106 protein-coding genes and 2 pseudogenes (2 of these 108 running past the window's edge) are annotated in these 110780 nt (G+C 73.5%); 78 read left to right on the top strand and 30 right to left on the bottom strand.

The window, feature by feature from the left end; all coding sequences use genetic code 11:
- The 6 genes and pseudogenes from LUTJ29_RS19170 to LUTJ29_RS0108015 form a co-directional block, all read right to left on the bottom strand.
- Positions 1-1580, bottom strand: a pseudogene (locus LUTJ29_RS19170) (DNA methyltransferase) (its annotated part extends 103 nt beyond the left edge of the window); the annotation flags it as partial.
- Between the two features lie 40 nt (positions 1581-1620).
- Positions 1621-1869: pseudogene (locus LUTJ29_RS19165) on the bottom strand (type IIL restriction-modification enzyme MmeI); the annotation flags it as partial.
- Entirely contained in the window at positions 1866-2699 is an 834-nt protein-coding gene (locus tag LUTJ29_RS16735; RefSeq protein ID WP_232221175.1) for a Fic family protein, read from the bottom strand. The pseudogene LUTJ29_RS19165 and the gene LUTJ29_RS16735, both read right to left, overlap by 4 nt.
- Positions 2700-3094: 395 nt before the next feature.
- A complete protein-coding gene (locus LUTJ29_RS0108025) occupies positions 3095-4111 on the bottom strand; it encodes a 3-oxoacyl-ACP synthase III (RefSeq protein WP_027072068.1) in 1017 nt (338 codons plus the stop codon).
- A 651-nt stretch (positions 4112-4762) separates the two neighbouring features.
- Positions 4763-5071 (bottom strand): DUF4156 domain-containing protein, encoded by a 309-nt coding sequence (locus LUTJ29_RS0108020; protein WP_027072067.1) that lies wholly within the window; start codon positions 5069-5071, stop codon positions 4763-4765.
- A 137-nt stretch (positions 5072-5208) separates the two neighbouring features.
- On the bottom strand, positions 5209-8043 hold the full coding sequence (locus tag LUTJ29_RS0108015) for a pitrilysin family protein (protein ID WP_043740967.1): 2835 nt from the start codon (positions 8041-8043) through the stop codon (positions 5209-5211).
- A gap of 137 nt (positions 8044-8180) precedes the next feature.
- On the opposite strand from LUTJ29_RS0108015, the gene LUTJ29_RS0108010 reads away from it, so the two are divergent.
- The 3 genes from LUTJ29_RS0108010 (at position 8181) to LUTJ29_RS0108000 (ending at position 10268) form a co-directional block, all read left to right on the top strand.
- Entirely contained in the window at positions 8181-8888 is a 708-nt protein-coding gene (locus LUTJ29_RS0108010) for an SDR family oxidoreductase (protein ID WP_027072065.1), read from the top strand.
- Between the two features lie 43 nt (positions 8889-8931).
- Positions 8932-9396, top strand: a complete 465-nt coding sequence (locus LUTJ29_RS0108005; protein ID WP_027072064.1) for a tRNA (cytidine(34)-2'-O)-methyltransferase — start codon at positions 8932-8934, stop codon at positions 9394-9396.
- Positions 9397-9512: 116 nt separating this feature from the next.
- Entirely contained in the window at positions 9513-10268 is a 756-nt protein-coding gene (locus tag LUTJ29_RS0108000; RefSeq protein WP_144774188.1) for an AraC family transcriptional regulator, read from the top strand.
- Between the two features lie 387 nt (positions 10269-10655).
- On the opposite strand, the gene LUTJ29_RS0107995 is transcribed toward LUTJ29_RS0108000, so the two are convergent.
- From LUTJ29_RS0107995 to LUTJ29_RS16730, 5 genes are all read right to left on the bottom strand, one after another.
- Complete coding sequence (locus LUTJ29_RS0107995) at positions 10656-11693, bottom strand: NAD(P)H-dependent glycerol-3-phosphate dehydrogenase (RefSeq protein WP_027072062.1); 1038 nt, start codon at positions 11691-11693, stop codon at positions 10656-10658.
- A 3-nt stretch (positions 11694-11696) separates the two neighbouring features.
- Positions 11697-12236, bottom strand: coding sequence for a protein-export chaperone SecB (secB, locus tag LUTJ29_RS0107990; protein WP_027072061.1), 540 nt, complete (start codon positions 12234-12236; stop codon positions 11697-11699).
- A gap of 55 nt (positions 12237-12291) precedes the next feature.
- The gene (locus LUTJ29_RS0107985; protein WP_027072060.1) at positions 12292-12729 is read right to left on the bottom strand and encodes a rhodanese-like domain-containing protein; all 438 of its coding nucleotides are present in this window, start codon (positions 12727-12729) and stop codon (positions 12292-12294) included.
- Positions 12730-12816: 87 nt separating this feature from the next.
- Complete coding sequence (locus LUTJ29_RS0107980) at positions 12817-13269, bottom strand: hypothetical protein (protein ID WP_232221174.1); 453 nt, start codon at positions 13267-13269, stop codon at positions 12817-12819.
- A 1-nt stretch (position 13270) separates the two neighbouring features.
- Complete coding sequence (locus tag LUTJ29_RS16730) at positions 13271-13771, bottom strand: YiiD C-terminal domain-containing protein (RefSeq protein WP_051322838.1); 501 nt, start codon at positions 13769-13771, stop codon at positions 13271-13273.
- A gap of 63 nt (positions 13772-13834) precedes the next feature.
- On the opposite strand from LUTJ29_RS16730, the gene LUTJ29_RS16725 reads away from it, so the two are divergent.
- From LUTJ29_RS16725 to LUTJ29_RS0107955, 4 genes are all read left to right on the top strand, one after another.
- The gene (locus tag LUTJ29_RS16725; RefSeq protein ID WP_051322837.1) at positions 13835-14641 is read left to right on the top strand and encodes a uroporphyrinogen-III synthase; all 807 of its coding nucleotides are present in this window, start codon (positions 13835-13837) and stop codon (positions 14639-14641) included.
- Positions 14641-15618: a uroporphyrinogen-III C-methyltransferase gene (locus tag LUTJ29_RS0107965; protein ID WP_051322836.1), complete on the top strand. Its 978-nt coding sequence runs from the start codon at positions 14641-14643 to the stop codon at positions 15616-15618. The genes LUTJ29_RS16725 and LUTJ29_RS0107965 overlap by 1 nt, the downstream gene beginning before the upstream one ends.
- Before the next feature lie 87 nt (positions 15619-15705).
- On the top strand, positions 15706-16959 hold the full coding sequence (locus tag LUTJ29_RS0107960) for a heme biosynthesis HemY N-terminal domain-containing protein (RefSeq protein ID WP_027072058.1): 1254 nt from the start codon (positions 15706-15708) through the stop codon (positions 16957-16959).
- A gap of 59 nt (positions 16960-17018) precedes the next feature.
- A complete protein-coding gene (locus LUTJ29_RS0107955; RefSeq protein WP_027072057.1) occupies positions 17019-18272 on the top strand; it encodes a DUF4010 domain-containing protein in 1254 nt (417 codons plus the stop codon).
- A 9-nt stretch (positions 18273-18281) separates the two neighbouring features.
- Here LUTJ29_RS0107955 and LUTJ29_RS0107950 read toward each other — a convergent pair whose 3' ends face one another.
- From LUTJ29_RS0107950 to LUTJ29_RS0107940, 3 genes are all read right to left on the bottom strand, one after another.
- Positions 18282-20159 carry an ATP-binding cassette domain-containing protein gene (locus LUTJ29_RS0107950; protein WP_027072056.1) on the bottom strand — a complete coding sequence of 626 codons (1878 nt, stop codon included), beginning with the start codon at positions 20157-20159 and terminating at the stop codon, positions 18282-18284.
- A 170-nt stretch (positions 20160-20329) separates the two neighbouring features.
- Positions 20330-21133, bottom strand: a complete 804-nt coding sequence (locus LUTJ29_RS0107945) for an alpha/beta hydrolase (RefSeq protein ID WP_027072055.1) — start codon at positions 21131-21133, stop codon at positions 20330-20332.
- Between the two features lie 22 nt (positions 21134-21155).
- On the bottom strand, positions 21156-22433 hold the full coding sequence (locus LUTJ29_RS0107940) for an acetyl-CoA C-acetyltransferase (protein ID WP_027072054.1): 1278 nt from the start codon (positions 22431-22433) through the stop codon (positions 21156-21158).
- 81 nt (positions 22434-22514) lie between these two features.
- Here LUTJ29_RS0107940 and LUTJ29_RS0107935 point away from each other — a divergent pair, with 81 nt between their 5' ends.
- A complete protein-coding gene (locus LUTJ29_RS0107935) occupies positions 22515-23417 on the top strand; it encodes a hypothetical protein (RefSeq protein ID WP_051322835.1) in 903 nt (300 codons plus the stop codon).
- A gap of 94 nt (positions 23418-23511) precedes the next feature.
- Here LUTJ29_RS0107935 and LUTJ29_RS0107930 read toward each other — a convergent pair whose 3' ends face one another.
- The 4 genes from LUTJ29_RS0107930 to LUTJ29_RS16720 all read right to left on the bottom strand — a co-directional run bounded on the left by LUTJ29_RS0107930 (position 23512) and on the right by LUTJ29_RS16720 (position 27404).
- Entirely contained in the window at positions 23512-24114 is a 603-nt protein-coding gene (locus LUTJ29_RS0107930; protein ID WP_027072052.1) for a superoxide dismutase family protein, read from the bottom strand.
- Between the two features lie 59 nt (positions 24115-24173).
- Positions 24174-24761 (bottom strand): superoxide dismutase family protein, encoded by a 588-nt coding sequence (locus LUTJ29_RS0107925; RefSeq protein WP_051322834.1) that lies wholly within the window; start codon positions 24759-24761, stop codon positions 24174-24176.
- 153 nt (positions 24762-24914) lie between these two features.
- A complete protein-coding gene (ntrC, locus tag LUTJ29_RS0107920; RefSeq protein WP_027072050.1) occupies positions 24915-26321 on the bottom strand; it encodes a nitrogen regulation protein NR(I) in 1407 nt (468 codons plus the stop codon).
- Between the two features lie 9 nt (positions 26322-26330).
- The gene (locus LUTJ29_RS16720) at positions 26331-27404 is read right to left on the bottom strand and encodes an ATP-binding protein (protein WP_051322833.1); all 1074 of its coding nucleotides are present in this window, start codon (positions 27402-27404) and stop codon (positions 26331-26333) included.
- 138 nt (positions 27405-27542) lie between these two features.
- Here LUTJ29_RS16720 and LUTJ29_RS0107910 point away from each other — a divergent pair, with 138 nt between their 5' ends.
- Complete coding sequence (locus tag LUTJ29_RS0107910) at positions 27543-29282, top strand: EAL domain-containing protein (protein ID WP_051322832.1); 1740 nt, start codon at positions 27543-27545, stop codon at positions 29280-29282.
- On the opposite strand, the gene LUTJ29_RS16715 is transcribed toward LUTJ29_RS0107910, so the two are convergent.
- From LUTJ29_RS16715 to flgA, 4 genes are all read right to left on the bottom strand, one after another.
- A complete protein-coding gene (locus LUTJ29_RS16715; RefSeq protein WP_084524776.1) occupies positions 29276-30550 on the bottom strand; it encodes an ATP-binding protein in 1275 nt (424 codons plus the stop codon). The two genes, LUTJ29_RS0107910 and LUTJ29_RS16715, sit on opposite strands and share 7 nt — an antisense overlap.
- A complete protein-coding gene (locus LUTJ29_RS16710) occupies positions 30547-30888 on the bottom strand; it encodes a flagellar protein FlgN (protein ID WP_051322831.1) in 342 nt (113 codons plus the stop codon). Before LUTJ29_RS16710 ends, LUTJ29_RS16715 begins: the two co-directional genes overlap by 4 nt.
- A gap of 1 nt (position 30889) precedes the next feature.
- Complete coding sequence (flgM, locus tag LUTJ29_RS0107895; RefSeq protein ID WP_027072048.1) at positions 30890-31195, bottom strand: flagellar biosynthesis anti-sigma factor FlgM; 306 nt, start codon at positions 31193-31195, stop codon at positions 30890-30892.
- Positions 31196-31285: 90 nt separating this feature from the next.
- A complete protein-coding gene (gene flgA / locus LUTJ29_RS0107890) occupies positions 31286-31987 on the bottom strand; it encodes a flagellar basal body P-ring formation chaperone FlgA (RefSeq protein WP_051322830.1) in 702 nt (233 codons plus the stop codon).
- Positions 31988-32365: 378 nt separating this feature from the next.
- On the opposite strand from flgA, the gene LUTJ29_RS0107885 reads away from it, so the two are divergent.
- From LUTJ29_RS0107885 to LUTJ29_RS0107590, 60 genes are all read left to right on the top strand, one after another.
- Positions 32366-33286 (top strand): chemotaxis protein, encoded by a 921-nt coding sequence (locus LUTJ29_RS0107885; protein WP_027072046.1) that lies wholly within the window; start codon positions 32366-32368, stop codon positions 33284-33286.
- A 77-nt stretch (positions 33287-33363) separates the two neighbouring features.
- Positions 33364-33723 carry a flagellar basal body rod protein FlgB gene (flgB, locus tag LUTJ29_RS0107880; protein WP_027072045.1) on the top strand — a complete coding sequence of 120 codons (360 nt, stop codon included), beginning with the start codon at positions 33364-33366 and terminating at the stop codon, positions 33721-33723.
- A gap of 22 nt (positions 33724-33745) precedes the next feature.
- Positions 33746-34153, top strand: coding sequence for a flagellar basal body rod protein FlgC (flgC, locus tag LUTJ29_RS0107875; protein WP_027072044.1), 408 nt, complete (start codon positions 33746-33748; stop codon positions 34151-34153).
- Positions 34154-34173: 20 nt separating this feature from the next.
- Entirely contained in the window at positions 34174-34842 is a 669-nt protein-coding gene (locus tag LUTJ29_RS0107870; protein WP_027072043.1) for a flagellar hook capping FlgD N-terminal domain-containing protein, read from the top strand.
- A gap of 40 nt (positions 34843-34882) precedes the next feature.
- Positions 34883-36103 (top strand): flagellar hook protein FlgE, encoded by a 1221-nt coding sequence (gene flgE / locus LUTJ29_RS0107865; protein ID WP_027072042.1) that lies wholly within the window; start codon positions 34883-34885, stop codon positions 36101-36103.
- A gap of 121 nt (positions 36104-36224) precedes the next feature.
- Positions 36225-36971 (top strand): flagellar basal body rod protein FlgF, encoded by a 747-nt coding sequence (locus tag LUTJ29_RS0107860; protein ID WP_027072041.1) that lies wholly within the window; start codon positions 36225-36227, stop codon positions 36969-36971.
- 31 nt (positions 36972-37002) lie between these two features.
- Complete coding sequence (gene flgG / locus LUTJ29_RS0107855) at positions 37003-37788, top strand: flagellar basal-body rod protein FlgG (RefSeq protein ID WP_027072040.1); 786 nt, start codon at positions 37003-37005, stop codon at positions 37786-37788.
- Positions 37789-37796: 8 nt separating this feature from the next.
- Positions 37797-38522 carry a flagellar basal body L-ring protein FlgH gene (flgH, locus tag LUTJ29_RS0107850; protein WP_043740845.1) on the top strand — a complete coding sequence of 242 codons (726 nt, stop codon included), beginning with the start codon at positions 37797-37799 and terminating at the stop codon, positions 38520-38522.
- 10 nt (positions 38523-38532) lie between these two features.
- The gene (locus LUTJ29_RS0107845) at positions 38533-39654 is read left to right on the top strand and encodes a flagellar basal body P-ring protein FlgI (protein ID WP_027072038.1); all 1122 of its coding nucleotides are present in this window, start codon (positions 38533-38535) and stop codon (positions 39652-39654) included.
- Between the two features lie 13 nt (positions 39655-39667).
- Positions 39668-40738: a flagellar assembly peptidoglycan hydrolase FlgJ gene (gene flgJ, locus LUTJ29_RS16705; protein ID WP_051322829.1), complete on the top strand. Its 1071-nt coding sequence runs from the start codon at positions 39668-39670 to the stop codon at positions 40736-40738.
- 3 nt (positions 40739-40741) lie between these two features.
- Complete coding sequence (gene flgK, locus LUTJ29_RS0107835) at positions 40742-42622, top strand: flagellar hook-associated protein FlgK (protein WP_027072037.1); 1881 nt, start codon at positions 40742-40744, stop codon at positions 42620-42622.
- A gap of 9 nt (positions 42623-42631) precedes the next feature.
- Positions 42632-43834 (top strand): flagellar hook-associated protein FlgL, encoded by a 1203-nt coding sequence (gene flgL / locus LUTJ29_RS0107830; RefSeq protein ID WP_027072036.1) that lies wholly within the window; start codon positions 42632-42634, stop codon positions 43832-43834.
- Between the two features lie 156 nt (positions 43835-43990).
- On the top strand, positions 43991-45160 hold the full coding sequence (locus LUTJ29_RS0107825; protein WP_027072035.1) for a flagellin: 1170 nt from the start codon (positions 43991-43993) through the stop codon (positions 45158-45160).
- A 175-nt stretch (positions 45161-45335) separates the two neighbouring features.
- Complete coding sequence (gene fliD, locus LUTJ29_RS0107820; RefSeq protein ID WP_027072034.1) at positions 45336-46682, top strand: flagellar filament capping protein FliD; 1347 nt, start codon at positions 45336-45338, stop codon at positions 46680-46682.
- The gene (fliS, locus tag LUTJ29_RS0107815; protein WP_027072212.1) at positions 46679-47077 is read left to right on the top strand and encodes a flagellar export chaperone FliS; all 399 of its coding nucleotides are present in this window, start codon (positions 46679-46681) and stop codon (positions 47075-47077) included. Before fliD ends, fliS begins: the two co-directional genes overlap by 4 nt.
- Positions 47074-47355, top strand: a complete 282-nt coding sequence (locus LUTJ29_RS16700) for a hypothetical protein (protein WP_043740840.1) — start codon at positions 47074-47076, stop codon at positions 47353-47355. The genes fliS and LUTJ29_RS16700 overlap by 4 nt, the downstream gene beginning before the upstream one ends.
- The gene (locus LUTJ29_RS0107810) at positions 47352-47906 is read left to right on the top strand and encodes a PilZ domain-containing protein (RefSeq protein WP_232221173.1); all 555 of its coding nucleotides are present in this window, start codon (positions 47352-47354) and stop codon (positions 47904-47906) included. The genes LUTJ29_RS16700 and LUTJ29_RS0107810 overlap by 4 nt, the downstream gene beginning before the upstream one ends.
- 88 nt (positions 47907-47994) lie before the next feature.
- The gene (locus LUTJ29_RS0107805) at positions 47995-48627 is read left to right on the top strand and encodes a response regulator transcription factor (RefSeq protein ID WP_027072032.1); all 633 of its coding nucleotides are present in this window, start codon (positions 47995-47997) and stop codon (positions 48625-48627) included.
- Between the two features lie 199 nt (positions 48628-48826).
- A complete protein-coding gene (rpoN, locus tag LUTJ29_RS0107800) occupies positions 48827-50215 on the top strand; it encodes an RNA polymerase factor sigma-54 (protein ID WP_027072031.1) in 1389 nt (462 codons plus the stop codon).
- Positions 50215-50619, top strand: coding sequence for a response regulator transcription factor (locus LUTJ29_RS16695; protein ID WP_051322827.1), 405 nt, complete (start codon positions 50215-50217; stop codon positions 50617-50619). Before rpoN ends, LUTJ29_RS16695 begins: the two co-directional genes overlap by 1 nt.
- The gene (locus LUTJ29_RS16690; protein ID WP_051322826.1) at positions 50616-52103 is read left to right on the top strand and encodes a sigma-54 dependent transcriptional regulator; all 1488 of its coding nucleotides are present in this window, start codon (positions 50616-50618) and stop codon (positions 52101-52103) included. The genes LUTJ29_RS16695 and LUTJ29_RS16690 overlap by 4 nt, the downstream gene beginning before the upstream one ends.
- A gap of 60 nt (positions 52104-52163) precedes the next feature.
- A complete protein-coding gene (gene fliE, locus LUTJ29_RS0107785) occupies positions 52164-52514 on the top strand; it encodes a flagellar hook-basal body complex protein FliE (protein WP_027072030.1) in 351 nt (116 codons plus the stop codon).
- 62 nt (positions 52515-52576) lie between these two features.
- Positions 52577-54247: a flagellar basal-body MS-ring/collar protein FliF gene (fliF, locus tag LUTJ29_RS0107780; protein WP_027072029.1), complete on the top strand. Its 1671-nt coding sequence runs from the start codon at positions 52577-52579 to the stop codon at positions 54245-54247.
- 19 nt (positions 54248-54266) lie between these two features.
- Entirely contained in the window at positions 54267-55253 is a 987-nt protein-coding gene (fliG, locus tag LUTJ29_RS0107775; RefSeq protein ID WP_027072028.1) for a flagellar motor switch protein FliG, read from the top strand.
- Positions 55254-55303: 50 nt separating this feature from the next.
- Positions 55304-55882, top strand: a complete 579-nt coding sequence (locus LUTJ29_RS0107770) for a FliH/SctL family protein (protein ID WP_232221189.1) — start codon at positions 55304-55306, stop codon at positions 55880-55882.
- Positions 55883-55926: 44 nt separating this feature from the next.
- Positions 55927-57282 carry a flagellar protein export ATPase FliI gene (fliI, locus tag LUTJ29_RS16685; RefSeq protein ID WP_232221188.1) on the top strand — a complete coding sequence of 452 codons (1356 nt, stop codon included), beginning with the start codon at positions 55927-55929 and terminating at the stop codon, positions 57280-57282.
- Between the two features lie 5 nt (positions 57283-57287).
- Positions 57288-57737, top strand: a complete 450-nt coding sequence (fliJ, locus tag LUTJ29_RS0107760) for a flagellar export protein FliJ (protein WP_027072026.1) — start codon at positions 57288-57290, stop codon at positions 57735-57737.
- 23 nt (positions 57738-57760) lie between these two features.
- The gene (locus LUTJ29_RS18050; protein WP_144774197.1) at positions 57761-58861 is read left to right on the top strand and encodes a flagellar hook-length control protein FliK; all 1101 of its coding nucleotides are present in this window, start codon (positions 57761-57763) and stop codon (positions 58859-58861) included.
- A gap of 278 nt (positions 58862-59139) precedes the next feature.
- Positions 59140-59634 (top strand): flagellar basal body-associated FliL family protein, encoded by a 495-nt coding sequence (locus LUTJ29_RS16675; protein WP_198012659.1) that lies wholly within the window; start codon positions 59140-59142, stop codon positions 59632-59634.
- Positions 59631-60638, top strand: coding sequence for a flagellar motor switch protein FliM (gene fliM / locus LUTJ29_RS0107745; protein WP_027072025.1), 1008 nt, complete (start codon positions 59631-59633; stop codon positions 60636-60638). The genes LUTJ29_RS16675 and fliM overlap by 4 nt, the downstream gene beginning before the upstream one ends.
- Positions 60635-60964, top strand: coding sequence for a flagellar motor switch protein FliN (fliN, locus tag LUTJ29_RS0107740; protein WP_027072024.1), 330 nt, complete (start codon positions 60635-60637; stop codon positions 60962-60964). Before fliM ends, fliN begins: the two co-directional genes overlap by 4 nt.
- A gap of 113 nt (positions 60965-61077) precedes the next feature.
- Positions 61078-61443 (top strand): flagellar biosynthetic protein FliO, encoded by a 366-nt coding sequence (gene fliO, locus LUTJ29_RS0107735; RefSeq protein ID WP_144774204.1) that lies wholly within the window; start codon positions 61078-61080, stop codon positions 61441-61443.
- Positions 61440-62243 (top strand): flagellar type III secretion system pore protein FliP, encoded by an 804-nt coding sequence (gene fliP / locus LUTJ29_RS0107730; protein WP_051322822.1) that lies wholly within the window; start codon positions 61440-61442, stop codon positions 62241-62243. The genes fliO and fliP overlap by 4 nt, the downstream gene beginning before the upstream one ends.
- A 10-nt stretch (positions 62244-62253) precedes the next feature.
- The gene (locus LUTJ29_RS0107725; RefSeq protein WP_027072021.1) at positions 62254-62523 is read left to right on the top strand and encodes a flagellar biosynthetic protein FliQ; all 270 of its coding nucleotides are present in this window, start codon (positions 62254-62256) and stop codon (positions 62521-62523) included.
- Between the two features lie 10 nt (positions 62524-62533).
- On the top strand, positions 62534-63322 hold the full coding sequence (gene fliR / locus LUTJ29_RS0107720; RefSeq protein ID WP_027072020.1) for a flagellar biosynthetic protein FliR: 789 nt from the start codon (positions 62534-62536) through the stop codon (positions 63320-63322).
- 7 nt (positions 63323-63329) lie between these two features.
- Positions 63330-64490: a flagellar biosynthesis protein FlhB gene (gene flhB, locus LUTJ29_RS0107715; protein ID WP_027072019.1), complete on the top strand. Its 1161-nt coding sequence runs from the start codon at positions 63330-63332 to the stop codon at positions 64488-64490.
- On the top strand, positions 64487-66565 hold the full coding sequence (gene flhA / locus LUTJ29_RS0107710; protein WP_027072018.1) for a flagellar biosynthesis protein FlhA: 2079 nt from the start codon (positions 64487-64489) through the stop codon (positions 66563-66565). The genes flhB and flhA overlap by 4 nt, the downstream gene beginning before the upstream one ends.
- Before the next feature lie 445 nt (positions 66566-67010).
- Positions 67011-68672, top strand: coding sequence for a flagellar biosynthesis protein FlhF (gene flhF, locus LUTJ29_RS0107705; RefSeq protein WP_027072017.1), 1662 nt, complete (start codon positions 67011-67013; stop codon positions 68670-68672).
- Positions 68659-69531 (top strand): MinD/ParA family protein, encoded by an 873-nt coding sequence (locus LUTJ29_RS0107700; RefSeq protein ID WP_027072016.1) that lies wholly within the window; start codon positions 68659-68661, stop codon positions 69529-69531. The genes flhF and LUTJ29_RS0107700 overlap by 14 nt, the downstream gene beginning before the upstream one ends.
- Before the next feature lie 2 nt (positions 69532-69533).
- A complete protein-coding gene (locus LUTJ29_RS0107695; RefSeq protein ID WP_027072015.1) occupies positions 69534-70289 on the top strand; it encodes an RNA polymerase sigma factor FliA in 756 nt (251 codons plus the stop codon).
- Positions 70290-70333: 44 nt separating this feature from the next.
- A complete protein-coding gene (gene cheY, locus LUTJ29_RS0107690) occupies positions 70334-70726 on the top strand; it encodes a chemotaxis response regulator CheY (RefSeq protein WP_027072014.1) in 393 nt (130 codons plus the stop codon).
- Positions 70723-71322, top strand: a complete 600-nt coding sequence (locus tag LUTJ29_RS0107685) for a protein phosphatase CheZ (protein WP_027072013.1) — start codon at positions 70723-70725, stop codon at positions 71320-71322. The genes cheY and LUTJ29_RS0107685 overlap by 4 nt, the downstream gene beginning before the upstream one ends.
- Positions 71323-71324: 2 nt before the next feature.
- Positions 71325-73145, top strand: coding sequence for a chemotaxis protein CheA (locus LUTJ29_RS16670; protein WP_051322821.1), 1821 nt, complete (start codon positions 71325-71327; stop codon positions 73143-73145).
- Between the two features lie 7 nt (positions 73146-73152).
- A complete protein-coding gene (locus LUTJ29_RS0107675; protein WP_027072012.1) occupies positions 73153-73893 on the top strand; it encodes a flagellar motor protein in 741 nt (246 codons plus the stop codon).
- A 7-nt stretch (positions 73894-73900) separates the two neighbouring features.
- On the top strand, positions 73901-74920 hold the full coding sequence (motD, locus tag LUTJ29_RS16665; RefSeq protein WP_084524772.1) for a flagellar motor protein MotD: 1020 nt from the start codon (positions 73901-73903) through the stop codon (positions 74918-74920).
- Between the two features lies 1 nt (position 74921).
- Positions 74922-75695, top strand: a complete 774-nt coding sequence (locus tag LUTJ29_RS0107665; RefSeq protein ID WP_027072011.1) for a ParA family protein — start codon at positions 74922-74924, stop codon at positions 75693-75695.
- A complete protein-coding gene (locus tag LUTJ29_RS16660) occupies positions 75692-76435 on the top strand; it encodes a chemotaxis protein CheW (RefSeq protein WP_051322820.1) in 744 nt (247 codons plus the stop codon). Before LUTJ29_RS0107665 ends, LUTJ29_RS16660 begins: the two co-directional genes overlap by 4 nt.
- 66 nt (positions 76436-76501) lie before the next feature.
- Positions 76502-76819, top strand: a complete 318-nt coding sequence (locus LUTJ29_RS0107655) for an STAS domain-containing protein (RefSeq protein ID WP_027072010.1) — start codon at positions 76502-76504, stop codon at positions 76817-76819.
- Positions 76816-77184, top strand: coding sequence for a response regulator (locus tag LUTJ29_RS0107650; RefSeq protein WP_027072009.1), 369 nt, complete (start codon positions 76816-76818; stop codon positions 77182-77184). The genes LUTJ29_RS0107655 and LUTJ29_RS0107650 overlap by 4 nt, the downstream gene beginning before the upstream one ends.
- The gene (locus LUTJ29_RS0107645; protein ID WP_027072008.1) at positions 77181-79202 is read left to right on the top strand and encodes a chemotaxis protein CheA; all 2022 of its coding nucleotides are present in this window, start codon (positions 77181-77183) and stop codon (positions 79200-79202) included. The genes LUTJ29_RS0107650 and LUTJ29_RS0107645 overlap by 4 nt, the downstream gene beginning before the upstream one ends.
- A gap of 36 nt (positions 79203-79238) precedes the next feature.
- Positions 79239-79751 (top strand): chemotaxis protein CheW, encoded by a 513-nt coding sequence (locus LUTJ29_RS0107640; protein ID WP_027072007.1) that lies wholly within the window; start codon positions 79239-79241, stop codon positions 79749-79751.
- Between the two features lie 38 nt (positions 79752-79789).
- Positions 79790-82204, top strand: a complete 2415-nt coding sequence (locus LUTJ29_RS19140) for a methyl-accepting chemotaxis protein (protein WP_043740835.1) — start codon at positions 79790-79792, stop codon at positions 82202-82204.
- 542 nt (positions 82205-82746) lie between these two features.
- Positions 82747-84942 carry a methyl-accepting chemotaxis protein gene (locus LUTJ29_RS19135; RefSeq protein ID WP_051322819.1) on the top strand — a complete coding sequence of 732 codons (2196 nt, stop codon included), beginning with the start codon at positions 82747-82749 and terminating at the stop codon, positions 84940-84942.
- A gap of 42 nt (positions 84943-84984) precedes the next feature.
- Positions 84985-87198 (top strand): EAL domain-containing protein, encoded by a 2214-nt coding sequence (locus LUTJ29_RS16645; RefSeq protein ID WP_051322818.1) that lies wholly within the window; start codon positions 84985-84987, stop codon positions 87196-87198.
- Positions 87191-88069 carry a CheR family methyltransferase gene (locus tag LUTJ29_RS0107615; protein WP_027072006.1) on the top strand — a complete coding sequence of 293 codons (879 nt, stop codon included), beginning with the start codon at positions 87191-87193 and terminating at the stop codon, positions 88067-88069. The genes LUTJ29_RS16645 and LUTJ29_RS0107615 overlap by 8 nt, the downstream gene beginning before the upstream one ends.
- Positions 88066-88653, top strand: a complete 588-nt coding sequence (gene cheD / locus LUTJ29_RS0107610; RefSeq protein ID WP_027072005.1) for a chemoreceptor glutamine deamidase CheD — start codon at positions 88066-88068, stop codon at positions 88651-88653. Before LUTJ29_RS0107615 ends, cheD begins: the two co-directional genes overlap by 4 nt.
- A complete protein-coding gene (locus tag LUTJ29_RS0107605; protein WP_043740833.1) occupies positions 88653-89723 on the top strand; it encodes a chemotaxis response regulator protein-glutamate methylesterase in 1071 nt (356 codons plus the stop codon). Before cheD ends, LUTJ29_RS0107605 begins: the two co-directional genes overlap by 1 nt.
- 60 nt (positions 89724-89783) lie before the next feature.
- Positions 89784-90965, top strand: coding sequence for a methyl-accepting chemotaxis protein (locus tag LUTJ29_RS0107600; RefSeq protein WP_027072003.1), 1182 nt, complete (start codon positions 89784-89786; stop codon positions 90963-90965).
- Between the two features lie 53 nt (positions 90966-91018).
- Entirely contained in the window at positions 91019-92839 is a 1821-nt protein-coding gene (locus LUTJ29_RS0107595; protein WP_027072002.1) for an ATP-binding protein, read from the top strand.
- Positions 92840-92955: 116 nt separating this feature from the next.
- Positions 92956-94017 (top strand): HDOD domain-containing protein, encoded by a 1062-nt coding sequence (locus LUTJ29_RS0107590; protein WP_084524770.1) that lies wholly within the window; start codon positions 92956-92958, stop codon positions 94015-94017.
- A gap of 13 nt (positions 94018-94030) precedes the next feature.
- Here LUTJ29_RS0107590 and LUTJ29_RS18630 read toward each other — a convergent pair whose 3' ends face one another.
- Genes LUTJ29_RS18630 through LUTJ29_RS0107575 form a run of 3 tightly spaced genes read right to left on the bottom strand, consistent with a single transcriptional unit; the run spans position 94031 to position 96625 of the window.
- Entirely contained in the window at positions 94031-94165 is a 135-nt protein-coding gene (locus LUTJ29_RS18630) for a DUF2474 domain-containing protein (protein ID WP_144774483.1), read from the bottom strand.
- On the bottom strand, positions 94165-95166 hold the full coding sequence (gene cydB, locus LUTJ29_RS0107580; RefSeq protein ID WP_027072000.1) for a cytochrome d ubiquinol oxidase subunit II: 1002 nt from the start codon (positions 95164-95166) through the stop codon (positions 94165-94167). The genes LUTJ29_RS18630 and cydB overlap by 1 nt, the downstream gene beginning before the upstream one ends.
- A 4-nt stretch (positions 95167-95170) precedes the next feature.
- Complete coding sequence (locus LUTJ29_RS0107575) at positions 95171-96625, bottom strand: cytochrome ubiquinol oxidase subunit I (RefSeq protein ID WP_027071999.1); 1455 nt, start codon at positions 96623-96625, stop codon at positions 95171-95173.
- 261 nt (positions 96626-96886) lie between these two features.
- On the opposite strand from LUTJ29_RS0107575, the gene LUTJ29_RS0107570 reads away from it, so the two are divergent.
- From LUTJ29_RS0107570 to LUTJ29_RS0107550, 5 genes are all read left to right on the top strand, one after another.
- On the top strand, positions 96887-97105 hold the full coding sequence (locus LUTJ29_RS0107570; protein WP_027071998.1) for a hypothetical protein: 219 nt from the start codon (positions 96887-96889) through the stop codon (positions 97103-97105).
- A complete protein-coding gene (locus LUTJ29_RS16640) occupies positions 97102-97611 on the top strand; it encodes a hypothetical protein (protein WP_186441984.1) in 510 nt (169 codons plus the stop codon). Before LUTJ29_RS0107570 ends, LUTJ29_RS16640 begins: the two co-directional genes overlap by 4 nt.
- 21 nt (positions 97612-97632) lie before the next feature.
- Complete coding sequence (gene ligD / locus LUTJ29_RS0107560) at positions 97633-100302, top strand: DNA ligase D (RefSeq protein ID WP_027071997.1); 2670 nt, start codon at positions 97633-97635, stop codon at positions 100300-100302.
- 68 nt (positions 100303-100370) lie between these two features.
- Positions 100371-101300 carry a Ku protein gene (locus LUTJ29_RS0107555; RefSeq protein ID WP_027071996.1) on the top strand — a complete coding sequence of 310 codons (930 nt, stop codon included), beginning with the start codon at positions 100371-100373 and terminating at the stop codon, positions 101298-101300.
- Positions 101301-101318: 18 nt separating this feature from the next.
- A complete protein-coding gene (locus tag LUTJ29_RS0107550; protein WP_027071995.1) occupies positions 101319-102419 on the top strand; it encodes an SDR family oxidoreductase in 1101 nt (366 codons plus the stop codon).
- Between the two features lie 287 nt (positions 102420-102706).
- Here the strand turns inward: LUTJ29_RS0107550 and LUTJ29_RS16635 are convergent, their stop codons facing one another.
- Positions 102707-103450 (bottom strand): N-acetylmuramoyl-L-alanine amidase, encoded by a 744-nt coding sequence (locus LUTJ29_RS16635; RefSeq protein ID WP_043740830.1) that lies wholly within the window; start codon positions 103448-103450, stop codon positions 102707-102709.
- 184 nt (positions 103451-103634) lie between these two features.
- On the opposite strand from LUTJ29_RS16635, the gene LUTJ29_RS0107540 reads away from it, so the two are divergent.
- Positions 103635-104258 (top strand): hypothetical protein, encoded by a 624-nt coding sequence (locus tag LUTJ29_RS0107540; protein WP_027071994.1) that lies wholly within the window; start codon positions 103635-103637, stop codon positions 104256-104258.
- Positions 104259-104411: 153 nt separating this feature from the next.
- Here LUTJ29_RS0107540 and amt read toward each other — a convergent pair whose 3' ends face one another.
- The 4 genes from amt to glnA all read right to left on the bottom strand — a co-directional run bounded on the left by amt (position 104412) and on the right by glnA (position 108699).
- Complete coding sequence (gene amt, locus LUTJ29_RS0107535) at positions 104412-105872, bottom strand: ammonium transporter (RefSeq protein WP_027071993.1); 1461 nt, start codon at positions 105870-105872, stop codon at positions 104412-104414.
- A 22-nt stretch (positions 105873-105894) separates the two neighbouring features.
- Complete coding sequence (locus LUTJ29_RS0107530; protein ID WP_027071992.1) at positions 105895-106233, bottom strand: P-II family nitrogen regulator; 339 nt, start codon at positions 106231-106233, stop codon at positions 105895-105897.
- A 31-nt stretch (positions 106234-106264) separates the two neighbouring features.
- On the bottom strand, positions 106265-106969 hold the full coding sequence (locus LUTJ29_RS0107525; RefSeq protein WP_027071991.1) for a TorF family putative porin: 705 nt from the start codon (positions 106967-106969) through the stop codon (positions 106265-106267).
- Between the two features lie 320 nt (positions 106970-107289).
- On the bottom strand, positions 107290-108699 hold the full coding sequence (glnA, locus tag LUTJ29_RS0107520) for a type I glutamate--ammonia ligase (RefSeq protein ID WP_027071990.1): 1410 nt from the start codon (positions 108697-108699) through the stop codon (positions 107290-107292).
- A gap of 298 nt (positions 108700-108997) precedes the next feature.
- Between glnA and LUTJ29_RS0107515 the strand changes: the two genes are divergently transcribed.
- The 3 genes from LUTJ29_RS0107515 to LUTJ29_RS0107505 all read left to right on the top strand — a co-directional run.
- A complete protein-coding gene (locus LUTJ29_RS0107515; protein WP_027071989.1) occupies positions 108998-109792 on the top strand; it encodes an undecaprenyl-diphosphate phosphatase in 795 nt (264 codons plus the stop codon).
- A gap of 191 nt (positions 109793-109983) precedes the next feature.
- Positions 109984-110367 (top strand): VOC family protein, encoded by a 384-nt coding sequence (locus tag LUTJ29_RS0107510; protein WP_027071988.1) that lies wholly within the window; start codon positions 109984-109986, stop codon positions 110365-110367.
- Positions 110368-110393: 26 nt separating this feature from the next.
- Positions 110394-110780, top strand: partial view of a YceI family protein gene (locus tag LUTJ29_RS0107505; RefSeq protein ID WP_051322817.1) — the 5' portion only. The gene runs 207 nt beyond the window's last position; the window shows 387 of its 594 coding nt (coding positions 1-387); the start codon lies at positions 110394-110396; the stop codon falls past the right edge of the window.

Raw genomic sequence — 110780 nt, 5'->3', positions numbered from 1 at the left:
ATCAGCCCAAACCGCTCCAGCGCGCCCTGCCGGGTCAGCTGCGCAGCGTAATGCCACCAGTACATGACGAGATCAGCTGATTCGGGCACTTCCGGCCATGCACTGCGCAGGGCTTCCACGTAGCCGTCGCCCAATGCGAGGCGCATGCGCTTGTTGCCGATGAACGGCGGATTGCCCACCACGAAGTCCGCCTTCGGCCACGCCGCCTTGCGCGGATTGACGTAGCGCTCCACCGGAACGCGCACGGTTTCGTCCGGAATCGGCTCACCGGTCACGGGCGACGGCTTCGTCGTCACCCCATCCCAGCGCGTCACCGGGCGGCCATGCTCGTCGGTGACGAACTCCACGCGGTCATAGGCCAGCACCGCGTCGCGGCACTCGATGTTGCGGAAATCGCGCACCACCGACTGCGGCGGGTTCACGTCGCCGCGGGTGCGGAAGTGCCACTGCAGGTAGCCGATCCACAGCACCACCTCGGCAATGGCCGCAGCGCGCGGGTTCAGCTCGATGCCCAGCAGGTTGTGCGGGTCCACCGTCTCGCCGCCCAGGGCGTCGGCGCGGTCCCCGCCCAGCGCCAGCCCGGCCTGGCGGTAGCCGAGCTCGTCCAGCGCGTTGAGCACCTCGCCCTCCAGGCGCTTGAGGTGCTCCAGGGTCACGTACAGGAAGTTGCCGGAGCCGCAGGCCGGGTCCAGCACGCGCACGCTGCACAGGCGATGGTGGAAGCGCAGCAGTTCCTGCACCGCCTCGTCGGCCTTGCCCTCGCCCGCCAGCGTGCCCGCGGCGGCCTGCGCCAGGCCCCATTCCTGCCGCAGCGGCTCGATCACCGTGGGCAGCACCAGGCGCTCGACGTAGGCGCGCGGGGTGTAGTGGGCGCCGAGCTTGTGGCGCTCCTTCGCGTCCAGCGCGCGTTCCAGCAGGGTGCCGAAGATGGCCGGTTCGACATGGCGCCAGTCGGCCTTCGCGGCCTCGACCAGCAGGTCGATCTGGTCGCCGTCCAGGGGCAGGGTGTCCGGGCTCTTGAACAGCTTGCCGTTGAACCGCAGCACGTCGTGGGCCAGCACGGCCGAGAAGCCGCCGGCGTCCATGTCGCGCCACAGCTGGGCGAGCATGCGCATGGCCACGTCGGGCTGTTCGCGGTACCTGTGCAGCAGTTCGCGGAAGGCGTTGTCCGGCAGCAGGTGGACGTCCTCGGCGAACATGGTGAACAGGCAGCGCATCAGGAACTGGGCCACCTGTTCCGGCGCGTGGCCGGCCTGTTCCAGGCTGCGTGCCAGCCGGGCGAGGCGGTGGGCGATGTCCCGGGTGACGCGCGCGGACTCGCGGCTGGGGTCCAGCGACATCGGGTCGAGCCAGACCCAGCGCAGGCGCTCGCGGATCTCGTCCCTGCGCAGGTCCTGCAGCGCGATGCGGTGGCTGCTCGGGTCCGGGAACGGGACGTAGGTGCCGCCGGAACGGCTGAACTCCGAATACAGCTCGATGCGGCGGCCCACGTCCACCACCACCAGGAACGGTGGGCGCCCCTCGCTGGCGGGCAGCGCACGGGCGTAGGCCTCGGCCTGGCTGCGCGCGCAGCAGGGCATCGTCGAAGCCCTTGTGGCCGGCGCCCTGGCGCAGCTTCTTGGACTCGAGCACGAAGGCGCCGCGGCGGTACAGGTCGATACGGCCGGCGCTGGTGCCGCCGTCGCCGTGCACGAAGGTGACCGGACGCTCGAACATGTAGTCCTGTTCGGGCGTTGGATGCGGGCGCGGCACCCCCAACAGCTCGCACAGTTCGATCAGGAAGCTCTGCGACGTGGATAGCTCGCTGGCGGGCACGCCCTGCCACTTGGCGATGAACCCGTCGGCGTCGTGGTGGTGGGCTTCGCTCACGGTGGTGACGCTCCCGCGCTCAACAGCGCGAACAACGGCCGGTTGATGTAGTAGTTGTTGCGACCCACCCGGATCTTCTCCAGCACGCCATCGGCCGCCAGCGCATCGAGGTAGCGCGTGGCGGTGATGCGCGACACGCCGAGTTCGCGCTGCGCGAACTCGACCCGGGTGTAGGGGTGGTTGAACAGGTTGTTGATGAGGTCCTGGCTGTAGAACCTGTAGTTGGCGCGGATGCGCTGCTTGGTGTCCTGGAGCAGCCGGCGGATGGCCTGGACGGTGGCCACGGTCTCGGACGCGGCGGCGGCCACGGCGTCGAGCATGTACAGCACCCAGTCTTCCCACGCATCCGCCTCGCGCACCGCCTGCAGCAGGCGGTAGTAGTCCGGCTTGGTGCGCACGATGTGGCGGCTGAGGTAGAGCACCGGGATATCGAGCAGCCCTTCCTTCACCAGGTAAAGCACGTTGACGATGCGGCCGGTGCGCCCGTTGCCGTCGTAGAAGGGATGGATGCTCTCGAACTGGTGGTGGACCAGCGCCATCTTCACCAGCGGGTCGGCGGGGAACGGCGGATCGTCGTGGATGAAGCGTTCCAGGTCCCCCATCAGCCGGCGCACCTCGTTGGCGTCCTGCGGCGGCTCGTACACCAGGTTGCCTGCCGCGTCGCGCAGGGCAGTGCCCGGCAACCTGCGCAAGCCCGCCCGGTTGCATTCGAGCTGCTGCTGGACGTCGAGGATCGTGTTGAGCGTCAGCAGGCCGGTCTCGCGGACCCGGCTGTAGCCGGCGCGCAGCGCCTGACGGTAGCGCAGGACCTCCTTGACCGCGGTGCCCACGGCGTCGGCCGGATCCTCGTCGCGGTACAGGTCGTCCTGGGTGGTGACGATGTTCTCGATCGCGGAACTGTCCCTCGCCTCCTGCAGCGTGAGGGTGCTGACCAGGATCCCTGGTTGGGAATGGTGGCCGCCACGCCCTTGAGCTCGGCAAGGGCCCGGCTGGCGGCCGCCAGCCGCTTCAGGATGGCAACGGTCTCGAAGCGTGCAGGGTCCAGCGCGTGCAGGGATGGCAGGGACATTGCACGCTCTACATGTATAGAGAATTGGATTTCTTGTACATGTCCGGGCCGACATGTTCAATCGTCCCCGGATCCTGATACATGTCCCGCGCCCGGACACCGGACACGACGAGGGCCGGACGGGCCGGCCCTCGCTTCACCGCCCGGCGGCGCGCGTTACCAGACCACTTCGGCCATCGAGCAGTTCAGGCCCGAGCCGATGCCGAGCAGCGCCACGCGGTCGCCCTTCTTCAGGCGGCCCATCTCGCGCAGCTTCGAGAGCACGATCGGCACCGAGGCCGGGCCGATGTTGCCGTGCTCGCCGAAGATGGTCATGACCTTCTTCGGGTCGATGCCGATGGCCTTGGTGAAGGCCGCGGTGTGGACCTTGCTCACCTGGTGGATCACGTACTGGTCGAGTTCCTCGACCGCCCAGCCCAGCGCCTGGCGGGCCGCGGCGAAGGTCTTCTGCGCCAGCTTGATGCCTTCCAGCAGCAGGGTGCGGGTGTCGGTGATCATGCCGTCGAGGTTGCCGCGGCAGAGCTTGTTCCACTCGGTGGCCGCGCGGGTGACGCCGCCGCGGTAGCGCGGCGCGCCCGGGGCGAGTTCGGCGCGGGCCAGGACCATCGCCGCGGCGCCGGAGCCGAGCGTGAGGGTGGCCAGTTCGTTGCGGAACTGCTCCTCGGTGGCGTCCTCGCGGGTCAGGCGCTCGAGGGTCTTCTCGTAGGCCAGGTTGGCGGTCTCGCCGTCGACGATCAGGGCGTAGTCGATCTCGCCGCGTTCGATCATGCGGCTGGCGATGTCCATGCCGTTGATGAAGGCCAGGCAGGCGTTGGCGACGTCGAAGTTCTGGCAGGTGTCGGGCAGGCCGAGGTTGCCGGAGACGATGCTCGCGGTGGACGGCTCGAGGTAGTCGCGGCTGACCGAGGTGTTGACCAGCAGGCCGACCTTGTCCGGATCGATGCCGGCATCGGCCAGCGCCTTCACGCCGGCAAGGGTGGCGACGTCCGAGGCCTGGACGTTGTCTTCCCACAGGTAACGCGAGTGGATGCCGGCGATCTCGCCGAGCACGTCGGCCTTGATCCCGAGGCGGTCGAGGGTCGGCTTGAGCCGCGCATTGATCTCCGCCGAGGACAGCCGGCGGGGAGCGTCGATGTGGGCCAGGCCGGCGATGGCGACGTGCTGGAAGAGCATGGGCGTGCTGCTATGCAACAAACGGAGCCGTATAGGGTACCCCTTCCCGCCCCGGTGCGCATGATTCCGCTGAACGGGGGCCCGGCGCATGCCCCCGGGATGAAGCGCCCCCTGCCCGGACGCCGGGGCGGATGCGATGGACTCCGGGACAACGGGCTGGCGCCGCGAACCCGGTCCTCCCGTCCAATCCGGGCGGAAGCTTCCGGGCGAAGGCCGGCTACGGGCAGGCCCGGGGACGAATGTCCCCCGGCGCCAGCCTCCGGCCGGCGCCTCCTCCTTGATTTCGTCCCCGGGCCTGCCCGCATCCGTCCTTGGGGGATCCGGGCGCCTCACTGGAAGGCGCGGGCGAGCGCCAGTTGCGGCACGGAGCAGCCGGTGTCGCCCCGATGCCGTGCCCCGTGCATCCGGCAGCCGCGCCGCGTCGGGGGTGGCAGGCCCCTGCGGCGAAATCAAGGAGGAGGCTTCCGCCTGCAGGCGGAAGCCGGGGGACATTCGCCGCAGGGGCCTGCCGGCCCCGGCGCGGCCCCACGCCAGCGACGTCAACAGACGAGGCGTCGCTTGGGCTTGGGCTTGGGCTTGGGCTTCAGCCCCGGCTCCGGCCGCCCGGATGGCACAGCCGGACGCAGCCCGCTGCGCGGGACCCGGCGGGCCTCAGCGCCCGCAACGCCAGGCCGCGAACCGCTGGCTGCCCTGGACCGGATCGGTCAGCGGATGGATGGTGTCGGCCTGCAGGCCCGGGGCCTCGTTGCGGGCCAGGGTCTCGAGCTCGTCCCGGACCTTGATCGGATTGCGCTCGATGAACGCGATCGAATGCTTCACCGACACCTCCACCTCGCCGCGCTTCTCGCAGCCCGCCGGCGCGCTCGACGCCACGGTGACCGCGGCCGCGCCGGGCGCCATGTGCACCCAGGTGCAGGCGGACAACAGCAGGGCCAGCGGGACGGTCAGGAGGATGCGCATCTGGGGACCTCGTCGAACAGTGGGGAAATGCGAGGCCGCATTGTGCCGGCATCGGCCACCCTGTTCAGGTGGCAACGCCCGCCGTAGCGCGGGCGTTCAGCTGGCGCGCGCCGGGGACGCGCGTCGTCGCCTGCGGCTCAGCGCGCGACCGGGTGGCCGTCGGCGTCGATCACCTGCACCTGGCCGATGCCCGCCTCGCGGGCCGCGGCCTCGGTCTGCGACAGCTCGCCCACCACCACCCAGGTCAGCGCCTCCGGGCGCAGGTTGCGCGCGGCGTCCGCCACCTCGGCCGGGGTCATGGCCTCGACCTCGGCCTTGCGCCGGAACACGTAGTCGTCCGGGCGCCCGTAGCGCACGATGCCGCTGATGGTGCCGAGCACCGACCAGGCGGTTTCGTAGGCGCCGGGCAGGCTGAGGGTCTGCACCGCCTTGACCCGGGCGACCTCGGCCTCGGTCGGCGGCCGCGCGCCGCTGGCGAAGTCGGCGACCTCGCGCTGGATCTCGGCCATCGATTCGCGGGTCCTGTCGATCTGCACCGGCGCCGACACCAGCCAGGTGCGCTGGCCGAGCGCGCCGCCCAGCGAACTGCGCGCGCCGTAGGACCAGTGCTTTTCCTCGCGCAGGTTCATGTTCAGGCGCGAGGTGAAGTGGCCGCCGAGCACGCCGTTGGCCAGTTCCAGCCGCACCGAGCCCGGATCGGTGCTGGGCGGGACCAGGTGGCCGGCGAAGATGTTGGCCTGCACCGCGCCCGGCTGGTCGATCAGGAACACGCGCGGCGCGACGGGCAGGTCCACCTGCGGCAGTTCCACCGGCGCGGCCGGCTCGCCCTCGCCGGCCCAGTCGCCGAAGTGGCGCTCGAGCGCCGGCACGATCTCGGCCAGCGTGGTGTCGCCGACCACGATCACCGTCGCCTGTTCCGGGCGCACCCAGCGGCGGTGGTAGGCGACCAGGTCGTCGCGCGTGAGCGCGGCAATCGACTCCTCGGTGCCGCTGCCCACGCGCCCGTAGGGATGGCCGGCGCCGTACAGCAGGGCCGGCAGCACGCGCCCGGCCATGCCGGCCGGCCGCGCCTTCTGCTGGCGGATGCCGGCGATCCAGGTCGCGCGCACACGCTCGATTTCGTCCGGATCGAAGTTCGGGCGGCGGACCATGTCGGCGAACAGCGCCAGCGACGGATCCAGGTTCTCCCTGAGCGCCGAGACCCAGGCGCTGGCGCCGTCCTGCGAGGCGCTGGCGCCGAGGCTGGCGCCGAGCCGTTCGGCGCGGCGCGAGAACTCGAGCGGGTCGAGCCCGGCGGCGCCCTCGTCGAGCAGGCCCATCGCGAAATCGGCGGTGCCGCTGCGGTCGGCCGGGTCGGTGGCGTGGCCGCCGTCGAACACGTAGGCCAGCTGCACCACCGGGATCTCGTGGCGCTCGGCGAGGATCACGGTGCTGCCGTTGGACAGGCGCGCGCGCTGCAGCGCCGGGAACTTGAGCTCGGGGAATTCGGTGGTGCGCGGCACGCCGAGGCTGCGGTCGACCGCCGGCGGCAGGGTGGAGTACTGCGGATCCGGCGCCGGCAGCTCGAACGGCGCCGGCTCGACCGCCGGATCCTCCTCCGGCGGCGTGCGCTCGCCGGGCTCGACCACGATCGTGTGGCTGCCCTCGCCCAGCCAGCGCGCGCCGGCCTGCTGCACGTCGCGCGCGCTCGCGCCCGACAGCCGCGCCAGCTCCTCGCGGAAGCAGCCGGGGTCGCCGTGGAAGACGGTGCATTCGGCCAGCACGTCGGCCTTGCCGCCGAAGCCGCCGATGCGCTCGATGCCGCGGATGAAGCCGGCGCGGATCGCGGTGCGCGCGCGCTCGAGCTCCTCCGCGCTCGGGCCCTGCGCGACCAGGCGCGCGATCTCCTCGTCGATCGCCGCCTCGACACGCTGCGGATCGACGCCCTGCTTGACCGTGGCCACGATGTAGAAGGTCGAGCCCAGCTGCCCGGATCCGACCGAGGCGCTCACGTTGTCGACCAGCCGTTCGCGGTGCAGCAGGCGCTCGTCCAGGCGCGAGGAGCGCACGCCGCCCAGCAGGTAGGCGAACAGCTGCAGGTGTGGCAGCTCGGCGTCCCCGGCCGCGGGCACGTTCCAGGCGCGGTAGATGCGCGGCTGCGGGACCTTGTCGTGCATCACCTCGCGCGTGGACGCGGGCCGGCGCACCACGTCGACCTGCGGCTGGGCCATGCTCGGCCCGGCGGGGATGTGGCCGAAGTACCTGGCGACCTTCTCCTTCGCCGTCGCCAGGTCGATGTCGCCGGCCAGCACCAGGACCGCGTTGTTCGGCCCGTACCAGGCGCGGAACCACTGCCGCACGTCCTCGAGGGAGGCCGCGTTGAGGTCGTTCATCGAGCCGATCACGCTGTGCCCGTAGGGGTGCCCGTTCGGGTACAGCGCGCGGGTCAGCCGCTGCCAGACCAGGCCGTAGGGCTGGTTCTCGCGCTCGCGCTTCTCGTTCTGGACCACGCCGCGCTGTTCGTCGAGCGCGGCCTGGTCGACCGCGCCCAGCAGGTGGCCCATGCGGTCGGACTCCATCCACAGCGCCATGTCCAGCGCGGTGGTCGGGACGTTCTGGAAGTAGTTGGTGCGGTCGGTGTTGGTGGTGCCGTTCTGGTCGGTGGCGCCGACCGCGGCGAAGGGCTCGAAGAACTCGCCGTCGTGGTGCTCGCTGCGCTGGAACATCAGGTGTTCGAACAGGTGCGCGAAGCCGCTGCGCCCGGCCGGCTCGTCCTTGCTGCCGACGTGGTACCAGACGTTGACCGCGACGATCGGGGCCTTGCGGTCGGTATGCACCACCACGCGCAGGCCGTTGGGCAGGGTGAAGGTGTCGTAGGGGATGTCGACGGCGACCTCGTCCGCGGCGCGGGCAGGCGCGGCCATCAGCCCGGCGCCGGTGGCCAGGGCGAAGGCGAGCGAGAGCAGGGCGGGGCGCAGTGCGGGTCGGAGCATCGGCATGTCGGGTCCGGGAAGGAGAACCGGACCATGGTAGCGGAGCGGCGCGGCGCGCCCCCGGGCCGAAAGTCCCGCAGGCGCCGTCCGTGGCCCGCGATGACGCGGCGTGAACGCGGACGCGGCACACTGGCGGCATGTCCAGACGCCATGCCCTCGTCACCGGCGCCAACCGTGGCCTGGGACTGGAGTTCGCGCGCCAGCTGCTGGCCGCCGGCGACCACGTCGTCGCCGCCTGCCGGCACCCCGGCAAGGCCACCGCGCTCAACGCCCTGGCCGGCGAGCACCCCGGCCGCCTGCACGTGCTGCCGCTGGACCTCGCCCAGCCGCGCACCCACCAGGAACTGGCGCGCGAACTGCCGCTGGTGCTGGGCGACGACGCGCGCCTGGGGCTGCTGGTGAACAACGCCGGCATCCTGCATCCGGGCGAGCGCTTCGGCAGCCTGGCCGCGGCCGGCTTCGAGGACAGCTTCCGCACCAACGCGCTCGGCCCGCTGCTGCTGACCCAGGCGCTGGCGCCGCTGCTCGGGGACGGCGCGCGCGTGGCCAACCTGTCTTCGAGCCTGGGCTCGATCGCGCTCACCGCACGCTTCGGCACCCCCAGCTACTGCATGAGCAAGGCGGCGCTGAACATGGCCACCGTGCAGCTGGCGCATGCGCTGGCCGGGCGCGGCATCGTGGTCGTCGCGATCAGCCCCGGCTGGGTCCGCACCGACATGGGCGGCGCGGGCGCGGAACTGGACCCGGCGCAGGCGGTGGCCGGCATGCTGCGGGTGATCGACGGCCTCGGGTCCGGCGACAGCGGCCGCTTCCTCGACTGGCAGGGCGACACGCTCGCCTGGTAGCCGCCGCGGGCGACAATGCCGCGTTTCCGCCCCCGGCCGCGCCGTGTTCGACATCCTCCTCCACCAGCCCGAGATCCCGCCCAACACCGGCAACGTGATCCGGCTGTGCGCCAATACCGGCGCGCGCCTGCATCTGGTCCGGCCGCTGGGTTTCGACCTGGACGACCGCCAGCTGCGCCGCGCGGGCCTGGACTACCACGAGTACGCGACGCTGCAGGTGCACGACTCGCTTGCCGCCGCGCTCGAGCGCATCGCCCCGGCGCGCCTGTTCGCGCTCAGCACCCGCGGCGCGGTGCGCTACGACGTGCCCCGCTACGCGGCGGGCGATGCATTCCTGTTCGGATGCGAAACCCGGGGACTGCCGGAGGAGGTGCTCGAGGCGGTGCCGGCCGACCGGCGCCTGCGCCTGCCGATGCGGCCGGGCAACCGCAGCCTCAACCTGTCCAACGCGGTCGCGGTGGTGTCCTTCGAGGCCTGGCGGCAACTGGGCTTCGAGGGCGGGGCATAGACTTCGCCGCGATGCGGTGATCTGCACAGGGCGCCGGTTTCGGGCGCGGCCAGGGTCCATGCAGGGACGTCCCTGCGCCCCGCATGTCGGCCCGGCGGAAGTCCGATGCGGGCATAATGCACGCGGCGTCGCCGGCACCGGCGACGCGCCGAGGGAGGAACGCCGCCATCGACTTCGAACTGCCGCCGGCGCTGCTGCAGGGACTGTTCGACCCGCTGCCGGACGTGGTGTTCTTCGTCAAGGACGCGCAGTGCCGCTACGTGCACGTGAACCAGACCCTGGTCCAGCGCCTGGGCCAGCGCGGCCGCGAGGACATCATCGGCCGCAGCGTGGTGGAGCTGTATCCCCCCACCCTGTCGGCCACCTACATCGCCCAGGACCGCCGGGTGCTCGCCGGGGAGACGATCGAGCACGTGCTGGAGCTGCAGCTGTATCCCAACCGCCGCCCCGGCTGGTGCCTGACGTTCAAGCAGCCGCTGCGCAGCCGCGGCCGGATCGTGGGCCTGATCGGGATTTCGCGCGACCTCGGCCAGCCCGACAGCCAGCACTCCTCGTTCGCGCGCCTGCAGGCGACCCTGGCGCACATGCAGGCGCACTTCGACGCCCCGCTGCGGATACAGGCGCTGGCGGAGATCGCCGGAGTGTCGGTGTCCCAGCTCGAACGCCAGTTCCGCCGCGTGTTCCAGATCACCCCGCAGCAGATGCTGACCAAGCTGCGGATCGAGGCCGCGATGCGCATGCTCCACGGCAACGACAGCATCGCGGCGATCGGCCAGGCCTGCGGGTTTTCCGACCAGAGCGCGTTCGCCCGCCAGTTCAAGGCCACGGTGGGCATGCCGCCGCGCGACTACCGGGCGCTGGCGCAGGCCTGAGACCGGGCAGTGTTCCCCGTGCGGAACGGAGAGTTCTTGTACTGACCAGTACAATATTCATGCAATGCGGTCCCGGATGCGGGACAATACGCCCTGTCGCCCGGGTGACCCGTTCTCCCCGACGGTGTGCTCCCTCCCCTGCACCCGGGCGATTCTTTTTCCCGCTTCCCCGATCCGCTCCGGACGCATCGCGCCGCGGGACAGGCGGAAGCTACCGACAGGGACCGGCCCCGGCCCGTAAAGCCACGGCGCGGCCCGTTCCCGGTCATCCGACGACGACGTCGCTCCTCTCTCTCCGCGACGTCGCCAGGTAGCCCGGCTGGAAACGGCCGGGCTTTTTTGTGCCCGCGGGCGGGCGGGCCTGCCGGGCGCGAGGCGCCGCGGCGGTCAGTGCGCCGGCGGCTGGAACAGCGCGTCGGGATACTCGGGCTTGCGCTCGCGGGCCATCAGCCGGGCCAGGCCTTCGGCCGGGGTGATGTCGCCGTGGAGCACGTCGCGCACGCTCTCGGAGATCGGCAGCTCCAGGCCGTAGCGGTCGGCCAGGCGCATGACCTCGTCGGCGGTCTGCACCGACTCGACCACCTGGCCGATCTCGCGCACCGCTTCCTGCACGGTCCGGCCGCGGCCCAGCGCCAGGCCCAGGCGACGGTTGCGCGACAGGTCGCCGGTGCAGGTGAGCACCAGGTCGCCGAGGCCGGCCAGGCCCATCAGGGTCTCGGGACGGCCGCCGATGGCGGCATTGAGCCGCAGCATCTCGTTCAGGCCGCGGGTGATCAGGCCGGTGCGGGCGTTGAGGCCCAGCTCCATGCCGTCGGCCACGCCGGTGGCCACGGCGAGCACGTTCTTCATCGCGCCACCGAGTTCGGCGCCGCGCATGTCGCTGCCGGTATAGGCGCGGAACTCGGGGCCGTGCAGCACGTCGGCGACCTGCTGCACGAACGCCGCGTCGTCGCCCTGCACGGTCAGCGCGGTCGGCAGCCCCTGGGCCACCTCCTTCGCGAACGAGGGGCCGGTGACCACGGCCAGCGGCACGTCGGGCCCGAGCAGGTCGCCCGCCACCTCGTGCAGGAAGCGGCCCGATCCGGGCTCGAAGCCCTTGGCCGCCCAGGCCACGCCGGCCTGCGGCGCGCGCAGCGGCGCGACCGCGCGCAGGGTCTCGGTGAAGGCGTGCGAGGGCACGACCACCAGCACCAGTCCGGCGCCGCGGACCGCGGACGCCAGGTCGGTGGTGGCGCGCAGGCCCTCCGGCAGCGGGATGCCCGGCAGGTAGCGCGGATTCTCGTGGCGCTGGTCGATCGCCGCGACGACGGCCGCGTCACGGCCCCACAGCGTGGTGGGGACACCGTGGCGGGCGACCAGCGCCGCCAGCGCGGTGCCCCAGGACCCGGCGCCGAGGACCGCGACCGGGACGGTCGGGGTCGCCATGGGTCAGGCGTTGCCCGCAGTCTCGCTGTTGGCCAGGTCGCCGCCGCCGGCCGCCGCCTGGGCCTGGGCCTGGCGCTGGCGCAGGCCTTCGGCGTACAGCGCGTCGAAGTTGATCGGCTGCAGCAGGAACGGGGCGAAGCCGCCGGCCTGGATCAGGTCGCTGATCAGCTGGCGCGCGTAGGGATAGAGCACGTTCGGGCACTGGGTGCCCAGCAGGGCATCGGCCACCTGCGGCTCGAAGCCGGCCAGGCCGAACACGCCGGCCTGCTGGACCTCGACCATGTACACGGAGTTGCCCTCGCCTTCGCCCGCGGTGCAGGTCAGGGTGACGCCGAGCACCACCTCGAACACGTTCTCGCCCAGGCGGGTCACGCGCTGGTTGAGGTTCATGTTGATCTGCGGCGGGTTCTGCTCGTTGAAGACGTGGGGCGCCTTGGGCGACTCGAACGAGACGTCCTTGACGTAGATCTTCTCCACGCTGAACTGCGGGCCGGTGGGCTGCTGCGCCGGCGCGGCGCCGCCGTTGGGGGCTTGTTCGGTCATCCTGGGACTGCTCCGGATCGGAAGATGGGTAAGGGGCGATTATCGCATTTCGCGCTCAGTCGCGGCCGCGGGCCAGCGGCAGCTCGGCCTGCAGCCAGCTGCCGATGCCGCCCTCGAGCACGTACACGCGCTCGAAACCGGCCTTCTTCAGCCGCTTGGCGGCATCGCCGGCGGTGAACCCCGTCTTGCACACCAGCACCACTGGCAGGGCCCTGGCCGCGGCCAGCTTCTTGTTCTCCGGGTCGAACTGGCTCATCTGCACGTTCTTCGAGCCCGGGATGTGGCCCTTGTCGAAGTCGGCGATCGGGCGCAGGTCCACCACCAGCGCGTTCTCGCGGTTGACCAGCACGCTCACTTCGGCCGGGCGCACGGCCTTGAACGGGCGCAGCAGCCCGAAGATCTCGTTCAGGATGATGCCGCCGGTCAGGCCGACGAAGATCAGCGACAGCATCTGGTGGCGGCCGGCGAAGGCCAGCAGTTCCTGGAATTCCACGGCGGATCGGGGTCCTCGAAGGGGACGGGATTGTCGCACAGCGCCCGCCCCGGGGCGGACCCCGGCGGCGGCGGGCCGCGCGGGCGGCTATTCGCCTTCCCAGAAGTCCGGCAGCCCGGACACGTTCCACCAGGTCCGCCGCTCGGGGTCGTAGCGCCAGTACTCGGTGTGGCGCAGGCTGCGTTCGGCCATGGTGTGGCGGTTGACCACGCCGATCTCGATCTCGCGCACCGCCTCGCTGTCGCTGCGGCGCGAGGCGCGGTCGCGGTAGTACGAGACCTGGACCTGGCGGTAACGCTCGAAGGCCAGGTCGGTCATCGGCCGGGTCTCGCGGACCTGCGGGTCGACCAGCTCCCAGGCGGCTTCCCAGTCGCCCCAGCGCACCGCCGCCGACCAGCCGTACTGGGCCCGGTCGAGCGCCGACATGTCCTTGCTCGAGGTGGCGCAGGCCGCCAGCAGGCAGGCGAGCGCGACCGCGCAGGACGTTCCGGTTTTCAGCCAGTGCCGCATCGTGCGCTTCCCCCGGGTGGTCGCGGCCATGCTAGGCATCCGCCGCCGGCTTGTCATGCGTCGCCCCGGCCACCGGCCCGAGGATGGCCGCATAGCGCAGGCGCGACTCGGCGGCGACCCCGCCACCGGGCAGCAGCACCCGCGCGCCGAGGATGGCGCGGGAGCGGCCGCGCCTGCGCAGGGTGTCGAGGAACCCGTCCCAGTCGCCCTCCTCCAGCCAGGCCTCCGCCACCAGGTCGTCGCGCAGCGGCGCCAGGTAGCGCACCTGCGCATCGGCCACGTAGACCTCGGCCGACAGCCCCGCGAGCTCCACCCGGAGCGAGGCCAGGCCCCAGGCCGCGAGCGTCATCAGCGACGCCAGGCTGCCGCCGAAGGCGGTGCCCTTGTCGTTGATGTTGGCCGACAGCGGCGCCTCCAGGCGCAGGCGGTCGCCATCGCACCGGGCGACGCGCGGCTGCATCGCGCGCACCGGCGGCATGGCCAGCAGCTGCGCCTGCAGCGCGTGGATGGCGTGCGGGGGGATCTCGGTCATCGCAGCGGGAGCGTGGGGAAGGGGCGGCTTGCGGGGCGCCGGGGCAGGCACCAAGCTGGCGCCATGTCCGCCACGTCCACCCGCAAGCTGCGCGCATGCTACGTGATCTCGCTGCGCCCGGTCGGCCAGCACGATGCGATGCGTCGCGCGGCCGCGTCGCACGGCGCGCGCGTGCTGGCGCTCTCGCCGTGGCGGATCGACGCGCGGCGCGATGCCACCACCCGCGCCGCGTTGCGCGAGGCACTCGCGGCGGACGTGGTGCTGTTCACCAGTCCGGCGGCGGTGCGCGCCGCGGCGGCGCTGCGCCGGCTGCGACCGCGGCGCGGACAGCCGTGGCTGGCGGTGGGCGAAGGCACCGCGCGCGCGCTGCGGCGCGCGGGCGTCGCCGGCGTCGTGGCGCCGGCGCGCATGGACAGCGAGGGCGTGCTGGCCCTGCCCGCCCTCGCCGACGTGCGCGGCCGCAGCGTGGCGCTGGTGACCGCGCCGGGCGGACGCGGCCTGATCGCGCCGACCCTGGCCGCGCGCGGGGCGCGCGTGCTGCGCGCCGACGTGTACGAGCGGGTGCCGGTGGCGCCATCGCCGCAGGCACTGGCGCGCCTGCGTGCCTTGCGCGCGCCCGCGTTCGTCGCCCTGGGCAGCGGCGAGGCCCTGCAGCGGCTGCTTCACGCGCTGCCGCCCGACCTGCATCCGCGGCTGCGGCGCGCGCGGGTCGTCGCGGCCAGCGCACGCCTTGCCGGACTGGCGCGCCGGTCCGGTTTCGACGACGTGGTGGTGGCCGACGACGCACGCCCGCGTTCGCTGCTGGCGGCGGCCGCGCGCAGCGGCATTCCACGTTATGCGCCATCGGACCGCCCCCTTCCCCCGCGCTGATGGAATCCACCCCGACCCCGCGCGCCGCGCCCGGCCCACGCCGCGCGGCATGGCTCCTCGCACTGCTGGTGCCGGCCGTCGCGCTGGTCGCCATGGGCGCGCTCGCCTGGCGCCAGTTCGAGGCCGCGCGCCAGGCCCAGGCCCGCTCGGCCGCCGCCGACCGCCAACGGCTGGAGGCGCTGGAGGAACGGATCGACGCCCTGCGCCGGGACGTGCGCGCGCACGCCGCCCGGATCCAGCAGGGCGAAGCCACCCACCGCCTGCTGCGCGAGGAGGTGATCGGACTGGGCCAGCGCGCCGCCCTGCTCGAGGAAAGCGTGCGGCGGCTGGCCAATCCCGAACTGGACGCGGCGCGCGCGCTGCGCCTGGACGAGGTCGAACTGCTGCTCGCCCAGGGCCAGCAGCGGTTGCTGCTGTCCGGCGACCTCGAGGGCGCGCGCCGCGCGTATGCGCTGGCCGCGCGCCTGCTCGACGGCATCCCCGACCCGGGCTGGGTGGACGTGCGCCAGGCCCTGGCCCAGGAGCGCGCCGCGCTCGACGCGCTCGGGGACGATCCGCGCGCGGCGGCGGCCGGGCGCCTGGACGCCGTGGCCGCGGCGCTGCCGTCGCTGCCGCGCGAACCCGCCGCCGCGCCGGCCGCGGCCTCGTGGTGGGAACGCGCGATGGGGCGCCTGGTCGAGGTGCGTCCCAGCACCGGGGCGCTGGCGGCGGATCCGGCCGACCGCGCCGCCGGCCTGGCCGCCCTGCAGCTGGAACTGACCCTGGCCCAGGGTGCGATCGCGCGCGGCGACCGCGAGGACCTGGGCGCGGCGCTCGGCCGGATCGACGCCTGGCTGGTGCGGCTGTGGCCGGCCTCGCCGGCACGCGAGCGCCAGCGCGGGACGCTGCGCGCGCTGCGCGACCAGCCGCTGGCGCCGGAACTGCCCACGCTCGGCTCCACGCTCGAGCAGCTGCGTCGCCAGCGCGGCCCGGGCTGAGCGCGCGTTCAGGCAGTGCACGCCACGTCAACGCGGCCCGCGCGAGGCTGACCCGACATCGCCGAGGCCAACCCGAGGAGCCCCGCCATGACCCTGTTCCGGACCCTGCTGCTGTGGCTGCTGCTGGCGCTGGCCGGCGCGCTGCTGGCGCAGCTGCTGCTGGCCCAGGACCCCGGCTACGTGCTGGTGCGCTGGCGCGGCTACGACTACACGACCACGGTGCTGGTCGCGGCGGGCCTGCTGTTCGCGACCGCGTTCGCGCTGTGGCTGCTGTGGACCCTGCTGTCGCTGCCGTTCCGCGCCTGGGGCCGGCACCGCGACGGGCGCGCCCGGGCCCGGATCTCGGACGGCTTCGAGGCGCTCTCCCTGGGCCACTGGGCGCGCGCGGAAAAGCTGCTGCTGCAGGCGGCGGACGACCCGCGGGTGGAGGCTGCCGCGCGCGCGGGGGCGGTCGAGGCGGCGCTGGGCCGCGGCGATCTTGCGGCCGCGCGCAGCCACGTCGAGGGCCTGGGCGAGCGCCATCCGGCCCTGCGCGCGGTGCTGGCGGCCGAACTGGCGCTGCGCGCACAGCGCCCCACCGACGCCCTGGTCGCGCTCGATGCGCCTGCCGCGCAGCCGCTGCCGCCGCGCGGACTGGCGCTGCGGGCCGACGCGCTCGGCGGTGCCGGCCAGGCCGACCAGGCCTGGGGCCTGCTCGGTCCGCTGCGCCAGCAGCAGGCCTGGCCGGACACCGTGCTGGCCGAGCGCGAACTGGCCTGGGCCGAGGCCTCGCTGCGCGAGGCGCCCGACGGCAATGCCCTGGCCGAACGCTGGGACGCGCTGCCGCGCACGTTGCGCAACGAACCCGCGGTCGTCGCCACCTACGCCCGCCGCGCCGCCGGGCTCGGTTGGGACGACGCCGCCACCGGCAGCATCGAACAGGCCCTGGACACGCGCTGGGACGAAGGTCTGGCGAGCCTCTACGGCCAGTTGCCGGTGGGCCGGATCGAGCAGCGGCGAAGCCGCGCCGCCGCGTGGCTCAAGGCGCATCCGGCCAGCCCCTCGCTGCTGCTGACCCTGGCCCGCCTCACCCACGCCAGCGGCGACTGGCCCGGGGCCGAGGACTGCCTGCACCGCGCCCTCGCCCAGGGCGGCGGGGCCGAGGCCTGGGAGGCGCTGGGCGACGGGTATGCCGCCGCCGGCGACGAGGCCCGTGCGCGCCAGTGCTACGCGAACGCGCTGGCCGCCGGCCGCGGCGATCCGGTGGCGCCGCTGCCGGCGCGGGCACTGCACCAGCAGATCGCCGACGAGGCGGTGTTCGAGGAGCGCGACCAGCACGGGGTGCCGCGGCTGCGCGACTGAAGACGGCGCACCGCGGCCCGCGCGCGGGCCGCGGCCGGCGCGCATGGCATAGTGGCGCGATGCCCGGCGCGTCCGACCTGCCCGTCCTGTCCCTGACCACGGCGCTGGGCGCCGGCCTGCTGATCGGCCTGCTTTACGAACGCCGCAAGCAGGACGACCCGGCGATCGCCGCCGGGCTGCGTTCGCACACCCTGCTCGCCCTCGCCGGCGCGATCGCGATGTGGCTGGGCCTGCCCGCGTTCATCGCGGTGCTGCTGCTGGCCGGCGTGCTCGCCGCGCTGAGCTACCTGCATACCAGCCATCGCGACGCAGGCGTGACCTCCGAGGTCGCGATGCTGTGCACCACCCTGCTCGGCGGGCTCGCGATGCGCCTGCCGGTGGCGGCGGCGGCGCTGGCGGTGCTGGTGGCGATCCTGGTCTACGCCAAGCCGATGCTGCACCACATCAGCCGCGAGCACATCAGCGACCGCGAGATCACCGACGGCCTGGTGCTGCTCGCCTTCGCCCTGATCGTGATGCCGCTGCTGCCCGACGAGCCGATCGGCCCCTATGGCGCGATCAACCTGGCCACGGTGTGGAAGCTGGTGGTGCTGGTGATGGCGATCGGCGCCCTGGGCCACATTGCGCTGCGCCTGATCGGCAGCCGCTGGGGCCTGCTGCTGTCGGGCTTCTTCGCCGGCTACGTGTCCTCCACCGCGGCCACCGCCGGCTTCGGCCAGCGCGTGCGCGCGCAGCCGGCGCTGCGCTCGTCCGCGGTCGGCGCGACCCTGCTCGCCAACTTCGCCTCGCTGAGCCTGCTGGTGCCGGTCATGCTGGCGGTGGCGCCGGCGCTGCTGCGCGCGGTGGCGCCGGAACTCGTGGCCGCGGGCACGGTGCTGCTGGCCGGCGCGGCGCTGGGATTCCATCGCGGCGAACAGGCCGACGCGCCGCCGCCGACCGCCGACACGCGCATGTTCCGCATCGGCCAGGCGCTGGGCCTGGCGGCGCTGATCGCGGGCGTGCTGTTCCTGGCCCAGGTCGCGGCCCAGTGGCTGGGGCCGAAGGCGGCGCTGGGCGCGGCCCTGCTCACCGCGCTGGCCGAGCTGCAGGCCGCGGCCGCGACGGTCGCCACCCTGTTCGGCAACGGCACCATCGACGCCGGACAGGCGCGCTGGGCCGTGATCGGACTGTTCGCGGCCAGCGCGCTGGCCAAGTCGGTGGTCGCCTTCGCCAGCGGCGGGGCAGCGTTCGGGATCCGGATCGCGGTCGGACTCGGCGCGATGACCGCGGCCGCGCTGGCGGTGGCGCTGCGCGGCGCGGCGTTCGGCGCCTGAGCGGCGGCGTCAGCGCGACTCGAGCTCCTCCCAGCGCTTGTAGGCCGCGTCGAGTTCCTCCTGCAGCCGCGCGAGCTCGAGGTTCGCGGCGGTAATGGCGGCGCCGTCCTGCTGGTAGAAGCCGGGATCGTGCATCGCGTCCGTGCGCCGCGCGATCTCCGCTTCGAGCTGCTCGATGCGTGCCGGCAGCTGCTCGAGCTCGCGCGCCTCGCGATAGCCGAGCTTGCGCTTGCCCGGCGGCGCGGCAGGAGCGGTGGGCGGCGCCGGTTTCACCGGCGCCGGAGCCGGCGGCGCCTGCGCCCGTGCCGGTGGTGGCCCGCGCTGCCGCAGCCAGTCGCTGTAGCCGCCCACGTACTCGCCCAGCCGGCCTTCGCCCTCCAGCACAAGCGTGCTGGTGACCACGTTGTCGAGGAAGTCGCGGTCGTGGCTGACCAGCAGCAGGGTGCCGGGGTAATCGAGCAGCAGTTCCTCGAGCAGTTCCAGGGTCTCGATGTCGAGATCGTTGGTCGGCTCGTCCATCACCAGCAGGTTGGACGGCTGGGCGAAGAGCCGGGCCAGCAACAGGCGGTTGCGCTCGCCGCCCGAAAGCCGGGTGATCGGCGCACGCGCGCGTTCGGGTGTGAACAGGAAGTCCTGCAGGTAGCCGATGGCGTGCTTGCGCGCGCCGTTGATCTCCACGTACTCGCGGCCTTCGGCCACGTTCTCGAGCGCGCTGAGCGACTCGTCGAGCTGGCTGCGGTGCTGGTCGAAGTAGGCCACCTGCAGGCCGGTGCCGTGCACGACCTCGCCGCGCTCGGGCTGCAGCTCGCCGAGCAGGATCCGCAGCAGCGTGGACTTGCCCGAGCCGTTGGGGCCGATGATGCCGATGCGGTCGCCGCGCAGGATCGTGGTGGACGCATCCTCGAGCAGGCGGCGGTCGCCGTAGCCGTGGCTGACGCCGCGCATCTCGATCACCTTGCGCCCGGACGCACCGCCCTGGGCGACCTCCATCCGCACGTTGCCGCTGGCCTCGCGCCGGCGCGCGCGCTCGGCGCGCATCGCCTTGAGCGCGCGCACCCGGCCCTCGTTGCGGGTGCGCCGGGCCTTGATGCCCTGGCGGATCCAGGCTTCCTCCTGCGCCAGCAGCCTGTCGAAGCGCGCCTGCTCCTGGGCCTCGGCGTGCAGGCGCTCCTCGCGCCGGCGCAGGTAGTTGTCGTAGTCGCCCGGCCAGCTGGTGACGCGGCCACGGTCGATCTCGACGATGCGGGTGGCCAGCGCGCGCAGGAAGCCGCGGTCGTGGGTGATGAACAGCAGGCTGCCGGCGAACGACTTGAGGAAGCCTTCCAGCCACGCGATCGACGCGATGTCGAGATGGTTGGTGGGCTCGTCCAGCAGCAGGATGTCGGGTTTGCGCACCAGCGCGCGGGCCAGCAGCACGCGCCGCTTCATGCCGCCCGACAGCGCCTCGAAGCACGCCTGCGCGGGCAGTTCGAGCTGCTCGATCACCTGGGCCACGCGGCGGTCGAGGTCCCAGCCGTGCAGGGCTTCGATCCGCGCCTGCGCCTCGCCCATCGCGGCCATGTCGCCCGCCTCGAGCGCGTGGTGGAAGCGGGCAAGCAGCGCGCCGAGTTCGCCCAGCCCGGCCGCGACCACGTCGAACACGGGGCCGGTCGCATCCTGCGGCACTTCCTGCGCCATGCGCGCGACCACCACCCCGGACTGCAGCCGCACCTCGCCGTCGTCGGGCTTCAGCTCGCCCGCGACCAGGCGCAGCAGGGTGGACTTGCCGGCGCCGTTGCGGCCGACGATGCATACGCGTTCGCCGGCCTCGATCGACAGGTCGACCCGTTCGAGCAGCAGCGGACCGCCGACGCCGAAGTCGACGCGCTGGAGTTGGAGGAGGGACATGGCGCGATTCTACCGATCGCACCCGCCGGGCAACGGCCACGCCAGTCGAGCACGGGCAGTCCGGCGCCGAAGAACCCGACGCCCTGGAACGGATGCGCCGGCCACCCCGTGCGATGCGGACACGCGCGCGCCGGATCGTCGGGAGACCGCGCGCGACCGAGCGCGGCGGATCAGCCGCGCAGGGCCTCTTCCGCGGCCTGCGAGACGAACGCGGCGATCTCGGCCAGCACCCGGTCGGGATGTTCGCGGTGCGGCATGTGGCCGCAGTCGTCGAGCAGCACCATCCGCGCCGGCCCGGCGACGCCCGCGACGATCCGGCGCGGGAATGCCTCCGAGCCGTACTCGTCGCGGTCGCCGTGCAGCGCCAGCACCGGGCAGCGCACGCGCGGCAGCACCGGATCCAGCGACCAGTCGACGAAGTCGGGATCGAGCCAGGTCCCGGTCCAGGCATCGAGCACCCAGGCGGCACGTTCGCCGTGCCAGAAGGCGAGCTTGCCGAGGCCGCCCGGCAGGGCGAACTCCTGCTGCGTGCGGCGTACGCCCTCGACGGTCCGATGCTCGACGAAGGCCTGCGCCGACATCGATACCACCCATGCGCAGCGCTCCGGGTCGAACGCCGCCGCGGTCAGGGCCATGCCGCCGCCGACGCTGTGGCCGAGCAGGGCGTAGCGCTCCAGTCCGAGCGCGTCGGCGAGGGCGGGCAGCTGCCGGCGCGCCTCCTCGTCGATGAAGTCCAGCCGGTGGCGCGCGGTGCGCGGGGTCGAGCGCCCGAAGCCGAGCCGGTCGTAGGCGATCACCTCGCGCTGCAGGACGCCCGCCAGGCGCGCGGGAAACCCGCGCCACTGGGCGACGCTGCCGAGCGAATCGTGCAGCAGCAGCAACGGCGGCGCGCCGGCGGCGCGGGCGCGGGGCCGCCAGTGGCGTACGAAGAGCCGGCCGCCTTCGACCGCGACGGACCGTTCGACCGATTCCACGCGCCGGCCCCGCTGGCGCGGCTCAGCGCTCCAGGATCGCGACCACGCCCATGCCGCCGGCGGTGCAGATCGACACCAGGGCCCGGCCACCGCCGCGTTCCTTGAGCTGCTTGGCCGCGGTGGCGACGATGCGCGCGCCGGTGGCGGCGAAGGGATGGCCGGTGGCCAGCGAGGAACCGACCGGATTGAGCCTGGCCGGGTCGATCCGGCCCAGCGGCGCCGACAGGCCGAGGCGGTTGCGGCAGTACTCCTCGCTCTCCCACGCGCGCAGCGTGCACAGCACCTGGGCGGCGAAGGCCTCGTGGATCTCGTAGATGTCGAAGTCCTGCAGGGTGAGCCCGTTGCGCGCCAGCATCTCGGCCACGGCCACCGTCGGCGCCATCAGCAGGCCTTCGCCGTGGACGAAGTCGACCGCGGCCACGTGCACGTCGCGGATCCGGCACAGCACTTCGTGGCCGTGCGCGTCGGCCCATTCCTCGCTGGCCAGCAGGCACGCGGCGGCGCCGTCGGTGAGCGGGGTGGAGTTGCCGGCGGTGAGCGTGCCGCGGCCGGAGACGCGGTCGAAGACAGGCTTGAGCGTGGCCAGCTTCTCGATCGTGGTGTCCGGGCGCAGGATGTTGTCGCGCGAGACGCCGCGGAAGCTCACCACCAGGTCCTCGAAGAAGCCGCGCTCGTAGGCGGCGGCGAGCTTGTGGTGCGAGGCCACGGCGAGCTCGTCCTGCGAGTCGCGGGAGATGTTCCACTCCTTCGCCATGTCCTCGCAGTGCTCGCCCATCGACTTGCCGGTGCGCGGCTCGGCCACGCCGGGGAAGTCGGGCTTGAGTTCGCGCAGGCGGAAGCCCTTGAACGCGGCCAGCCTGTCCTTCGCCGTCTTCGCCGCGTTGGCCGCGAGCAGGCGTCGGCGCAGCGACTTGCCGTACACGATCGGCACGTCGGAAGTGGTGTCCGAACCGCCGCCGATGCCCGACTCGATCTGGCCGGTCGCGATCTTGGTCGCGATCAGGTTGATGGTGTCGAGCGAGGTGCCGCAGGCACGCTGCATGGTGATGCCCGGCGTCAGCGCCGAGAGCCCGGACGAGAGCGCGGCCTCGCGGCCGAGGTTCCAGTCCGAGGCGTGCTTGATCACCGCGCCCATCGCCACTTCGCCGAGCTGCTGGCCGTGCAGGCCGAACTTCTCGACCAGCGCGCCGAGGGTGCGCACCGACATGCCGAGGTTGCCGACGTCCGCGTAGGCGGTGTTCTGGCGGCAGAACGGAATGCGGACGCCGCCCAGCACGGCGACGGGACGACCTTGCAGCATCGTGGGGCCTCTCGAGGGTACGGGCCCGCCACCGGCGGCGGGCATAATGGCCGAGTCTAACGTACCGTGGCGAATGGCCCCATGAACGAATCGCACATTGCCGCCATCGACGCACCGGCGCTGCCCGCCGGGACGGTGGCCGGGGTGCTGGCGATCGAGCTGGCCCACGCCAGCGAGCCGGCACGGGCGGCGCTGGGCCAGGAGGACGCGGCGCGGCTGGCGGCGTGCCTCGGCCGCGACCTGGCTGCGCTCGAACCGCGGGTGCGCGACATGGACCTGTGCCTGGCCGCGGCGCATTTCGATCCCGCCGAAGCGCTGCGCCCGGGCTGGCCGCTGCACCGGCGCCTGGCCGAACTTCTGGCGCGCGCGCCGGGCCGTGGCGGACCGCCGCGGCTGGTGGCCTTCGGCGCCGACGCCGGTGGCGACGTCCCGCTGCCGCTGCAGGCCGATCCGGGCATGCGTGGCGGCAGCCTGCGCGTGCTGCCGTTCCTGCTCCAGGGCGAGCCGGCGACGGCGCAGGCGGTGTCGGGCGTGTTCGAGGCGCGCCTGCTCGACGAGGGCATGGCCGCGGCCGACACCGCGCTGCTGCTGCAGGAGGCGTTCGGCGCCCGGATCGAGCACGCGCGCAGCCTCACCCTGCACGACCTGCTGGCGATGGTGGCGCTGCAGTACGACCACCTGGGCCTGGCGCCGCTGTGGCCCCTGCTCGAGACCGCGCTGCTCTCGCCCGCGCGCGAGGCGGTGCTCGACGCGCCGCCCGAGCCGCTGCTGCGCTATGCCGACGGCACCGTGCGCATGGCGATGTTCGCGCCGACCGCCTGGCGCGCGCGGTATCGCCCGGAGGACGGCGACCAGGCGCGCCTGCGGCAGATGTTCGCCCGCTTCGAGACCCGGCAGCGGCAGCTGGCCGCGGTGCTGGGCGCGCACGGCATCGAGGTGGTGTACGTGGAGGCGGCGGCGGACGTGGACGGGCGGGGGGTGTAGCCGGGTCCGGTGTGGCGGTGGGGGTGCCCCTCCCGGCCTCCCCCCGCAAGCGGGGGGAGGGGTCCAGGGCCGACGGGGTCGGTGCGGTCGGGGCTTACCGGGCTTCGATGACGCCGCAGGCCAGGCGGGCGCCGGCGTTGCCGGTGGGCTGGGTGGCGTAGTCGTCGGGATCGGCGTGGACGATCACCGCCCTGCCGACGATGTCGGTCGGAGCGCCGTCGCCCAGGGTCGCACCGCGCAGCAGGTTGTCGACCGCGGCCACGCCCTGGTCGTTGGCGCTGAGGTTGTCGCTGTCGCCGGCGTGGTGCTCGCCCTCGCCCACCCGCCCGTGCGCGCTGGACGCCGGGTTGAAGTGACCGCCGGCGCTGGTGCCGTCGGGGGCGCTGCAGTCGCCGTTCTCGTGCACGTGGAAGCCGTGCTGGCCGCCCGCCGGCAGGCCGGTGATCTCGCCGGTGACGCGGATGCCGCCGTCCACGGCGGTGAACTCCACCTTGCCGGCGACGCTGCTGCCCTCGGTCGGCGCCAGGCTGGCGCGGGCGGCCGCGGGCGCCGGCGCCGGCTCCGCCGGAGCGGCGACGGCTTCTTCGGCGGGAGGTGGATCGGCCGCGGGCGTCGCGGCCTGGTCGGCGGTCGATTGCGGCTGGCAGGCGGCCAGGGCCAGGGCGGCGGGCAGGACCAGCAGGGTGGCATGGCGCATGGGAAGCTCCTTGTCGTCGTTCGAACCTGGGGCGGAACCTTGGGACGCTAGCGGCGTCGTCATTCAACCGGGGTGATGACCGCGCAGGCCACGCGCGCGCTGATCGCGCCCGGGGTGGCGCCGAGCACCAGCAGCGCGCGGCCGAGGATGTCGTTGTCCGCGCCACCGCCGAGCACCGCGCCGCGCACCACCAGGTCGACGCGGGCGACGCCGTCGGGGCCGGCGAAGATCCGGCCGGGATCGCCGGCCACGGAGCCGTCCTGGCGCGTGCCGGCGAGCGGATCGTAGTAGCCGCCGGCGCTGCGCGCGTCCACCGCGCTGCAGTCGCCGCGCTCGTGCACCTGCAAGCCGTGCGCGCCGTTGCGCACCAGACCGCCGACCTCGCCCCGGATCCGCACCCCGCCCTCGACCGGGGTCAGCACCACGCGCCCGCTGACCAGGCTGCCGGAGGCGGAGAACAGGTTCGCGACCGCGCGCGAGACGGTGCCGCGGTCGGCGAGCTGGCGCGGCTCGGGTGACGGCGTCGCCGGCTCGGCCACAGGCGGTGGCGCCGAGGCGCAGGCGGCGAGGCCCAGCAGGGCGGCGACGGACAGGTTGCGGACCAGGGCCCGGGCGATGGGTCGGGAAGCGATGGCGGTCTCTCGCATGGGGGTGACGATGCGGGCGTGCGCGTGGACGCGACGTGGCGTCGCGCGCACGGCCTGCCGCGGGAGCCCCGAGCCTAGCCGGGCATGCGCGCGCGGCCAAGGCACGGCGCGCGTCGCAGCCAGCCGCCGTCAAGGCAACGCGCCGCGGACGGCTCAGCCGCGCCGCGGACGGCGGCTGGTGCCGAGCTTGCGGGTGACCGTGTTGCGGCCGAGCCCGAGGCGCGCGGCGGCTTCGGCGCGGCGGCCGCCGGTGTGCTCGAGCGCGGCTTCGAGCAGGGCGTGGTCGAAGCGTTCGCGCGCCCGCGCATGCAGGTCGGGGGTGCCGGCCGCGAGCTGCTCCAGCGCCCAGGCCCGCAGCGCGCCGTCCCAGTCGGCGTGGGTGCGCTCGCCGACCTGGAACATGCCGTCGAGGTCGGAGGCGGTGATGGTGTCGGCCGGCGCCAGCGCGGCCAGGCGCCAGCACAGGTTCTCGAGTTCGCGCACGTTGCCCGGCCAGTCGTAGGCCAGCAGCCGCTCCATCGCCGGCCGCGAGAAGCGCTTGGGCGGCGCGGAGAACTTCTCCGCCGCGCCGTGCAGGAAGCGCTCGGCCAGCGCCGGGATGTCGCCGCGGCGCTCGCGCAGGGGCGGCAGGCGCAGGCGCACCACGTCCAGGCGGTGCAGCAGGTCGGCGCGGAAGCGGCCTTCCTGGACCAGGGCCTCGAGGTCCTGGTGGGTGGCGGCGATCACCCGCACGTCGACCCGGATCAGCTCGCGCCCGCCGACGCGGAAGAACTCGCCCTCGGCCAGCACCCGCAGCAGCCGGGTCTGCAGCGAGGCCGGCATGTCGCCGATCTCATCGAGGAACAGGGTGCCGCCGTGGGCCTGTTCGAAGCGGCCGATGTGGCGCTTCTGCGCGCCGGTGAAGGCGCCGGCCTCGTGGCCGAACAGCTCGCTTTCCAGCAGTTCGGCCGGGATCGCGGCGGTGTTGAGCGCCACGAACGGCTGCCGCGACCGCGGCGACTCGCGGTGCAGCGCGCGCGCCACCAGCTCCTTGCCGGTGCCGGTCTCGCCGGTGATCAGGACCGTGAGCGGCGCCTGCGCCAGGCGGCCGATGGCGCGGAACAGCTGGCGCATGGCCGGGGTGTCGCCGACCAGCACGTCGTCGTCGGGTTCGACCTCGGCCACCGGCTCGGCCGGCTGCTCGTGGCGCTCGCCCAGCACGCGCGCGGCCAGCTCCACCGCCTCGTCGAGGTCGAATGGCTTGGACAGGAACTCGTACGCGCCGCCCCGGAACGCGCCGGCGGTGCTGGCCACGTCGGTGTAGGCCGACATCACCACCACCGGCAGCTGCGGGTGGGCCTGCTTGATCTTCTCCAGCAGCGCCAGGCCGTCCTCGCCGGGCATGCGCACGTCGGTGTACAGCAGCTGCGGCGGCGGCCGCGTGCCCAGCGCCGACAGCGCGGCGTCGGCCGAGTCGAAGCCCGCGACCTGGTAGCCGGCGTCGCTGAGCGCGGTGGCCAGCACGAACCGCACCGAGCGGTCGTCGTCGACCACCCAGACCGTATCGCCTTCAGCGGACATCGCCTGCCTTCATTGCACGGGGTCTCCTTCGGGGCCCGGGTCCGGCCCGTCGCCGCCGTCGGACAGCGGCAGCAGCAGGGTGAACACGGTGTGGCCCGGGCGCGAACGATACCCCAGCGAGCCGCCGTGCTCGCGTGCGACCTGCTGGGCCATGGCCAGGCCGAGGCCGCTGCCGTCGGCGCGGCCCGACACCAGCGGCAGGAAGATCTGCTCGGCCAGCGACTCGGGCACCCCGCGCCCGTCGTCGCCGATCTCCATGCGCAGCGCCAGCGCGTGCACCTGTTCGCCGATGCGGGCGCCGAACTCGGCCCGGGTGCGCAGGGTGACGTTGGCCGCGCCGGCCTGGATCGCGTTGCGCACCAGGTTCCACACCGCCTGGGTGAGGCGGTCGGGATCGCCGCGCAGCGGCGGCAGGCTGGGGTCGTAGTCGCGCACCAGGCGCACCGCCCAGCCCGCTTCCTGCTCGGCCAGGCGCACCACCTGCTCGAGCACGCCGTGGATGTTGAGCGGCTCGTGCGGGCGTGGCGGGGCCGGCGACAGCAGCTGGTCGACCAGCTGCGACAGGCGCTGGACCTCGGACGCGATCAGGTCCACCAGTTCGCGCGACTCGCCGTCGCCCGCGCGCCGCGCCAGCAGCTGCGCCGCGCCGCGCAGTCCGGCCAACGGGTTGCGCAGTTCGTGGGCCAGGCCCTTGAGCGCGGCCGACAGCGCCAGCGGCAGGGCCTGGGCCGGATCCTCGCCGGGAAATTCGTCGACCGGATGCGCCTCGAGCAGGATCGCGCCGCCGGGCTCGCGGGCCAGCCAGACGTCGGCGAAGCGCGGCTCGCCGCCGAGGAAGGCCAGCGCCACCCGCCGCAGCCGGCGCGGGCCGTCGGCCTCCTCCAGCCCCTCCAGCGCCCGGCGCAGGCCGTCGCCCTCGACCTCCAGCGCCACCAGCGGCTGGTCGGGCAGCCGCTTCTGGCTTACCCCCAGCCAGCGCGCGAAGGCCTGGTTGCAGGCCACCACCCGCCCGTCCCGGTCCGCCCGCAGCACCGGGGTGACCAGTGCGTCGAACGCGGGATCGAAAGTGGGCGGCGCGGGCATCGCGCCAATATAGTGCAGTGCCCGCATCGACGCCGGGATGCGCGGGATGGAGGCGATGACCGGTCCGCCGCGCGCGGGGCCCGGCCGCCGGTGCGTATCGGCGGTGAAGCAGGCGCCGGGACCGGATACCCTGCCGCCATGACATTCGGCTTCCAGCAATCCGGCGGGGTCCCGGTGGATCCGGTGACCGCGCTGTACCGGCTCGGCGGCGGCGGGCCGAGCCTGACCGCGGTGCTGGCCACGGCCCAGGCCAGCCGGCGCAACGTGGCCCTGCTGCACGTCGACATCGACATGCTGCAGCTGGTCAACGTGAACATGGGCGAGGAGGTCGGGGACCAGGTGCTGGCCGCCGTGGCCCAGCGGCTGCGCGCCACGATGCCGGAGGACGCGATCCTGTGGCGGCTCGGCAGCGACGAGTTCGTGGCCTGCATCGCCTACCGCGAGGGCGAGCCCAACGGCGAGGCCCTGGCCGAGCTGTTCCGCGACGCGCTCGAAGGCCCGTTGTCGATTCCGCCCTACACCCTGCCGGTGACGGTCTCGATCGGCATCGCGGTGTTCCCCGAGCACGGCACCGACGCGGCCGCGCTGCTGGCCAGCGCCGAGCGCGCGTTGCGCGAGAGCAAGCGCGGCGGCCACAACAACGTCGGCCTGTACTCGGGGGTGCCGGCGCGCGCGAACACCGAACCGGGCTTCGCCGACCGCTTCGTCGCCGCGCTCGAGCACGGCGAGATGAAGATGTACTTCCAGCCGCAGGTGTCGGCGCAGGACGGCAGCCTGGTGGGCATGAGCGGCCTGCTGCGCTGGGACTCGCCCGAGCACGGCCTGCTGCGGCCGAACCGGTTCCTGGCCCGGGTCGAGCGCGCCGGCCTGTCCGGCCAGCTGGGGCTGTGGGTGCTGGACGCGGCGATGCAGCAGCTCGCCGCCTGGCGCGAACGCGGCCTGGACTACCTGACCCTGTCGGTGCACATCGACGGCGTGCTGCTCTCGCGCGCCGACTGCCTGGACGCGATCGGCGAGCGCCTGCACCGCTACCAGCTCAACGCCTCCTCGTTCGAGTTCGAGCTGCCCGAGAGCGCGCTGGCGCTGGATGTGCACCGGATCCACGACACCCTCACCGGGCTGCGCTCGCTGGGCGCGACGCTCACGGTGCAGGACTTCGGCCGCGGCGGGCTGAGCTTCGCCGCGCTGGCCCAGTACCCGCTCGACCGGCTGCAGATCGGGCGCAGCTTCATCCGCAACGTGGCCAGCGACCCGCGCAGTGCGGCGATCGTGCGCGGCATCATCGCCATGGGACACCGCCTCAACATGAAGCTCACCGCCAAGGGCGTGGAGACCGAAGCCGAGCTGGGCTTCCTGCGCCGCAACCACTGCGACTTCTTCCTCGGCCACCTGTTCAGCCCGCCGCTGCCGGCCGAGCTGCTCGACCCGCTGGTGCAGAAGCGCTTCCTGCTGCCGTCGGCGTTCGCCGCCACCCGGCCCGAGCGCACCCTGCTGCTGCTCGACGACGAGGACAACGTGCTGCGCGCTCTGGTGCGCCTGTTCCGCCGCGACGGCTACAAGGTGCTCACCGCCAGCACCGTGCGCGAGGCCTTCGACCTGCTGGCCAGCAACCCGGTGCAGGTGATCGTCTCCGACCAGCGCATGCCCGACATGAGCGGCACCGAGTTCCTGGCCAAGGTGCGCGAGCTGTACCCGGACACGGTGCGCATGGTGCTGTCGGGCTACACCGACCTGGCCACGATCACCGAGGCGATCAACCGCGGCTCGATCTACCGCTTCCTGACCAAGCCCTGGAACGACGACGAACTGCGCGGCCACATCGAGGCCGCGTTCCGCGCCCACGAACGCCAGGGCGACGCCGAGTTCGCGGCCTACTGAGCCTCGTCGCCGCGGGAGCCGTCGTCGCCGTCCCCGCCCTGGCGCGGTTGCACGACGGGCAGGACCACGCGGAAGGTGGTGCCCACGCCCTGCTCGCTCTGCACCTCGATCCGGCCGTGGTGCTTGGACACGATGCTGTAGGCGATCGCCAGGCCCAGCCCGGTGCCGCGGCCGATCGGCTTGCTGGTGTAGAACGGGTCGAAGATCCGCGGCAGCGCGTCGGGAGCGATGCCGCAGCCGTTGTCGGCGATGCTGATCCAGGCCTCGCCGTCCTCGGCGCCGGTGGTGATGGTGATCGTGCCGCGGTTCTCGATCGCCTGGCCGGCGTTGATCAGCAGGTTGACCAGCACCTGGTTGATCTCCGACAGGTGGCACTCGACCAGCGGCAGTTCGCCGTAGTGCTTCTCCACCCGGCACTTGTACTTGAGGTCGTTCCAGACGATGTTGAGGGTCGATTCCAGGCCCTTGTGCAGGTCCGAGGGCCGCATCGCGTCGCCGCGCCCGACGTAGGAGAACTCCTTGAGGTCCTGCACGATCTTGGTGACGCGCTCGATGCCCTCGCGCGACTCGGCCAGCAGCTTGGGCAGGTCGCCGAGGATGAAGTCGATGTCGAGCCGCTCGCGCTGCAGCCGGATCGCCTCGCGCACGCCCGGGTCCGCGCCCTGGAGCGCGGCGTCCTGCTGCTCGATCAGGCTGAACAGGGCGGTGACGTACTCGTGCAGCGTGCCCAGGTTGGAGTGCACGTAGCCGATGGGGTTGTTGATCTCGTGCGCCACGCCGGCGGCGAGCAGGCCGATCGAGGCCATCTTTTCCGACTGCAGCAGCTGCTCCTGCGCCCCGGCCAGGCGCCGGTGCGCCGCCTCGAGCTCGTCGTGGCGCTGCTGCAGCTCCTGCTGGCGCACCTTGCGCGCGGTGACGTCGTCGAAGGTGACCAGGAACAGGCCGTCCTCGCCATCGGCGGCGTCGTGGCGCAGCACGATCTCCAGCACCGCGCCCGAGGGCATGGTGGCCTCGCCGGCCCAGCGGCCTTCGGCGCGGGCCCGCTCCCAGGCGCCGGGCGGCAGCTGGTCGAGCAGGGCGGACGGCGCCTGGCCCGGCAGCGCCTGGCCGGCCAGGGCCTCGGCGGACGGATTGGGCCAGGCATGGCCGCGCGCGCGGTCGACCAGGACCACGGCGTTCTCGGTGGTGCGGAAAGCCCAGTGGACGCGGCGGCTGCACGCGTCCGGGTCGGGTCCTGTCGTCGTGTGTTGCGTCTGGCCGCTGTTCATCCCACTCCCAGACAGCGCGCCTGGGGACGGGCGCCGGACTGTCCGCGGGCATCGTACACGCCGGTGGATTCCACGCGCCCCAGGTGGCGCAAGGCCCAGCCGACCTCGCGCCTGCGCCGCGACAGCAGGATGCCGTTGGCCTGGTTCTTCTCGCGCAGGGCCTCGAGCCGGTCGGCCTGGATCGTGCCCGGCTGCGCGGCTTCGGCCCGGCGCAGCGCCGCCACCTTGTCGGCGGTGGACGCCAGCAGGGCGTCGACGTCGTTCTCGAGCAGCGCCCGGCGCTCGGCGTCGAGCGCGCGCTCCAGCGCCTCGAGCGGGTGCTCGGCGACGGCGCTCATGTCAGCCCCCGAGCTGCCGATCCAGTTCGATCATGCGCGACGCGACGGCCTGGGCGTCGACGCGGTAGCTGCCGTCGGCGATCGCCTCGCGCAGCGCGTTGACCTTGGCCACGTCGATGCTGGCCGGCCCCTTGGCGAGCTCGCGCGCCATCGCCTGCAGGCCTTCGGCCTCGCCGGTGAGGCGGATGCTCTCGGTCGGCGACACCGGCGCACCGCGCTGGGCGCTGGCACTGGCCGTCGGCACGGGTCGGGTCGTGGCCTCCTGCGGTCGCAGGACAGGCCCGCTGCCGTCGATCTTGTGGGTCATGGCTCGCTCCTGGGGGTGGCTGGTCGAGCACTGTAACGGCCCCCCCGCCCGGAACTTGAGCCCCGTCACCAATTCGGATGCGGCCGGCGGTCATGGCAGCAGCTCGACCACGCCTTCGGCCACCAGCCGGCCGCGCAGGGTCCGGCCGGACGACACGTTCTGGACTCCGATCCGCCCCCCCGCCTGGGCGGGTCCGAGGGCCCGGCCGGGCATCCGGACTTCGACGCCGCCGACCCGGGACACCAGGGTCACCGGGTCGCCGCGGCGCAGCGGCGGACCCAGCGACAGGTCCTGCTCGGTGGGCACCGCGCCCGGAGCGAGGGCGCGCAGCGGCACGCGGCCGACCAGGGCCTGCGGATCGCGGAAGGTCGGGCCGGCGGCGGCCCCGATGTCGCGGGTCTGGACCACGAGCTGGTCGGCGGTGATCGGCGTCCCGGCCGGGGCCGGGCTGCGCAGGACCACCACCTCGGCTTCGCGCCGCACCCGGACCGGGACATAGAGATGCCAGCCCGGGCTGTCCGGACAGCGCACCTGGGCCGTCGTCGGACCGGTCGCCACCGCCTGCAGCGGCTGGCGGCAGCGCGCGAGCCGCAGCGACGGCGCCAGCACCGCCTCCGCCGACTCCGCGTCCCCCGCGCCCACGGCGGACACCGCGGCGGCCGCGATCTCCTCCAGCGGCTGCGGGCCGCTGGCCAGCGCCGGGGCCGCGGCCAGGGCGGCCGACAGCGCCAGCACGGCCGCGACGATCCCGCGCCGCGTGCGGCGCGAAGGTCGGTGCCTGGCGTCGGTCATGGTCCCTCCCGTGGTTCGAAGGCCTGCCCGGCCCGTGCAATCCCCGTGCCGGACTCGCCCCCGACCCGTGCCGTCCCCTTGCAGGAGCGGCTTCAGCCGCGACCGGGAGCCTGCGTCGTTCCCCGGTCGCGGCTGAAGCCGCTCCTACAGGCTCGATGCGGGCCTGCCCGATCCATCCGGCGGGCCGGGGCACGTCCGAGGACCGGGGCGGACCCTCTCCGGCCCGGGGCGCTGCGGCCGTTCCGAAGCGACGCCCGGGCGCGCGGCGCCTGGACGCGGCCGGCCGCCGGGGTCGCGGCTGAAGCCGCTCCTACGAAGGGACGGGGCCGGCGGAATGCCGGGCTCAAGATCGCGCCGCGGCGGCCGTCACCGGGACACATGAGCCAGGACCTGCTCGACCGCATCGACCAGCGCACCCGCCTGGCCGGCCACAACCGGCTGGCGCTGCTGCTGTTCCGCCTCGGCGGCCGTCAGCTTTTTGGCGTCAACGTGTTCAAGGTCAAGGAAGTGCTGCAGCGCCCGCCGCTGTTCACCCTGCCGCAGCTGCCCAGGGCCTTCGCCGGGGCCGCCGACGTGCGCGGGCGCAGCGTGCCGGTGCTCGACCTGGCCCGGGCCATCGGCTTCTCCGCCGACGAGGCCGGGGAGGCGCGCTACCTGGTCGTGACCGAGTTCAACCGCACCGTCCAGGGCTTCCTGGTGGCCGGGGTGGACCGGATCGTGAACATCGCCGTGGAGCAGATCCAGCCGCCGCCCGACGTCGGCGGCGACGGCCACTACCTGACCGGCGTGGCCCGTCACCAGGGCGAGCTGATCCAGCTGATCGACGTGGAGAGCGTGCTGGCCGAATCCGCCCCGCGCGGCAGCGACCTGGATACCCTGACCGCCCTCCCGCCCGGGCGCGGCCCGCGCCAGGTGCTGGTGGTCGACGACTCGCGCGTGGCCCGCAACCAGATCCGCTCGGTGCTCGAACAGCTGGGGCTGGAATCGCTGCTGCTGTCCGACGGCCGCCAGGCGCTCGACCACCTCCAGGCGCTGGTGCGCGACGGCGAATCCCCGGCCGCGCGCTACGCCATGGTCATCTCCGACATCGAGATGCCGGCCATGGACGGCTACACCCTGACGACGGAAATCCGTCGCGACCCGGCCCTGCGCAACCTGTTCGTGCTCCTGCACACCTCGCTCTCGGGCGTGTTCAACCAGGCCATGGTCGAGCGCGTGGGCGCCGACGACTTCGTGCCCAAGTACTCCGAACGCGAGCTGGCGCAACGGGTTACGGCCCGGATCACGGCCCTGGGCTGAGCCGCGCCCGCCGCGCGCGGCGCGTTCTGGCACGCCGCTTGCCTCTCCACGGGTGAATCCGCCCGACGGAGGGGCCCATGTCCGATTTCCTTGGCATCCACGGCACCGCGCTGGCCCTGCGCGAGCAGCGCCTGCAGCTGCTGGCCGCCAACATCGCCAACGCCGACACCCCCGGCTACCAGGCCCAGGACCTCGACTTCACCAGCGCCCTGGGCGCGGCCCTGCGCCCGTCGGCCGAGGCCGGCGATGCGATCGCCGCCGCCGCCGAGGCCGCCCGCTACACCCGCCCGTCCTCGCAGCCGAGCCTGGACGGCAACACCGTCGACGGCGACCTCGAGAACGCGGTCTTCGCCCAGGCGGCCCTCGAGTACCGCGCCTCGCTCTCGTTCGTCGAGTCGAAGGTGCGCTCGATGCTGACCGCGATCACCGGCCAGTAAGCGCCGCGACAGGAGCACAGCGATGAGCAACCTCCCGATCTTCGACGTCGCCGGTTCGGCGATGAACGCCCAGTCGGTCCGGCTGAGCACGATCGCCTCCAACCTGGCCAACGCCAATTCCGTCTCCGGCAACCCGGACGAGGTGTTCCGGGCCCGGCTGCCGGTGTTCTCCGCCACGCCCATCGAGGGCGATCCGGCCCTGGCCGGCGTGCGCGTGGACGAGGTCCGCCAGAGCGAGGCCGCGCCGCTGCGCCGCTACGAGCCCGGCCACCCGCTCGCCGACGCGCAGGGCTACGTGTACGCGCCCGACATCGACCCGGTGGCGCAGATGGTCGACCTGATCTCCGCCTCGCGCAGCTACCAGGCCAACGTCGAGGTCTTCAACGCCGCCAAGGAGCTCGCGGTGGCCACCCTGAACATGGGCCGCTGAGGCGGCCGCGAGGAACCACGATGACGACGATCGCCAGCACCGACTACGCCGCGCTGGGCCTGGCCCAGCAGCAGCCGGCGCGCAGCACCGCGCTCGGGCAGGCCGACTTCCTGCTGCTGATGACCGAGCAGCTCAAGAACCAGGACCCGCTCAAGCCGCTGGACAACAACCAGTTCCTCGGCCAGCTCGCGCAGTTCTCCACGGTCCAGGGCATCGACGCGATGCAGGGCGCGATGGGCGCGATGGCCAGCATCATGGAATCCGACCAGACCCTGCGCGCGGCCTCGCTGGTCGGCCACGACGCGCTGGTGTCGGTCGACCAGGTGCCGCTGGAAGCGGGCGCGGGCCTCAAGGGCGAGGTCGTGGCCGTCGCGGCCGGGCCGGTCACGATGGACGTGGTCGACGCCAACGGCGTGCGCGTGCGGCGGATGACCGTGGAGGCCCCGGCCGCCGGCCCCACCGCGTTCGAGTGGGACGGCCGCACCGACGCGGGCGCGGGCGCGCCCGCCGGCACGTACGGCTTCCGCGCCGTGACCGGCGCCAGCGATCCCTCGGCCCAGGGCGCCGACCTGCTGCCCATCCGCGCCAGCGCGCGGGTGGAGAGCGTCTCGATCGAACCCAACGGCCTCTTCCTCAACCTCGCCGGCATGGGCAGCGTGCCGCTGTCGGCGATCCACCGCATCGGCTGACCGTCGCCACGGCGGTTATTCCTTCCCAAAGGAGCACACCATGAGTTTCCTGATCTCGCTGAGCGGCATGAACGCGGCGTCGGCCGACCTCAACATCACCTCCAACAACATCGCCAACGCCAGCAGCAGCGGCTTCAAGGCCTCGCGCGGCGAGTTCGGCGACGTGTTCGCGGCCTCGGCCCACGGCCTGTCGGCCAACACCGTCGGCGCCGGCGTGCGCCTGCAGCGCGTGGCCCAGCAGTTCGCCCAGGGCAACGTCGACTACACCGGCCGTTCGCTCGACATGGCGCTCACCGGCGAGGGCTTCTTCACCCTGTCCGGCAGCGCCGGCATCACCTACACCCGCGCCGGCAACTTCGGCGCCGACCGCGAGGGCTACGTGGTCAGCCCGACCGGCCAGCGCCTGCAGGTGTTCCTGCCCAACGCCAGCGGCCAGGGCTTCGACACCGGCCGCATGAGCGACCTGCGCCTGGCCACCGGCGACGCCCCGCCGCGCCCCACCAGTTCGGTCTCGCTGGGCCTGAACCTGCCCGGCAACGCCACCCCGCCGGCGATGGCGCCGTTCAGCGCCGACGATCCGGCCACCTACAACCACACCACCTCGGTGACGATCTACGACTCGCTCGGCGCGCCGCACTCGCAGTCGATGTACTTCGTGCGCACCGCCAACCCGAACGAGTGGCAGGTCTACACCCGCATCGACGGCGTCGACGTCGGCGGCCCGCAGACCCTGCAGTATTCCGAGGCCGGCCTGCTGCTGGCGCCGGCCGGCGGCAACATCACCCTGCCGCCGCACACCCCGCCGGGCGGCGCCGGGCCGATGGAGATCACCCTCGACCTGGAGCGCTCGACCCAGTACGGCGACACCTTCGGCGTCTCGGCCCTGGTCCAGGACGGCCATGCCACCGGCCGCCTGAGCACGATCGAGGTCTCGGCCGAGGGCGTGGTCAGCGCGCGCTACACCAATGGCGTGTCCACGCCGCTGGGCCAGGTGGCGCTGACCAACTTCGCCAACCCGCAGGGCCTGCAGCCGGTCGGCGACAACGCCTGGGCCGAGACCCACGGCTCGGGCCTGGCCCGGCGCGGCGCCGCCGGCACCGCCGAGTTCGGGATGATCCAGGGCGGCGCGCTGGAGGCCTCCAACGTCAACCTCACCGAGCAGCTGGTGAACATGATCACCGCGCAGCGCAACTTCCAGGCCAACGCGCAGATGATCCAGGCCCAGGACGCGCTCACCCAGACCGTGATCAACATCCGCTGATCCATGGCGCGCCGGCGGCCGCGGCCGCCGGCAGCGCGCGCGGCGCCGCCGCGGCACGGATGTTGCAGCGGCACCGGGCAGGCGCCCAGCGCGCCGGCCCGACCGCCACACCGAGGCCCGCATGGACAAGTCCCTCTACATCGCGATGACCGGCGCCAGCGCCACCCTGCGTGGCCAGGCCGCCGTCGCCCACAACCTGGCCAACGCCGACACCACCGGCTTCCAGGCCACCCTCAGCGGCACCGTGGCCGCCCCGGTACAGGGGCCGGGCCACGCCTCCCGGGTTGCCGCCGTGCAGCGCACCCTGGGCGTCAGCGAGGCGCCCGGCGCGCGCACCGTGACCGGCAACCCGCTCGACATCGCGCTCGAACCCGGCCACTGGCTCGCGGTCCAGGCCGCCGATGGCGGCGTGGCCTACACCCGCGCCGGCGACCTGCGCCTGACCGCCAACGGCCTGCTGACCACCGCCAGCGGACTGCCGGTGCTCGACCGCAACGGCGCGCCGATGGCGCTGCCGCCCAGCGACGCGATCGAGATCGGCGGCGACGGCACCGTCTCGGTGGTGCCGCAGGGCGAGCCGATGTCGGCGATGGCCGTGCTCGGCCAGCTGCAGGTCGCGGCGGCGCCCGCGCGCGACCTGGTGCGCGGCGAGGACGGGCTGATGCGGCTGCCGCCCGGCGCCGGGCCGCTCCCGCCGGCCGACGGCAAGGTCCTGGCCTCGGGCGTGCGCGAGGGCAGCAACGTCGACGCGACCGGGATGCTGGTCTCGATGATCGAGCTGGCGCGCCAGTTCGAGATGCAGGTACGGGTCTTGCAGAGCGGTGACGACACCGCCCGCGCGGCCAACACCCTGCTGTCCACGCGCTGAGCGCGCCCACCTCCACTGACGGAATCCCGCCATGACCCAGGCTCTATGGATCGCCAAGACCGGCCTCGACGCGCAGCAGACGCGCATGGCGGTCATCTCCAACAACCTCGCCAACACCAACACCACCGGCTTCAAGCGCGACCGCGCCAGCTTCGAGGACCTGCTGTACCAGACCACCCGCCAGCCCGGCGGCGCCACCTCCGAGCAGACCAGCCTGCCCACCGGGCTGCAGGTCGGCACCGGCGTGCGCGTGGCCGCGACCTCCAAGGAGTTCGCCCAGGGCAGCCTGGCCCAGACCGGCGGCGCGCTGGACGTGGCGATCAACGGCCGCGGCTTCTTCGAGATCCTGATGCCCGACGGCAGCACCGCCTACACCCGCGACGGCAGCTTCAAGATCAACGCCCAGGGCGAGCTGGTGACCAACGCCGGCTTCCCGGTGCAGCCGGGCCTGCAGCTGCCCGAGGGCGCGCAGTCGATCACGATCGGCGCCGACGGCACGGTCAGCGTGCAGCTGGCCGGCCAGGCCCAGCCGGTGCAGGTCGGCGCGCTGACCATCGCCGACTTCGTCAATCCCGCCGGGCTCCAGGCCAAGGGCGAGAACCTCTACATCGAGACCGGCGCCAGCGGCCCGGCGCAGACCGGCGCGCCCGGCGAGAACGGCACCGGACTGCTGGTGCAGGGCGCGCTGGAAGGCTCCAACGTCAACGTGGTCGAGGAGCTGGTGTCGATGATCGAGACCCAGCGCGCCTACGAGACCAACGCCAAGGCGATCTCGACCATCGACTCGATGCTCGCCTACCTCAACAACAAGCTGTGAGCGCGACGATGAAGACCCTGTCCGCCCTCGCCGCCGCGCTCGTCCTGTCCGGCTGCGCCGCGACCATGGGCGACGTGCGCCCGTTCCCGGCGCCCGATGCCGCTTCCCGCGGCTACGCCGCCGCGCCCGCGGCCATGCCGCCCGCCCATGCGGCGCCCGCCGCGCGCAACGACGGCGGCGGCTCGATCTACGCCTCGGCCGGCGGCGGCAACCGCGGCATGCACCTGTTCCAGGACAACAAGGCGCGCCACGTCGGCGACCTGCTGACCATCGTCCTGGTCGAGAGCACCCGCGCCCGCACCAACGCCACCACCTCGGTGAGCAAGGACAGCGGCGTGGACATGGCCGCGCCGACCCTGTTCGGCCGCGGCGTGACCGTCAACGGCCGCCCGGTGCTGCAGGCCGGGATCGAGGGCTCGCGCGACTTCTCCGGCGCCGGCGACAGCGCCCAGAGCAACCAGCTGGTCGGCAACATCACCGTCACCGTGGTCGAGGACCTGGGCAACGGCAACCTGCGCGTCGCCGGCGAGAAGCGCCTGCGCCTGAACCAGGGCGACGAGCTGGTCCAGATTCAAGGCCTGGTGCGGGTGGCCGATATCGGGTCCGACAACCGCATCACCTCCGACCGCGTGGCGGAGGCGGCGATCGTCTACGGCGGCCGCGGCACCCTGGCGCGTTCCAACGCGATGGGGTGGCTGGCGCGGTTCTTCAATTCCGCCGCGTATCCGTACTGAGGGCCGCGACATGGCAACGAACATCGCGAGCCGCACCCTCGTCGCCGTCGCCGGCCTGCTGGCCGTGGCGATCGCGGCGCTGCCGGCGCCCGCGCGCGCCGAACGGATCAAGGACCTGGCCCAGGTGGCCGGCGTGCGCGGCAACCCGCTGGTGGGCTACGGCCTGGTGGTGGGCCTGGACGGCAGCGGCGACCGCACCAGCCAGACGCCCTTCACCGTGCAGAGCCTGAAGACCATGCTCGACCAGCTCGGCGTCAGCCTGCCGCCGGGCATCAACCCGCAGCTCAAGAACGTGGCCGCGGTCGCGATCCACGCCGAACTGCCGCCGTTCGCCAAGCCCGGCCAGACCATCGACGTCACCGTGTCCTCGATCGGCAACGCCGGTTCGCTGCGCGGCGGCAGCCTGCTGATGGCGCCGCTCAAGGGCGCCGACGGCCAGGTCTACGCGATCGCCCAGGGCACCCTGGTGGTGAGCGGTTTCGGCGCCTCGGGCCGCGACGGCTCGCGCATCTCCACCAACGCGCCCAACGGCGGCACGATCCCCAACGGCGCGATCGTCGAACGCGCCGCGCCGGGCGGTTCGCCGTCGGACGTGGTCACGCTCAACCTGCGCCAGTCCGACTTCACCACCGCCTCGCGCATCGTCTCGGCCATTGACGGCGCCTTCGGCCCGGGCCGGGCGCGCGCGCTGGACGGCGTCACCATCGAGGTCATGCCGCCGCCGGGCGACCGCATCGGCTTCCTGGCCCGGCTTGAATCGCTCGAGGTCACCCCGGGCGCCGCGGCGGCCAAGGTCATCGTCAACGCGCGCACCGGCACCGTGGTGATGGGCGGCGAGGTCAAGGTCATGCCGGCCGCCGTCTCGCACGGCTCGCTCACGGTCTCGGTGACCGAGAGCGCCCTGGTCAGCCAGCCCGGCGCGTTCGGCCGCGGCGACACCGTGGTCGCGCCGCAGTCCTCGCTCCAGGTCACCCAGGACGGCGGGCGCATGTTCATGTTCGAAGGCGGCTCGTCGCTGGAGTCGATCGTGCGCGCGGTCAACGCGGTCGGCGCGGCCCCCGGCGACATCGTCGCCATCCTCGAGGCGCTCAAGCGCGCCGGCGCCCTGCGCGCCGAGCTCGAGGTGATCTGAGCCCGGACCGGCCATGCACCTGCCCGCCGCCACCCCGATCCCGCTCGCGCCCGCGCAGGCCACCCCGCGCGCGGACGTCGAGAAGGCGGCGCGCGAGCTCGAGGCGCAGTTCGCGCACATGCTGATCAAGTCGATGCGCAGCGCGTCGGGCAGCGACCCGCTGGGCGGCGACACCCGCTATCGCGACATGTACGACCAGCAGCTCGCGCGCGAACTCACCAAGGGCCGCGGGCTGGGCCTGGCGCCGATGATCGTGCGCCAGCTCGAGCGCGGCAGCGACGCGGCGCCCGCGCCGGCCGCGCCCGCGCCGGCCGCGATGCCGCTGCAGCGGCCCGGCGACAGCCTGCCGTCCCTGCCGCTCGCGCCCGGCGGCGCGATGCCGGCGCTGCTGCCGTTGGCGGCGGCGCGCTCGGGCGTGTCGCTGCCCGGGTTGTCGCCGGCGCAGGCCGCGCCGGCGCCGCGGCCCGCCGACACCGCGATGCAGGCCGACGCCGACGCGCCATTCGACGCCAGCACGCCGGAAGCCTTCGTGCGCTCGATCTGGCCGCAGGCGCAGAAGGCGGCGGCGCAGCTGGGCGTCCCGGCCAAGGCGCTGGTCGCCCAGGCCGCGCTCGAGACCGGCTGGGGACGGCGCCTGGCCGGCGGCAAGCACGGCTCCTCGCTCAACCTGTTCGGGATCAAGGCCAGCGGCGGCTGGAAGGGCGCGCGCGTGAACGCGGGCACCCACGAGTTCGTCGGCGGCAAGCGGGTCGAGGAGCGCGCCGACTTCCGCGCCTACGGTTCGGTCGCCGAAAGCTTCGCCGACTACGCGCGCCTGATCGGCCGCGACCGCTACGCCGCCGCGCGCGGCACCGGCGACGACGTGCACCGCTTCGCCAGCGCGCTGCAGAAGGCCGGCTACGCCACCGATCCGTCCTACGCGGCCAAGATCACCGCGATCGCCAACGGCGCCACGCTCAACCGCGCGCTGGCCGCGATCTCCGCGCCGGCGCGCGCCGACGTGCAGCTCGCCGACGCCACCGGCGCAGGCCGCGCCACCCACGCCACCACCGTCGCGGCCCTGGCCGCCGGCACCAGGGGATAGCCCATGACCGGGATGCTCGGCACCGGAACCTCCGCCCTGCTCGCCTTCCAGCGCGCGCTCGGCACCGTCAGCCACAACGTGGCCAACGCCTCGACCCCCGGCTACAGCCGGCAGCGCGTGGACCTGTCCTCGCGGCCGGCCCAGGTCGAAGGCGGGCACTGGGTCGGCCAGGGCGTCAACGCGGCCTCGCTGCAGCGCCTGGCCGACGGCCTGGTGTTCGCGCGCCAGATCGACAGCAGCGGCGAACTCGGCCGGCTGCGCCAGCTGTCCTCGCTGTCGGACCGCGTCGATGCCCTGTTCTCGGATCCGGCCACCGGCCTGTCCGGGCACTGGTCGGAATTCTTCAACGCGGCCGATGCGCTCGCCGCCGAGCCCGGCTCGGGCATCGCCCGCAGCCAGCTGCTGACCAGCGCCGAGCAGCTGGCCGCGCGCTGGCGCACGCTCGACGGCCAGCTGTCGGCGCTCGACCAGGAGGCCGGGCAGCGGCTGCACAGCGCGGTGGCCGACGCCAACCGCCTCGCCACCGAGATCGCCGACCTCAACCGCACCATCCACCAGGCCGGCGGCAAGGTCGCGCCCGACCTGCTCGACGCGCGCGAACTGCGCATCACCCAGCTGGCCGCGCTCACCGGTGCCACGACCGTCGAACAGGACGGGATGCTCAACGTGTTCACCTCCGGCGGCCAGCCGCTGGTGGTCGGCACCCGGGCGATGCAACTCGCCACCGCCCCCGACCCGATGCAGGCCGGCCGCGTGCAGCTCTCGCTCCAGACCCCGGGCGGCGACGTGCGCCTGCCGTCCGCGACCGTCTCGGGCGAACTGGGCGGCCTGCTCGAGTTCCGCGAACGCGTGCTCGACCCGGCCCGGGCCGAACTCGGCCGCATGGCCACCGCGTTCGCCACCGCCTTCAACGACGTCCACCGCTCCGGCGTGGACTACACCGGCGCGCCGGGCGGAGACTTCTTCAGCCTCGCGCCGCCGCGCGTGGACCCGCATGCCGGCAACGGCGGCAACGCCGGCATCAGCGCGCGCATCGACGACGTCGGCGCGCTCACCGGCCACGACCTGGTGCTGCGCTTCGACGGCGCGTGGACGGCGGTGCGCGCCGACACCGGCGAGGCCGTGCCGATGACCGGCAGCGGCACCGCGGCCGATCCGTTCCGGGTCGCCGGCGTCGCCTTCGAGGTCACCGGCACGCCGGCGCCCGGCGACCGCTTCGCGCTGCGCCCGACCGCCGGCGCCGCCGCCAGCCTGCGGGTCGCGGTCTCCGATCCTTCCGCGATCGCCGCCGCCGCGCCGCTGCAGGCGGCCGCCGACCCGTCCAACCTCGGCGACGCGCGCGCGGCCGGCGCCATGGTCACCGACCCGGCCGCGTTCGCGGGCTTCGCCGGCGCCACGATCGAGTTCATCGACGCCGGCCAGTACACGATCGACGGCAACGGCCCGTTCGCGCACGTGGCCGGCAGCCCGATCGGCGACGCCGCGGCGGGCTGGAGCCTGTCGCTGGAGGGCACGCCCGCGGCGGGCGACCGCTTCACGCTCTCGCCCACGCCGCCGCGCTCCACCGGCAACGGCAACGCGCTGGCGCTGGGCGCGCTCGACCGGCGCGACCTGCTCGACGGCGGCACCCGCTCGCTCACCGATGGCCTGACCGGGCTCACCGCGCGCGCCGGCGCCGACGCGCGCCACGCCCGGCTGAGCTTCGAGGCCCAGGGCGCGATCGACGCGCAGGTCTACGCCGAACGCGAATCGGTGAGCGGCGTGAACCTGGAGGAAGAGGCGGCCGACCTGCTGCGCTACCAGCAGGCCTACCAGGCCGCGGCGCAGATCATCGCCACCGCCGACACGATGTTCCAGACCCTGATGGCCGCCGTGCGGCGCTGAGGAACGACCATGACCGTACTGCGCATGTCCACCGCCGCGCTCCACCAGCAGGGCCTGCAGGGCCTGATGCAGCAGCAGCAGCGCCTGGCGCGCGTGCAGCAGGAACTGGTCGGCGGCGTGAAGCTGCTGCGCGGCGCCGACGATCCGTCCGGCATGGCCCGCGTGCAGCAGATGGACCACCTGCTCGCCTCGCTGCAGCAGCAGGACCGGAACGCCACCCTGGTCGAACACCGGCTGCGCAGCCAGGAGAACGCGCTGGCCGACGTCGGCACCCAGCTCGACCGCGCGCGCCAGCTCGCGGTGCAGGCCAACAGCCCGACCCTGTCGGACACCGACCGCGCGTCGATCGCGGCCGAGCTGCGCGCGGTGCGCGCCGAGCTGCTGGCGATCGCCAACCGCGACGACGGCAACGGCCGGCGCCTGTTCGCCGGCACCCGCGACGGCGTGATCCCGTTCGCCGACAACGGCGGCGTGGTGAGCTACGCCGGCGACGACGGCCGCAACAGCCTCGAGGTCTCGCCCGACCACTGGGTGGTCGACGGCGAGCCGGGCAGCGAGGTGTTCCTGCGCGTGCGCACCGGCGACGGCATCGTCCGCGGCAGCGCCGCGGCCGGCAACACCGGCACCGGCGTGCTGCAGTCCAGCGGCGTGGTCGACCACGCGGCGTGGACCGGGCAGTCGCTGCGGGTCGAATTCACCGCCGCCGACGCCTGGCGCGTGCTCGACGGCGACGGCAACGAACTGGCCACCGGCAGCTACGCCGACGGCGCCACCATCACCGCCGGCGGCATGCAGCTCACGATCAGCGGCACGCCCGCCGCCGGCGACAGCTTCAGCGTCGAACCGGCGCCGGTGCGCGACGTGTTCGCCACCCTGCAGGGCCTGGTGGACGCGCTCGAGGCGCCGGCCGCCGACCCGGCCGCGCGCGCCTGGCGCAGCAACCGGATCGGCGCGGCGCTGGGCGACCTGGCCACCGCGCAGGACCACATGCTGTCGCTGCGCGCGAACACCGGTTCGCGCCTGGCCGCGCTCGACAACGCCGCCGACGCGCGCAGCGCCACCGACCTGACCCTGCAGGAGTCGCTGTCGGAACTGCGCGACGTCGACGTGGCCGAGGCCAGCACCCGCCTGGCGCTGCACCTGGCCGCGATCGAGGCCGCGCAGAAGACCATGCTGCGGGTCCAGGGCCTGTCCCTGTTCGACCGCATGTAGCGATTTTTCGCGATCGGGTGTCCCCGGGGCCTAAAGCTTGACAGGACGGCGCCGATACCCATCCCAGCAGCGGCGAGGACCGACCCGGTCAGCACCCTGCGAAGTACCGGCGCAGCCTCTCGTCGCCGCCGGACCCAACCTCCCAGGAGAACCACGATGTCCACTGTCATCAACACCAACGTGATGTCGCTCAATGCGCAGCGGAACCTGACCGCGTCCGGCGCCGACCTCGCCACCAGCCTGCAGCGCCTGTCCTCGGGCATGCGCATCAACAGCGCCAAGGACGACGCCGCCGGCCTCGCGATCTCGCAGCGCTTCACCACCCAGATCCGCGGCCTCGACCAGGCGGCCCGCAACGCCAACGACGGCATCTCGCTGGCCCAGACCGCCGAAGGCGCGCTGGCCGAGATCGGCAACAACCTGCAGCGCATCCGCGAGCTGGCGGTGCAGTCGCGCAACGCCACCAACTCGGCGTCCGACCGCGAGGCCCTGGACGCCGAAGTCCAGCAGCTGAAGGCGGAGATCCAGCGCGTCGCCGAGACCACCAACTTCAACGACGTCAAGCTGCTCGACGGCTCGTTCCAGGCCCAGAGCTTCCAGGTCGGCGCCAATCAGGGCGAGACCATCGACATCGCCGCGATCGTCAACGCCAACATCGACGCGCTGGGCACCTGGACCTCGGTGGGCACCACCAGCTACGCCCAGACCCTGACCGCCTTCGCCGGCACCGACCCGACGGCGGCCGCCTCGGTCGAGGTCAACGGCGTGGCGATCAGCGTCACCGCCAGCGGCGGCCGCGACGCCGCGGGCTTCCTGGCGGACCTGAAGACCGCGTTCGACACCGCGAAGGCCAACCCCGCCAACACCGCGCTGGCCAACGTGGAGATGAGCGCCGCCGGCGTGCTGAGCACGACCGACGCCGACATCACCCTGGCCAACCTGACCAACCTGACCGGTCCGGCGGCGGGCACCACGCAGAGCACCGAGACCCAGGTCCCCGGCTCGGGCCAGACCGGCTTCGCCACCCTGGACATCAAGACCGTCGATGGCGCCGACAACATGATCCTGGCCATGGACGCCGCGCTGAAGGACATCAACACCGCGCGCGCCAACATGGGTGCGGTGCAGAACCGCTTCACCTCGGTGATCGCCAACCTGTCGACCTCGATCGAGAACCTGTCGGCGGCGCGCAGCCGGATCCAGGACGCGGACTTCGCCAAGGAATCGGCGCAGCTCTCGCGCAACCAGATCCTGCAGCAGGCCGGCACCGCGATGCTGGCCCAGGCCAACCAGGCCACGCAGAACGTGCTCCAGCTGCTGCGCTGATGCACATTGGCCGCAGGGCGTCGCTCCGGGCGCGCCCTGCGGTCCTTCTCCGGCCTGACCGCAAGACCCGGGATCTCCGTTCCGCCGCAGCCAACGTGCACCGCCTGCCTGCCGCCGCGCAGCCAGGACGCCGCCCGCGGGCCACGGCGCCACCACGCCAGGGGCAGCACGCGCCATGACCACCATCGGAAACGTTGGCAAGCTCGACGTCATGACCATGGTCGCGCAACTGGTCGCGGCCGACCGCGCCCAGCCCGAGGCGCGCATCGCCGGCAAGGAACGCGAGGTCAATGCCCAGATCTCGGCCATCGGCACGCTGCGCAGCGCGTTCTCCGCGCTCGGCACCGCCATCAAGGGCCTGTCCTCGGGCGAGAATCTCTCCGCGCGCAAGGCCACCGTGCCTGCCGACGCGAACTTTTCCGCCAGCGCCGGCAGCGGCGCGGCGACCGGCCGCTACCAGATCGAGGTGATCGCGCTCGCCAGCGCGCACAAGCTCGGTTCGGCCGCCCACGCCGCCGATGCCGCGATCGGCACCGGCACCCTGACCATCACCACCGGCGACACCACCCTCGAGGTGGTGATCGACGAATCCAACAACACCCTCGCCGGCATCCGCGACGCGGTCAACGCCGCGGCCGGCGGCAAGGGCGTGAGCGCCACGATCGTCACCGGCGACGACGGCGCGCACCTGGTCTTCAACGCCCTGGGCACCGGCAGCGCCGGCGCGCTGCGCATCGCCGCCAGCGGCGGCGACGGCGGCCTGTCCGCCTTCGCTTTCGACCCGGACGTCCCGGGCGGCCTGGCCGAACTGGCGGCGGCCTCCGACGCCCGGGTCAAGGTCGACGGCATCGAGCGCAGCAGCCCGTCCAACACCGTCGCCGACCTGATCGACAAGGTCTCGATCACGCTCACCAAGGCCGAACCGGGCACCGTGCGCGAACTGCGCGTCGAGGGCGACACCGGCGCCCAGCGCAGCGCGGTCAAGGCCTTCGTCAGCGCCTACAACGCGGCGCTGGGCGCGCTGGGCCAGGTGTCCTCGTACAACGCGGCGAACAAGACCGCGGCCGCGCTCAACGGCGACGCCATGGTGCGCAACACCACCCGCGACCTGCGCAACATCCTCGGCGACGGCGTGATGGACCTCAAGGCGCTCGGCATCGCGATCGCCAAGGACGGCACGCTCAGCCTCGACGAGGCCGCGTTCGACAAGGGCCTGGCCGACGACCCCGGCGCCGCGGCGCGGCTGTTCGGCGCCGACGGCATGGCCGGGCGCCTCGACGCCGTGGTGCAACGCCTGGTCGATCCCGACGAGGGCCTGCTGGCCGGGCGCACCGCCAACCTCAACGCGCGGACCAAGGCCCTGGCGGCCCAGCGCAGCCAGCTCGACTTCCGCATGAGCCAGGCCGAGGCGCGCTACCGCGCCCAGTTCACCGCCCTCGACGTGCTGCTGACCTCGCTCCAGACCAGCAGCGACTACCTCAGCCAGCAGATCGCCGCCCTCAACAACAACAAGACGACCTGACCATGAACGCGCGCGCCCTTGCCAACCAGTACCGCCAGACCGCGGTGACCAGCGCCGCGCTGGACGCCAGCCCGCACCAGCTGATCGCGCTGATGCTGGCCGGTGCGCGCGACCGCGCCCGCCTCGCCGCGGCCTGCCTCGAACGCGGGGACCTGCCGCGCAAGGCGCAGGCCATCAGCGATGCCAGCGCGATCATCGGCGGCCTCAACGGCGCGCTCAACATGGAAGCCGGCGGCGAGATCGCCGACGGCCTGGCCGCGCTGTACGACTACGCCCAGCGCCGCCTGGTGCTGGCCAACGCGCAGAACGACCCCGCGCCGCTGCGCGAGGTGGACGACCTGCTGGGCGAGATCGAATCGGCGTGGCTGGCGATCGCGCCGACGGAGGCCGCATGATCCCGGCCCTGCCCGCCGACCAGGTGCGCGCCGCGATCGCGGCCGACGACTGGGAGCTGGCCGGCGCCCTGCTGCGCGAGCACGACGCGGCCGTGGCCGCGGCCTGCGCCGCGCCGGACTTCGTCCATGCCCCGCGCGAGGCGCTCGAGGCGCTGCTCGACGCCCAGCGCGCGCTGGCCGACGAGATCCGCGCCGCGCGCGACGAAGCCCTGCGCCTGCTCGAGAAGCTCGGCCAGGACCAGCGCGGCGCGCGCGCCTGGCAGAAGGCGCTGGCGTGACCCCGGCCGAGGCCGACGCCCTGCTGTTCGGCGACAGCCTCGCCTGCGAGGTGCTGCGCCCGGCGGCGGTGCTGCCGCGCCCGCGCCATCCCGATCCCGCGCTCGCCGCCAGCGGCGAGGCGCTGCTGCGCGCGCTGGCGGTGCTCGAGGACGGCCAGCGCCCCGAGGAACCCGACGGCGACGACCACGCGCTGGCGCGGGTCGAGGCCAAGCTCGACCTGCTCACCACCCTGGTCGCCAGCCTGGTGCGCCAGCACGACGGCGACCCGGTCCGGCCGCTGACCTGGTCGGCGCGCGGCGCCTGCCTGGAACTGCCCGATCCGCCCGCCGGCGGCGTCGGGCTGTTGCGCGTGCGCCCGGCCGACTGGCTGCCGTCGAGCCTGGTGCTGCCGGCGACCGAGATCGCGCGCGAGGCGGGGGCGCAAGGCGTGCGCTGCTGGCTGCGCTTCGATCCCATGCCGCCGGGCCTGGAGTCCGCGCTCGAACGCCACCTGTTCCGCATCCATCGCCGCGCGGTCGCGGAGAGCCGGCGCCAGAAGCAGGAAATCTGAGATCCCGATCACGTATCCTTGGGCCGCCATGCGCCGGCCGCGCGACGCGGCTTATCGTGGCGGCAAGGAAACACAGGGGGTCGAGTTGCTGCGAGTACTGATCTGCGACGACCACACGCTGGTCCGGGCCGGGCTGCGCCGCCTGCTCGAGTCGTTCGCGGACATCGAGGTGGTGGCCGAGGCCGCCAGCGCCGACGAGGTGGTGATCCGCGCCCGCGAGGCGCTGCCGCACGTCATCCTGCTCGACCTGTCGATGCCCGGCCGCAGCGGCTTCGACGCGCTGGCCGAACTGCGCCGCACCTGCCCCGAATCCGCGGTGGTCATCATGTCGATGCACGACGACGCGCTGCACGTGCGCGAGGCGCTGGCGCGCGGGGCGATGGGCTTCGTGGTCAAGGAGGCGGCGCCGGCCGAGCTCGAGATCGCCCTGCGCGCGGCCGCCGCCGGCCGCCCCTACCTGAGCCCGCACGTTTCGGCACCGCAATTGCAGGCGCTGCGCAACGGAACCCGCGGGGAGGCCAACGTCGACGCGCTGCCGCGCCGCCAGCGCGAGATCCTCGACGCGCTCGGCGCCGGCCGCACCACCAAGCAGATCGCCGCCGACCTGGGCATCAGCGTCAAGACCGTGGAAACCCACCGCGCGCGGATGATGGAAACGCTCGGCTGCCGCAATGCCGGCGAGCTGCTGCGCATCGCCCTGCGCCTGCACGACCGCCCCTGAGCGGCTGACGCAAAGCGTCACCTCGCGTCACCTCCGAACCCCTTGCGTCGGAAACACGACGCGATGTCGGGGAATCCCCGACATCGGGCCGGGATTTGCCTGATCCGGACCCGGGTTTGCCCTGATTCGGGTTCCGTCACGCCCTCGTCACGATGGCATCCGTTCGCCGACCGGGGGAGTCGGCACGGAGGCAAGGAAGATGAAGGCCAACCTGCGCATCGGCATCACCCAGGGGGTCAACCTGACGCCGCAGCTGCTGCAGTCGATCCGGCTGCTGCAGCTCACCGCCCCGCAGCTGGAACAGGAGCTGCGCCAGGCGCTCGAGCGCAATCCCCTGCTCGAACGGGAAGAGGTCGAGGACGAGGACGCGGACGAGGCCACGCCCGAGGCGGCGGCGGTCGAGGTCGCGGCCTGGGACGAACTGCCCGACCCGGCCTTCCTGTCGGGCGGCGGCACGGGCGGCGGCGACGAGGACGCGAGCCTGCGGATCCCCGACGGCGAGTCCAGCGATCCGCGCCTGCGCCTGCTGCGCCTGTTGTCGCTGCACTGGGACGCCGCCGACCTGGAAGTCGCGGCCTGGTGGCTGGACCACTGCGACGACCGCGGCTACCTCGAGCAGCCGCTCGACGAACTCCTGGCCGCGGCCCGCGCCGCGTTCCCGCACCGCGCCGGCGATGTCGGCGTGCTGCGCACCCGCCTGCTGCACGGGGACTGGCCGGGCATGGCCGCCGCCGACGCCCGCGAATGCCTGTCGGCGCAGCTGCGCGCCCTGCCCGAGGACGATGCCCGGGCCCTGGCCGCGCGCATCCTCGACCGCCACCTCGACCTGCTCGCCGGCCACGACCTGGACGCGATCGCCGCCGCCACCGGCGCCGACCTCGAGGCGGTGCGCCGGGCGGTGTCGCTGGTCCTGTCGCTGCGCCCGCACCCGGTGCAGGCCCCGGTGGCGGCCGAGGACGAGCACATCGTCCCGGACGTCGTCGCCTGGCGCGCCAACGGCGCCTGGCGGGTGGCCCTGTCCGGCCGCGCCGCCCCGCGCATCCGCATCGCCCCGCACTGCGAACGCGCCCTGGCCGGCAGCGACCACCAGGTGATGCGCGGCCTGCTCGACGAGGCGCGCTGGCTGGTGCGCGGCGTCAACATGCGCAACGAAACCCTGCTGCGCACCGCCCAGGTGCTGGTCGAGCGCCAGCAGGGCTTCCTCGACCAGGGCCCGGAGGCGATCCTGCCGCTGACCCTGCGCGAGGTCGCCGACGCGATCGGCGTGCACGAGTCCACCGTCTCGCGCATCGTCAGCGGCAAGTACATCCAGACCCCGCGCGGCACCTTCGAGCTCAAGCGCCTGTTCGCGGTGCGGCTCGAGGGCGCGGAGGTCAGCGGCGCCGCGGTGCGGGCGATGGTCAAGCGCCTGATCGAGGCCGAGCCGGCCAACGCCCCGCTCGCCGACGACGTCATCGCCGGCCTGCTGGCGCGCCAGGGCATCCGCATCGCCCGGCGCACCGTGGCCAAGTATCGTGACCAGCTGTCGATCGGCCCGGCCCGCGCGCGCCACCGTGCCGCGCCCCAGGCCCGCCAGGAGTACGTGTGATGCGCCAGATTTCCGTGCTGCTGGTCGACGACCATGCCGGCTTCATCTCCGCGGCCATGCGCCACCTGCGCCGCCTGCCCTGGCTGACCGTGGCCGGGACCGCGGCCAACGGCGTCGAGGCCGTGGCCCAGTGCGAAGTCCTGCGCCCGGACGCGGTGCTGATGGACCTGGCCATGCCCGAGATGGGCGGCCTGCAGGCCACCCGCCTGATCAAGGCCCAGGACAACCCCCCCTACGTCGTCATCGCCAGCCACTTCGACGACGGCGAGCACCGCGAGCACGCCATGCGCGCCGGCGCCGACGCCTTCGTCAGCAAGCTGGCCTACATCCACGAAGTACTGCCCCTGCTCGAGGCCCTGGCCGCGCGCGGGGGCGAAGGCAACGAACCGGAGGCCTCGTCATGAGCGAGTCGCGCATCCTGGTCATCGACCACGACGACGCCCGCGCCGAGCGCGTGGCCACCCTGCTCGATTTCATGGACTTCAACCCGCGCATCGTCGACGACGCCGCGGACATCGACCTGGCCCGGGCCCGCGCCAGCGACTGGGTCGCGGTGGTGGTCGGCGACGTCGGCGACGGCAAGTCGTGGGAGGCGTTCGCCGGATGGCTGGCCACCCAGGCCCTGCATCCGCCGGTGCTGGAGCTGCCCGGCCACGCCGCGGACGCGCCCTGGCGCGCGCGCCTGCACCCGCAGGCGGTGTGGCCGCTGGCCTACCCGATCCGCCGCGCCCAGCTGCAGGAGGCGCTGCGCCGCGCCAGCCTCAAGCGCATCGACGACGACGCCCGCCGCGAGGTGCACTCGTCCGGGCCCACCGGCCGCAGCGCCGCGGTGCTGCAGCTCAACCGCATGATCGACCAGGTCGCCCCGCACGACACCACGGTGCTGCTGCTGGGCGAGTCGGGCACCGGCAAGGAGGTGGCGGCGCGCGCCCTGCACGACCGCTCGGCGCGCCGCGACAAGCCGTTCGTGGCCGTGAACTGCGGCGCGATCCCGCCGGACCTGCTCGAGAGCGAGCTGTTCGGCCACGAGAAGGGCGCCTTCACCGGCGCGCTGACCCAGCGCAAGGGCCGTTTCGAGATGGCCGAAGGCGGGACCCTGCTGCTCGACGAGATCGGCGACATGAGCATGCCGATGCAGGTCAAGCTGCTGCGCGTGCTGCAGGAGCGCTGCTTCGAGCGCGTGGGCGGCACCACCACCATCAAGTGCAACGTGCGCGTGATCGCGGCGACCCACCGCAACCTCGAGCAGCGCATCGCCAGCGGCGACTTCCGCGAGGACCTGTTCTACCGCCTGAACGTGTTCCCGATCGAAATGCCGGCGCTGCGCGATCGCACCGAGGACCTGCCCGACCTGGTCGCCGCGATCACCCGCCAGCTGGCCGAGTCCGGCCGCGGCCAGGTCTCGCTGGCCTCCGACGCGATCAACGCGCTGCGCCACTACCAGTGGCCGGGCAACGTGCGCGAGCTGAGCAACCTGCTCGAGCGCCTGGCCGTGCTGCACCCGGGCGGGACCGTGCGCGCGGCCGACCTGCCGGCGCGCTACCGCGCCGCCGCGGCCGCCGCCGGCGACCTGTTCGACCCGGCGCCGGAACCGGCGATCCCCGAGTCGCCGGTCCGCGCCGCCGCCCCGGTCGCGGACCCGACCGGCCTGTCGGCGCTCACCACGCTGCCGCCGCAGGGCATCGACCTGCGCGGGCACATGGCCGGGATCGAACTGGGGCTGCTGCGCGCGGCACTGGAGCAGGCCGGCGGCGTGGTCGCCCACGCCGCGCCGCTGCTGGGCCTGCGCCGCACCACCCTGGTCGAGAAGCTGCGCAAGTACGGCCTCGACCGCGAGCAGGTCGCCGGCAACGAGCCGGCCGGGGAGCGGCGCGCGGCGGCTTTCTGACGGCGGCCCCGTGGCACGGGACTTGCCTGACCCCCTGCAGCAACGAACGGCAGCCCGGCCATGAGCACCGACGCCATCTCCTCGATCCTGTCCCAGATCCGCGCGCACGAGATGCGCACGGGCGCCCTCCGGGCCGACGCCGCGCCGTCGAACGCGATCGACGTCGGCGGCGCCGGCCAGGCCAGGGCGCCCGGCTTCGCCCAGGCCCTGTCGAACGCGATCGGCAAGGTCAACGAGACCCAGGCCAACGCCAGCGCGCTGCAGCAGGCGTTCGAACTGGGCGACCCGCGCGCCGACCTGGCGCGGGTGATGGTCGCGATGCAGCAGTCCCAGGTCGCGTTCCGGGCCACGGTCGAGGTGCGCAACCGCCTCGTCCAGGCCTACCAGGACGTGATGAACATGCCGATCTGACCCGGCGCCGACGCGCCCACGCCCTTCCCTGACACCCACCGCCCACCGAGCCCGCCACCACCATGAGCGTGATCGCACTCCCCAAGGCCGCCGAGAACCTGCGCGAACTCGGCCGCCTGCAGGACATCCCGCTGGTCCGCCAGCTCGGCCTGCTGGCCCTGGTCGCGGTGACCATCGCGCTGGGCCTGTGGCTGTTCTCCTGGACCCAGAAGCCGGACTACGTGCCGGTGCACGCCGGCCTCGACGCCAAGTCGACCGCCGAGGCCTCGGAGCTGCTGCGCAACGCGCGCATCCCGTTCAGGCTCGACCCGGCCACCGGCGCGCTCGCGGTGCCGGTCGACCAGGCCGGCGAGGCGCGCATGGCCCTGGCCTCGGTCGGCCTGCCGGCCAGCACCACCGGCGGCTTCGAGACGATCAACGGCGACCAGGGCTTCGGCACCAGCCAGTTCATCGAGAGCGCGCGCTACCAGCACGCGATGGAGGTCGAGCTGGCCCGCACCATCGCCAACCTGCGCCCGGTGCGCGAGGCGCGGGTGCACCTGGCCATGCCCAAGCCGTCCGCCTTCACCCGCCAGCGCGAGCCGGCCAGCGCCTCGGTGGTGCTGCAGCTGCGCGCCGGCAGCACCCTCGAGCAGGGCCAGGTCAGCGCGATCGTGCACCTGGTGGCCTCCAGCATCCCCGGCCTGCCGGCCGAGAACGTCACCGTGGTCGACCAGTTCGGCCGCATGCTGTCCAACACCGACCCGCAGAGCGACGACGCGGTGGGCGCGCGCCAGTTCGAGCAGCAGCGGCGCCAGGAAGCGGTGTACGTGCAGCGCATCCAGGAGCTGCTCGAGCCGATGACCGGCCCGGGCCGGGTCAGCGCCACGGTCAGCGTGGACATGGACTTCGCCCAGACCGAGGAAGCCAGCGAGCGCTACGGGCCGCAGCCGGCCATCGTGCGCAGCGAGCAGATCTCCGAGTCGGGCATCCTCGGCGCCGAACCGGTCGCGCGCGGCGTGCCCGGCAGCGCCAGCAACACCCCGGAGGCCGCGGAGGCCGCGGCGGCGGCCGCCGCCGAGCCCGCGCCGGCCACCGCGGCCGCCAGCGGCCCGGGCAGCCGCAGCGCGGTGCGCAACTACGAGATCGACCGCACCCTGACCCATACCCGCCAGGCCCCGGGCCGGATCCGCCGGGTCACCGCCGCGGTGCTGGTGGACCACGTCCCCGGCGCCCCGGGCGCCGCCGGCGACGCCGCCGCGCCCGCGAAGGGCCGGCCGCTGACCGAGGCCGAGCTGGCCCGGATCGAGACCCTGGTGCAGCAGGCGATCGGCTTCGACGCCACGCGCGGCGACGTGGTCTCGGTGGTCAATGCGCCGTTCGCGCGCGACACCGGCGAGGCGCCCGACGACTCGATCCCGTTCTGGGAGCACCCACGCGCACGCGAGTTCGGCCGCATCATCTTCGGCGGGCTGGCGGTGCTGGTGCTGATCCTCACCGTGCTGCGCCCGGCCTCGCGCCAGCTGCTCGGCGCGCGCACCCCGACCGCGACCGTGATCCCCGCCGGCGAACTCCAGGACGACGCGACCGTCAGCCTGTCGGCCCCGGCCCAGGCGCACGCCGCCGCGGCCGGCGAACTGCCGGCGGCGACGATGACCTTCGACGACAAGCTCGAAATCGCCCGCACCGCGGTCAGCACCGACCCGCGGCGGGTGGCCCAGGTGGTCCGCGACATGGTGGCGTCCGATGGCTGATTCTTCGCTCGAACCGCCCCTGACCGGGGTCCAGCGCGCCGCCATCGTCCTGCTCTCGCTCGGCGAGCAGCAGGCCGCCGAGGTGCTCAAGCACATGGGCGCCAAGGAAGTGCAGAAGCTCGGCGTGGCCATGACCTCGGTCGGCGGCGTCAGCCGCGAGACCGTGGCCAGGGTGTTCGACGAGTTCGTCGACGTGCTGGCCCAGCCCAGCGGCCTGGGCGCCGGCGCCGACGACTACGTGCGCGCGGTGCTCACCCAGGCGCTGGGCGAGGAGCGCGCCAGCAGCCTGATCGACCGCATCCTGCACGGCCGCAACACCTCTGGCCTCGACACCCTGAAGTGGATGGAGCCGCGCGCGATCGCCGAGCTGGTGCGCAACGAGCACCCGCAGATCATCGCCATCGTGCTCGCCCACCTCGACGGCGACCAGGCCGCCGAGGTGCTCAAGTGCCTGGCCGAGCGGGTGCGGGTGGACGTGCTGCTGCGCCTGGCCACCCTCGACGGCATCCCGCCGCACGCGCTCAACGAGCTCAACGAGGTGATGACCCGGCAGTTCTCGGGCAGCCAGAGCATCAAGTCCTCCTCGGTGGGCGGGGTCAAGGTCGCGGCCAACATCCTCAACTTCATGGACTCCGGCCAGGAGGAGGCGCTGCTGTCCGCGATCGCCGAGGTCGATGGCGACCTCAGCGTGCAGATCCGCGACCTGATGTTCGTGTTCGACAACCTCGCCGACCTCGACGACCGCGCGATGCAGGCGGTGCTGCGCGAGGTCAGCAGCGAGCAGCTGGCGCTGGCGCTGCGCGGCGCCGAGGCCAGGGTGCGGCAGAAGATCACCTCCAACATGTCGCAGCGCGCGGCGCAGATCCTGATCGAGGACATGGAGGCGCGCGGCCCGGTGCGCCTGGCCGAGGTCGAGGCGGCGCAGAAGGAGATCCTGGCCGCGGTGCGGCGCATGGCCGAGAACGGCGAGATCACCCTCGCCGCCAAGGCCGAGGTGCTGGTGTGAGCGCCACCCCGGCCTTCACCGCGCCCGACCTGCGCCTGTCCGGCGAGGTCGTGCGCTGGACCGCGCCGGGCCTGGACCCGGTGCCCGAACCGGAACCCGAACCGCTGCCGGCCCCGCCCAGCGTCGAGGAGCTGCAGGCGCTCGAGCGCGCCGCGCGCGAGGAAGGCTACGCCCGCGGCCACGCCGAGGGCTTCGCCGCCGGGCAAGCCGAGGTGCGGCGCATGATCGCCCAGATCGAGGGCGTGCTCGACGGCTTCACCCGGCCGCTGGCGCGCCTCGACGCCGAGGTCGCCGAAGCGCTCGCCGAACTGGCCGTGCGCATCGCCGGCTGCCTCGTCGGGCGCGCGTACGAAGCCGACCCGACCCTGCTCGCCGATCTCGTGCGCGAGGCGCTGGAGGCGGTGGGCAGCGACACCCGCGAACTGGAACTGCGCCTGCACGACGACGACTTCGGCGTGCTGGCGCCGCACCTGGCCGGCCTCGACGGCGTGCGCCTGGTGATCGACGGCAGCCTGGCGCGCGGCGAACTGCGCCTGCACAGCGAAGGCGTGCGCATCGACGGCACCCTCGGCGCGCGCCTGCAGTCGGTGCTGGAGGCGACCCTGGCCCGGCACGAGGCGCGCAAGTGAGCGCCGGCACCGTCGCCGCCGCCCAGTGGCAGGAAGCGCGCAACCTGCGCCTGGCCGAGCGCCTGCGCGCAGCCACGCCGAACGCGCCGTCGATGGGCCTGGCGCGCGAGGGCGTGCTGCGGCGCGCGATTGGCCTGACCCTGGAAGCCTCCGGCTGCAGCGCCCCGCTGGGTTCGCGCTGCAGGGTGGAAACCGCCGGCGGGCGCTGGGTCGACACCGAGGTCGTCGGCTTCGCCGGCGACCGCACCTTCCTCATGCCCACCGCCGACCTCGAGGGCCTGCTGCCCAACGCCCGCGTGGTGCCCTCGCGCCGGCGCGGCGAGGTCGCGGTCGGCGAAGGCCTGCTCGGGCGCGTGATCGACAGCGACGGCGTGCCGCTCGACGGCCGCGGCCCGGTCCGCGCCGAGCAGTGGGTCGGCCTGACCGGCGCCGCGATCAACCCGCTGATGCGCGAGCCGATCACCAAGTCGCTGGACGTGGGCGTGCGCGCGATCAACGCGATGCTGCCGATCGGCCGCGGCCAGCGCGTGGGCCTGTTCGCGGGCTCGGGCGTGGGCAAGTCGACCCTGCTCGGGATGATGACCCGCTACACCGCCGCCGACGTGATCGTCGTCGGCCTGATCGGCGAACGCGGCCGCGAGGTGCGCGACTTCGTCGAGAGCACGCTCGGCGAGGAGGGACTGCGCCGCTCGGTGGTGGTGGCCGCGCCGGCCGACCGCCCGCCGCTGGCGCGCCTGCACGGCGCGCTGCGCGCCACCGCGATCGCCGAGTACTACCGCGACCAGGGCCTGCACGTGCTGCTGCTGATGGACTCGCTGACCCGCTTCGCCCACGCGCAGCGCGAGATCGGCCTGTCGGTGGGCGAGCCGCCGACCACCCGCGGCTACCCGCCGAGCGTGTTCGCGCGCCTGCCGGCGCTGGTCGAACGCGCCGGCAACGGCGCCGACGGGCGCGGCTCGATCACCGCGTTCTACACCGTGCTCACCGAGGGCGACGACCAGCAGGAGCCGATCGCCGACGCCGCGCGCGCGATCCTCGACGGCCACATCGTGCTCAGCCGCCGGATCGCCGATTCCGGCCAGTACCCGGCGATCGACGTCGAGGTCTCGGTGAGCCGCGTGATGCAGGACATCACAGACGCGCCGTGGCGCGAGCGGATCCGCAAGCTCAAGCGGCTGATGGCCGCGTACTCGGCGCAGCGCGACCTGATCGCGATCGGCGCCTACCAGCGCGGCAGCGACCCGCTGGTGGACGAGGCGCTCGCGCGCTGGCCCGCGATCCAGGCCTTCCTCGGCCAGGACGTGGCCGAGGCCGCCGACGTCGAGGCCAGCCGCGCCGCGCTCGCCGCCCTGCTCGACGACGGCCCCGCGCCGGCCCAACGCAATCCCCCGGAGGCCTGACCCCGATGCGCTCGCAACGGCTCGATCCGCTGCTCAGGATCATGCAGCAACGCCAGGACGCCGCCGCGCGCGACGTCGCCGAGCGCGAACGCGCGCTGGGCGAACAGGAACAGCGCCTGGAGGCGCTGCGCCGCTACGCCGAGGAGTACGCGGCGACCCCGACCAACGCCTCGATGTCGCCGGCGCTGCTGGTCAACCGGCTCGCGTTCCGCGAGCGGCTCAACGCCGCGGTGGTGCAGCAGGCCGGGATCGTCGACCAGAGCCGCCAGCTCAGCGACGTCGAACGCGCGCGGCTGCTGCTGGCCAGCCGCGAGACCAAGGTGCTCGAGAAGCTGGCCGACAGCTACCGCGCCCAGGAATCGAAGGCCGCCGAACAGCGCGTGCAGCGCGAGCTCGACGACCTCGGCGGCCGCCGCGTACGCGACGCGGCCGCGGGCCGGGACCCGGCGCCGTGACCGGCCCCGCCCTGGTTCTGGCCATGTCCACGCCGGTTCCGGCGCAGGTCCCGATGCATCCGCCCGGCGATCCGGGGACGGCCCCGACCGCGAGCGAAGACGCCTCGGCCCCGGCCGCGCCGGCGCCCCGCGGAGGCGGCGCGCGCGCCCGCGTGGAGGACGAGGCCGGGGCGCCCGCGCCCGCCTTCGCCGACCTGTTGCTTGCACCGCCCGCACCGGCGGTGCCGCCGCCGCCCGCCGCTCCGGGCAACGCCGCGGCGGCGGAAACGGCCGCCGGGCCGGCACCGCTCGCCCCCGGGCAGCTGCTGGCGATGCTCGCGGGCCGCCAAGGCGGCGCCGGGCCGCTGTCCGGCCAGGCGACCGCGACCCTGGACGGTGCGCCGGCCGCGCCCGCGGGCACCGGGACACCCGGCCTGCCGCTGGCCGGCGAGGCCGCTCCGGCACTCGACTCCCTGCCCGCGCCCGTCCCGCCCGGTCCCGCTGCCGCCCCGCCGCTGGCCAGTGCGCTCGACGCCGCGGGCCCGGCCGCGGTGCCGGTCTTCGCGCTGGCCACCGGCGCCGCGGCCGAGGCGCTGCAGGAGGCCGCCGCCGAGGCCGCGGGCGGCCCTGCCGCCGTGGCCGACGCCCCCGACACCCTGCTCGCCGGCGCCCAGCCCGCGCCGCCGCCGCGCGCCGCGCCGCCGGCGCCGCAGCTGCCCCCGATGGCGATGCCGGCGCAGCCATCCGACGGCTTCGACGAAGGCTTCGGCGCCCGCATCGCGTGGATGGCCGAGCAGCGCCTGGGCCACGCCGAGATCCGCCTGAATCCAGAGCATGTCGGCCGGATCGACGTGCGCATCGAACTCGACGGCCACCAGGTCCGGGCCGAGTTCAGCAGCGCCCACGCCGAGGTGCGCCAGGCGATCGAGGCCAGCCTGCCGCGGCTGCGCGAGATGCTCGGCCAGCACGGCCTGGAGCTGGGCCAGACCGACGTCGGCCAGCACCGGGACGGCCAGGCCGGGGCTGCCGGGACCCGTGGCCAGGCGGACGGTCGCGCGGCCACGGGCGATGCCGTAGCGGACGCCGACCCGCCGGGCACGGCGGCGCCGGCGCGGATGCGCGGGCTGGTGGACGCGTACGCCTGATCCGCTGGTGACCGGGCACCGGCCGCGAGCCGCGGGCCGGGCAAGCGCGTGCCCCCACCCCGACCCGCCCCCGCAGGCGGGGGAGGTCGCCGGCTTGCGGGATCCGACCGCACTACCCCCTCCCACCTGCGGCGGGAGGCCGGGGGCCGGGCCACCCGCCTGACGCACCGCCGTCAAGAGTCCGGCATTCCCGCCGGGCCGCCCCGCGTCAAAACCCCGCCGTCGGCGCGGCACGCGGATTGCATCGCAGGGGGCATCGATTCCCCGGAGCCCGTCCCGTGCCCGCCGCAACCGTCGCCGCCAAGTCCCCTGCCGCAGAACAGCCCTCCCGCCGGGTGTGGCCCTGGATCCTGGTCCTCGTGCTGCTGGCCGCCGCCGGCGGTGGCGGATGGTGGTGGTGGCAGGGCCAGCAGGCCGTCGCCGAAGAGGCCGCCCCGGCCAGGCCGACCCGCCTGCCCGCGCAGTACGTCGCGATCGAACCCTCGTTCGTGGTCAACCTCGCCGATCCGGGCGGCAACCGCTACCTGCAGGCCGACGTCCAGGTGGTGAGCCGCGACCAGGCCACCATCGACGCGGTCCACGCCCACCTGCCCTCGGTACGCAACCGCCTGCTGCTGCTGTTCGGGCAGCAGGAGTCGGCGCGGCTCGCGCAGCGCTCGGGCAAGGAGCGGCTGCAGGACACGGCGCGCGAGGAAGTGCGCGCGCTGCTGCGGTCCGAGGGTGCGCCCGACAAGGTCGAGGCGGTGATCTTCACCAGCCTGGTGACCCAGTGATGAGCGCCGACCTGCTCTCCCAGGACGAGATCGACGCCCTCCTGCACGGCGTCGACAGCGGCGCGGTGGAGACCGATCCGCCGCCCGCGCCCGGCGAGGCGCGACCGTACGATTTCGCCAGCCAGGACCGCATCGTCCGCGGCCGGCTGCCGACCCTGGAGATGATCAACGAGCGCTTTGCGCGCACCTGGCGCGTGGGCCTGTTCAACCTGCTGCGGCGCTCGGCCGACCTGTCGGTGCGCGGCATCGACCTGGTCCGCTTCGGCGAGTACATGCACTCGCTGCAGGTGCCGTCCAACCTCAACCTGGTGAAGATGAAGCCGCTGCGCGGCACCGGCATCATCGTGTTCGAACCGCGGCTGGTGTTCACCGTGGTCGACAACTTCTTCGGCGGCAACGGCAAGTTCCACACCCGCATCGAGGGCCGCGAGTTCACGCCCACCGAGATGCGCGTGATCCAGCTGCTGCTCAAGCAGACCTTCGCCGACCTGGTCGACGCCTGGGCGCCGGTGATGCCGGTCGAGTTCGAGTACCTCAACTCCGAGGTCAACCCGCACTTCGCCAACATCATCAGCCCGCGCGACTACATCGTGGTCAGCCGTTTCCACGTCGAGCTCGAGGGCGGCGGCGGCGAGCTGCACGTGGCGCTGCCGTACGCGATGCTCGAGCCGATCCGCGAGCAGCTCGACGCCGGCGTGCAGTCCGACCGGATCGAGAAGGACGAAGGCTGGACCCGCGCCATGCGCGACCAGCTCAAGGACGCCGAGGTCGAACTCAGCTCCAGCATCGCCCAGCGCCGGATCAGCCTGCGCGAACTCTCGCGCCTGCGCGTGGGCGACGTGATCCCGATCGAGCTGGCACGCACCGTGCAGCTGAAGGTCGAGCAGATGCCGCTGTTCAGCGGCGAGTTCGGCATCCACAACGGCAAGAACGCCATCAAGATCACCCGCGTGCACACGCCGCGCGCCACTCCCACCCTCGACCCGCTCAACGACTCGCCATGACCAACCAAGACACCGCGGCCGTGGCCGCCTTCGACCAGATCACCGCCGACGACTCGCCGTCCGCGGACCTCAACCTGGACGTCATCCTCGATGTGCCGGTCTCGCTGTCGCTGGAGGTCGGGCGGGCGCGGATCCCGATCCGCAACCTGCTCCAGCTCAACCAGGGCTCGGTGGTCGAGCTCGAGCGCGGCGCCGGCGAACCGCTCGACGTGTACGTCAACGGCACCCTGATCGCGCAAGGTGAGGTGGTCGTGGTCAACGACCGCTTCGGCGTGCGCCTGACCGACGTGGTCAGCCCGGCCGAACGGATCAAGAGGCTGCGGTGAGCCTCGTCGCCGGCTCCATCGCCGCGACGCTGCCGGTGACCGCGTCCGTCGCGGGCACGGCAGGCGCGGTCGTGCACGAAGCGCCCGCACCGGCGGCGAAGACCACCGCCCAGGTGGCGGTGCCGGCGACGCCGCCGGCGCCACCGGCGTCGGCCGGCAGCCTCGGCGGCGCGGTGCTCGCGCTGGTGCTGGTGGTCGGCCTGATCCTGGGGCTGGCCTGGCTGGCGCGCCGGATCCCGGGCCTGGGCGGCACCGGCGCCGGCCATCCGGGCCTGCGCATCGTCGGCGCCCTGGCGCTGGGCCCGCGCGACCGCCTCGTGGTGGTCGACGTCAATGGCACCCAGCTGCTGCTCGGCGTCGGCGCCGGCGGCACCCGCACCCTGCACACCCTCGACCAGCCGCTGCCCGAGACCCCGGCCCGCGCCACGCCGGCGTTCGCCCAGCTGCTGGCGCAACACCTCGGAAAGAAGACGCCATGAACCGCTTCGGCGCGCTGCGCCACTTCGTCGCCCGCCGCGCATTGCCCACGGCCTGGCTGCTGGGCGCGTGCCTGGCGCTGGCGCTGCTGCCGCTCGAGGCGCTGGCCCAGGCCGCGCCCGCGGCGCAGCCGCTGCCCTCGGTGGAGGTCGGCAGCGTCGGCGGCCAGCCGGTGAGCCTGCCGCTGCAGGTGCTGGCGCTGATGACCGGCATCACCCTGCTGCCGGCCGCGCTGCTGGGCCTGACCGCGTTCACCCGGATCATCATCGTGCTGGCGCTGCTGCGCCAGGCGCTCGGCACCGGACAGACGCCGAGCAACCAGGTGCTGCTGGCGCTGGCGCTGTTCCTGACCATGATGGTGATGATGCCGGTGTTCGACCAGTCCTGGGCCAACGGCATCGCGCCCTATCTCGACGACCAGCTCGACTTCCGCGCCGCGTGGGCGGCCGCGTCCGAGCCGTTCCGCGGCTTCATGCTCGCCCAGGTGCGCGAAACCGACCTGATGACCTTCGCCGGCCTGTCGCAGACCGGGCCCTACGCCACGCCGCAGGACGTGCCGTTCGGCGTACTCGCCGCCTCGTTCCTGACCAGCGAACTCAAGACCGCGTTCGAGATCGCGTTCCTGGTCTACATCCCGTTCGTGATCATCGACCTGGTGGTCGCCAGCGTGCTGATGTCGATGGGCATGATGATGCTCTCGCCGATGCTGGTGTCGGCGCCGTTCAAGATCCTGCTGTTCGTGCTGGTCGACGGCTGGGTGCTGATCGTCGGCTCGCTCGCGGCCAGCTTCAATCCGGTGTGAGGCGCGCGCCATGACCCCGGAAACCGCGCTCGCCGAGATCTCCCGCGGCCTGCAGATGGCGCTGACCCTGGGCGGCCCCGCGCTGATCGCGGTGCTGGTGGTGGGCGTGGCCGTGGGCGTGCTCCAGGCCGCGACCCAGATCAACGAGCCGACCGTGCAGTTCGTGGTCAAGGCGCTGGGCCTGGTGGTGGTGCTCGCCGCGACCGGGCACTTCCTGCTCGGGCGCCTGGTCGCGTTCACCATCGACCTGTTCCACCGCATCCCGCACCTGATCGGCTGAGGGCGCGCGGGTGGACACCGTCTCGCTCGTCGCGCTCACCGGCATCGACCTGTTCGCCATGCTCGGCGCGGTGCTGTGGTACGCGCTGCGCGTGGGCGCGGCGCTGCAGGTGCTGCCGGTGGTCGGCGGGCACGGCGTCCCGGGACGCGCGCGGCTGGTGATCACCCTGGCGCTGTCGGCGTCGATGGCGATGGTGCTGCCGGCCCCGCCGCCGATGGGCGTGGACGCGGCCACCGTGCTGGGCGTGGTGCGCGAGTTCGCGCTCGGGGTCGCGATCGGGATGATGCTGCGGCTGGCGTTCGAGGCCGGGCGCCTGGCCGGCGAGCTGGTCAGCGTGGGCATGGGCCTGTCGTTCGCGACCATGGCCGACCCGCTGAGCGGCACCTCCTCGCCGGTGCTCGCGCAGTGGTTCTACCTGGCGTTCGCGCTGCTGTTCTTCGCGGTCGACGGCCACCTGGCCCTGGTGAACCTGCTCGCCGACAGCTACGGCGGGGTGGCGGTGGGCGCGGCGCCCCCCGACGTGCACGGCCTGCTGGCGGCGGTGCCGGCGTTCTTCGGCGCCTGCCTGCGCGCGGGCGTGCTGCTGGCGCTGCCGGTGATGATGGCGCTGCTGTCGGTCAACCTCACCTTCGGCGTGCTGGCCCGCGCGGCGGCCCAGCTCAACCCGATCGCGGTCGGCCTGCCGGTCTCACTGCTGGCGGGCCTGACCCTGCTGATGCTGCTGATGCCCCGGATCGAGCCGGCGGTGCGGCGGCTGTTCGAGGACGCGTTCACCGCGGCCCGGGCCCTGACCGGCTGAGGCGGCGATGAGCGAACAGCCGCAGAAGGAAGACCGCACCGAACGACCCAGCGAGAAACGGTTGCGGGAGGCGCGCGAGAAGGGCCAGGTCCCGCGCTCGCGCGAACTCGGCAACGTGGCCGTGCTCGGCTGCGCGGTGCTGGCGCTCAAGGCCACCGGCGGCCATCTCGGTGCGTCCGCGCGCGACTGGATGAAGCAGGCGCTGACCCTCGATCCGGCCCTGCTCGGCTCCCACGACCGGATCCTGGTCCACGTCGTGGCGCTGGCGCGCGACCTGTTCCTGCCGGTGCTGCCGCTGCTGGTGGTGGCGCTGCTGGCCTGCGCGATCGCGCCGGCGTCGATGGGCGGCCTGCGCTTCGCCGCCCAGGCGCTCAAGCCCGACTTCGCCCGGCTCAACCCGCAAAAGGGGCTGCAGCGCATGTACGGCAGCGAGAGCCTGGCCGAGCTGTTGCGCTCGCTGCTGCGCGTGGCCCTGATCGGCGGCATCGGCGGCTGGGTGGTGTGGCGCGCGTTCGCGGGCCTGCTGTCGCTGTCGCAGGCCTCGCTGGAGGCGGCGGTGGCCGGCGGCGTGGACCTGGTGCTGGGCGCGGTGCTGGCGATGGTCGGCTCGCTGCTGCTGCTGGCGGCCATCGACGTGCCCTGGCAGCACCACCAGCACCGCAGCAGGCTGAAGATGACCAAGCAGGAAGTGCGCGACGAGCACAAGGAGCTCGAGGGCAACCCCGAGGTCAAGGCGCGGGTGCGGCAGGTCGCGCGGCAGCTGTCGCAGCGGCGGATGATGGAGGCGGTGCCGCAGGCCGACGTGGTGGTGGTCAACCCGACCCACTACGCGGTGGCGATGAAGTACAAGCCCGGGATGCGCGCCCCGGTGGTGGTGGCCAAGGGCGTGGACGAGCTGGCGCTGGCGATCCGCGCCATCGCCGACCGGCACCGGGTCGCGATCGTCGAGGCGCCGCCTCTGGCACGCGCCTTGTATCGGACGGCCCGGATCGACCAGGAAATCCCGGTGAAACTCTACGCCGCCGTCGCGCAGGTGCTGTCCTACGTCTACCAGCTGCGGGCCTGGGCGCCCGGCCGCGGGCCGATGCCGTCCCTGGCCGAACTGGACGTGGGCGCCGAGGGCGCGCCCGACCCCGACGCGGGCGGTGACGGGAGTCCGGCGCGATGAGCAGCGTGCCTGGACGCGGCGCCGGGATCCTGTCGGCGATGCGCGGCGGCCTCGCCGCCCCGGTCGTGGTGCTCGCCCTGCTGGCGATGGTGGTGGTGCCGCTGTCGCCGCTGGTGCTCGACGCCCTGTTCACGATCAACATCGCCCTGTCGCTGGTGGTGATGCTGGCGGTGGTGTACGTGCGCCGGCCGCTGGAGTTCTCGGTGTTCCCCAGCGTGCTGCTGCTGGTGACCCTGCTGCGGCTGGCGCTGAACGTGGCCTCGACCCGCGTGGTGCTGCTGCACGGCCACGAGGGCCCGGCCGCGGCCGGCCATGTGATCGAGTCCTTCGCCGAGTTCGTGATCGGCGGCAGCTACGCGGTCGGCATCGTGGTGTTCGCGATCCTGACCATCATCAACTTCGTGGTCGTGACCAAGGGCGCGACCCGCATCTCCGAAGTGTCCGCGCGCTTCATCCTCGACGCCCTGCCCGGCAAGCAGATGGCGATCGACGCCGACCTCAACGCCGGCCTGCTCACCCGCGAGGACGCCAAGGCGCGGCGCCAGGAAGTGCGCGAGGAGGCCGACTTCTACGGCGCGATGGACGGCGCCAGCAAGTTCGTGCGCGGCGACGCGATCGCCGGCATCCTGATCCTGGCGATCAACCTGGTCGGCGGGATCGTGATCGGGCTGTTCTCGCACGGGCTATCGCTGTCGGAGTCGGCCCAGGTCTACACCACGCTGGCGATCGGCGACGGCCTGGTCGCGCAGCTGCCGTCGCTGCTGATCTCGGTCGCCACGGCCATGCTCGTCACCCGCTCCACCGGCGAGCACGAGATGGGCGAGAGCGTGCAGAAGCAGGTCTTCGGCCAGCAGCGCGCGCTCACCGTGGCGGCGTCGCTGATGGCCCTGGTCGGGATCGTGCCGGGCATGCCCAACCTGCCGTTCCTGGCCCTGGCCGCGCTGCTGGGCTGGGCGGCATGGAGGATGCGCGCCCGCGCGCAGGCGCCGGACGAGGCGCCGGACGCCGCGGCCCCGGGCGGCAGCCCCGCCGGCTCGACCGCGGTCGCGGAACTGAGCTGGGACGAGGTGCGGCCGCTGGAACCGCTGGCGATGGAAGTGGGCTACCGGCTGATCCCGCTGGTCGACCAGGCCCAGGGCGGCCAGCTGCTGGCGCGGCTGAAGGGCGTGCGCCGCAAGCTGACCCAGGACCTGGGTTTCCTGATCCCGGCCGTGCACGTGCGCGACAACCTCGAGCTCGCGCCGGGCCAGTACCGGCTGCTGGTCCACGGCGTGCCGGTCGCCAGCGGAGAACTGGTGCCCGACCGCGAGCTGGCCCTGGACCCGGGCCGGGTGTTCGGCCCGCTCGACGGCATTCCCGGCAAGGACCCGGCCTTTGGCCTGGACGCGGTGTGGATCACGCCCGCCCAGCGCGCGCACGCCGAGTCGCTGGGCTACACGGTGGTCGATGCCTCCACCGTCGCCGCGACCCATCTTTCGCACATCGTGCGCGAGCACGCATCCGAGCTGCTCGGCCACGATGAAGTGCAGAACCTGCTGGCCACGCTCGGACGCAGCGTGCCCAAGCTGGTCGAGGACCTGGTGCCCAAGCTGCTGCCGCTGTCGGTGGTGGTCAAGGTGCTGCAGTCGCTGCTCGCCGACCGCGTGCCGGTGCGGCAGATGCGGCAGATCGTCGAGGCCCTGCTCGAGCACGGCGCGCATACCCAGGACCCGGCCGCGCTCACCGCGGCGGTGCGCGTCGCGCTGGGCCGCTTCATCGTCCAGGAGATCAACGGCATGGCGCCGGAGCTGCCGGTCTACACCCTGGCCCCGGCGCTGGAGCAGGTGTTGCAGGATTCGGTGAGCGGCCAGGGCGCGGCGCTCGAGCCGGGCCTGGCCGAGCGCCTGCACCAGAACCTGGGCGAGTGCGTGCGCCGCCAGGAAAGCCGCGGCGAGCCGGCGGTGCTGCTGGTGCCGGGCGGCGTGCGCGCCGCGGTCGCGCGCCTGGTCCGCCACAGCGTGCCCTCGCTGGCGGTGCTGGCCTACGCCGAGGTGCCCGAAGACAAGCGCCTGCGCCTGGTCGGCTCGGTCGGCTGAAGCCGGGTCGCTGTTCTCCCGGCACCGCGTCCTCTCCTCTTGTCCTTGCCGCCGGAGCGGTGATGTGCGCAGTGCGCGCCAGTGGGCGGCCTCTGCGCAGGGGCCGGTGATCCGCGCAGGGCGCGACAGGGGGCGGTGATCCGTGCGGGGGCGCGGCACGGGGCGGGTGATCCGCCCAAGGCGCGGCACGACCACTCCTCCCCCCGCGCGCGGGGGGAGGCTGGGAGGGGGCACTAGATCGCACCGCTGCCGGACTGCCCCCACCCCGGCCCTCCCCCGCGAGCGGGGGAGGGAGTCGAAGGGGCGCTGCTGACCGCCGGCCGGAGCCGGATTCCCGTCGCCGCGGGCACGCCAAGCTTCCGGCGTCCGCCGCGACGCATTCCGGCCCAGGTCTTGCAGGGAAGGGGGCAGGCCGGCTCCAGGCCGCTCCAGACGGGCTTTCGACATGCGAATCAAGCGCTTCACCGCTCCCGACATGCGCACCGCCCTGCGCATGGTCCGGGACGAACAGGGACCGGACGCGGTCATCCTGTCCACCCGCCCCGGCGCCGGTGGCGACGGCATCGAGGTGGTGGCCGCCACCGACTACGACGAGGCCCTGGTGACCCAGGCGCTGCGCGCCGCGGTGCCCGGGTTCGAGGACGCGGCGGCCGCCAGGGCCCCGGCGGCCACGCCTGCCCCGGCCGCACCGGCGACGGCCGCCCGTCGCGACGGCGTGCGCGACAGCCTGCTCTCGCGCGCCCGGGCCGTGTTCCGGATCGACGACGCGCCGACCCTCGCCGAACTGACCGCCGGGGCGCCGGCGGCGACGGCGGCCGCACCCGGGGCGCGCGCCGATCGTCCAGCCACCCCGCCCCGCAGCCAGGCCCAGGTCCGGCCCAGGACCGGGGCGCCCGCACCCGAGGCCGCGACGGCCCCCGCCGCCCCCGCGCCGCAACCGGCACCGGCCGCCGCGCCGGCGCCCAGCCGCTTCGAGGCGATGATGGCCGCGCTCGACGCCGCGCCGCGTGCCGCGACCGCGGACAGGCAGGAGCCCGGCGACGACTTCGACCGGCTGCCCACCGAACTGCCCATGCCCGAGGCGCCGGTGCCGGTCGAGCCGCCGGCGCCCGAACCGGCCGCCGCCGTTGCCGTGGCCCCGGCTCCGGGGCAGGCGCCGGCCGCCGCGCCCGCGCTGCAGGCCGTGGCCAGCCCCGAGCAGGACCCGGCGATCGTCGCCATGCGCGAGGAGCTGGCGCGGATGCGCCGGCTGATGGAAACCCAGCTCGAGCAGCTCTCGATCGAGCGCCTGCGCGGCTCGCCGGCGCGCGCCGCGGTGCTGGACGCGCTCACCGGCTGCGGCTGCAGCGAGTCGCTGGCGCGCGAGGTCGCCGCCGGCATCGATCCCACCCTGTCCCCGGACCAGGTCCACGCCCCGATGCACGCCGCACTTGCGCGGATGCTGCCGATCGTGCGCGGCGAACCGATCGAGGAAGGCGGGGTGATCGCGCTGGTCGGCCCGACCGGCGCCGGCAAGACCACCACCGCGGCCAAGCTCGCCGCCCGCTTCGCCGCCCGCCACCGCGCCCGCGACGTGGCCCTGGTCACCACCGACGGCCAGCGCGCCGGCGCCCTCGAGCAGCTGCAGGCGCTGGGCCGCCGGCTCGGCATCACGGTCTGCGAGGCCCAGGGCCCCGAAGGCCTGCAGGACGCCCTGCAGCAGCTGCAGGACTACCCGCTGGTGCTGGTCGACACCACCGGCCACGCGCCGCGCGACCGCGCCGTGTTCAGCCAGATCCTGTGGCTGCGCGCCTCGCGCCGGGTGCGCAGCCTGCTGGTGCTGCCGGCCAACGCCCATCCCCAGGACCTGGGCGAGGTGATCCGCCGCTACCGCCCCGCCAAGCCCGACGGCGTGGTCCTGACCAAGCTCGACGAGACCTGCCAGCCCGGCTCGGCGCTCTCGGTGCTGGTCCGCCACGACCTCGGCATCGCCTACACCGCCTGCGGCCAGCAGGTGCCGGCGGACCTGGAGGCCGCCGATGCCCAACGCCTCGTCCAGCTACTGGAGAACACCCGCCGTGCTGCCGATAACCCCCTCGCCCCTGAGGACCGCCATGCAGTCGCCTGATCCCAATCCGCCCGTCGTGGCCGGCCAGCCCGGCGTCCCCGGCCCGGTCCGGGTCATCGCCGTCGCCAGCGGCAAGGGCGGCGTCGGCAAGACCTCGGTCTCGGTCAACCTCGCCTCGGCGATGGTCGCGGCCGGCCAGCGCACCCTGCTGCTGGACACCGACCTGGGCCTGGCCAACGTCGACGTGATGCTCGGCCTGGCGCCGCGCTTCACCCTGGCCGACGTGTTCGCCGACCGTTGCGAGCTGCGCGACACCGTGATCCAGGCCCCGAACGGGCTGATGGTGGTCCCGGCCGCCTCGGGCAAGCGCCACATGACCGAACTCACCCCGGCCCAGCACGTCGGCCTGGTACACGCGTTCTCCCAGCTCGACCTCGACCTGGACGTGATGGTGGTCGACAACGCGGCCGGCATCGCCGACGGCGTGCTGACCTTCTGCCAGGCCGCGCAGGACGTGATCGTCGTGGTCTGCGACGAACCGGCCTCGGTCACCGACGCCTACGCCCTGATCAAGGTGCTCAGCCGCGACCGCGGCGTGAACCGGGTGCAGGTGCTCGCGAACCAGGTCCAGGACCAGCGCGAGGGCCGGCAGCTGTTCGACAAGCTCGAGCGGGTCAGCTCGCGCTTCCTCGACGTGACCCTCAACTACCTGGGCGCGATCCCGCGCGACGAATGGCTGCGGCGCGCGGTCCAGCGCCAGGAGCCGGTGGTCGACGCGTTCCCGTCGGCGCCGTCGTCGGCGGCGTTCCGCGACATCGCCCGGCGCTCGCGCCAGTGGCAGTCGCCGGCCGGCGCGCGCGGCCACGTCGAATTCTTCCTCGAGCGCCTGGTGGCGCCGGTGCGGGGGGCCGTGGCATGAACATGACCGCCGCCGCGCAGTACCGCGCCAACCAGCAGGGCTCGCCCGCGGAGGTGGTCGAGAAGCACGGCGAGCTGGTGCGCCGCATCGCCCACCACCTGGCCGCGCGCCTGCCCGCCAGCGTGGAGATCGACGACCTGGTGCAGGCCGGCATGCTCGGCCTGATCGAGGCCGCGCGCAATTTCCAGTCCGACCAGGGCGCGGCGTTCGAGACCTACGCCTCGATCCGCATCCGCGGCGCGATGATCGACGAGATCCGCCGCGGCGACTGGGTGCCGCGCTCGGTGCATCGCCGCTACCGCGACCTGGTCGCGGCCACCCGCGAGGTCGAGCAGCGCACCGGCCAGGCGGCCACCGCGCAGCAGGTCGCGGCCGAGCTGGGCGTGTCGCTCGACGAGTACCACGCCATGGTCGAGAACTCGGCGCGCGGCCAGCTGGTGAGCCTGGACGCGCACATGGAGGAACACGACGGCGAGGCCCGCGTGGCCGGCGCCGGCGCCGGCCCCGAGCGCGCGTTCGAGCAGGCCGCGTTCCGCGACGCTCTGGCCGGTGCCATCGAGGGACTGCCCGAGCGCGAGCGCCTGGTGCTGTCGCTGTACTACGAGCAGGAGCTCAACCTGCGCGAGATCGGCGCGGTGCTGGGCGTGAGCGAGTCGCGCGTGTGCCAGATCCACGGCCAGGCCGCGGTGCGCCTGCGCGCGCGGCTGGCCGACTGGCACCGCGACGACGGCGAAGACGACGACCACCACCTGCCCTGACCCGGCCACGGCACCCCACACCCATTCCGCAACACGAGGTCCGCATGGACAAGAACATCCGCATCCTCATCGTCGACGACTTCTCGACCATGCGTCGCATCGTCAAGAACCTGCTCAACGACCTGGGGTTCTTCAACACGGTCGAGGCCGACGACGGCACCTCGGCGCTGGTGGAACTGCGCAAGGGGCCGTTCGACCTGGTGATCACCGACTGGAACATGCCCGGCATGCCCGGCATCGACCTGCTCAAGGCGATCCGCGCCGACTCGGCGCTGTCGAAGATCCCGGTGCTGATGGTCACCGCCGAGGCCAAGCGCGAGCAGATCATCGAGGCCGCCCAGGCCGGCGTGAACGGCTACGTGATCAAGCCCTTCACCGCCGCCACCCTCAACGACAAGCTGACCAAGGTGTTCGAGCGCCTGGGGGCGGCGGCATGAACGCGACCGCCGCGCCGGCGCAGTCGCGCGAGGCGCTGGTGGCCTGCCTGCACGCCGCGCTCGACGCGCTCGAGCAGGACGACGACGGGGCCTGGCGCCGCGCGGTCGACGAGCTCGTCCAGTGGCGCACCCAGCCGCTGGTGCAGGGCCTGGTGCGACTGGCGCGCGAGCTCGAGACCACGCTCGGCACCGGCGGCGGCAACGGCTCGCTGCACGAGGCCTGCCTGCGCCTGGAGCACGTGGTCAAGGTCAGCGAGGACGCCAGCCACCACACCCTGGACCTGATCCAGGACTGCGGGATCCTGCTCGGCACCCTCGGCGGCGACGGCCACGACGACGAGGCGACCGTGGCCGCGATCCGCTCGCGGCTGTCGGAGATGACCGCCGCCCAGGGCTACCAGGACCTCACCGGCCAGATCATCCGCCGGGTGGTGGAACTGGTGCGCGCGGTGCACGAGGGCCTGGGCGAGTACGCGCCCGGCACCCGCCCGCTGCAGCTCGACAACCGCGGCCACGGCCCCGCGGTCGCCGGCCTGGACGACCCCGCCGCCACCCAGGACGACGCCAACCAGCTGCTGTCCTCGCTGGGGCTGTAGCCATGTCCTCGATCGCCCCGGACATCTGCGCGGACTTCCTGGTCGAGGCCGGCGAGATCCTCGACCGGCTCGGCGAGCAGATGGTCGCGCTCGAGGGCGCGCCCGCCGACCGCGAGTGCCTCAACGCGGTGTTCCGCGGCTTCCACACCATCAAGGGCGGCGCCGGCTTCCTCGACTTCGACACCATGGTCGCGGTCTGCCACGCGGTCGAGGACCGGCTCAACGCCGCGCGCGACGGCAGCGTGCCGCTCGACGCGGAGGCGTTCGACGGCATCCAGCAGGGCATCGACCTGCTCGCCGACATGCTGGCCTGCGTCTCCGCGGGCACGCCGCCCCAGCCGGCGCCGCAGGCGCTGCTCGACGCGCTGCGCGCGGGCGCCGCCCCGCGCGCCGCCGCGCCCGCCGCACCGCCGCCTCCCGCCGCAGCCCCGGCCGCGGCCGCGGGCGATGGCGATTCGATCGACGACCTCGACTTCGAGGCCCTGCTCGACAGCCTGCACGGCGTGGGCGGGGTACCCGGCGCGGCGCCCGCCGCGCCCGCACCCGCGCCCGCCCCGGCAGCGGCCCCCGCGCCCGCCCCGGCCCCGCCGCCGCGCCCCGCGGCCGCCGCGCCCAAGGCGCACGAGGCGGCCGACCACACCGTGCGCGTGGACGTGCGCCGGCTCGACGCCATGGTCAACCTGGTCGGCGAGCTGGTGCTGGCGCGCAACCGGCTCAAGACGATCCGCCCGCGCCTGCGCGACGACGAGCTCGACCGCGCCGTGGCCGCGCTCGACGTCGCCACCTCGCGCCTGCAGGGCGCGGTGATGACCGCGCGCATGCAGCCGGTCGGACGCGTGTTCGCGCGCTTCCCCAAGCTCGCCCGCGACGTCGCCCGCCAGCTGCGCAAACAGGTGCACCTGGAGGTGGTCGGCGCCGACACCGAACTCGACCGCAACCTGGTCGAGGCCCTGGCCGACCCGCTGGTGCACCTGGTCCGCAACGCGATCGACCACGGCATCGAGATGCCCGAGGCGCGCCGCCGCGCCGGCAAGCCCGAGCAGGGCGTGGTGCGACTGTCCGCGCAGCAGGAAGGCGACCACGTGCTGATCGAGGTGCGCGACGACGGCGCCGGCATCGACCCGGAGAAGATCCGCCGCAGCGCGGTGGACAAGCGCCTGGTCGACGACGACGCGGCCGCGCGCCTGTCGAGCGACGAATGCCTGCAGCTGCTGTTCCTGCCCGGCTTCTCCACCCGCACCGAGGTCAGCGACCTGTCCGGGCGCGGGGTCGGCATGGACGTGGTCCAGTCGAAGATCCGCGAGCTCTCGGGCACGGTCCAGATCCAGTCCGAGCCGGGCGCCGGCTCGCGCTTCTCGATCCGGGTGCCGCTGACCCTGGCGATCCTGCCCACCCTGCTGGTCGAGGTCGGCCGCGACGTGTACGCGCTGCCGCTGGTGCGCGTGGTCGAAGTGCTGTCGCACGAACCCGGCCGGGTGCTGTGGCTGGACGGCCAACGCATGCTCGACCTGCGCCAGCAGCCGCTGCCGCTGCTGGACCTGCGCGAATGGCTCGGCCTGGACCCGGCCCCGCTGCCCGACTCGACCTGCGTGGTGCTGCAGTCGGGCGAGCAGCGCTACTGCCTGGCCGTGGACCGGGTGTGCGGGCGCGAGGAAGTGGTGATCAAGGCGCTGCCGCCGACCTTGCGGGGCCTGCCCGGGTACGCCGGCGCCAGCCTGATCGGAGATGGCCGCATGGCCCTGATCCTGGACGTGGACGCGCTGCCGGGCGGCGGCGCGCGCGCCCCGGGGCCGCGTTCAAGTCAGCCGCCCACGGACCGATAAACAGGCAATGGACAGACTCAGTGTCATCGGCGTCCTGCTCGCGCTCGGCGCGCTGGTCGGGGGCAGCATCCTCAAGGGGGCCGGCCTGTCCGGCCTCTGGTCGCCGGCCGCGTTCGTGATCGTGATCGTCGGCACCATCGCCGCGATCCTGGTCCAGACCTCGGCCGCGACCTTCGCGCGCGCGCTCAAGCTGCTGCCGTGGGTGTTCCGCCCGCCGGAACAGGACCCGCAGGCCGTGATCGCGCAGATCGTCGAGTGGTCCACGACCGCGCGCAAGCAGGGCCTGCTGGGCCTGGAGGCGCAGGTCGCCGAACAGTCCGATCCGTTCATGGCCAAGGGCCTGCAGATGGTGGTCGACGGGCTCGAGCCCGAGGCGATCCGGCAGATGCTGGAGATCGAACTGCAGGGCCAGAACGAACGCGACCTGGCCGCGGCCAAGGTGTTCGAGGGCATGGGCATCTACGCGCCCACCCTCGGCATCGTCGGCGCGGTGCTGGGCCTGATGGCGGTGATGAAGAACCTGGCCGACCCGAGCAAGCTCGGCCACGGCATCGCCGCCGCGTTCACCGCGACGATCTACGGCATCGGCAGCGCCAACCTGATCCTGCTGCCGGTCGGCAACAAGCTCAAGACCCTGATCCGCGCCCAGGCCACCGAGCGCGAGATGGTCATCGAGGGCCTGATCGCCATCGCCCAGGGCGAGAACCCGCGCAACATCGAGTCGCGCCTCAACGGCTACCTGCACTGAGGCCACGATGGCACGCCGGCGCCACCACGAAGAGCACCAGAACCACGAGGCGTGGGCCGTGCCCTACGGCGACCTCATGACCCTGCTGCTCGCCTTCTTTGTGGTCATGTACGCGATCTCCTCGATCAACGAGGGCAAGTACCGCGCGGTGTCCGACGCGCTGGCCTCGGCGTTCGGCGGGCCGCCGCGCTCGATCACCCCGATCCAGCTCGGCCAGACCCAGCTGCGCGGCTCGTCGTTCGACCGCCCGTCGCTGCTCACCCCGGGCGCCAAGACCGGCCCCACCGCGACCGCGCCGGTGAGCAACGTGCGCGTGCGCCAGATGCTGGACGTGCCGCTGGGCCTGCAGGGCCGCGCCATGGCCCAGCGCGACAGCGCCAAGGCGGCGATGGACGCCGCGCTCGCCGGCGAGTCGCAGCTCAACACCCTCGGCCGCCGGATCCAGCACGCGCTGGCGGAGCTGGTGCGGCAGAAGCTGGTCACGGTGCGCCGCGGCCGGACCTTCCTCGAGGTCGAGATCCAGAGCGACATCCTGTTCGCCAGCGGCGTGGCCGTGCCCAGCCCGATGGCCCTGGCCACGGTGCGCAAGCTCGGCTCGGTGCTGCGCGACGAACCCAACGCGGTCCGGGTCGAGGGCTATACCGACAACGTGCCGATCAACACGGCGGCCTTCCCCAGCAACTGGGAGCTGTCGGCCGCGCGCGCGGCCAGCGTGGTGCACGTGCTCGCCAGCGAAGGCGTGGATCCCACGCGCCTGGCGGTGGTGGGCTACGGCGAGTTCCAGCCGCTGGCCGACAACGCCACCGTCGAGGGCCGCAACGCCAACCGCCGCGTGCTGCTGGTGATCCTGGCCGCGCCGCAGGGCGTGGACGCGGTGCCGGAGGAAGGCCCGCAGATCGCGCTCGAGCCCGGATCCGACGGGCTCGACGCCGGCCCGGCGCTGGCCGGCGGGGACGACGCCGGGCACGACCCGGGGTTCGCTGCGGCGCCCGGGCGCGCGCACGGATTCCCTGCAGGAGCACGCTGACATGCACGTCTGGGCGATCGCCAACCAGAAGGGCGGGGTCGGCAAGACCACCACCACCCTGTGCCTGGCCCGCGGCCTGGCCTTGGCCGGCCACCGCGTCCTGCTGGTGGACCTGGACCCGCACGCCTCGCTGACCCGCGCCTTCGGCATCCCCGCCAACCCGCCGCCCAACGGCACCCACGACCTGTTCACCGGCAGCGGCGCGACGCTGGCGTCGCTGGCGCGGCCCACCGGCATCCCCGGCCTGCAGCTGGTGGCGGCGCAACCGGCGCTGGCCACCCTGGAACGGCGCGGTTCGACCCAGCCCGGCCTGGGCCTGGCGCTGGGCCGCGCCCTGCACGGCGCCCAGGGCAGCTGCGACCACGTGCTGCTCGACTGTCCGCCCACGCTCGGCCTGCTGATGGTCAATGCGCTGGCCGCGGCCGACCGCCTCGTGGTGCCGACCCAGACCGACCCGCTCGCCCTGCACGGCGTGGCCGACATGCTGCGCACCGCGACCATGGTCGAGCGCTCGCGCCGGCGCCCGCTGCCGCAGTACGTGCTGCCCACGCTGTTCGACCGGCGCACCCGCGCCGGCGTGCGCAGCCTGGCCGAACTGCACGAACAGTACGCGGGCCGCGCCTGGCCCGGCGCCGTGCCGATGGACACCCGGCTGCGCGATGCGCATGCCATCGCCCGCGGCGACGACGTCGACGGCCGCGGCTACGAGGCCTACGGACGTGCGCTCAAGTGGCTGCTGGCGCAGGACGAAGTGGCGCAGAGGCGCGCGGCATGAGCACGGGCGAGGACGAAGTGGTCGAGTACATCGACACCCTGCTGGGCGACGCCCCGGCAGGCACGCTGCCGACCCCGACGGCGGAGGCCGCCGCGTCGCCCGGCGCGTGCGAGGCCGTCGCCGCCGCGACCGTGGACACGCCCGGCGCACCGGCCGTGGCCGGCGGGACCGCCTCGCCGGCCGGGCCTGCGCATCCGGTCGCGCCGGCGCCGGCTGCCGCGGCCGCAAGCCCACTGGCGCCCGCCGCGGCCGTCGCGCCGGAAGCACGCGTCGGCCCGGCGCCGGCCCACGCATCCCCGCCGCCGGAGCCGCCGCCGGCCCACGTGCGCGCTCCCGCGCCGCGCTGGCTGCGGGTGCGGGTCGGCCAGGCCAGCTACGCGCTGGAACTGCTGCGGGTCCAGGAAGTGGTCCGGCTGATGCCGATCGTGGCCATGCGCGGCGCCGACGCCGCCGTGCTCGGGGTGATGAACCTGCGCGGCCGGATCGTGCCGGTGTTCGACCTCGGCCTGTGGCTGGGCACCGGCCGCGTCGAGCCCCGCGAGCAGAGCCGGATCGTGGTGGTCGAGCGCGACGACGAGCTGATCGGCCTGCTGGTCACCGCGGTCGACGACGTGGTCACGCTCGGCCGCGACCGGATCGAGCCACCGCTGCCGGGCGGCCAGGACGGCGTGGTGCTGGGCGTGGCCCGGGTCGGCGACGTGCCCACGGTGCTGTTCGACGCGCACGCGCTGTACCGCTGACGTGGCGCTCAAGCCGGCGCCGCGGCCGCCGTTAATCCACTGGACTGCAATGACGTGGCCTCGTCCATGACCCTTCTCACGCTCCAACCTGACCTCGGGATCGAGCGCGTCGCCGACCTGCAGGCGGCGCTGCAGCCGCACCTGGACGCCGAGGCGCCGCTGGAGCTGGCCGGCGACCGGGTCGAGCGCGTGCACGCGGCGGGACTGCAGCTGCTGCACGCCTTCGTCCGCGAACGCGCCGCGCGCGGCCAGCGCACGACCATCGTCCACCCCTCGCCGGCGCTGGCCGAGGCCGCGCGCCAGCTGGCGCTCGCCGCCAGCCTCGGCGTCGACGGCCCGGCCGTCGCCCATCCGACTGACATCGCCTCCGGAGCAACCGCATGAGCGCCAAGCAGCTGCTGGTCGTCGACGACTCGACTTCGATGCGCCAGATGGTGGCCTTCGCCCTGACCTCGGGCGGCTACCAGGTGAGCGAGGCCGAGGACGGCCAGGCCGCGCTCGAGATCGCGCGCACCCGTTCGTTCGACGCCGTCGTCACCGACGTCAACATGCCGCGCATGGACGGCATCTCGCTGATCCGCGAGCTGCGCCAGCTGCCGGCGTACCGCTTCACCCCGCTGCTGATGCTCACCACCGAGTCGGGCACGGACAAGAAGATGGAAGGCAAGGCCGCCGGCGCCACCGGCTGGCTGGTCAAGCCGTTCGACCCCGAGCAGCTCGTCGCCACGGTGCGCAAGGTCCTGGCCTGACCATGGACGTCTCCCGCTTCCACGCCGCGTTCTTCGAGGAAAGCCGCGAGGGCCTGGACGCGATGGAGGGCGGCCTGCTGTCGCTCGAATCGGGCGGCGCCGGCACCGATCCCGAGACGATCAACGTCATCTTCCGCGCGGCGCACTCGATCAAGGGCGGCGCCGCCACCTTCGGCTTCACCGCGGTCACCGACCTGACCCACGTGCTCGAGACCCTGCTCGACGAGGTCCGTGGCGGCCGCCGCGTGCTCGACCGCGACACCATCGGCGTGCTGCTGTCCTCGGTGGACGTGCTGCGCGGCCTGCTCGCGGTCTGCGAGCACGGCGGCGAGATCGACGCCGGCGCGCTCGGCGCGGCCCGCGCCGCGCTCGATGCGCTGCTGGCCGGCGGCAAGGCCGCCGCGCCGCAGCCCGCACCGGCGAAGGACGCCGCCGACGCCGACGCCGGCGACTGGCGCATCGCCTTCGTCCCCGGCCCGCAGCTGTTCCTGACCGGCAACGATCCGCTGCGGATCCTGCGCGAGCTCGCCAGCCACGGCGAGATGGGCGTGGAGTGCGTGGACGGGCGCCTGCCGCCGTTCTCCGAGATGGACCCGTTCGAGGCCTACCTGGCCTGGAACCTGACCCTGCCCGGCAGCGTGCCGCGCGCGGCGATCGACGAGGCGTTCGCCTGGGTCGCCGACGAGTGCGAGATCGACGTGGCCAGCGTGCCCGCCGCCAGCGCGCCGGAACCGGCGCCGGAGCCGGCCGGCGGCCCCGCCGCTGCGCCCGCGCCGGCGACCGCCGCCGCGCCGGTGGGCGAGATCCCGGTCCCGGCCGCGCGCCGCAGCACCGACCACGACAACTCGATCCGGGTCGCGGTGGCCAAGGTCGACGCGCTGATCAACCTGGTCGGCGAACTGGTGATCACCCAGGCCATGCTGCGCCAGCGCAGCGAGCACCTGGACCCGGTCGCCAACGAGGCGCTGCTGGCCGGCCTGGTGCAGCTCGAGCGCAACACCCGCGACCTGCAGGAATCGGTCATGGGCGTGCGCATGCTGCCGGTCGACTTCGCCTTCAGCCGCTTCCCGCGCATGGTCCGCGACCTCGCCACCCGGCTCGAGAAGAAGGTGGTGCTGCGCACCCACGGCGAGGCCACCGAGCTGGACAAGGGCGTGATCGAGAAGATCGTCGACCCGCTCGTGCACCTGGTCCGCAACGCGATCGACCACGGCCTGGAGTCGCCGGCCGAACGCCGCGCCGCGGGCAAGGACGAGACCGGCACCCTGACCCTGAGCGCCGCCCACCAGGGCGCGAACATCCTGATCGAGATCAGCGACGACGGCCGCGGCCTGGACCGCGAGCGGATCCTGCGCAAGGCCGCCGAGCGCGGCATCGCCGTGCCGGAGAACCCCACCGACGCCCAGGTCTGGGACCTGGTGTTCGCGCCGGGCTTCTCCACCCGCGACGAGGCCACCGACCTGTCCGGCCGCGGCGTCGGCATGGACGTGGTCAAGAAGAACATCACCGCCCTGGGCGGCCAGGTCGAGATCCGCAGCCGCGCCGGCGAGGGCACCACCGTGGCCATCCGCCTGCCGCTGACCATGGCGATCGTCGACGGCATGTCGGTCGCGGTCGGCGGCGAGGTGTTCATCGTGCCGCTGGGCATGGTGGTCGAATCGCTGCTGCCCGCCCCCGGCGACGTGCGCACCATCGCCGGCGAGGCCCGCGTGCTGCGCGTGCGCGACGACTACATCCCGCTGATCGACCTGGCCACGCAGTACGGCCTGCCGCCGTCCGCGCGCGGCGAGGACGCGCCGCCGCCGATCGCGGTGGTGGTCGAGGCCGACGGCCGCCGGCTCGCGCTCGAGGTCGACGAACTGCTCGGCCAGCAGCAGGTCGTGGTCAAGAACCTCGAGGCCAACTACAAGCGCATCGCCGGCATCTCCGGCGCCACCATCCTCGGCGACGGCCGCGTCGCGCTGATCGTCGACGCCGGCGGGCTGGCCCAGTCCGCGCCGATGCCGGTCGCCGCCTGACCCCCGCCGCCCCGCATCCGATCCAAGGACCACCCCATGTCCACCACGCCAGAACAGACCCTCCAGGACGCCACCACCGCCGCCGACGGCCTCGCCGGCAGCGGCGAGTTCCTCACCTTCGTACTCGGCGAGGAGGAGTACGGCGTCGACATCCTGCAGGTGCAGGAGATCCGCAGCTACGACGCCGTCACCCGCCTGCCCGACGCACCCGACTACATCAAGGGCGTGATCAACCTGCGCGGCGTGATCGTGCCGGTGGTCGACATGCGCCTGAAGTTCCGCCTCGCCAGGGCCGACTACAACGCGCTCACGGTGATGATCGTGCTCAACGTCGGCGGGCGCGTGGTCGGCATGGTCGTCGACAGCGTGTCCGACGTGGTGCGCCTGGCGCCCGAGCAGGTGCGCGCGGTGCCCGAGATCGGCTCCACCATCGACCGCCAGTTCCTGACCGGCATCGGCACGCTCGACGAGCGGATGCTGATCCTGCTCGACATCGAGCGCCTGATGGGCCACGAGATCATGGGCCTGGTGTCCGCCGAAGCGGCCTGAACCTCTCCCTCGCAATCGTCGTCCGGCAAGGACCCGCCATGCGCAAGAACCTCCCCGTCACCGGCAAGGAACTGGTACTCGAAGGCGACGACCTGCTCGTCTCACGCACCGACCTGCGCGGCGTGATCGTGTACACGAATCCCGAGTTCGTGCAGGTCAGCGGCTACTCCGAGGCCGAACTCGTCGGCCAGCCGCACAACATCGTCCGCCACCCCGACATGCCGCCGGAGGCGTTCGCCGACCTGTGGCGCACGCTCAAGGCCAGCCGGCCGTGGGTGGGCATGGTCAAGAACCGGCGCAAGAACGGCGACCACTACTGGGTCCTGGCCCAGGTGACGCCCTACCACGAGAGCGGCGAACACGTCGGCTACATGTCGGTGCGCCGCCGCGCCTCGCGCGAGGCCATCGAGGCGGCCGAGCGCCAGTACGCGCAGATGCGTGCCGGCGGCGGCGCGCTGCGCATCCAGCACGGCGCCGTGGCCCCACCCGACCGCCTGCGCGCGCTCAACCCGCTGTGGCGGATGGACCTGCGCCAGCGGCTGCTGCTGGCCGCCGCCGGCGGCGGCGCGGCGTGCGCCGCGCTGGTCGCGCTGGCGCTCTCCGGCGCAGCGCCGTGGCTGCTGTGGTCGCTGGTGGCCGTGGTCGCCGGCGCCGCGGGCTACAGCGCGTGGTGGCTGTGGAAGGACGTGGTCGGCCGCCTCGACGACGCGGTCGGGCACCTGCGCGACTTCGCCTGCGGCCACTACACCCGCGACATCGCGATCGACCGCGACGACGAAGTCGGCCGCGTGCTGCTCGGGCTCAAGTCGATGCAGATCCGGCTCGGTTTCGAGATCGAGGCCAGGCGCCGCGAGGCCGCGCAGATGGCGCGGGTGCAGTCGGCGCTGGACGCGGCGTCGACCAGCGTGCTGGTGGCGGACGCGGACGACGCGATCATCTACGCCAACCCCGCTGCGCGGAAGATGCTCGGCGAGGCCGAAGCCGACCTGCGCAGCGTGGTGCCCGGGTTCTCGGTCGCGTCGATCGACGGCAGCGCGCTGCATGCGCTGGACCGTGCCCCCGAAGCGCACCGCGCGCGCCTGCGCGCACTGGACTCGACGCTGCGCTACCGGGCGGTGTTCGGCAGCCGCACCTTCGACGTCACCGCCACGCCGGTGCGCGACGGCCAGGGCGAACGCCTCGGCACCGTCGCCGAATGGCGCGACCGCACCGTCGAACTGGCGCTCGAGAGCCAGCTCGAGCGCGTGGTCGCGGCCGCCGCCGAGGGCGACTTCAGCCAGCGCTTCGACCTGGCCGGCGCCACCGGCTTCATGCTGTCGGTCGGCAGCGGCCTCGAGCGCCTGATCCAGGCAACCGAACGCAGCCTGCGCGAAACCGCCACCGTGCTCGACGCGCTCGCGCGCGGCGACCTGCGCCAGCGCATCACCAGCGACATGCACGGCCTGTTCGGCGAGATGAAGGCCAGCACCAACGCCGCGGTCGAGCAGCTGGCCGAACTCGTGGCCGGGATCCAGCGCGCGACGCGCGCCATCAACGAGGCCGCGACCGGCATCGCCGCCGGCAACGACGACCTGGCCACGCGCACCAGCCAGCAGGCCGCGAGCCTGGAGGAGACGGCGGCCTCGATGGAGCGGCTCACCGACATCGTGCGCCGCAACGCCGAGAGCGCGCAGCGCGCCAACGAGCTCGCCAGCGGCGCCGGCACCGTCGCCGGGGACGGCGGCCGGGTGGTGGCCGAGGCGGTGGAGACGATGGCCGCGATCAGCGAGGCCTCGCACCGCATCACCGACATCACCGGCGTGATCGACGGCATCGCGTTCCAGACCAACATCCTCGCCCTCAACGCCGCAGTCGAGGCCGCGCGCGCCGGCGAGGAAGGCCGCGGCTTCGCCGTGGTCGCCGCCGAGGTGCGCTCGCTGGCGCAGCGTTCGGCCGAGGCCGCGCGCGAGATCAAGGCGCTCATCGCCGATTCCGTCGCGCGCGTGGGCGAAGGCGCCGAGCGCGTCGACCGCGCCGGCCGGACCATGGCCGAGATCGTGTCCTCGGTACAGCGCGTGACCGGGATCATGGGCGAGATCAGCGCCGCCTCGCGCGAGCAGTCGCTGGGCATCGAACAGGTCAACGCGACCGTGAACCAGCTCGACGGCGCCACGCAGCAGAACGCGGCCCTGGTCGAGGAGGCCACGGCCGCCGCCCGCAGCCTGCAGGAACAGGCGGGCGAGCTGTCGCGCAACGTCGCCCGCTTCCAGCTCGACGGCGCGACGGACCTGCCCGCCGCGGGCGCGGTGCCTGCCGCGCCGGCCGCGCCGGCCGTGCCGGCGGCGCCGGCCAGGCGCCTGGCGGCGGCGTCCGCGCCGGTCGCGCGCACGGCGCCTGCCGCTCCGCCGCGGCCGCGTGCCGCGGCGCTCGCGGTCGCCGACGCCGACGCCGACGGCGAGTGGAAGGAGTTCTGACCGCGGCGACAGGCGGTCCACGGCAAGGGGCGCTGCGGCGCCCCTTGTCCTTTTCCGGCACCGGCACGGCCGCTGCTTCGCACCCACGCACGCCGCGCACACCACACCACTGGCACCGCGCGCGGACGGCGGCACGGACACCTGGCGCCGCGCGGCGAAGGCGCACGGTTTTTTTCGGGAATCGTGATGCGCGCCGCGTTCCGCGACTGGATTGCGCAGCGCAGCAACCGATAACCACGGGGACGCAGCCCACAGGCGCTCCGGCTCGCCGACGCAAGGACGCGGACCTCCGCCAAGGACACCCATGCCGATTCGCCCCCATCCCCTTCCGCCCGCGGCCGTGTCCGCGTCGAGTCGGCGCGTCCGGCGCCCGGCCCTGGCCGCCATCTTCCCGCGTCGATCCGCGCCGCACGCACCGGCGCGCCGCGACGCCGTGCTCCATCACTGACCCGGCACGCGGCGGTCGCGCGGCGCCGGGAACCGGACCGCGACGCCTGCCGCTGCCGCCTCCGCCCCACCCGCCCTCCCCACAGGACCACCCGATGTTCGCCTTCCTCCACAACCTCAAAGTCGGCAAGCGCCTGGGCGCCGGCTTCGGCCTGCTCGTTCTGCTGCTCGCGCTGCTGTCCGCGGTGGCGTTCCTCAACATGCGCTCGATCGAACGCCACCTGGCGCAGATCGTCGACACCTACGGCACCAAGTCGCGCCTGCTCCACGGCATGCACACCGCCAGCTCCCAGGTCTCGATGTCGGTGCGCAACCTGATCCTGCTCGACGAACCCGACGCGATCGCGGCCGAGCGCCAGGCCCTGGCCGAGGCACGGCGGCAGTACGAGGAGGCGCGCGAGGCGCTGTACGCGTTCCCGGCGGAAGGAGACGCCGCCCGCCTGCGCGAGGCCGCCGATGCCGCGCATGGCGCGAGCCTGGCCACCAACGACCGCATCGTCGAACTGGCCACGGCCGGCGACGACGACGCCGCGCGCGAGCTCATGCTGGCCGAAGGCGGGCCGGCGGCGCTGCGCTGGCGCGAACAGCTCGAGGCCAACATCCGCCTGCAGGACGAGGCCACCGCCCTGGCCTACGACCGGTCGGAGACGGACTACCGCCGGGCCAGCGTGCTGCTGGCCGTGATCTCGGCGGTCGCGCTCGCGGTGGCGGTGCTGCTGGGCTGGCTGCTGACGCGCAGCATCGTCGGCCCGCTGCAGCAGGCCACGCGCGTGGCGCGCGGGATCGCCCGCGGCCGCCTCGACGACGGCATCCACGCCACCGGCCACGACGAGCTCGCGGTGCTGCTCGGCTCGATGGCCGAGATGCAGGCCACGCTGCGCCGTTTCGCCGACGCCCAGGGCGAGATCTCGCGCCAGCACGACGCCGGTGAGATCGACCACCGCATGCCGGAAGAGGCGTTCGAGGGTGCGTTCCGCGACATGGCCGGGCACGTGAACTCGCTGGTGTTCTCGCACATCGGGGTGCTGCTGCAGGCCGTCGACCTGATCGGGGCCTACGCACGCGGCGACCTGTCCGGCACGTTCCCGCGCCTGCCCGGCAAGAAGGCCGGCCTCACCCAGGCGGTGGACGGCGTGAAGGCGGGGCTGGAATCGATGATGGCCGAGATCGGCGGCCTGGTGGACGCGGCCGTGGCCGGCGACTTCTCGCGCCGCGGCGACAGCGATCACTTCGAGTTCGCCTACCGCGACATGATCGACAACCTCAACCTGCTGATGCACAGCGCCGACCGCGGCCTGCGCGAGATCGGCACCCTGCTCGCCGCGGTGGCCGAGGGCGACCTCACCCGCCAGGCCGACGCCGGCCTGCCGGGGCAGTTCGGCAAGCTCGCCGCCGACGCCAACGAGACCGTGCGCAAGCTGGCCGGGATCGTGACCCAGATCCACGGCGGCAGCGACGCGATCAACGCGGCGGCCAGCGAGATCGCCGCGGGCAACAACGACCTGTCGCGCCGCACCGAGCAGCAGGCCGCCTCGCTCGAGGAAACCGCCTCGTCCATGGAGGAACTCACCTCCACCGTGCGCCAGAACGCCGACAACGCGCGCCAGGCCAACCAGCTCGCCATCGGCGCCGTCGACGTCGCCTCCCGCGGCGGCGAGGTCGTCGGGCGCGTGGTCCAGACCATGTCCGCNATCTCCGAGTCCTCCAACCGCATCGCCGACATCATCGGCGTCATCGACGGCATCGCCTTCCAGACCAACATCCTCGCCCTCAACGCCGCGGTCGAGGCCGCCCGCGCCGGCGAGCAGGGCCGCGGCTTCGCCGTCGTCGCCGCCGAGGTCCGCTCGCTCGCCCAGCGCTCGGCCGGCGCGGCCAAGGAGATCAAGCAGCTCATCACCGACTCCACCGACAAGGTCCGCCAGGGCAACGAGCTGGTCGACCAGGCCGGCCAGACCATGGGCGAGATCGTCACCAGCGTGAAGCGGGTCACCGACATCATCGCCGACATCTCGGCCGCCTCGCAGGAGCAGAGCGCGGGCATCGAGCAGATCAACCAGGCCATCACCCAGATGGACGAGACCACCCAGCAGAACGCCGCCCTGGTCGAGGAGGCCACCGCCGCCGCGCGCAGCATGGAGCAGCAGGCCGGCGAACTGGTGCAGGCCGTGGCCACGTTCCGCGCCCATCGGGCGCCGCCCGCCACGCCGGCCTCGCCGCGCGCCGCGCACGCGCGCGGTACCCGCCGGCTGTCGGTGGCGGCACCGGAAGAAGCGGCCGGCGCCCTGGCCTGAGCCGGGACCGCCGCGCCCCTTCCCCGTTCCGGAACCGTCGCCATGCTCGAGCCCCTGGTCGCCCCTGACGCCAGTCCCGGCAAGACCGCTTCCGCGGAGCCGTCCGCGCTCCAGTCCACGCCCGCCGCGCACGCGCCGGGCGCCACCGGCCAGGCCGGGGCCGAGGCGTTGCTCGCCGTGGCCACCGGGTTGCTGGGTTGCCGCAGCGCCATGCTCTGGGTGGCCGAGCCCGCGGGCCTGCGCCTCGTCGCGGGCCGCGGCCTGCCGCCTGGCGCGGACGCGGCCGGCAGCGCCCTGGCCACGCTGGTCGGCACCGACGCGCCCGTCGCCGCCGTCGCCGACGCCAGCGTCGATCCGCGCCTGCGCGCGGATCCCCTGGTCGCCGCGCGCGACGGGGTGCGCTTCTACGCCGCGGCCGCGCTGCGCGCGCCCGGCGGCAGGCTGGTCGGCGTGCTCGGCGTCGGCGACGCCGGCGCGCGCGAGCCCGGGGACAGCCTCGAGCGGCTCGCCCCGCTGGCCATGCTGGCGGAGCGCGCGCTCGAGGCCGGGGCGCCGTCGCGCTGCCGGCAGGCGGCCGACGCCAGTTCCAGCGCGATCCTGGTGGTCGACCCGTCCGGCCGCACGGTCTTCGCCAACGCCGCCGCGCGCGACCTGCTCGGTCCGGCGGCCATGCCCGGCCAGCCGCTCGACCGGCTGGTCCCGCTGGCGCTGCAGGCCGATCCGGAACAGGTCGCGCACTGGCTGCACGGCGACGGCCAGTCGCGCGACGACGTGCCGAGCGCGCGCCAGCTGCGGATCCGCGACGCGACCGGCGAACTGCGCCTGGTCGACGCGGTGCGCTGCGACTGGCACGACCGCGACACGCGCGGCGTGTCGCTGATCCTGCACGAGGTGGCCGAGCCCGGCGGCGCGGCGCGCGAGGCGCGCGCCGTGCGACGAGACGCGCTCACCGGCCTGCCCACCCGCGAGGCCCTGTTCGCCACCATCGACAGCCTGCGCCGCAGTGGCGCGCGGCTGGGCGTGGCGCTGCTGGGCCTGGACAACTTCCGCGCCGTGAACGAGGCCCTGGGCCACGAGATCGGCGATGCCGTGCTGCAGGTGGTCGCCTGCCGGCTGATGGCCTGGCTGCCGCAGGACGCGCACCTGGCGCGCTTCGGCGGCGACGAGTTCGCGATCCTGTTCGAGGCGCCCAACGGCGTGGACGGGTTCGAACCGCGGCTGCACGCCCTGCTGCGCGACGTGGCCCGGCCGTGCGAGGTCGACCACCAGCGCGTGCACGTCGAGGCCTGCATCGGGCTGGCGTTCGACGGCAGCCTCGACGCATCCACCCAGGGCGAGCACGGCGGCAACGGACTGCTGGCGCTCGCGTCGCTGGCGCTGCACCACGCCAAGCGCGCGGGCAGCCTGCAGCTGCGCCGCTTCTCGCCGTCGATGCGGGCCGAGGCGATCGACCGCCGGCACCTCGACCTCGAGCTGCGGCGCGCGTTCCGCGACGGCGAGTTCGAACTGCACTACCAGCCGCAGATCGACCTCGCCACCGGCCTGCCCTCGGGCGCCGAGGCGCTGCTGCGCTGGCGCCACCCCGAGCGCGGGTTGCTGATGCCGGTCGCCTTCATCGACGCGCTCGCGCGCAGCGCGATCGCGCCGGCGGTGGGCAACTGGATCCTGCAGCAGGCCTGCCGCGACGCCGCCAGCTGGCCGCCGGCCGGCGGGCGCCGGCTCAAGGTCGGCGTGAACCTGTTCCCGGCCCAGTTCAACGACGACGCCCTGGTCGACAAGGTCGACGCCGCGCTCGCCGCCAGCGGACTGGCGCCGGAGCAACTGGAGATCGAGCTCACCGAGACCATCGCCCTGCGCGAGGACGGCGTCGCCGAGCGCACCCTGGGGCAGCTGCGCAAGCGCGGCATCCGCGTGTCCTACGACGACTTCGGCACCGGCCACGCCTCGCTGTCGATGCTGCACCGGCTGCCCGTGGACCGGGTCAAGATCGACCGCTCGTTCGTGCGCGACCTGGTCGAGAGCCGCGGCGACAAGGCCATCGTGCGCTCGATCACCCTGATCGCGCGCAACTTCGACATGGAGGTGATCGCCGAAGGCGTGGAGTCGGACGAGCAGGCGATGCTGCTGCGCGAGTTCGGCTGCCACGAAGTGCAGGGCTTCCTGTACTCCAGGGCGCTGCCGCGGCCGGTGTTCGACCAGTGGCTCGCCGAACGCACCGCCGCCCGCGCCGCCGCGGTGGAGCCGTGCCATGGCTGAAGCACTGCGCGAGCCGCCCGCGCACGCCACCGCCGGCGAGCACGGCTTCGCCTTCGACGATCACGACTTCCAGCGCGTGTGCCGGATGATCCACGCGCGCGCCGGGATCAGCCTCGGCCCGCACAAGCGCGACATGGTCTACAGCCGCCTGGCGCGGCGCCTGCGCGCGCGCGGGATCGACCGCTTCGGCGACTACCTCGACCTGGTCGAGCGCGACGCCGAAGGCGAAGGCCAGCACTTCGTCAACGCGCTGACCACCAACCTGACCTCGTTCTTCCGCGAGGCCCACCACTTCCCGCTGCTGGCCAGCCAGCTGCGCGGGATGCACCAGCCGGGCCGGCAGCTGCTGGTCTGGTGCTGCGCGGCCTCCACCGGCGAGGAGCCGTACTCGCTGGCGATCACCGCCTGCGAGGCCTTCGACAGCACGACTCCGCCGGTGCGGATCCTGGCCACCGACATCGACACCGCGGTGCTGCAGGTCGCGGCGCGCGGGGTGTACCCGCTCGAGCGCGTGGCCGGGCTCGAGATGGCGCGCAAGCGGCGCTTCTTCCAGCGCGGCACCGGCGCCAACGAGGGCCTGTGCCGGGTCCGCCCCGAGCTGCGCGCGCTGGTCGAGTTCCGCCCGCTCAACCTGCTCGACCGGGACTACGGCCTGCGCCCGGACTCGTGCGCGGCGGTGTTCTGCCGCAACGTGATGATCTACTTCGACAAGCCCACCCAGTACCAGGTGCTGCGGCGGATCGCGCCGCTGCTGGGGCGCGAAGGCCGCCTGTACACGGGCCACTCGGAGAGCTTCGGCCACGCGGCCGACGTGGTCGCCCCGTGCGGGCGCACCGTGTACCGCGCGGTGGACGCCGGGGACGCGCGATGAGCGCGGTGGCCGCGCCGCAGGACGGCACCTACTTCGATCCCGCGCTGAAGACCCGGGCGATCCGCCTGTTGCCGGCCGACTACGTGGTCACCGACGAACCCGTGGCGCTGGTGACGCTGCTCGGGTCGTGCGTGGCCGCGTGCCTGTACGACCCGGTGCCCGGGCTGGGCGGGATGAACCACTTCATGCTCCCCGGCGGCCATGACGACGACAGCAAGCCGGCGCGCTACGGCGTGAACGCGATGGAGCTGCTGATCAACGGCCTGCTCAAGCGCGGCGCCAACCGGCGCCGCCTGCAGGCCAAGGTGTTCGGCGGCGGCAACGTGCTCAGCGGCTTCCACAGCGATCCGATCGGCACCCGCAACGCGACGTTCGTGCTCGACTACCTCGCCGCCGAGCGGATCCCGGTGCTGGCCCAGGACCTGGGCGACAACCAGGCGCGCAAGATCGGCTTCTTCCCGCGCACCGGCCGCACCCTGGTCAGGCGCCTGCCCGCGACCCGGAACGAGGTGGTCGACGTCGAGCGCGCGCTGTACGGCCGCCTGGCGCGCGCGCCCGTGGCCGGCGAGGTGGAGCTGTTCTGATGGGCGCGCGTCCGGTCCGGGTGCTGATCGTCGACGACTCGGCGCTGGTGCGCACGCTGATGTCCGAGCTGCTCGACGCCGACCCCGGCATCGAGGTGGTCGGCACCGCCGCCGACCCCTACATCGCGCGCGACAAGATCAAGCGCCTGGCGCCGGACGTGCTCACGCTCGACATCGAGATGCCGCGCATGGACGGGCTGACCTTCCTGCGCAACCTGATGCGGCTGCGGCCGATGCCGGTGCTGATGGTCTCGTCGCTGACCGAGTCCGGCGCGTCGGTGACCCTCGACGCACTGGCGCTGGGCGCGGTCGACTTCGTGTCCAAGCCGCGCGTCGACGTCGCCCGCGGCCTGGTCGAGTACGGCGCGCTGCTGGCCGAGAAGGTCAAGCTGGCCGCACGCGCGCGGGTGTCGTACATCGCGCCGTCCCCGGCCGTGCGCGAAGGCCCGATCGGCTACCGCACCACCGAACGCCTGCTCGCGATCGGCGCCTCCACCGGCGGCACCGAGGCGATCCGCGAGGTGCTCGAACAGATGCCGGCCGATGCCCCGGCCACGGTGATCGTGCAGCACATCCCCGCCGCCTTCAGCGGCCCGTTCGCCGAACGCCTGGACCGCCACAGCCGGATGACCGTGGTCCAGGCGCAGGACCAGCAGCCGCTGCTGCCGGGCCACGCCTACGTCGCGCCCGGCGGCCGCCACCTGCGGGTGGCGCGCAGCGGCTCGCGCTGGATCTGCCGCCTGGGCGACGACGACCCGGTGCGCCGGCACCGTCCGAGCGTGGACGTGCTGTTCGAATCGGTGGCCGCGCACGCCGGCCGCAACGCCTGCGCCGCGCTCCTCACCGGGATGGGCGACGACGGCGCGGTCGGGCTGCTGGCGCTGCGCCGCGCCGGCGCGGTGACCATCGCCCAGGACGAGGCCAGCAGCGTGGTCTGGGGCATGCCCGGCGCCGCGGTGGCGCTGGGCGCGGTGGACGAGGTCGTGCCGCTCGGCCAGGTGGCCGCGCGCCTGCTCGCGCCGCTGCGCGAGCACGCCGCGACCGCCCACGCGGACCGCGCCGCGCGCTAAAGCGGCGGCCCGCGCTGCCGTTACCAAGGCAGACCGTCCCGCCCTCCCACAGGACCGACAATGGATTCGCGCGTTTTGCTTCGTCTTGCAGCGCCTCTGGCGCTCACCCTGGTCCTGGTGGTGGCCCAAGCGCTGGACCTCGCGCCCGCCGTGCGCTGGGGCGCCCTCGCGGCCATGACCCTGGCCTGGCTGTGGTTCGCCTGGACCGCCGCGCGGCCCGCCGCCGACGCCGAGCTCGTGCGCGACCAGGGCCGGCTGCTGGAGGAACTGCGCAACTTCATCGGCGCCGAGGTCCAGGGTTCGCGCGCCGAGATCGAGCGCACCCGCGAGCTGATCCGCGAGTCGGTGGCCAAGCTGGGCACGAGCTTCGACGCGGTGAACCGCCGCTCGCGCCAGCAGAGCGAGGTCGCCGCCCGCATCCTCGACCGCCGCAACGGCGGCGACGGCAGCGGCCACGGATCGGACGTGCACCGCTTCGCGGTCCAGGCCAGCCAGCAGATGGAGCAGCTGGTCGAGGCGCTGGAGGCGGTGAGCGGCCAGAGCGGCGCCACCGTCACCCACATCGACGCGATGGCCGAGCACCTGGACGGGATCTTCTCGCTGCTCGAGGACGTCAAGTCGATCGCCGACCAGACCAACCTGCTCGCGCTCAACGCCGCGATCGAGGCGGCGCGCGCGGGCGAGGCGGGCCGCGGCTTCGCCGTGGTCGCCGACGAGGTGCGCAACCTGTCCGAGCGCTCGACCGCGTTCAACGAACAGATCCGCAAGCTCGCCCACAGCTCCAAGGACGCGATCGCCCGCGTGCGCGAGACCGTGAGCACGATGGCCTCGCGCGACCTCGACCGCAGCCGCCAGGCGCGCAACGAGGCCGCGGCGATGCTCGAGCGCGTGGACGAGATCAACCGCAACCTCGGCGCCGGCATGCGCGAGATCGCCGAGTGCAGCAAGGCCATCGACGGCTCGGTCGCCGAGGCGGTGCGCTCGCTGCAGTTCGAGGACATCGCCACCCAGGCGCTGGCCGCGGCCAACCTGCACCTCGAGCGCCTCGGCGCGATCAACCGCGAGGCGACGGTGCTGCAGGAGCTGCTCCACCGCAGCGGCTCCCAGGACGGTCCCGAGCTGCGCAAGGCCCTGGCCCAGATCGGCCAGCGGATCGCCCAGATGCGCGGCGAGTGGGAGCGGCCGCCGCACAAGCCGGTGACCCAGCAGTCGATGGACGCGGGCAGCGTAGAGCTGTTCTGACCCGGACCGGAGCAAGCTTGCGGCCCCGCCACCGGGGCCGTAGCTTGGCCGCCATGCCCGACGACCACGCCACCACCTCCAGCACCCGGCCCGGCTGGGCCCTGCTCGGCGAGTTCACCAGGCTCCTGCTGCTGGCGGTGGCGCTCCCGGTGCTGGTGCTGGTGGGGCTGCTGCTCTGGCAGCTTTCGCTGTCGGTGCACGCCCAGCACTCCTCGCGGCTCGCCGCCACCGCCACCGCCAGCGCGCGCGAACTCGACGGCCTGCTGCGCGTGCACCTGGCCGCGATGCAGGTGCTGGCCGACCGCCGCATCGCCAACGACGACATCGGGGACATCCCGCGCTGGAAGACCGACCTGGCGCGGGTGAGCCGCCACTATCCGGCGTTCGCGCACCTGCTGGTCACCGACGCCGAAGGCGACATGCTGATCGAGAGCCCCGCACTGCCGGAGGGCGCGGACCGCTCGGTGGCCGACCGCGAATACTTCCAGGTGCCGCGCGAGACCACGCGCGGCCACGTCTCGGGCGTCTACCGCGGCCGCGGCCCGGACCGTGCGCCGCGGGTCGCGGTGGCGGTGCCGCTGCTGCGCGACGACGCCTTCGCCGGGGTGCTCGCCGGTTCCATGCATGCCGACGCGCTGGTGCCGGCGCACGGCCTGGAGGAGCACGGCTTCGAACTGCTTCTGCTCGACCGCGAGTTGACCGTGGTCCAGTCCAGCGACGGGATGGCGCAGCAGCCGCTGCACCGGCTCGACGCCCGCGACGGCCCGCTGCCCGAGCGCGACCTGGCGCGGGTGGCGCGCGGCAGCAGCCTGGTGCGCCAGCTCGACGGCGTACTCGGCGACGGCGGCGACGCGCTCGTCGTGTCGGTGCCGCTGGACAACGGCTGGCGGCTGCTGGTGCTGGAACCGCGCCGTATGCTCGACGCCGAGATGCGGCGCACCGCCGCGGCGCTGCTCGGCCTGCTGGCGCTGGTGCTGGGCGGCGTGCTGCTGGTGATCGTGGTGCGGATGCGGCGCCTGCGCCGCAGCGTGAGCGGTCTGCTGCGGCGGATGCGGCAGTTCGCGCTCGACAGCGACTCCGACCAGGTCGTGCCGGGCCGGATGCCGCGCGAGCTGCGCCCGCTGGCCGACGCGATGAACGCCCTGGCCGCGCGCGCGCGCGCCTCCTACGACGAGGTCAGCCTGAGCCTGCAGGAGCAGCGCCGCCTGCGCGAGGAACTGCAGACTGTGGCCCAGCGCCTGCTGACCGTGCAGGAGGACGAGCGCCGCACCCTGTCGCGCGAACTGCACGACGACATCGGGCAGTCGATCACCGCGATCAAGCTGGCCGCCACCTCGCTCACCGACCCGTCGCTCGGCGACGACCCGGCGACGCGGCGCGAGATCCTCGACGAGGTGATCGCGATCGCCGACCAGACCGTCCACAAGCTGCGCGACCTGTCGCTGCTGCTGCGCCCGCCGCAGCTCGATTCGCTCGGCCTGGAGCCTGCCCTGCGCGGCCAGGTGGCGCTGCTCACCCGCAACAGCCGGCTGCGCATCGACCTGGACGTGGCGACGGGCGGCGAACGCCTGCCCGCCGAGGTGGAGCTGGCCTGCTTCCGCATCGCGCAGGAAGCGCTGACCAACGTGGTGCGCCACGCCGCGGCGACCGCGGCGCGGGTCGAGGTGGCGCTCGAGGGCCAGGGCGCGGAACGCACGCTGCTGCTGCGGGTGACCGACGACGGCCGCGGCATCGACCCGTCGCGCGGCAACGGGCTGGGCATGCTGACGATGCGCGAGCGCGCGGCCCAGCTGGGCGGCAGCGTCGCCGTGTCGGCGCGACCGGGCGGCGGCACCGAAGTGGTGGCCCGGCTGCCGGCCGGGCAGGCGGACTGAGCCGTGGCCAGACGGCCGCCGCCATCGAACTGTGCGCGGGGTGGAAGAACCGCGCGCACGCGCTGTGTCCCGCCCGGGCGGCGGGGTATCTTTCGCGGTCCAGGGAACGTTGCAGGATGAGTACCGTGCAGATCGTTGTGGTCGGTGGCGATCCCGCGCATGTCGCGCAGGTCGCCCGGGAAGTGTCGGACTACGGGATGGACTGGCGGCTGCGCCACGCGGCCGGCCCGGCGGACGTGCCCGCGCCCGACGCCCCCGACGCGCCCGAGGTGCTCGTGGTCTCCGCGCGCGAATCGGAAGGCGGCGGCCTGCCGGTGCTGGCCGCGCTGGCGCGGCGCCACCCGGGGACCGTGCGCATCCAGCTGATGGCGCCCGACGGCGGCCAGGACCTGCTGGACGTGCTGACCAACAGCCATCGCATGCTCAACGAGCCGCTCGAGGCGCTGCCGCTGATCGAGGCGGTGGAAAGCGTGTCCGAGCTGCGCGATCTGCTCGAGGATCCCGCGCTCAAGCAGGCGATCGAGCGCGTCGGCACCCTGCCCGCGGCGCCGCGCCAGTATCTGGCCCTGACCGCGCTGCTGCGCGATCCCGACAGCACCGCGGCCCAGATCGCCGACGTGGTCGGGCAGGACCCGACCGTCGCCGCGCGCGTGCTGCGGCTGTCGAACTCGGCCTACTACTCCGGCGGCCGCGAGATCACCGATCTGCGCACCGCGGTCACCCGCCTGGGCCACAACGCGCTGCGCCAGCTGGTGCTGGCGAGCGAGGTGTTCTCGGCCGGCCCCGAGGCCGACGAGCTGCGCGACCGCGCGCTGCGCATCTCGCAGCTGGCGGGCAAGCTGCTGGCCGGCCCCAGCGCCGACCTGGCCGCGACCGCCGGCCTGCTGGCCGAGGTCGGCCTGCTGCTGCCGCGCAACGCGGGCATCGACCCGGCGGTCACGCCCTACAGCGCGACCGGCGCCTACCTGCTCGGCCTGTGGGGCCTGCCCGGCCCGATCGTCGAGGCGGTGGCGTTCCACGACCGCCCGTCGCGGGTGCGCGGCAGCTTCTGGGTGACCGGCGCGGTGCACGTGGCCGCCGCCCTGGTCAACGGGCGCGAGCCGGACGAGGCCTACCTGCGCGCGGTCGGCCAGTACGACCGCCTGCCGCGCTGGCGCGAGCTCGCGGCCGCGGCCTGAGCCGCGCGCGGCCTCAGCCGATCCACAGCCGCAGCAGCCAGGCCAGCGCGCCGACGCTGGCCAGCCCGGCCAGCCACAGCCCCGCGAACCACAGCAGCCGCTTCCACAGCGGCCCCGGCGCAGGCGTGCCCGTCGCGCCGCCAGCCATCAGTGGTAGCCCTCGTGGCCGACCTTGCCGCGGAACACCCAGTACGCCCACCCGGTGTAGGCCAGGATCACCGGCACCAGCACCACCGCGCCGACCAGCATGAAGCCGAGGCTGGCCGGCGGCGCGGCCGCATCGTGGATGGTCAGCGCGCGCGGCACCACGTAGGGGAACACGCTGATGCACAGGCCGACGAAGGTCAGCGCGAACAGCCCGAGGGTGAGCAGGAACGGTGCCAGCTCGCGGCCGCGGCGCAGCGCCCGCCACGAGGCGTAGGCCAGGATCGCGGTGAGCAGCGGCACCTGCGCGGTGAGCAGCACCACCGGGTAGCGGGTCCAGCGGTCCCAGTAGTCGAACTCCAGCCCCAGCGTGGCCACGCTCACGCCGACGATCCCCGCCAGCAGGCCCAGCCCGAGCAGCGGCGCGAGCCGGCGCGCACGCGCCTGGGTCTCGCCCTCGGTCTTCCACACCAGCCAGGTCGCGCCGAGCAGGGCGTAGCCGACCACCACGCTGGCACCGGTCAGCAGCGAGAACGGGGTCAGCCAGTCGAGCCAGCCGCCGGCGTACATCCGGTCCTCGACCGCGATGCCCTGCAGCAGCGCGCCGAGGATCACGCCCTGCGCGAACGCGGCCACGGTCGAGCCGACGTTGAACGCCAGGTCCCACCACGGCCGGTGCGCGGGGTCGCGCCAGCGCGCCTCGAACGCCACGCCGCGGAACACCAGCGCCAGCAGCATCGCGACCACCGGCGGATAGAGCGCGGTCATGATCACGCCGTAGGCCAGCGGGAACGCGGCCAGCAGGCCGCCGCCGCCGAATACCAGCCAGGTCTCGTTGCCGTCCCACACCGGCGCCACCGAGTTGATCGCCTGGTCGCGCCCACGCCCGGGCCGCAGCGCCGGGAACAGGATCCCGATGCCCAGGTCGAACCCGTCCATCACCACGTAGGCGAACACGGCGAACAGGATCAGCAGCGCCCACACGGTGACGATGTCGAAGTCCATCGCGCTACTCCCTTCGGGCGATGCGTTCGGCCGGACCCGGGGTGATGCCGGCGGTGCGGATCGGGCCCTCGTCTCCGCCCGGCGCCGGTTCCTGCACCTGCACGCCCCGGGCCATCAGGCGCAGGATGTACCAGGTGCCGAAGCCGAACACGATGAAGTACACCACGACGAAGGCCAGCAGCGAGGCGCCGACCGCCGGCGCGTCCAGCGGCGAGGCGCTTTCGGCGGTGGTCAGCAGCCCGTGCACGGTGAACGGCTGGCGCCCGACCTCGGTGGTGATCCAGCCGGCGATGACCGCGACGAAGCCCGCCGGCGCCATCGCCAGCGCCGCGCGGTGCAGCGCCGGCCAGTCGTACAGCCGGCCGCGCAGCCGCGCCAGCAGGCTCCAGGCGCCCAGCGCCAGCATCGCCAGCCCCAGCGCCACCATCACCCGGAACGACCAGAACACGATCGCCACCGGCGGGTGCAGCGACGGATCGACGGTGTCCAGGCCGTCCAGCGGCGCGTTCATGTCGTGGCGCAGGATCAGCGACGACAGCTTCGGGATCGCCACCGCGTGGTCCACGCGTTGCGCGGCCGCGTCGGGCAGCCCGAACAGGATCAGCGGCGCGCCGTCGGGATGGCTCTGGAAGTGGCCCTCCATCGCCATCACCTTCACCGGCTGGTGCTCGAGCGTGTTGAGCCCGTGCAGGTCGCCGGCCAGGATCTGCAGCGGCGCCACCAGCGCCGCCATCCACATCGCCATCGAGAACATGGTGCGCGCGCCGGCCAGCGACGGTCCGTCGTCCCCCGCCGGCGCGCCGCCGCGCGCCCGCATGCGCCGGTGGCGCAGCAGGTGCCAGGCGCCGACCCCGCCCACCACCAGCGCCGTGGTCAGGTAGGCGGCGATCACGGTGTGCACCAGGCGGTAGGGGAAACTGGGATTGAAGATGACCGCCCACCAGTCCGCGGGCACGAACTGCCCGTCGCCGTTGACCGCGAAGCCGGCCGGCGTGTGCATCCAGCTGTTGGCGCTGAGGATCCAGAACGCCGACAGCAGCGTGCCCAGCCCGACCATCAGCGTGGCCAGGAAATGCAGCCGCGGGCCGACCCGGTTCATGCCGAACAGCATCACGCCGAGGAAGCCCGCTTCGAGGAAGAACGCGGTCATCACCTCGTAGGCCATCAGCGGTCCGATCACCGGCCCGGCGCGGTCGGAGAACACCGCCCAGTTGGTGCCGAACTGGTAGGACATGACGATGCCCGACACCACGCCCATGGCGAAGGCGACCGCGAAGATCCTGACCCAGAAGCGGAACAGGTCCAGGTAGACCTGGCGCCCGGTCCGCAGCCACAGCGCCTCGAGCACGACCAGGTAGCTGGCCAGTCCGATCGAGAACGCCGGGAAGATGAAGTGGAAGCTGACGGTGAACGCGAACTGGATCCGCGCCAGCAGCACCGCATCGGCCTCAGCGAACATGGCGCCGTCCTCCCCGCCCGGTGGGGCGACGCAGGGTGGCGCGAACGGCCGCGGCTGCCATCGTCGGAGTCCTCCTGTGCATCCCGGCGCATGCCCCGCGCGGCGGCGGCGCGGCCCACTGGCGGGACGTTGCGTTCGGGATGATAGGAAGCCGCGCGTGACGCGCCCATCACGCCGCGTCGACACGCGCCGCGCCGCTTCACGTCGCCATGCCGCGCGATGGCGCAGCCTGCATGGTCCCGCGACACCGGAGGTGCCCCCATGGCCAGATGCGACGTATGCGGCGCGGAGTACGCGCACGCGTTCACCGTGCAGACCGACCGCGGCAGCGGCGTGTTCGACTCGTTCGAGTGCGCCATCCACGCCCTCGCCCCGCGCTGCACGCACTGCGGCTGCACGGTGATCGGGCACGGCGTGGGCCGCGACGGGCAGGTGTACTGCTGCGCGCACTGTGCCGGACTGCAGGAACAGGCCGCATGAGCCGGCGCAGCATCCACTGCGCGCCCGACCTGGCGACCGCGGAACAGGCGGTCGCGATCGCGCGCGGCACGGGACTGGGCGACGACGCGCTGTCGCTGATCGCGCGTTCGGACATCGAGGTCGGCGCGGTGCCCGACGACCTCAAGCAGGCCGATACGGACATGCTGCCGGCCGCCGCGCGCGGCATGGGCTTTGGCGCCGCGGCCGGCGCGGTCGCCGGCCTGGCGGCCGCCACCTTTCCGCCGCTGGGGCTGACCCTGGCCGGCGCGATGCTGGCCGGCGGCGGGGCCGGCGCGCTGGTCGGCGGCTGGGCCTCGGCCCTGTTCGGCGCCACGCTCCCCGAGCCGGAACGCAGGAACTACGAGGAGCTGATCGAGGCCGGCAAGGTCCTGGTCGTGGTCGATGCCGACGATGACCACCATGTCGCGCTCGCGCCGCGCTTCGCGGAGCTCGGCCTGGTGCGGCTGGAGATCGACGGCGACCAGACGGCGACGCCCGCGGCCTGACCCGGCCGCGCCGCCACCGCCATGGCGCTGGAGGACTACCGACGCAAGCGGCGCTTCGGGCAGACGCCCGAACCCGACGACCGCCCGCGCGCCGCACCACCGGGCCGGCGCCCGATCTTCGTGGTCCAGTTGCACCACGCCAGCCACCGCCACTACGACTTCCGGCTCCAGGTCGGCGACGTGCTGCGCAGCTGGGCGGTGCCCAAGGGCCCGAGCCTGGACCCCTCGGTGAAGCGCATGGCGGTGGAGGTCGAGGACCACCCGCTCGACTATGCCGGCTTCGAGGGCGAGATCCCGGCCGGCCACTACGGCGCCGGCCACGTCGCCCTGTTCGACCGTGGCACCTGGACCACCGAAGGCGACGTCGCCGCGCAGCTGGCCAAGGGCCATCTGCGCTTCACCCTGCACGGCGAGCGGCTCAAGGGCGGCTGGCACCTGGTGCGCTCGGGCAAGCCGGCGCGCCAGCCGCAGTGGCTGCTGTTCAAGCAGGACGACGCGTGGGCGGGCGATGCGGAGGCGGACGACCTGCTCGAGGGCGTGACCCCGCCCCCGGCGTCGAAGCGTGGTGCGCGGACGGCGAACAAGGCCGCGAAGACGCCGGCGAAGGCGAACACCGCGACACCTGCCGGACGGGTCACGAAGGCGACGAAGAAGACCGCCAGCCCCGCGAAGGCGATGCGCAAGTCCGCCGCCGGCCGCCGGCGCAGCGACTGGGCCGCCCTCGCGGCGAAGCTACCGGGCGCGCGCCGTCGCGCGCTGGCGACCGACGCTCCGCGCCCGCAGCTCGCGCGTCTGGTTGCGAAGCCGCCCGACGGCGAGCGCTGGCTGCACGAACTCAAGTGGGACGGTTACCGCCTGCTCGCCGCGCTGCGCGATGGCGAGCCGCGGCTCTGGTCGCGCAACGGCCTGGACTGGACCGCGCGGGTGCCCGAGGTCGACGACGCGCTCGCCGCCCTCGGCGTGCGCGACCTGCTGGTCGACGGCGAACTGATCGCCGGCCAGGGCCGGCGCGAGGATTTCAACCTGCTGCAGCAGGTGCTGTCGGGCGAACGCCAGGGACGCTTGCGCCTGGTGCTGTTCGACCTGCTGCATGTCGACGGCGTGGACCTGTCCGCGGCGCCGCTGCGCGAGCGCAAACGGCTGCTCGAACGCCTGCTGCGCGGCGCGCCCGACGCGCTGGCCTACAGCTCGCACGGCGTGGGCGACGGCGCAGCCGCGTTCCAGGCCGCGCTCGAGGCCGGCTTCGAGGGCCTGGTCTCCAAGCGCGCCGACGCGGCCTACCATCCGGGGCGCGGCGACGACTGGCGCAAGACCAAGGCGCTGGCCAGCGCCGAGTACGCGGTGGTCGGCTACACCCCGCCCAAGGGCAGCCGCCGCGGCATCGGCTCGCTGCTGCTGGCCACGCCCGATCCCGAACACGGCTGGCGCTACGTCGGCCGCGTCGGCAGCGGCCTCGACGACGCGCAGCTGCGCGCGCTCGGAGAGCGGCTGGCCGGCAAGGGACGCGACGCGCCCACCGTGCACGTGCCGGCGAACGACACCGACCTGCGCCAGGCCAGGTGGCTGCCGCGCCCGGCCTTCGTGGTCGAGGTCTTCACCCGCGGCACCGGCGGCAGCGGCCTGCTGCGCCAGGCCAGCTTCAAGGCCCTGCGGCCGGACAAGCCGGTGTCGGCGCTGGCCGACGCCGGCGGCGACCGCATCGAAGCGGAGGAACGACCGATGGCGAAGCAGGCGGGCACGCGCAAGGGCACGGGCAAGGCGACGACGAAGCGCGGCGCGTCTTCGGCAACGACGAAGGGCAAGTCGCGCAGCACCGCGTCGCGTGCCGGCAGCCGCGCGCCGCCGGAATTATCCAGTCCGGAGAAGGTGCTGTTTCCGGACGACGGCATCACCAAGCAGCAGCTGGCCGACTACTACGCCGCGGCGATGGACTGGCTGCTGCCGGAGATCGCCGGCCGCCCGCTGTCGCTGGTGCGCTGCCCGTCCGGCCTGCGCGCGCAGTGCTTCTTCCAGAAGCACGCCACCCCGGGCATGGACCTGGTCTCGCGCGTCCCGATCGAGGAATCGGGCGGCGGGCGCGAGGACTACCTGTACGCGACCGACGCGGCCAGCGTGCTGGAGCTGGTGCAGTTCAACACCATCGAGTTCCACCCCTGGGGCGCGCGCGTGGAGGACGTCGAGCACTGCGACCGGCTGGTGTTCGACCTCGACCCGGACCCGTCGGTGGGCTGGCCGGAGGTGGTCGCCGCGGCGCGCCAGTTGCGCGGCTTCCTCGGCCAGGCCGGACTGGAGTCGTTCGTGCGCACCAGCGGCGGCAAGGGCCTGCACCTGGTGGTGCCGCTGTCGCCGCCCGCGCCCTGGCCGCAGGCGCGCGCCTTCGCCCAGGCCGTGGCCGAGGCCGCGCGCGAGGCCGACCCGCTGCGCTACGTCGCCACCGCCAGCAAGCGCCGGCGCAAGGGCCGGATCTTCATCGACTGGCTGCGCAACGGCCGCGGCGCCACCAGCGTGGCCAGCTTCTCGGTGCGCGCGCGTGCCGGCGCCCCGGTCTCGATGCCGCTGCGCTGGGAGGAACTGGGCCGGGTCAAGGCGGGCAACGCCTGGCACATCGGCAACGCCCTGGCGCGGCTGTCGCGCCTGCGCGGCCACCCCTGGGACGGATTCGACAGCCTGCGCCAGTCCCTGCCCGGCTGACCGCCTGCACGGCGCCACCACACGCCCCGCGGCAGGCTGGCAGGCCCGATCCACCCCCGAGCGACGGCATGGCCCGACCGATCTGGACCGGCAACCTCAGCTTCGGCCTGCTCAACGTGCCGGTCTCGCTGATGTCCGGCACCCGCAGCAACGACCTCTCCTTCCGCATGCTCGACTCGCGCGACCGCAACCCGATCCGGTTCGAGCGGGTCAACGCCGAGACCGGCGAGGAGGTGCCCTGGAAGGAGATCGTCAAGGCCTTCGAGTACGACAAGGGCAACTACGTCGTGATCGAGAAGTCCGACATCGCCTCGGCCGCGCCGGAAAGCCACGAGTCGGTGGAAATCGAGGCCTTCGTCGATGCCGATTCCATCGACGTGCGCTTCTACGAGAAACCCTACGTGCTCGTTCCCGGCAAGAAGGCCGAGAAGGGCTACGTGCTGCTGCGCGAGACCCTGCGCGAGGCGAAGAAGATCGGCGTCGCCCGGGTGGTGATCCGCACCCGCGAGTACCTGTCGGCGGTCATGCCGCTGGGCGACGCGCTGGTGCTGATGCTGATGCGCTACCCCCAGGAGCTGGTGGACCCGTCCGAGTACAAGCTGCCAGAGGGCAAGGCCGGCGACTACCGGATCAGCGCCAAGGAGCTGGAGATGGCCACCCAGCTGGTCGATTCGATGGCGGCGAAGTGGAACCCCGGCGACTACCACGACGAGTTCCGCGAGCGCCTGGCCGAGATCATCCGCAAGCGGATCAAGGACAAGGGCGCGACCACCCAGGTGCTCGAGGAGCCCGAGCCCGAGGAAGGCGCGGCGACCAACGTGGTCGACTTCGTCTCGCTGCTGCAGAAGAGCCTGAAGGACAACAGGCGCACGCCGGCGAAGAAGACCGCGACGAAGAAGGCGGCCAGGAAGGCCGCCCCGCGCAAGGCGGCCAAGGCGAAGAAGGCCCCGGCGAAAATGGCCGCGAAATCCGGCACGCGCACCCGCAAGGCCGGCTGACCGGGGAGGACGATGGCGATGGCACGCAGCAGAACCACCGGTACCACGCGCGGCGCGGCGAAGCGCACCGGCAGCCGGTCCACGACCGCGAAGTCCGCGAAGCCGGCGGAGAAGGCCGGCGCCGGGTCGCGCCCGGAAGCGTCGGCGGACGCCGGCGCCGCGAAGAAGACCGCGCGCCGCCAGCGCGCGCTCCAGCGGTCGATCGAGCGCAAGGACGCGCGCCGCCCGGGCAAGGGCGGTCGCAAGGCCGCCACCCAGGCCGGGACCCGCCGCCAGCCGGTCGAGATGCCGGCGCAGCACGTCGCCAAGCCCGGGCGCGAGGCCGAACTCGACCTGGCGCCGCGGTTCGAGGCGCCGGACTACGCGGGCAGCGGCAAGCTCGCCGGGATGAAGGCGATCGTGACCGGCGCGGACTCGGGCATCGGCCGCGCGGTGGCGGTGCTGTTCGCGCGCGAGGGCGCGGACGTGGCGATCTTCTACCTCGACGAGCACGACGACGCGAAGGAGACCGCGCGCCGGGTGGAGGCCGAAGGCCGCGAGGCGCTGCTCGTGCCCGGCGACGTGCGCGACCCCGCCTTCTGCAAACGCGCCGTGGATCGCGTCGCCAAGCGCTTCGGGCGCATCGACGTGCTGGTCAACAACGCCGGCTTCCAGCTGCACGCCGAACGCCTGGAGGACATCAGCGACGAGCACCTGCAGGAAACCCTGCAGACCAACGTCGCCGGCTACCTGCACATGGCGCGCGCAGCGCTGCCGCACATGCAGCGCTGCGCGTCGATCGTGAACTGCGGCTCGGTGACCGGCCTGTTCGGCAGCCCGAAGCTGATCGACTACTCGACCAGCAAGGGCGCGGTCCACGCGTTCACCAGGGCGCTGGCCGCGAACCTGCTGCCGCGCGGGATCCGGGTCAACGCGGTGGCGCCCGGGCCGGTGTGGACCCCGTTCAATCCCGCCGACAAGCCCGCCGACGAAGTGGGCGAGTTCGGCCGGGACAGCGCCATGGGCCGCCCCGCGCAGCCGGAGGAACTGTCGCCCGCGTTCGTGTTCCTCGCCTCGCCGGTGATGTCGTCCTACGTCAACGGCATCGTGCTGCCGGTGATGGGCGGGCCGAAGGGCTGAGTGGGGGCGTCGGGGCCCGGAGCCCCGCTGCTGCGAATGGCATGACCGGCCCCGGTGGGCCGCACGTCGAGCAAGCCCGTGCGGCAGGGCGCGGACGGGCATCGCGCCTTCTGAAGCCCCGGTCGCGGCTGAAGCCGCTCCTACAGGGAACCGCCGACTGTAGGAGCGGCTTCAGCCGCGACCACCGCACCAGCTCCTCCCGCACGCGGAACGTCGGATGCCCGGACCCGGCAGGCATCACCCGGCACGCGCGGGCGCCAGTCGGCGCATCCCCGCCTCCGACTGCCTCATGGCGCGTCGCCGCGCCGGGTCAGCGCATGCAGGATCCGCAGGTCCTGCGCGTCCAGTGCCCGGCCGTTGTCGCCGCGAAAACGCATGCGGTAGGAGCGGATCGCCGCCTCCGGGTCGTCGATCGCATAGCCGATCAGTCGCAGCGCCAGCATCGGATCGAAGCCGTCCGGCGGCGGCGGCGCGTCGGGATCGGGCCAGATGCCGAACCCGGCGTCGAACAGCCGCTTCCACGGGAACAGCGGACCGGGGTCGATCTTGCGCCCCGGCGCGAGGTCCGAGTGGCCGATGACCGCCGACTTCGGCAGCCGGTGGCGCGCCGCCAGGTCCTCGAGCAGCCGCAGCAAGGCCTCGATCTGCGCCTCGGGGAACGGTTCGCGCCCATTGTTGTCGAGCTCGATCCCGATCGAGGCCGAGTTCAGCTCGTGGATCGTGCCCCAGCTGCCCGCGCCCGCGTGCCAGGCGCGGTACCGGTCGGAGACCAGCTGGTAGATGCGGCCGTCGCGGCCGATGAGGTAATGCGCGCTGACCCGGCCGCCCGCGTTGCGCGTGCGCAGCGTGGCCAGGCTCCGGGCCACGGACTCCTGCTCGGTGTAGTGGATCACGACCAACTGCGGACGCCGCAGGTCGTGGTTGGGCGACGGCACCCAGGTCGCCATCGGATTGCGCGGCGCGCCGTGCTGGCAGGCGGCGAGCGCCAGGACGCAGGCGAGCGCGGGGATCGACAGGTGAGACAGCTTCATCCGGACATTGCAGCCGCGCGGCGGCGGCGATGCAAGCAACGGGCCTGTGTCCACCCGGCGCGGGTCGCCGGTCGTCCACCGGATGCGCCTGCGACGGCGGACGGGTGTGGTAGAAACGCCTGACGGGTGGGCCCCAGGTGCGAGACGGCAGCGGGCCGCCCCTTCCTGCAATGGACGGCAGCCCATGACCCCGACCTTCCGCCCGGGCGACCACGACGCACCACCCGCTGCGACCATGGCCCCCGCGCCGTCGCGCCGTGCACGCCCGACCGTACTGGTTCTGGCCGGCCTGCTCGCCTGCCCCAGCCTCGTGCAGGGTGCGCCCCGGCCGCAAGCGGACGACGCGGCCCCGCCGGCGCCACGGGCCGACGCCGCCCGGATCCCGGAACCGGCCCTGGGCGTCTGGTACCCCGACGACGCGCAAGCGCAGTGCGGGCACTACCTGCAGGCGCCGGGACCGGACGACGACGTCGACGCCGACACCATCGCCCTCGTGGGCGCGCTCGTGGTGACACCGCGCCTGGTCCACGCGTACGCCGAATACGGCGAAGGGGAGTTCCATCTCGTCAAGCGCGTGGAGCAGGTGGCGGACGCCACGTGGCGGGTGGAGGCGGACGTCGGCATCGACGTCTTGCCCGACCCTTCCGTCCCGGCAGACGCCGTCGCGCCGGAGGTCTTCAGGCTCGATTTGCGGTCCGACGCCATGACCTGGAGCCGATGGGAGCCCGGCGCCGGCGCGGACGACGCGTCGGCCGTGCACTACGTGCGCTGCGGCGCGGTGCGTGCGGGCCTCTACCCGCTGGAATAAGACCCTGCGGGGACACGCGCGCCTGGCGGCCGGCCCAGCAGCCGCCCGGCAGGCTCGAGTCGCGCGCGGCCCCGACCGCCGCCCGGAGAAAAACAGGCGGGCGGCTTGCGCCGCCCGCCTGCACCTCGTGGGGGAGGTGGATCGCCCTGGCGATCAGCTCTCGTAGGCCGACTCGCCGTGGGAGACGATGTCGAGGCCCTGGCGCTCCTCTTCCTCGGTCACGCGCAGGCCGAACACGGCCTTGGCGACGAGGATCGCGATCGAGGTGACCACGGCGCACCAGACGATGGTGAACAGCACGCTGAAGGTCTGGGCCCAGACCTGGGCGCCGATCGTGCCCTCGATGCCGGTGCCGCCCAGCGACTCGGCGCTGAACACGCCGGTGAGCACGGCACCGACGATGCCGCCGATGGCGTGCACGCCGAACACGTCGGCGGTGTCGTCCACCCGCAGCATGCGCTTGAGCCCGTTCACGCCCCAGACGCAGATCGCGCCCGCGGCCAGGCCGATGACGATCGCGCCCATCGGGCCCACCGTGCCCGCGGCCGGAGTGATGCCGACCAGGCCGGCGATCGCGCCGGAGGCCGCGCCCAGGGCCGAGGGGCGACCCTTGGCCAGGGCCTCCACCAGGCTCCATGCCACCACGCCGGCGGCGGTGGCCACCATCGTGTTGATCATCGCCAGCGACGCGATCTCGTCCGCGGCCACGGCCGAACCGGCGTTGAAGCCGAACCAGCCGACCCACAGCAGCGAGGCACCGATGAAGGTGAACGGCACGTTGTGCGGCTTGAGCGCTTCCCGGCCGAAGCCCAGCCGCTTGCCGAGGAAGTACGCGCCGACCAGGCCCGCGATGCCTGCGTTGATGTGGACCACGGTGCCGCCGGCGAAGTCGAGCACGCCCTTGTGCGCCAGGAAGCCGCCGCTCCACACCATGTGCACCATCGGCAGGTAGGCGAAGGTCACCCAGATCACCGAGAACAGCAGCACCGACTTGAACTTGATGCGCTCGGCGAACGAGCCGACGATCAGCGCGGTGGTGATGCCGGCGAAGGTGGACTGGAACACGACGAACAGCAGCTCGGGCAGGCCGCCCGATTCGCTGCTGGTGGTGATGCCCTTGAGGAACGCCTTCTCGGTGAACGAGCCGAAGAAGTTGTTGCCGTCGGTGAACGCGGCGCTGTAGCCGTAGGAGACCCAGACCAGGATCACCACCGAGAACACCACCAGCACCTGCATCAGCACCGACAGCACGTTCTTCGAGCGCACCATGCCGCCGTAGAACAGGGCCAGGCCCGGGACCACCATCAGCAGCACCAGCAGGGTCGAGGTCAGCATCCAGGCCACGTTGCCGCTGTCGAAGGCGGGGCCTTCGGCTTCGGTCCCGTCCGCCGCTTCCTCCGCCGCCGCTTCCATGGCCGGCGCTTCGGCCACCGCGGCCTCTGCCTCGGCGGCGGCGTCTTCCACCGCCGCGACCGCTTCGGCGACCGGCGCATCGGCCTCCGCTTCCTGCGCCAGCACCGGGGACGCCGCGAACGCCGCGGCCACGCCGAACAGCAGCGCCAGCGCCGCCGCACGGGTACGGGTCTTCAGCCCGGAGAACATCTTGGTCTTCATGGGTTCAGCCTCCGAGGTCTGGTCAAAGCGCATCGGCGTCGATTTCGCCGGTGCGGATGCGGATGACCCGGTCGAGCGGGACGACGAACACCTTGCCGTCGCCCACCTTGCCGGTGCCCGCGGCGCGGGTGATGGCCTCGAGGGCGGCGTCGAACACGTCGTCCGACACCGCCGCCTCGATCTTGAGCTTGGGCAGGAAGTCGACGACGTACTCGGCGCCGCGGTACAGCTCGGTGTGGCCCTTCTGCCGGCCGAAGCCCTTGACCTCGGTGACGGTGAGCCCGGTCACGCCCGCCTCGCCGAGCGCTTCGCGCACCTCGTCGAGCTTGAACGGCCGGATGATGGCGATGATCAGTTTCATGCAGTTGCCTCCTGTGGCCGGTGGTGGCCGCTCAGAACGACTTCGAGAGCGACACCAGCACGGTGTCGTCGAGGCCGTCGATGTCGGTGTCGTGCCATTCCAGGCCGATGCCGAACCCGTTTTCGAAGGACTTGCCGGCAGCGACCTTCCAGTAGTCGTAGTCGAGCTCGCCGCCGTAGCCGCTCACCCACTGCCGGCCGTAGGCGACGCCGACGCTCCAGCCGCCGTCGAACTCCCAGTCGGCGCCGAGATCCAGCGCGGTGCTGCCGTCGGAGTCGGGGATGCCGAACAGGTCGGTGGTGGCGTAGGAATACTTGGCGCTGAGCACGTTCCAGCTCAGGCCGAAATAGACCTCGAGGGTGTCGGGATCGTTGTAGCCGGCCGGGTAGCTGCCCGGGTACCAGTAGTAGTTGGCGCCGACGTCGTAGCCGAAGCCGCTGTCGCCGAACTCGCCGGCGTAGCCGATGAAGCCGTCGAGCTCCACCTGGCTCGACACGTCCGGATCGGAGTCGGCCAGCCAGCTGATGCTGCTGCCCCAGCCGCCGACGTAGAAGCCGCTTTCGTGCTCCCAGGTCACCCCTGACTGCAGGGCCGGCTTCTCGTTGGTCTGGGTGACGCCGCGGAACAGGTAGTCACTGACCACCGTAACCGAGCCCGACACTTCCGCCGAGGCGGGAGCGGCCGCGAGCAGGCCGGCGGACAGGAGTGTGGCAATAGCGATCTTGCGAGACGACATGACAGGCTCCTCGTTGGATGAAAAAGCCCCTCCCCGGTCTTGCTTGGTCCAGCATCGCCCGCCGGCATCCCCATGCCCGGCGCGGGCGCCGGCGGGCGCTCTGCGGCGCCTCGTCCGGTGTCATCTTTCCCGTCCGTGTTGTCGATCTGGCTTGGGCGTTGCGTTGTCCTCGCGTCGGAAAGTCCGCGGCCCGGCGTGGGGGAGGGCCGCACGTCCGGTTCGCCACCGGACATGAATCGGTTGGAAGTGGCGCCGGGGTGGTCGGTCGGCGGCCACCCCGGCCGTGCCCTTCCCCGTGCGGGGGAAGGGGCCCGCCGGCGTCAGACGCCGTAGTAGAGCTGGTACTCGAGCGGGTGGGTCGCGGCGCGGAAGCGCGTGACCTCCTGCATCTTCAGGTCGATGTAGCCGTCGATGAAGTCGTCGCTCATCACGCCGCCGGCCTTGAGGAACTCGCGGTCCTTGTCCAGCGCCTCGAGCGCCTGGTCGAGGCTCGAGCACACCTGCGGGATCAGCTTCTCCTCTTCCGGCGGCAGGTCGTACAGGTCCTTGTCGGCCGGGCCGCCCGGGTCGATCTGGTTCTTGATGCCGTCGAGGCCGGCCATCAGCAGCGCGGTGAAGGTCAGGTAGCCCGACTGCAGCGGATCCGGGAAGCGGACCTCGATGCGGCGCGCCTTCGGGTTCGACACCCACGGGATGCGGCACGAGGCAGAGCGGTTGCGGGCCGAGTAGGCCAGCATCACCGGCGCCTCGAAGCCCGGCACCAGGCGCTTGTAGCTGTTGGTGCCCGAGTTGGAGAAGGCGTTGATCGCGCGGGCGTGCTTGAAGATGCCGCCGATGTACCACAGCGCCAGCTGCGACAGGCCGCCGTAGCCGTCGCCGGAGAACAGGTTCTGGCCGCCCTTGGCCAGCGACTGGTGCACGTGCATGCCGCTGCCGTTGTCGCCGACGATCGGCTTGGGCATGAAGGTCGCGGTCTTGCCGTTGCGGAAGGCGACGTTCTTGATGATGTACTTCATCGCCAGCAGCTCGTCGGCCTTGCTGACCAGCGAGTTGAACTTGGTGCCGATCTCGCACTGGCCGGCGGTGGCGACCTCGTGGTGGTGGACCTCGACCTCGATGCCGACCTGGTTGAGGGTCTTGACCATCTCGGCGCGGATGTCGTGCAGCGAGTCGGCCGGCGACACCGGGAAGTAGCCGCCCTTCACGCCGGGGCGGTAGCCGCTGTTGCCGCCGTCGTATTCCTTGCCGCTGTTCCAGGCCGCTTCCTCGGACTCGATGTGGAAGAAGGTGTGGCCCATGTCGTTGGCGAAGCGCACCGAGTCGAAGATGAAGAACTCGGGCTCCGGGCCGAAGAACGCCTGGTCGGCGATGCCGCTGGACCTGAGGTAGGCCTCGGCGCGCTTGGCGATGCCGCGCGGGTCGCGCGCATACGGCTGCATCGTCGCCGGCTCGAGGATGTCGCAGGTCAGGTTGAGGGTGGGGTCGGCGTAGAACGGATCCAGGTAGGCCGTGGACGGATCGGGCAGCAGGATCATGTCCGACTCGTTGATGCCCTTCCAGCCGCTGATCGACGAGCCGTCGAACATCTTGCCGTCCTCGAACAGCGAAGGCTCGACGATGCTGGCGGGGAACGTGACGTGCTGCTGCACGCCGCGCATGTCCACGAAACGCAGGTCGACGAACTCGACCTTGTGGTCCTTGATCAACTTCTCGACGTTCTCAAGCGACATGGTGGTGCGGCCTCTGGTTGGCGAAGGTCTGCTCCCATTGGAGCAAGCGCCGTGCCAACCGGAATCCACTTGCAAGCCATTGATTCGCAAGGACCCGCCGGGAACAGGTGTGCTGCAGCGCACGAAAAAGGTGAAGTCTGCGTGATGGATGCACCAAGTTGGGGAGGCGTCCGCGAGTCCCGCGCGGCCCCCGCGCGGGAGGGCCTGCCGCGCCGGCCGCGGCGATGCGCCCGGGCCGCGCGGCCGGTCCCGGCGCGGGCCTTCCGTTATCCTGCCCACCCCCGGCCGAACCACGTCCATGTCCGAACCACTGTCCGCCCTCCTGCTGGGCATCCTCGAAGGGCTGACCGAATTCCTGCCGGTGTCCAGCACGGGGCACCTGCTGATCGCCCAGCACTGGCTGGGCGCGCGCTCGGACTTCTTCAACATCGTGATCCAGGCCGGCGCGATCCTCGCGATCACGCTGGTGTTCCGGCAGCGCATCTGGGACCTGGCGACGGGATTGGGCGACGCGGCCCACCGCGACTACGCGATGAAGCTGGCGGCCGCGTTCCTGGTCACCGCGCTCGTCGGCCTGCCGGTGCGGCTGGCGGGCTGGGAACTGCCCGAGACCGTGACCCCGGTGGCCTGGGCGCTGATCCTCGGCGGTATCTGGATGCTGCTGGCCGAACGCATCGCCGAACGCGGCGGCGATTCCACCCACGTCACCTGGACGGTGGCGGTGCTGGTCGGCCTGGCGCAGGTGGTGGCGGGCGTGTTCCCCGGCACCTCGCGCTCGGCCGCGGCGATCTTCATGGCGATGCTGGCCGGGCTGGGCCGGCGCTCGGCGGCCGCCGAGTTCGTGTTCCTGGTCGGCATCCCGACCATGTTCGCGGCCAGCGGCTACGCCTTCCTGGAACTGTGGAAGAACGGCGGCCTGGGCGGCGAGCCCTGGGGCGACGTGGGCCTGGCCTTCGCCGCGGCCACCGCCACCGGCTTCGTGGTGGTGAAGTGGCTGCTGGGCTACATCAAGCGCCACCGCTTCACCGGCTTCGCCGTGTACCGGATCCTGCTCGGCGCCGCGCTCGTGCTGTGGCTGCCGGCGGGCGACTGACGGAGCGTTTCCCCGGCCGGGCGCGGTCCGCGCCCGCCTCCCCTTCGCGGGCCGCGTGCGGATGTCGATCCACGCCGCCCCGCTTCGTCGTGGCTGCAGGTGGCACGCCCGGCCCCGGCCCCGCGGCCCGACGGGGGGCCACCGCCACGCCCATCCACCGACAGGCCGGTCCGTCCGGCGAAGGAGCCCCGATGTCCGCGGTCAACAGCGTCAACTGGTTCGAGCTCTACGTGCGCGACATGGACCGCGCGCGCGCCTTCTACGAAGCCGTGTTCGGGGTGACGCTGCAGCCGCTCAAGCCGCCCGGCGACGACGGCCTGGAGATGTGGGAGTTCCCGGGCGGGCAGGACCGCTACGGCGCCAACGGCGCACTGTGCCGGATGCCCGGCGTCGAGCCCGGCCCCGGCGGCACGATGGTGTACTTCGCCACGGAACACTGCGGCGATGCCGCCGAGCGCGCGGTCGCCGCGGGCGGGCGGATCATGCGGCCGCGCATGTCGATCGGCCCGTTCGGGTTCATCGCGCTGGTGTTCGACACCGAGGGCAACCTGATCGGCCTGCACTCGATGCAGTAGCCGCGCTCGCGACGAAGGAGGATCCCATGCGCATCGCTGTCCCTCCGCTCGCTGCCCTGCTGCTCGCCGCGCTGCCGCCGGCCGCGTCGCCGGCGGCCGCGGCGGAGGTCCGCTACGAACTCGACCCCGCCCACACCTTTCCCAGCTTCGAGGCCGACCACCTGGGCGGGCTGTCGGTGTGGCGCGGCAGGTTCAACCGCAGCCGCGGCACGGTCACGCTCGACCGCGAGGCCGGGAGCGGCCGCCTGGAAGTGGTGGTCGAGACCGGCAGCGTCGACTTCGGCCTCGACGCGCTGGACGAGCACGCCCGCGGCCCGGACATGCTCGACGCCGGGCGCTTCCCCGAGGCGCGCTACAGCGGACGGCTCACGGACTTCGTCGACGGCCGGCCCACCCGCGCCGAGGGCGAGCTC

The organism is Luteimonas sp. J29 (genome assembly GCF_000472505.1).
GTDB lineage: Bacteria > Pseudomonadota > Gammaproteobacteria > Xanthomonadales > Xanthomonadaceae > Luteimonas.
Note: the sequence above shows the minus strand (reverse complement) of the source record. Positions and strands in the feature narration are given on the sequence as shown.

What these genes read in the sequence shown, in the direction of transcription:
- LUTJ29_RS0107910 (WP_051322832.1), top strand. Translation starts at nt 27,543, where the DNA reads ATGACATTCGGCTTCCAGCAATCCGGCGGGGTCCCGGTGGATCCGGTG.
- fliE (WP_027072030.1), top strand. Translation starts at nt 52,164, where the DNA reads ATGAGCACCGACGCCATCTCCTCGATCCTGTCCCAGATCCGCGCGCAC.
- amt (WP_027071993.1), bottom strand. Translation starts at nt 105,872, where the DNA reads ATGAAGACCAAGATGTTCTCCGGGCTGAAGACCCGTACCCGTGCGGCG.
- fliN (WP_027072024.1), top strand. Translation starts at nt 60,635, where the DNA reads ATGACCAACCAAGACACCGCGGCCGTGGCCGCCTTCGACCAGATCACC.
- LUTJ29_RS0107935 (WP_051322835.1), top strand. Translation starts at nt 22,515, where the DNA reads ATGAACGAATCGCACATTGCCGCCATCGACGCACCGGCGCTGCCCGCC.
- LUTJ29_RS18050 (WP_144774197.1), top strand. Translation starts at nt 57,761, where the DNA reads ATGTCCACGCCGGTTCCGGCGCAGGTCCCGATGCATCCGCCCGGCGAT.
- LUTJ29_RS0107615 (WP_027072006.1), top strand. Translation starts at nt 87,191, where the DNA reads ATGGCTGAAGCACTGCGCGAGCCGCCCGCGCACGCCACCGCCGGCGAG.
- flgA (WP_051322830.1), bottom strand. Translation starts at nt 31,987, where the DNA reads ATGACCGACGCCAGGCACCGACCTTCGCGCCGCACGCGGCGCGGGATC.
- glnA (WP_027071990.1), bottom strand. Translation starts at nt 108,699, where the DNA reads ATGTCGCTTGAGAACGTCGAGAAGTTGATCAAGGACCACAAGGTCGAG.
- rpoN (WP_027072031.1), top strand. Translation starts at nt 48,827, where the DNA reads ATGAAGGCCAACCTGCGCATCGGCATCACCCAGGGGGTCAACCTGACG.
- flgH (WP_043740845.1), top strand. Translation starts at nt 37,797, where the DNA reads ATGAAGACCCTGTCCGCCCTCGCCGCCGCGCTCGTCCTGTCCGGCTGC.
- ntrC (WP_027072050.1), bottom strand. Translation starts at nt 26,321, where the DNA reads ATGTCCGCTGAAGGCGATACGGTCTGGGTGGTCGACGACGACCGCTCG.
- LUTJ29_RS0107675 (WP_027072012.1), top strand. Translation starts at nt 73,153, where the DNA reads ATGGACAGACTCAGTGTCATCGGCGTCCTGCTCGCGCTCGGCGCGCTG.
- LUTJ29_RS0107930 (WP_027072052.1), bottom strand. Translation starts at nt 24,114, where the DNA reads ATGCGCCATGCCACCCTGCTGGTCCTGCCCGCCGCCCTGGCCCTGGCC.
- LUTJ29_RS16645 (WP_051322818.1), top strand. Translation starts at nt 84,985, where the DNA reads ATGCTCGAGCCCCTGGTCGCCCCTGACGCCAGTCCCGGCAAGACCGCT.
- LUTJ29_RS16720 (WP_051322833.1), bottom strand. Translation starts at nt 27,404, where the DNA reads ATGCCCGCGCCGCCCACTTTCGATCCCGCGTTCGACGCACTGGTCACC.
- flgC (WP_027072044.1), top strand. Translation starts at nt 33,746, where the DNA reads ATGAGCAACCTCCCGATCTTCGACGTCGCCGGTTCGGCGATGAACGCC.
- motD (WP_084524772.1), top strand. Translation starts at nt 73,901, where the DNA reads ATGGCACGCCGGCGCCACCACGAAGAGCACCAGAACCACGAGGCGTGG.
- LUTJ29_RS0107845 (WP_027072038.1), top strand. Translation starts at nt 38,533, where the DNA reads ATGGCAACGAACATCGCGAGCCGCACCCTCGTCGCCGTCGCCGGCCTG.
- LUTJ29_RS16730 (WP_051322838.1), bottom strand. Translation starts at nt 13,771, where the DNA reads ATGACCGAGATCCCCCCGCACGCCATCCACGCGCTGCAGGCGCAGCTG.
- LUTJ29_RS0107540 (WP_027071994.1), top strand. Translation starts at nt 103,635, where the DNA reads ATGACCCCGACCTTCCGCCCGGGCGACCACGACGCACCACCCGCTGCG.
- flgL (WP_027072036.1), top strand. Translation starts at nt 42,632, where the DNA reads ATGACCGTACTGCGCATGTCCACCGCCGCGCTCCACCAGCAGGGCCTG.
- LUTJ29_RS0107700 (WP_027072016.1), top strand. Translation starts at nt 68,659, where the DNA reads ATGCAGTCGCCTGATCCCAATCCGCCCGTCGTGGCCGGCCAGCCCGGC.
- LUTJ29_RS0107925 (WP_051322834.1), bottom strand. Translation starts at nt 24,761, where the DNA reads ATGCGAGAGACCGCCATCGCTTCCCGACCCATCGCCCGGGCCCTGGTC.
- flhB (WP_027072019.1), top strand. Translation starts at nt 63,330, where the DNA reads ATGAGCGAACAGCCGCAGAAGGAAGACCGCACCGAACGACCCAGCGAG.
- LUTJ29_RS0107575 (WP_027071999.1), bottom strand. Translation starts at nt 96,625, where the DNA reads ATGTTCGCTGAGGCCGATGCGGTGCTGCTGGCGCGGATCCAGTTCGCG.
- LUTJ29_RS16715 (WP_084524776.1), bottom strand. Translation starts at nt 30,550, where the DNA reads ATGAACAGCGGCCAGACGCAACACACGACGACAGGACCCGACCCGGAC.
- LUTJ29_RS0107550 (WP_027071995.1), top strand. Translation starts at nt 101,319, where the DNA reads ATGGCACGCAGCAGAACCACCGGTACCACGCGCGGCGCGGCGAAGCGC.
- LUTJ29_RS0107965 (WP_051322836.1), top strand. Translation starts at nt 14,641, where the DNA reads ATGGAATCCACCCCGACCCCGCGCGCCGCGCCCGGCCCACGCCGCGCG.
- LUTJ29_RS0107665 (WP_027072011.1), top strand. Translation starts at nt 74,922, where the DNA reads ATGCACGTCTGGGCGATCGCCAACCAGAAGGGCGGGGTCGGCAAGACC.
- LUTJ29_RS0107695 (WP_027072015.1), top strand. Translation starts at nt 69,534, where the DNA reads ATGACCGCCGCCGCGCAGTACCGCGCCAACCAGCAGGGCTCGCCCGCG.
- LUTJ29_RS0107595 (WP_027072002.1), top strand. Translation starts at nt 91,019, where the DNA reads ATGCCCGACGACCACGCCACCACCTCCAGCACCCGGCCCGGCTGGGCC.
- flgK (WP_027072037.1), top strand. Translation starts at nt 40,742, where the DNA reads ATGACCGGGATGCTCGGCACCGGAACCTCCGCCCTGCTCGCCTTCCAG.
- LUTJ29_RS0107570 (WP_027071998.1), top strand. Translation starts at nt 96,887, where the DNA reads ATGGCCAGATGCGACGTATGCGGCGCGGAGTACGCGCACGCGTTCACC.
- LUTJ29_RS0107950 (WP_027072056.1), bottom strand. Translation starts at nt 20,159, where the DNA reads ATGTCCCTCCTCCAACTCCAGCGCGTCGACTTCGGCGTCGGCGGTCCG.
- LUTJ29_RS0107825 (WP_027072035.1), top strand. Translation starts at nt 43,991, where the DNA reads ATGTCCACTGTCATCAACACCAACGTGATGTCGCTCAATGCGCAGCGG.
- LUTJ29_RS0107640 (WP_027072007.1), top strand. Translation starts at nt 79,239, where the DNA reads ATGTCCACCACGCCAGAACAGACCCTCCAGGACGCCACCACCGCCGCC.
- fliJ (WP_027072026.1), top strand. Translation starts at nt 57,288, where the DNA reads ATGCGCTCGCAACGGCTCGATCCGCTGCTCAGGATCATGCAGCAACGC.
- LUTJ29_RS0107960 (WP_027072058.1), top strand. Translation starts at nt 15,706, where the DNA reads ATGACCCTGTTCCGGACCCTGCTGCTGTGGCTGCTGCTGGCGCTGGCC.
- LUTJ29_RS0107605 (WP_043740833.1), top strand. Translation starts at nt 88,653, where the DNA reads ATGGGCGCGCGTCCGGTCCGGGTGCTGATCGTCGACGACTCGGCGCTG.
- LUTJ29_RS0107655 (WP_027072010.1), top strand. Translation starts at nt 76,502, where the DNA reads ATGACCCTTCTCACGCTCCAACCTGACCTCGGGATCGAGCGCGTCGCC.
- LUTJ29_RS0107860 (WP_027072041.1), top strand. Translation starts at nt 36,225, where the DNA reads ATGGACAAGTCCCTCTACATCGCGATGACCGGCGCCAGCGCCACCCTG.
- LUTJ29_RS0107515 (WP_027071989.1), top strand. Translation starts at nt 108,998, where the DNA reads ATGTCCGAACCACTGTCCGCCCTCCTGCTGGGCATCCTCGAAGGGCTG.
- LUTJ29_RS0107940 (WP_027072054.1), bottom strand. Translation starts at nt 22,433, where the DNA reads ATGCTGCAAGGTCGTCCCGTCGCCGTGCTGGGCGGCGTCCGCATTCCG.
- LUTJ29_RS0108015 (WP_043740967.1), bottom strand. Translation starts at nt 8,043, where the DNA reads ATGCTCCGACCCGCACTGCGCCCCGCCCTGCTCTCGCTCGCCTTCGCC.
- LUTJ29_RS16660 (WP_051322820.1), top strand. Translation starts at nt 75,692, where the DNA reads ATGAGCACGGGCGAGGACGAAGTGGTCGAGTACATCGACACCCTGCTG.
- LUTJ29_RS0107955 (WP_027072057.1), top strand. Translation starts at nt 17,019, where the DNA reads ATGCCCGGCGCGTCCGACCTGCCCGTCCTGTCCCTGACCACGGCGCTG.
- LUTJ29_RS0107995 (WP_027072062.1), bottom strand. Translation starts at nt 11,693, where the DNA reads ATGGCGACCCCGACCGTCCCGGTCGCGGTCCTCGGCGCCGGGTCCTGG.
- LUTJ29_RS0107600 (WP_027072003.1), top strand. Translation starts at nt 89,784, where the DNA reads ATGGATTCGCGCGTTTTGCTTCGTCTTGCAGCGCCTCTGGCGCTCACC.
- LUTJ29_RS19140 (WP_043740835.1), top strand. Translation starts at nt 79,790, where the DNA reads ATGCGCAAGAACCTCCCCGTCACCGGCAAGGAACTGGTACTCGAAGGC.
- LUTJ29_RS16725 (WP_051322837.1), top strand. Translation starts at nt 13,835, where the DNA reads ATGTCCGCCACGTCCACCCGCAAGCTGCGCGCATGCTACGTGATCTCG.
- LUTJ29_RS16695 (WP_051322827.1), top strand. Translation starts at nt 50,215, where the DNA reads ATGCGCCAGATTTCCGTGCTGCTGGTCGACGACCATGCCGGCTTCATC.
- LUTJ29_RS0108025 (WP_027072068.1), bottom strand. Translation starts at nt 4,111, where the DNA reads ATGCTCTTCCAGCACGTCGCCATCGCCGGCCTGGCCCACATCGACGCT.
- fliD (WP_027072034.1), top strand. Translation starts at nt 45,336, where the DNA reads ATGACCACCATCGGAAACGTTGGCAAGCTCGACGTCATGACCATGGTC.
- flhA (WP_027072018.1), top strand. Translation starts at nt 64,487, where the DNA reads ATGAGCAGCGTGCCTGGACGCGGCGCCGGGATCCTGTCGGCGATGCGC.
- LUTJ29_RS0107650 (WP_027072009.1), top strand. Translation starts at nt 76,816, where the DNA reads ATGAGCGCCAAGCAGCTGCTGGTCGTCGACGACTCGACTTCGATGCGC.
- fliF (WP_027072029.1), top strand. Translation starts at nt 52,577, where the DNA reads ATGAGCGTGATCGCACTCCCCAAGGCCGCCGAGAACCTGCGCGAACTC.
- flgE (WP_027072042.1), top strand. Translation starts at nt 34,883, where the DNA reads ATGAGTTTCCTGATCTCGCTGAGCGGCATGAACGCGGCGTCGGCCGAC.
- fliP (WP_051322822.1), top strand. Translation starts at nt 61,440, where the DNA reads ATGAACCGCTTCGGCGCGCTGCGCCACTTCGTCGCCCGCCGCGCATTG.
- LUTJ29_RS0107980 (WP_232221174.1), bottom strand. Translation starts at nt 13,269, where the DNA reads ATGGCCGCGACCACCCGGGGGAAGCGCACGATGCGGCACTGGCTGAAA.
- cydB (WP_027072000.1), bottom strand. Translation starts at nt 95,166, where the DNA reads ATGGACTTCGACATCGTCACCGTGTGGGCGCTGCTGATCCTGTTCGCC.
- LUTJ29_RS0107885 (WP_027072046.1), top strand. Translation starts at nt 32,366, where the DNA reads ATGAGCCAGGACCTGCTCGACCGCATCGACCAGCGCACCCGCCTGGCC.
- cheY (WP_027072014.1), top strand. Translation starts at nt 70,334, where the DNA reads ATGGACAAGAACATCCGCATCCTCATCGTCGACGACTTCTCGACCATG.
- LUTJ29_RS0108000 (WP_144774188.1), top strand. Translation starts at nt 9,513, where the DNA reads ATGCACGCGGCGTCGCCGGCACCGGCGACGCGCCGAGGGAGGAACGCC.
- flgG (WP_027072040.1), top strand. Translation starts at nt 37,003, where the DNA reads ATGACCCAGGCTCTATGGATCGCCAAGACCGGCCTCGACGCGCAGCAG.
- secB (WP_027072061.1), bottom strand. Translation starts at nt 12,236, where the DNA reads ATGACCGAACAAGCCCCCAACGGCGGCGCCGCGCCGGCGCAGCAGCCC.
- flhF (WP_027072017.1), top strand. Translation starts at nt 67,011, where the DNA reads ATGCGAATCAAGCGCTTCACCGCTCCCGACATGCGCACCGCCCTGCGC.
- LUTJ29_RS0107510 (WP_027071988.1), top strand. Translation starts at nt 109,984, where the DNA reads ATGTCCGCGGTCAACAGCGTCAACTGGTTCGAGCTCTACGTGCGCGAC.
- LUTJ29_RS16710 (WP_051322831.1), bottom strand. Translation starts at nt 30,888, where the DNA reads ATGAGCGCCGTCGCCGAGCACCCGCTCGAGGCGCTGGAGCGCGCGCTC.
- ligD (WP_027071997.1), top strand. Translation starts at nt 97,633, where the DNA reads ATGGCGCTGGAGGACTACCGACGCAAGCGGCGCTTCGGGCAGACGCCC.
- cheD (WP_027072005.1), top strand. Translation starts at nt 88,066, where the DNA reads ATGAGCGCGGTGGCCGCGCCGCAGGACGGCACCTACTTCGATCCCGCG.
- LUTJ29_RS16700 (WP_043740840.1), top strand. Translation starts at nt 47,074, where the DNA reads ATGATCCCGGCCCTGCCCGCCGACCAGGTGCGCGCCGCGATCGCGGCC.
- LUTJ29_RS0107525 (WP_027071991.1), bottom strand. Translation starts at nt 106,969, where the DNA reads ATGTCGTCTCGCAAGATCGCTATTGCCACACTCCTGTCCGCCGGCCTG.
- LUTJ29_RS16670 (WP_051322821.1), top strand. Translation starts at nt 71,325, where the DNA reads ATGTCCTCGATCGCCCCGGACATCTGCGCGGACTTCCTGGTCGAGGCC.
- LUTJ29_RS16690 (WP_051322826.1), top strand. Translation starts at nt 50,616, where the DNA reads ATGAGCGAGTCGCGCATCCTGGTCATCGACCACGACGACGCCCGCGCC.
- LUTJ29_RS0107725 (WP_027072021.1), top strand. Translation starts at nt 62,254, where the DNA reads ATGACCCCGGAAACCGCGCTCGCCGAGATCTCCCGCGGCCTGCAGATG.
- LUTJ29_RS0107590 (WP_084524770.1), top strand. Translation starts at nt 92,956, where the DNA reads ATGAGTACCGTGCAGATCGTTGTGGTCGGTGGCGATCCCGCGCATGTC.
- flgB (WP_027072045.1), top strand. Translation starts at nt 33,364, where the DNA reads ATGTCCGATTTCCTTGGCATCCACGGCACCGCGCTGGCCCTGCGCGAG.
- LUTJ29_RS16640 (WP_186441984.1), top strand. Translation starts at nt 97,102, where the DNA reads ATGAGCCGGCGCAGCATCCACTGCGCGCCCGACCTGGCGACCGCGGAA.
- LUTJ29_RS0108010 (WP_027072065.1), top strand. Translation starts at nt 8,181, where the DNA reads ATGTCCAGACGCCATGCCCTCGTCACCGGCGCCAACCGTGGCCTGGGA.
- flgJ (WP_051322829.1), top strand. Translation starts at nt 39,668, where the DNA reads ATGCACCTGCCCGCCGCCACCCCGATCCCGCTCGCGCCCGCGCAGGCC.
- LUTJ29_RS0107870 (WP_027072043.1), top strand. Translation starts at nt 34,174, where the DNA reads ATGACGACGATCGCCAGCACCGACTACGCCGCGCTGGGCCTGGCCCAG.
- LUTJ29_RS18630 (WP_144774483.1), bottom strand. Translation starts at nt 94,165, where the DNA reads ATGGCTGGCGGCGCGACGGGCACGCCTGCGCCGGGGCCGCTGTGGAAG.
- LUTJ29_RS0107555 (WP_027071996.1), top strand. Translation starts at nt 100,371, where the DNA reads ATGGCCCGACCGATCTGGACCGGCAACCTCAGCTTCGGCCTGCTCAAC.
- LUTJ29_RS0108020 (WP_027072067.1), bottom strand. Translation starts at nt 5,071, where the DNA reads ATGCGCATCCTCCTGACCGTCCCGCTGGCCCTGCTGTTGTCCGCCTGC.
- LUTJ29_RS16635 (WP_043740830.1), bottom strand. Translation starts at nt 103,450, where the DNA reads ATGAAGCTGTCTCACCTGTCGATCCCCGCGCTCGCCTGCGTCCTGGCG.
- LUTJ29_RS0107530 (WP_027071992.1), bottom strand. Translation starts at nt 106,233, where the DNA reads ATGAAACTGATCATCGCCATCATCCGGCCGTTCAAGCTCGACGAGGTG.
- flgM (WP_027072048.1), bottom strand. Translation starts at nt 31,195, where the DNA reads ATGACCCACAAGATCGACGGCAGCGGGCCTGTCCTGCGACCGCAGGAG.
- LUTJ29_RS0107685 (WP_027072013.1), top strand. Translation starts at nt 70,723, where the DNA reads ATGAACGCGACCGCCGCGCCGGCGCAGTCGCGCGAGGCGCTGGTGGCC.